The sequence below is a fragment of the Pseudocitrobacter sp. RIT415 genome (genome assembly GCF_003057695.2).
Classification (GTDB): domain Bacteria; phylum Pseudomonadota; class Gammaproteobacteria; order Enterobacterales; family Enterobacteriaceae; genus Pseudocitrobacter; species Pseudocitrobacter faecalis.
The window spans coordinates 288,357-403,699 of the sequence record NZ_QBJC02000001.1; the positions used below are offsets into that span (position 1 = coordinate 288,357).

A 115,343-nucleotide genomic window follows, 5' to 3' on the forward strand; every position below is an offset into this window, starting at 1 on the left:
CTGCCATCAGGCTTTCGGCCACGTTGGCGACCGCCTGAAAACTGGTGGCGCAGGCGCGACTGACGCTGTAGGCATCCGTGTGCACATTCATCCCCGTACCGAGGACAATTTCGCGGGCAATGTTAGGCGCTTCTGGCATCTGAACAACCTGGCCAAAAACCAGCTGTTCGATAATTTCAGGGGGAATTTCGCTACGCGCCAGCATTTCGCCCACTACCATTTTGCCGAGATCTATCGCCGGTACGCCGTGAAACGCGGTGGCCTGACGGGCAAATGGGGTACGTAAACCACTGACAATGGCAATGCGATCGCCCTGACGGGTGATAAGCGGTAATGCCTGACTCATAAAACTCCCCTGTTAAAAAATAAAACCAAAGTGGTCTGACCTGATAACAGTCTTAACTAATTTTTTACATTAAGCCAATCGGAGAGAGAGAAAAATGGGAGCTAAAACACACTGAAGGGAGAAAAGAAAACGCCCCTGCGGTGCAGAGGCGTTTGGGAAGGATTAACGCAGACCTAACTGGAAGATCAGCGTTTCAGCTTCGCAGGCGAAGACAAAATCGATGTCCATCTGTACACCGCCCTCAACGTCTTTGAAGACCGGGGTGATGACGCACGGATCGGATTCGACGCCACGCGCACGTTCAGTCAGCGCAGCGAGGGTTTCTTCAGCTTCAGCGCGAGTTGCAAAAACGCGGCTATAGGAGGCTGTGCAATCGGAGTTGTCCATGATGGTACCAACATCCATACAGCAGCAAACCGGGGTTTCATCAGCACTGCATTTACTCATTGTAGATTTCCTCTGTACATGCACGCGAAGGTGCCAGATAAACGATGCCCTTATTTTACGCTCCCCGGAAAGCTCCCTCCAGTTGTTCGTTGTGCCAATTGAGATAAGTGACCGAAATCACACTTAAAAATGATCTAAAACAAAAATCACCCAAACAGATAAAGCTCAACCTCGCCAAATTTGCTAACCAGATCCCGTTTCGGTGATCATCTACGTAAAATCTGAGAAACAATATTGCAACATCATATCTGGTCAGACCTATACTCTCGTCACTGGTCTGATTTCTCTGACGTAGTCCAGCCCCTACACTTCGCGCTTCTGTTACTACATGTAACATTTTTTGTATAAAAATAACTCAATGAGGTTATGGTCATGAGCCAGAAAACCCGGTTTACAAAGTCTGCTCTCGCAGTCGCAGTGGCACTCGTTTCAACCCACGCCTGGTCTGCAGGCTTCCAGCTTAATGAGTTTTCTTCCTCTGGTCTGGGCCGCGCCTATTCCGGTGAAGGTGCCATCGCTGACGACGCAGGCAACGCCAGCCGTAACCCCGCGCTGATTATGATGTTTGATCGCCCGACGTTTTCTGCCGGTGCGGTTTATATTGACCCGGATGTAAACGTTTCAGGCCGCTCGCCAACCGGCAACAGCCTGAAAGCGGACAACATCGCGCCTACCGCATGGGTACCGAACGTTCACTTCGTGATGCCTATCAACGATCAATTCGGTTGGGGGGCATCTGTTACCTCTAACTATGGTCTGGCAACCGAGTTTAACGATACCTACGCCGCTGGCGCGTACGGCGGTACCACTGACCTTGAAACCCTGAACCTGAACCTGAGCGGCGCTTACCGCTTGAGTCCTCAATGGAGCTTCGGGGCTGGCTTCAACGCAGTCTACGCCCGTGCAAAAATCGACCGCTATGCGGGTGATTTAGGTCAGATCGTTGCTGGTTCTGGGGCTCTGCCACCTGCTCTGGCAGGCCAGGTAAGCCAGATCCCGGCAAACACGAAAATTGCGCACCTGAAAGGTGACGAATGGGGCTTTGGCTGGAATGCCGGTATTCTGTTTGAGCTTGATAAGAATAACCGTTACGGCTTTACCTACCGTTCTGAAGTGAAAATCGACTTTGATGGCGATTATAAGAGCGATCTTCCGTCAGCCTATAACCAAATTCTGGGTAATTTCGGCCTTCCGGCAGGCACCAACGGCAGCACCACGAATGGTTCTCTGACGCTGAATCTGCCAGAAATGTGGGAAATCTCCGGTTATAACCGTGTGGCTCCGCAGTGGGCTATCCACTATAGCGCCACCTACACCAGTTGGAGCCAGTTCGAAGAGCTGAAGGCAACCAACAGCAGTGGCACACTGTTCCAGAAAGACGAAAACTTTAAAGACGCATGGCGCCTGGCGCTGGGTACTACCTATTACTATGACGATAACTGGACATTCCGTACCGGTATCGCTTTCGATGATAGCCCGGTCCCGTCTAATTACCGTTCTATCTCTATTCCGGATCAGGATCGCCTGTGGCTGAGCGCCGGTACGACCTATGCATTTAATGAAGATGCATCTGTCGATGTGGGGGTATCCTACATGCACGGCCAGAGTGTTAAATTCCAGGAAGGCCCATACACCTTTAAATCAGAAGGTAAAGCCTGGCTGTTCGGTACCAACTTCAACTATCGCTTCTAAGTTTTACCCCAATAAAAAAGGTGAGCCTCAGTGCTCACCTTTTCTCTATCTACACTCCGCGATTTATTCAGAGTCGATATCTTTTAAATCATCCTGAATCGCCTGGGCGTTCGGGTTTTCTTCCGGTTTCAGCTTACCGCCATTGGCAATAAAGTCGTGACGCTGGAAGTAAGCTTCGCGCACCAGAATGTACGGATCGGAAGACTGCCGCAGCAGACCATCGGAGTCGAGCAACTGGGCGCGCGTTTCCACCCCTTCCACCGCCCATTTACCGATAGACATTGGCCAGGTCAGCCAGGAGAGCACCGGATACAGGGTATCGGCCATATCGCCGCCCTCATCACGCAGGGTGAAACTTCCGTAGAACGGCAGTTGCATGTACGGGCCGTAACCCACGCCATAATGGCCCAACGTACTGCCGAAGCGGTGCGGTTCTACGCGTTGCAGTTTAGGGTTTGCCATCCCGGCCACATCAATAAAGCCGCCCATCCCCAGAATGGTGTTCAGGAAGAAGCGCGTGAAGTGCACCATCCCCTGGTAGGGGTCACCTTGCAGGAAGTAGTTGGCCATTACCGCTGGCTCTTCCAGGTTGCTGGTAAAGTTGCCAAGGCCGGTACGCGCAGGCTGCGGAACATAATCGCGCCATGCAACAGCCATCGGACGCAGCACATAAGGGTCCAGCACATTAAAGTTGAAGTTGTACATCGAGCGGTTGAAACCTTCAAAAGGGTCTGACCGCCCTTGCTGTTCAGTGCCGGAACTCGCACAACCGACAAGCAGTGTGGTGCCCAGCGCAACCGCCGACAGGCGAAGCTTCATAAATGTCTCCCTGTAAATTATGGCTATCGCTGATTGCCATCCATGACGGAACGCATGAGTGTCCGCCTGTTTAGGTGTGAGCGATTGTAACAGCACGTCGAATGATGTCTATATTCGCGGTCTCGTTGCTCTAATTTTAGCCTGGTAACCGCCGCATTGTGCATATCTATTCTACCGAAGCCGCTGACATTAAACGTTACTATTCTTGCCATTTCAGAATAACTCCCGACCTGACTGTTACAAAAGCCGCTACGCTTTAACTGGTTTGTGTACAGAAAAGGACAACGCGATGGACAACCTCAAAGACGATAAAATTGACGCTCACAGCGATGAGCTGGAAGTCGAGAGCGAAGAGAAGCAAAGCGGGAAGAAGATTGAGATAGATGAAGAGCGCCTTCCCTCGCGCGCGATGGCTATCCACGAGCATATCCGCCAGGACGGCGAAAAAGAGTTGGAGCGCGACGCCATGGCGCTGCTGTGGTCTGCCATCGCCGCCGGGCTTTCGATGGGCGCATCGCTGCTGGCAAAAGGCATTTTTCACGTCCAGTTGGATGGCGTCCCTGGGGGTTTTCTGCTGGAGAACCTTGGCTACACCTTTGGCTTTATTATCGTCATCATGGCGCGCCAGCAGCTTTTCACAGAGAACACCGTCACCGCGGTTCTGCCGATCATGCAAAAACCGACCGCGAGTAATTTCGGCCTGTTGATGCGCCTGTGGGGCATCGTGCTTTTTGGCAACGTGCTGGGCACCGGCGTGGCGGCATGGGCGTTCGAGTATATGCCGATATTTGATGAAGAGACGCGCGATGCGTTTGTCAAAATTGGTATGGACGTGATGAAAAACAGCCCCACCGAGATGTTTGCCAACGCAATCATCTCCGGTTGGCTGATTGCCACAATGGTCTGGATGTTCCCGGCAGCAGGTGCAGCGAAAATCGTGGTCATTATCCTGATGACCTGGCTTATCGCACTGGGCGACACTACGCATATAGTGGTCGGTTCGGTCGAAATTCTCTATCTGGTCTTCAACGGCACCGTGCACTGGAGCGAGTTTTTCTGGCCTTTCGCCCTTCCCACTCTCGCCGGAAACATCTGCGGCGGCACCTTTATCTTCGCCCTGATGAGCCACGCGCAAATTCGCAACGACATGAGTAACAAGCGCAAGGAAGAGGAGAAACAGCGCGGGAGCAGGAAAAAATGTCGAAAAAACAGCGCTAAATGGTGATGCTTTGAGCAGTTAAGCGGCACGAGGCTTACCCGACAGGGCAAAAAACGCTATACTCGTGCCGCTTCGTCCCCTTAGTTAAATGGATATAACGAGCCCCTCCTAAGGGCTAGTTGCAGGTTCGATTCCTGCAGGGGACACCATATTCCTGAATCCAGCCTCACATCTATTGCACTCAGTTGCTATTTCATCCCTCGTGAATCATCAAGTTCACAATTCCATCAATCAACATCCCTTTTCTTTTTGTCCGCAAGAAGCCATTGAACTGCTTTCACGATAGCGTTTTTAACCGCATTTTTGGCCACCATCAGCCATGTGGCACTGTCAATTTTTATTTATGCAAAATCGGTACATTTAAATCCCTTTACTTTAAGACTGTAAAAATTATGAAACGCTGTGCCCCTCTCCATGTTTACATCAGTCGGGCTGTTTTTCCTGCGCCAACGTAGAGATTTGAGCCCGTAGGTGCTGCTCGAGCTGTCGGGCCTGCTGCTGACGCTGCAGCGAGTCTTCAGGCAACTGATTCAGCAACCGGAACTGCTCTTCCACCGGCACGGTCTGTCGAAAACTTGTGAGCATGCCAAAGACTTGCGATTTAAGTTCACTGACGGTGATGTATTTTCCCTTCTGACCGTCAAGCGCATTCAGTTTATCGGCAAGTGCCTGAAGCTGTATCATGCCTTCATGCCATCCGTTCATTGCATCCGTTGATAATGCAGAGACGTTAATCTGTTGCTGCCACTGCTGTATCAAAGGCTCAGCCTGCTCGGGCCACAACACCTGAACCTGTTCGATAAGTTTTCTGCTGTATGTAATATTCCAGTCAGGCGCCAACTTATCCAGTCGGGCAAGCTGCCTCTGTGTCTGCGCGATAAGGTCTTGCGATAACGGAGTCTGCCGCAACATATCCAGTTGTTCAGGCGTGAGAGTGGCAGGGAACGGAGCCAATGAAGCAGCAAGTTGCATGTGTAATGGATCTGGACGATGAACCAACTGCCAGCCCCACACTACGACGGTGGTTACCGCCAGCATGGTACACATTCCGGCGACAAAGGATTTCCACTTTTTTACTGGTGTAGGCACAGTAGCCAGCACTTCCACCTTCGGCCGCTGTTCCGGTTGCGCGACATATACCCACTTCACGGCACTACCTGGCCCCTGGAGTTCTTCATCCGGCCCCCCAGAAACGTTCCCACTTGCTGCTGTCGCGTCATTCATCACGGAGGCAGGCACGACGATCCCAGGTTGAATATTCTGTCCGGTACTGGTTGAGTTATCGCTATTTTCCAGCCGGACCGCAGTGTTGTGCATTAGAGTACGCAACGTATCGAACTGGCTGAAGTGCTTAAGCTCCAGACGCTGCAATACCTCTCCCAGGGCGTTGAGCAATTGCTCCGCGCGATACAACTGACTGAGGTCGCCGTAATTCAACGGTAGCGAGCGCATCCGTTGCTGCAGACGTTGGCTCAGACTGCTGAGAATCTCCATGCGGGCATGGACTGGCTGCGGCCAAAAAGCCCCCCACTGATGGCTTATCAGTGCTTCGAGTATCGCCAGCCCTTCATTAAGGCCGAATAAACCAGCCAGCTGGGTTCGGGCCAGCGTATACCAGGCAGCCGTTTGCAGCTCTACACCGTTCTGTTCAAAGAGTGAGAGACAACGTTTCTCGACAAACTGCCAACTGACATCCGGGCGAGCCGGATGTATCAATTTACTCATTTCATCGCGCAGGGCGGCATAGTCCGGCAGTGTGCGTGGATCGCCACCCATTTTTAATTTACGCGGGGTGATGTCATTCATGACCAGTAGCCCATTTGACAAGTAAGGAACAATTAAAAGTTATTGTTTATACAGCTTCACTTTCTGCATATTCAAAACCCTGCAGATATTTTTGCACCACAGAGTCGGCAATATATTCAACCCGCCCTGGCGACGTGCCACCTCTTCGATAATGCGTCTGAAAAAGGCCTGAAAAACGTCTTACGCAGGTTAATCCGATAGCATTCCAGATAGCTATGAGTAAACCAAAAGCGCATGAAAGAATTCATGAGCCAGAAGGAAAATTACTTTTTTCATTTCTATATCTTTTTTATTCGTTACTTTGGAACTAAATGTTTCCAACACTATTAACCGTTTCGTCAGGGAAACTTCCAACGATTCAAAATAAAAAATGATGACTCATTATTCGGTACCCGCTATGGCATAACGCAACGGACGCAGCAAAGTTCCGGTTGTTAACCACACCTGACCACATAAATACTCCTCCCGGAGGTGTCACGTCTCCTTCATTATGAAATATCACCTCTAGATCCCCGTTGTGGTGTCCAGAAAGTGTTGTTGTTTCAGATGCCTCAGCATCACTCGCCCCTCGGGCATGAACTCTGTGCCGTAACGCACTAGCCCGATGCCCTTTAGCTCGGCATCAATGGCATAACGCAGTTCACCAGGAACATTCTGTTCCAGCAGGACAACCGTTATTTTTTTCAGACGTGGCTCATATTTGAGCAGAACAGCAGACAGAGTGCCTATAAGCTCATGGGCCGTTCCAGGCATGCCCTGCAGGATTTTCGTCATATCGGGCAGACCATAGTCCGGCAGATGTGCCAGCGTGCCGGCACGGCAGTTAAGGATACGCTGCATATTGTCCAGTACAGAGAGAATGGCCTGGCTCTGCTCGCTGACCTGATGCAGGTCGAGGCCGCCGGTGAAGTTGCCATAAAGAGTCTCATACAGTGAAGGACGGGATGACTCACTCATCTTTCAGCGCCTTCAGGATCAGGCGGTTATTACCGGCCTCAATTACCCGGGCTTTATCCGGATCGAGATCATCACGGCTCAGCACCACCCGCCAGGTGTTGTTCACCTGGTCCGGTGACATAAACATCCCGGCCACCGCCACGAACTGCGCACTTTCCGCCATAGGCATATCGACCGAAACCGCTCCTCCCGGCTGCAGACGGATATCTTTTTCTGCTACCAGGTCTGCTTTTATAACCTGGCTGTCAGCCTTAAACAGTGACGGGTAGTCCGTCGAGTCGAATGTTTTCCGGTCTTTGAGCTGGTAAATACGTACCACCGTCGACAGCGCCACGCCGCCTGCATTACTGTTTACAGCCTCCCGGGCACGAATATCCAGATGCAGCGTCTTTATCTGCTTATAAAAAATCGATTTAGTCATAGCAACGGTGCCATCTGTCACTTTTTGCGTCAGCCCACAGCCCGCCAGCATCAGGGTGATACTGGCGGCCAGCGCAACCAGAGAAAATTTACCAGTGGTAATCGCCATCTTCATCGGTCTCCCTGCGGTGAAAATTTTCCTGTAACCGCTCATAGCGGCCAAGATTGATAGTTATAGTTTTGGGCTTCATGACGGTGTTCGCTGTATTCAGCGGCCGCATCACAGCGGTGCGGCCCAACTGCACCGCCCCAGCGTTGGGTTTACTGCTCATGGTCGCGTCAGGCAGCAGGCTTCGGTCGACACGTAGCTGTAACCGCACATTAAGGCGGGAGCCAAGATAGACATGCAATAGCGCCATTAAATCCGTGTGAAGCTCCCCCCCCGGTAACCAGCCCTGCACTTCTGCCGGGTCAGTGGTGGTCAGACGCATCAGCACCTGGCTATTTACGTCGGTGGCATAGCAGCCCATCACCGGGCGATTTGCCAGGGAGGCAGGATGGCTGACGCTCAGAGTCAGCGGCTTATTCAGCGGTACACGACGTTTGTCATGGTGCCAAATTATCGCCTGTGAATTGGGTGCCAGCAGGCGCACCAGCGAGGCCATACCTTCCGCGGTACGTCCGGGTAGCAACATGACCGGTAGCAGTGCCAGAAAGCGCGAAGCCGGGGTCGCGATACAGTCCGTGCAACCGTCAATACCAAGCCCAGCCAGCCCCAGCAGATACTGAGAGGTTTTGTCTTTCCCACCCTCTTCAAAGGTCGCAGGGTACGAGTATTTACGCCAGATACGATAATACTGGGCTATCAGCCGATGGTTGAAGATATCGAGGAAGTCTGCCGTAGCTTCATATCCTTCACGTCGCTGAGTGATATCATCAATGTAGTGCGTCGGCAACGGCGATTCCACGCCGTAGAGCCCCATAAAGGTGATACGTACCGTGGGCGGCAGATGCTGATCTTCAGGCTGCTCAATCCCCTTGATTTCAGAAGCCGGGAAACCCATGCCCGGATGTGGCCTGAAGCGTACCGGTTCATGTCGCACCTGCCAGGTGCTCCCAACTACGGGGTTATCCGGATGGCTCTGTTCCAGTATCTGGCAGAAGCGATAAAAGTTCATGTACGGCAGGTACTGCCGCAACTGCTCCATCAGCCGGGCAGGCGTGGACTGTGATTCTCTTTCCACCGGATACATTTTCCTTCTGGCTGTACGATAAGGGTGAGCTGGTTGAACTGATTCATGTCGGCATACAGCGCAAAGAATCGGTTAAGCATTTCACCGAACAGGTGAATATCGCCCTCACCGGTGAAGCCGTTGCTGTCGAGGGTCACTTCGATATCCAGCCCCCGCAGCAGGTAGCCCTGCTCAAAACGTTGAAGGCGGTGGTGTTCTACCTGCTGAATTGCCTCCAGACGGCGGGTATTCAGTTCATCTTCCTGCCAGTTATAGAGTGCCAGCGTCCCGCGCAGTACTTCTGCAGTACTCATCATGTTCAGGAACCCGGATCCCAGGTGGCTCAGCACCCGCCAGTGGAAACGGTCTTCGGCAGGCGGATAGACCGGCAACGTCGGTTTGCAGAGATTGCGTACTGAAAGCGGTGTGCTGACTACCTGCTCACAGCGGTCAAGCAGGGTGCTCTGCAGTGCCCGGCGCGGTAACTGACCGTTGGTGCCAGTGATTTGCAGTGAAACAGCTTCACGTTCAAAAAGTCTGTCATCTTCCCATTGGTGACCGCCGAGAATAAGCCAGGTGTCATACAGCCCGGTGACGCCCCGCTTCACACGGGTGTGGTAATAGCGGGGTGGCGCGTGACGGCGCATCATCCCGCCTTTGTGGCGGAAACTGCTGAACGGCACATACTCTGCGTCACTTGTCCGGTTCGAACCGGTGACCGAATCCACCGAATAAATCTCGGTATGTCCGTCCTGCAATCGCTTAGGCCGCAGCAGATATTCGCTTTCAAGCCCGGTAATGGTGAGTGGATCGGCTTCCAGGGTGAACAGGTTAATCACCGGCACACAGTGCAGACGAACCGCGTCATCGGTGACCGGCAGGTCTGATGGCCACAGCGTACTGAACACGACTTCGATGTCGAAATACTCCGCTCCGGGAGGCGGTGTAATGCCATCCAGTCCGTTGAGATGGACAAACATAAACTTGTCACGGAAGGTGAAATACTCCAGCAGCAGCTGGTAGCCACTGAAGGCGGTATCGCCCTTCGGCCACAGTCTGTCCTCCTCCGCAAATCCCCCCGGCGAGAAGTACCCGTCGAGGCGAATACGGTCGGCCTGCCCGGGCAGTCGCATATACAGGGCAGCCTGCCGTTTGGTCAGCATCAGGTGCAGCTGGCTGCTGACCGGGGCATCCGCCCCGAGATACAAACTGAGGCGGCTGAGGTCAGCATGGGACCAGTCCGCCTGCGTGCTGCAGGCAAAACGCATCCGCAGCAGCGAGCGCCCGTCCGGCTCCGTGGTCATGGTCACCCCAAAGATATTCAGCGGGTTGAGCATTACATCACGGGTGGTACGGTAGCGACAGACCGTGTTTTTCGGCCCCACCGGGCGGGAGTATACTTCCAGACCCGCGGGCATCACTTCCGCCATCTTCACGGCCTGAAGCGCAGGCGTGAAGGCTACCACCGAGAGCGAAGGAATGGTACGCAGGTAGTGTGGCCAGAGCATGCTAACCAGCCCTTCAGTCAGTTCCGGCAGGTCGTCGTCAATCTTCTCCCGCAATCGTCCCATCGAGAAAGCAAAGCCTTCGAACAGACGTTCAACATACGGGTCGGGTGTGCCGGTCTTATCCAGATCCAGCATCGCGGCCCTGCCCGGGTGGGTCTGAGCAAATTCTTTGGCCGCTTCACGCAGGTAGTGCATTTCCGCGTCGTAATAACGCAGAGTCAAATCTTCCATTTATTTCTGTTCCTGTGGATTTAACCGCAAAGCACGGCGGCACGGGCGGGATCGACGGCGATCAGCCCGGCAAGTAACCGGTCCATTACCGGTGTAAGACGGGCTTTATCAGCCTCACTGCGACCGGCTTTCAGACGCAGGAGTTTCAAATGGCGGGCCTGCACCTCGAACAACAGCTCAGGCTCCCAGTTTCTGAGGGTCATTACACGGGCACGATCACCGAGCTCTGCAAACAGGTGTACCGCCAGCTCATTTTTACCGTACTGCTCAGCAATGCGGCCCATCAGCAGACGCAATAACCACTTCTGACGCTCGGTGGTTATTCCTGGCCGGGTCTGTAACCAGCCCAGCGCGGCATCCGTGCCTTCACTGTCGGCCAGCGCCACGGCTTCCGGCTCCAGCGCCAGGATGTCATCGTTATCCGAGGCGACCGGAGCGGATGGCGTGTCATCTCCCCATCCTCCGACGGTATCCAGCACGCTCTGCTGGATCCAGTTCTGCGTCACTTCGTCCGCAAACGGGGTACCGTCACTGAACGCCAGCGTTTCAAGCCCGGGCAGTCGCGACAGAAGCCCTTTCAGGTCAGCCGCGACAATGTCGGCCAGCGTCTCCTGGCCGGATTTCGTCAACGCCTGATGGATGTACCACTGCAAATCCAGCCACAGGTGGTTGGCACCGCGGGAAAACGTGCTGTCGGCCGTTTCCAGCATTTCAGCCCAGTTCTGCTGCAAATAGAGACGCTTGAGTAACGCGCGCTGATCCGCCCTTGGCGGTTCGATACGTGTACGTCCCTGCGCATCCGGGGCAGGGATGGCCCGCAGGGTGTCGTGACGCAAGCTCTTCATCAGATGGTGTGCTGACAGCCAGCCATTTGGCTGCTCACGCAGGTATTCGGTGAGCGTGCGAGCCTGGGCCAGCAAATCCTGACCGGACGTGATGCGTCCGATGGAGGGGGCGTCGCTGTGACTGGCAGCCGAAGGGGTTTCGCTGGTACTGGCATTCTGCGGTACCACCGCATCCACACCTCCCGCTTTCTGCAGACGACTTTCCAGCGCACTATAAAGCGCATTGAGTTCAGGACGGGTTTCATCCAACTCATTCTCAATAAGCTGTGATATCAGCAGCAGCGCACCAGTGGTTCGCATCGCATCGATCCTGACCACTTCCGGATACAGGGAAAGCGAATCAGTCATGCGCGACCCGGCCAGCCATTCCAGTGCCGCCTTACGGCTGCGGTCACGCTGCGGGTGCAGTTGTGAACCAAAACGCTCCAGCAAGCCAGCCAGCAGTTCAAGTCCTTCAGCCAGCCCCTGCTCGCCTTCACGATGCAATTTGGCCCAGCAGTAGTATGTCACCACACGGATATCTTTGGCGGTCGTGGTCAGCAGCTTCTCCGCCAGCCGACAAATGAGTTCAGTGTCAGCGCCGGAGAGTTTATTGACCTCCTCGCGCATCTGCTGAAAGTCATCATCATAACCAGGGTCTTCGCCAGCGGACGATTGCCCTGACAGCGGTTGTAGCCAGCTTTCCCACTGTGCCACACGTTCACGGGTTGCAACAAGCAATGGTTCCTGTTCTGTCTGGCAAGCACTAAGTAAGGCATTGAGCGTGCTCATCAGTAAATCTCCTCTGCATCACTGTTCGCACTAATGACCAACTCTGATGGTGCAACTCCGGTAGTGCTGAAGATGGTTTCCGGCAGACGGAAATTACGCAGTTTCAGCAGCGCCAGCGGCCCCTCGCCGGCTTCGGTACGCAGAGTGTAATTAAGTGTGCGACCGTCCTGTGCCTTCCAGCTCAGACTGTAGCTGCTGCCTGCCCCCGGATAAGCTTTGACCGCAGCCTTATCGAGCAGGCGTATCCAGCCCCAGGCCCCCGGAATATCAGCGTACTGGCGAGTGCCCGCCTGCGTGCTAATCCAGCTCAGGTTGGCCCCCGGGGCTTCAGTATCAGCAGGCCAGGTGAATCGCCTCCATGCAGGCATCTGGTTCACATAGGTCAGCTTCTGACTGTCGATAATCAAGTCGGTCTGCATAACCCCATCGGCGGTGCCGGGGCGCAGTTCGAAGTTCATCCCGGCGTTGCCTTCGGTGAAGGCCACATCCGAGATATGACTCAGGGTATTAATGGCATTGAGGAACTCTGGGTTAAAGGCCAACCCCTGCGAGTTGATGCTGTCCGGCACCCAGTGATTCCCTTCTTTGTGCAGCACGCCTTTGAGACGGGTCTGCAGGAACTGAGCGATACGCCCGGAATCCGCGTTGAGGTATTTGGCCAGCAGCGGCAAGGAGACATCACTACTGGAGTTGTTAAACGGATAGCGGCCTCCAAAAGCACTGTTCCACTCAGCCACGACGGCCTGCTGCCACTGGGCATTGAGGCTCTCGGCCGCCGGGGTCAGCACCTGCTGCCAGGCCTGCTCCATCGGGTTCACAAACACCGTACGCCCAAAGCCACTCCACTCCTGCCCCAGACCGGCGGCAATGAGGCTTCCGTAGTCGCGGGTTTCGGTCAGGTCCACGGCCTTGCCCTGGAATACGGTCTGGGCAATGGTCTGAGTCATTGCCTGAGGGTCGGCAGCGTTGGTCACCTGCTGTAGACGCAGACGCACCTGCGTTACACGGGTCAGGTACGACTGCAGGCTCAGTTCCTGTGTACCTGTCCGGTTTTTGTCCATCACTGCCAGTACCGGACCAAAGGTCGCATCCAGCGGGCCATGAACGCCTGCACTCTGGTCAATGGCATCTCTGTTGTCACCGCCCAGCAGATTTTTGGCTGATTTCACCAGTGAATCCGAAATCGCCTCGCCGGTTTGCCCGGTGCGCCCCTGCACATTCAGAGTGTTCATTAGCGCCACCAGAGGTGACTGACGCACATCGGCCATCAGGGTCAGTTGGTCAATAGAGTCAGATAGCGTGGCGGCCTGGTTCCAGCGCAGACTGTTGAGAAACGCCAGCCATGCCCCGCCAAAGTCTGCAAAGTAACGCTCCGTAAGGCGCTTTTTCAGTGCATCGGGCGATGTTTCATCCTGTTTATTTACCTGTTGCTTGCTGTCGGTCAACACCCAGTCTAGCTCGTCCCGGCGTGCCTTCACCACCCTCTCAATAGCGGGTTGCACAGCCTGTTCCCAGGCCTGACGGGTAAACATACCAGGTACAATTTCGGTGGTGCTGAACAGGCGGGCAGCATCAGTATCACCGGTCATGTCTTCGAGGCGCATATCGACATACAGACGCGCCACCTGAGAAAGCATTTTCTGATACAGGGTCGATTCACTGTTACGTACACCCATCAGGCGTACCAGAAGCGAACGCGCCTGGCTGACCATGTTTTCATCAGCACGGAGCTTCCACTCAGGATGCGCAACCAGTTGCGCGCCATAAAAAGATAGCAGTGACGGCGCCACACCCTGCCAGACGGCGTCTTTCACTCCGTCACGATTCGTCCAGTCGTGCAGTAGCACAGAACTGAACCAGGCGGCGTCCATATGCTCCGGATGCGCCAGCATCAGGTAGAGCTTAAGTTGCTCCCAGGTGGTTTTTGCCATCTGCTCACGCAGCGGGCTGCCCGGCGGCAGTGCGTTAAAGGCGCTGACTTGCTTATGCAGATGGTCTGCGGCCGCATCTCGCAACAGCGGCAATGCGCTATCCTGATAGCGTGGCCAGAGTGCCGCCAGTAGGGCGTTATTCTGACTCAGCCCGGCCTTCTCGTACCACGGCACACCATGCACAGAACGGTACTGCAGACGGGCCAAGGTTTTCTGAAGTTCAGACAGCGCGTGCAGGCGCTGCTCCAGCGGCTGAGTCTGTTTGGCGGTAAGTGCGGCCTGAGCATTCGCACCAGCAATCTGGTTGCGGTTGATGACATACGCGATGCCCATCCACACAGCCCAGCTCACCATCGTGAGCGCAGCAGCAGACGCCATCACCTTGCGCCATGGAATGCCCGGCTTGCGCGGACGCAGTCCGGCAGGAAGCGTCCGGTCGGATTCAGGCAGAATATCCCAGCGATTATCCATGCCCCAGTGGTGCGTCACGGCACGTTCAACACCGGCAGAGGGCTGACTAAACACCACGCCGGCCAGCGGCAGTGGGCGGTACGGATTGAGCATCACCGACAGCGGAGCCGTCACGCTTTGTGGCTCACGAATAAGCTGGTCGGCAAGCGTCAGCAGGAAGTTATGTTTCACCTCGCCGCAGGTCTGCTGCAGACCCTGCGAGATCAAATCCAGCGTCAGGGCAGAGAGTTGTTCTGCCAGCCCTTCGGTGCGACACCCGACAGGTAACAGGCAGCCGGTCGCCTGCGTAATGCGCCCCTCCGGCTGACCGGCGCGCGGGTGCAGGGACCAGACATACAGCGGGAGTTTCCAGCCAAGCGTTTCCATACGCACGCTGATGGCGTGAGACAGGGAATCCATGGTGCTTTCAGACGGTACCGGCAGCGGCGGCTCCAGCCCTGGTGCTGAGAGCTGGTCAAAGGCCGAGGTGACCCACACCAGCCCATCTACCGGGCGACGGCGCAGTTTGCGCAGCGCGTTCAGCCAGGCACTGTCCGCTGGCGTATTGAGGTCACCGCCCCACAGCAACAGTGTGCCGCGGTCATCCTGCCAGAGCTGGCCCGTCAGACCCGGAGTCAACTGCTCCACCTCAGATATGGTCCCGGTGACCAGCAGAATGCGTGTTTTGCGTCCCCAGCGCCGACCGTAGAGGTTACGCATGGCGTCACGGATAGTATCAACGGTGACATTGCGTGGCGGAGTCCGGGCAACTCTTGATTCATCAGAAGGTAACGCATTGTTCTTCTGTTCCCGCCAGCGGTGATACTTTTCTCGCATGTACCGGAACATGAACGGCGTATAGAAAACAATCAGCAAGACTATCCATACGGCAACAAATGCAAGCACTTGCTTCAGTCGGGTATCAAGGCCATACGAGGGACCAAAATGCAGGATCAAGGCCACTATAATCGCTGAGATGCAGGCTATTATGCCGGCAAGCCCCACTCTGCTCCATGTATTACCCGGCATCATTATTTTCACTCCCTGAGGTAACAGTACTGACAAAACGATCAGCACCTGAGGTAAACAACCCTAAAACAGGTTTGTTGCTGACGGACACGATGTCGGCCAGTAATGTGGCCAGAAGCCACGCACTCCCGGCCCCTGGAATACCGTTATATTTTTCCAGTACATCAATTTCCTGGGGCACCCACGGTGTCAGATGTGATTGAGACGCAGTCATTAGATCAGCAAACCCGTCATTCCAGTGCCCGTAATCACAGAACACGTTTGACGTCTGACAGGCGATCGTTTGTGTTTCGAGGAACAAACCCATATCAGCCCTGAAATTTGTCATGTCCAGCGGCATCGGTCGCAATATGCGGGCGGAGTGTGAAAGCTGGTATTTTTCAGCAACATCATCGCTGGTAAGTACCATCGCTGCGAGTGCATCGGAATACTGTTCAGCCCCCTGATTCTGCAATATCAGGATCAAATCAATATCGAAAACGGGATTTTTAAGGCGCTCTTCGATCCAGGCAAAAGAAAGGACTTCACAACATGAAATCGAACCTGTCAGCGCACGCCCTGGATAAATTTTTCCCCATGATTTGCGAAACCGGGTCTCGAAGTCAGACGAAATCGTGTCGCTCACAATGGTGACGTTGAACGGCACTGTCGCAGGCAACATCGCGATTGCCTTTTGTACACCGGCCAGCCCCAGTTCGAGCAAGGAGGTGGACGTCGTCGATTTCGCATCAAAATGACAGGTTAGTGAAAGAAATTGCGGTGCATCTGCAGCATCTGATTTAGCAATGGCGTCAGAGGTCACTCCGGAAGGGAGCAGTATGCTGCTTCCGAGTACGGCCAGATAGCGTCCAGCCCAGGCCTCCCAATGTTGCTGTCCATATGCAGCTTCCTTCTGCAAAAACTGATGTTCATTGACGGTTCTGCCCCACAGCCACCCCCGCAAACAAAACAGGAAAAACCAGCCAAGAATCGGGCTGGATGCCAGCCACCAGATATTGAATGCAGCCAGTGCCTTAACCATGCCTGACGCATGCAGAATAAACAGCAAAATACCCACAACCGCGGCAACACCCCCTGCCAACAGCCATCCCGTAAAAGATGGCTCAGGAGGCAACTCCATTGTCGTTGCTTTCGTCCTTTCCCAGCCCATTGATTATCCTACTGTGCTCTTCTGAGCACTTGAAATTACAGTACAACCGCACTGACATTTGCAGCCATCAATGACAACAGCGCGACCGTTAAAGGTACGGTGCGGTGATCCTTCCACGATAGGATTAGTTCCATGCCCATCTACCGGACAACTCACCATATCACCCACTAATGCGGCTTTTTTCCCGTCGACAGTAATATTGGAAGAGGCGGAGATCACTTTTCCGCCGTGAGAAGTATTGTCACCAAGTAGAACCAGACCCTTTGCCATATTTCATTTCCGATAGAAAAACAATTAATTAATTTTCATCTTGTCAACTTTATCAAAATCAGGAAAATCGCTCTTTCAGGAGCAATACTTCCATCCGGAAAAATTATCTTGGAGTACACACCATCAATTTTTTCTGGCTCTATATATCTAACAACTTTCATTTCATCAACTTAAGGGCAGCAAATAAATATTGCTAAGCTTAGAAACTCTATAAGAAAGGATGTTCTCTTTGCCTAATAGGGAGAGCGATTTTGTTTTCTCTGCTATTTTCCTTTTTCGAATGTGTGGGTAATATTTAGGAGAAATATTTAAGTCGCCTGTAGAAAAGGTGAATTGACCATTCCGCGAAGCGTCATTATCAAAAGCAAGCGTCACACCTACCGCCGTACCGGATACAAGATCTTTGCCAATATGTGTCGCATCGATATACGCGTTACCTAAGCTGACTGCACTCAACGTCCATTTACATGAGCCACCACCGATCATAGCGACCTTTGCTTTCCAGATATCCCCGCTCTCTTGCTGCATGGGGATCCCAATATCGTTGTAGCTAGATTCTGTGATAACAGAGCCATCAAAGCCACTGATTCTCTTTTTCATGCATTAATTGCCCACCCAGCTAAAGGATCATTAGCACAGGAAATTTGTGCACTACTAATAGAATTGGACTATCCAGATTGGTGCGAGGTGGTGAGTTTTAACACATATTGATATTGAATGAGCTAATGTTGTTTTTCCTCAAGAACAATTCCACATTGGAATTATTTGGCAATTCACTTTTACAATATAATTTGAGTGCCTTTTCAACGAAGTAATATACATCTTTAGCTGAACTACCCGCATAAACATCAAAATAGATTGCAATTGTTTTTGCTCTTCTGTCGATTACGGGATCCGTTGTAAAGAAAACACGCTTATCTTTTATTGCAACATTCGATACACTTTCAATAAAACTAACTGATTCTTTGTTAAAGTTAAATGCTCGGGCTGCTGTCGCAGTGTTTGAGAAAAAGCTTAAAGTAACAACAACAACCATTGCCGATATTACATTTTTCATAATTCACTCACCCTCATCGAATTTTAAATCAAGTAAATATAGATTCATTCCATAACCCACATAGAAAAACAACTCTAGGGAGAGCAGAATAATTTTGATGGGTTAGACATTTTCAATTAACTTTTATCCGCATTCAGCAATCCTCAAAAGCAAAGTGCTGGCGTATAAGCGTGATAGTTAATTAACTTAATAGACATTAAACGCAAAACTCGTCTATCATTATTTGCCAACTTTCATTTTATCGACTTTATCAAAATCAGGGAATAGTGATCTTTCAGGTGCAATACTTCCGTCTGGGTAAATTATCTTGGAGTAGACACCATCAATTTTTTTTTCTGGTTCAACACGTCTAATAACCTTCCTTTCATCTAATAACGGTTGAAATAAAACGTTATTAGCACCAATAACATGATACAACAAAAAATCTTTCTCCCCCAAGAGAGTCAATTCATTCTCGTTTCGTATTAATCGCCACTCTTTTATATATGGGTAATATTTTGGTGATAAATTTAAATCCCCTTTCACAATTCTATATTGTCCATTTCGAGAAGCATCATTATCAAAAGCGAGCGACACTCCTACCGCAGTACCGGGTACAAGATCCTTACCAAGATGTGTCGCGTCTATATACTCGATACCTAAATTGACCGCACTCAACGTCCACTTACACGAGCCACCACCGATCATAGCCACTTTTGCTTTCCAGATATCCCCGCTCTCTTGCTGCATGGGGATCCCGATAACATTATAGCTGGGTTCCGTAATAACTGAGCCATCAAATCCACTGATTCTTTTTTTCTTACATTCATACGAGATGTATCTGACTTCCAGCGGGAAGGGTTTTGTATACTGAGACGGATTTTTTACTTCAACATTGACCCATTTTGTATCCGCTGGCGGAGATAAGGTTTTGTTTACAGCCCGGCTCATACTGCAACCCGCCACAGTAAAAAACATCAGAGAAAGCAGAACACTTTTTGATTGGTTATACATTTTCCATTGCCTCTTCTCCGTATTGAGCAAACCGCAAAAGCGTATCGTTGCCAGACGGCATAGATAACGTAGGGGAAAGCGATGCATCCAGCAGTCCTTCTATATTCAGAAAGATGCTATTTCTTGTTAACTCTCTCTCCGGTATGCCATTTTTATTTTCTGCCATTTGCTCCCTGAAAGCATCAACATTATTCAGATGCTCAGTAAAGGTACGTTTTTCCACTATCCCGGCGTTATCAATAAGTTCTAACACTTTGTTATACATATAGGGCATGTATGAGGTCATAAAGTGATCAAAAAAATTTAAATTAACGCCTCTGTCCGGATTACTACCTTTAGGAAAAAAGCCAGTTAGATCTGCTTGCGTCAGTGACGCTTTAAATTCTTTCTGCTTCTGACCTGCCTGCTGCATCTCCTGCTCTGCCAGTGCAGGGACCAGGTAAAGCTTAGCCTTAAGAGGTAGTAAGTTCCTGATGGTAATACATCCTGCCGGAGTTGGCAGGTCTCTCTTGCACTCCTGCCACTCTCGGCTCTGGGTGACCGTGAGAAAGGCCACCGTATTACCGTGGTGCCAGAAGCAGTCTCCCCACGCAACCATCTGATAAGCGAGAAGTTCACCAACTGACCAGAAGAAACCGAGCGTCCCCCCAAGCCATCCCCAGAGTTTATATAGCTCATTATCCAGATTAGCTTCTGCCGGGACCGCAGGGATCGGGTCGTTATCATTAACATGCCGGAAATGGGTAATCTCCGATAATTGCATTACGGCTTCGCGGGTAAAGGTTCGCGGCATACCATAAGTGTAAAGAACTGGATTGATATTTTTTAATTTTACCGAATGAATTAATGCTAGTGCGCCTCCTAAACTGTGGCCACATATAAATAATTTTAGAGAACCAGATAACTCTTCTAGCTTTCTAATTTCGGCAGTGTATTTTTTCTCAACCCGACTATATCCACTCCAGAATCCGGTATGTACTTTTCCAGCAGGCAGTAAGCTAGTACATTGCGTTTTATCTATATTACATAATTCTGAATTTACCGGTCTGAATGCAAGATCCGTTCCCACATCAAATAAACTGGCTGTTCCACGCCAGGCAATGATCACCTTATCCGCGTTATAGACATAATAAAGCTGCGTATCACCATCTGCCTTTGTTGCAGCAGTATCGTCCTCTGCCTGTACTGTTCCATGTGGGGTCTTCTCATCTACCTTAGTCGAAGTATCGCGCGAGGTATCCATAAATACCGGGGGATAATACCGCTTACTGTAGGGAACATCCTGTACTAACGTATTCCATGCTGAGTCGTCTTTATAAAGCAGAGGTAAGCGAGAAAGATCTTGGCACTGGTTGATAAAAAAGCGCGTAATTGACACCGTATCCAGAGTACTGTCGTCTGCATAGGCAAGCGTTGCTGCAGCACCAAGATTAATTCCATTTGCAATGGAATAGTCCTTTTGATGATGCAGAACAAGCTCCCAGGCTCTGAACGGACATATTTCTATAACGTGTCGCTTTTCAAGTTCATTGGTTCTTATTACCACCCCTTTCAGAATTTTATTCTGAGGAAAGTGGAATGGCGGCCAGACTTCTCCATCTCTTAACTCAATAGAAGGAAGAGTCCGGCAAAGTTCACCGATCACGGCATAATGCCAGATATATCCTTTCTCTTCAGCGTCAGGACGCACAACTGAATCATTTTCCGCATCGCGACTAACGCGTAAGGAACGATTTTCCATTTCCCTTGCCAACTGATTGCCATCTAACGTCAGCCTCAATTCAAGTCCATGCGGCATATCAATGCGAATAAGCCCATCTGAGTCACTTTGACCTGTATACGTAAAGTTATCGACTGGTCCGGAAACTGGATGAGAACTTTCAACAGTCCATGGCATATTCGCCACGGGATCGCCCTGCTCATCAACCAGTTGAAATTCGACCCAGTAGGGCATTTGCTCGTCACATGGAGCATGGGGGTTTTTACGGCAGAGTGAGGATACAGCGGTAGTCATGTTATTCGCCCTCCTGGCTATCAGCAATATTGCGCGGATATTCGATTTTTAACTGCGATGGCATAGACGTAAATATTGGAGAAGTCTCTCCTTCTGCACCGGAAATGCCCTCATAAACCTCCCCTTCAGCCGTCGTAATTTTATATGTCGTGAAAGGCTTGACTGCTCCGCTTGCTAATGACGTCGTGGTAAACCCTTCGCTGTATCCTTTCGGGAAAGTCGCCGGTGGTGTATCCAGTGTTGCAGGACCTGTCTGATTAACATTGGCCGCTTTCAGCAAAATATTTCCCGGACATCCCAGCTCAATATTCCCGCCACTCAGTTTTATATAAGCACCACCACAACTTAAAATCAGTTCCTTGCTGGCATTTACCTTCACGCTACCCTGACCACTGGCGACAGTGATGTCCTGTAATGCTGAGACATTCATGGCATCAGCTTGTGCCTGAATATCAACCGTCCCTGCCCCTGCATACATTTTCATTCCTGCAGCCTGTGCAAACAAACTTACAGCCTCGCTTGCCGCTACAGTGAACGATTGCCCGGTGCTGATATCCGTGTTTTTACCTGACATAAGGCCAATACTTGCCCCGCCTGAAGCAAGCCGGACAGCCTCAGGACTGAGAATACCTATTCCAGCGGGAGCACTGGCCAGCAATCCTGGCATTTTTAGATATTTCAGTGAGCTGTTTAGCGTCTTTTGGCTGTCGATGTCAGATACTGTTGCCTGTGCCCCTTTCGCAGCGGCCTGGAGGCTTCTTGCCAGCGAGAGTGCCTGCTCCAGTTGTTCTACAGCCCTGTCCATTTCAAGCATTTTACTGCCGACGTCAGGCTGAGCATCTGCAGTAAGCAGAATGCCCTTACCACCACGAAGACTGACCCAGTCGTTAGTGCGCAACTCTGCCCCTTCACCACGAAGAACCCTGGAAGCATTGACGTTGTGCCCTAAATTCAGTTGGGTCTTACCCCCGTATTCGGTACTGAGCTTAATGTGCTCTTCGCCGCGCTTGTCCTCCATCCGCAGTTTGTTCAGACCAGCGGTGCGGATAACGTTACGCGTGCTGTTCAGTTCAGTGACGTGGTCAACGTGGCGGGAGTCGTGAAGGGCGTGAGCGATGTATGGACGGTCTGGGTCACCTTCATGGAACGCAATGGCGACTTCAGTACCCTGTATCAGCGGAAAGTGAAAACCGTATTTGTCACCCCCATAAGGTTTGGCAAAACGCACCGGCATGCTTTCCATGCCCTGTTTTTTGTCATCACGGTCGGCATCAAACTTCACCCGGTACATGCCGGATGCATCCTGCCAGGCGTAGATGTCGTTATCTTTGGCACTGGTCACACGCGCCATCAGCGTACCACTGACCACCGGGCGTTTTTTGGCGGAAGGACGCCAGCAGCGGTTCTCGTAGTACGGCATCCCCTCCCACATCACAATCAGGGCATCTTTACGGCTGGCTATATAGTCCGTGCGGGTAATGATTACGCCGTTGTCCGTTTCTGATGGCAGTGTCGGCAGAACCACACTTTCACTTATGGTCAGCACCTGGGCCGGAGAAAGCAGAGCATCATTACTGCATCCGCTGACTGTCGTTTGTCCGGACAGAAAGCGCTCATGCTCTAGGCGGGCCCAAAAGTTGCCTGTTTCAGCTGATGGTGTGATTTTGTCTCCGCGCTCAAGATGGCGCGGCAGGTACTGATAAACCTCACCGTAGGTAACACCGTCACCGTCGCCTCGGGTCATGTCCGCCGGTACAGAGGTCAGGACATTCTGGGCTTCACGGTGATTGTAATCGCTGGCGGTGACAGAGCGCTCAACCACGTTCTGTCGGACGTTAATCCCCCATACCGAGTCCGCTGCATTATCACTCATTCCCGATGGGCTGCTGAGCGGCAGAGACTTCCCGAACATCCATGCACTCTGCTTGTCGGCGAAATGCACCACTTCGGTCTGGGTATCGGGCTGTAAAGTGAAAAAGTAGAAAATCCCCACTTCGGCCAGTAGACGCTCAATGAACTCGAGGTCATTTTCCTTGTACTGGTTAATCTGTTCACGCTTCGGATAGTCGGCTTTGAGGGTGAACTCATACTCCCAGTCTTTCAGGCCATGTTCCTGAAGCACCTCAGTAACCACCTCTGGTACCGACTTATCGACAAAAAAGCGGTGGGTACGGAATTGATTGCGCAGCAGAGACAGGAACGGCTCAATAATAATTTGGTACATCGCCTGGTCACGTGAACCACTGATACGCTTAAAATGCGTCACCACGCCATGCACCACTTTCTGCCCGGTCAGCCCCATCAATGGCCCGGTACCCATGGTCAGCGTGGCAGGTTTGGTCAACAGTTGCGCTGAACTGATATTCTGATCGCTACTGGTAAATATGATGGTATAGGTATAAAGCTCACTCATGAACTCATTACCGTTAAACTCTTCCACATCCAGTGAGGCAGTACAGGACGGTATATCCAGACGGTAGCGGTTCAGCCCATCTTCAGTTAGGGCAGACAGGGTGTTCTTAAGCGTATCTGTCAGACTCATGATTTTGACTCCATGGGATAACCTGCTGTCCATGACTCTATTGATGAAGGGCAAGTAGCAGATTTAATCAGGGGTACTCAGCGAGTACGAAAAAGTTATTACCATTCCAGCCCCGACAGCGCAACGAGGGCTCTAATCATTTATTCGGGCATTTCAAAAATGTTCATGCTAAAGAAAATTACTCACTTCCCGAGACTGCCATTCATCAATTCTTTATCATTTCATCATACGGCCTTAGGATCTCCATATCGTTGGGTCGTATGCTATGGACCACGCCGTTATTCACTTCAAGCGCTGAAACAATACGCCGAGGACTGTCTGCATGCCTTAAAGAGGCAAAACTGGCTTGAATGAAATACTGACCATCTTTATTAAAATTATAAAACGATGGTGGAATACAAAGTAATTCATTACTTATCCGTAACTGTGGGCTGAAAATTATTTTTTCATCTTTGGGTTCCGTCCCCCGAGGATTAATGGATATGTACTTTAATTCATAGTCATCGCCATCATTGACAGAGAAGCAAACACTCCCATCATTAACAATGATATGCCCCTCTTCATCTGGCTGCAGTCTATCGCCAGGCCCTGGACATCCTGTTAAAGTTTGCAAACATATGACAGCAAGCAGGCTTGCACGCAGAACCCGAACAATGATCGGAATTACCATGGAAAACCTCTTAACGCGTTTTTATACCCTTGCTTAATGACAGATTCAGAAATATCGCCCTCCAAAGTTATACTATGGTCAATCCTCAGCTTTAACCAACCATAATACCCTTTACTTTGCAACGCAAAATTATCTGCAATGATTTGCGCTTGCTGTTCCATTGGATATTCGCTTAACAGCCGTCCATCGAGCACATATCGATAGCTCACCATCCAGCTTATCAATCCTCTGGCAATGACATTCATTCCCCGCTCTCTCTGCCAAACATGGCTCATTTCGTGAATAAATAAATGTTGTAAAAATGGCAAGCTTTTTGAGAAGTCATCGCGATACCAATACAGGAAATATATCTCACCATTCGGCGTCATTGCTGTATATTCATCCTGCAACCCAAATGGTAGATAGCTACTGCGATGGATTTTAACCTTCTCGTAATCGATCCGGCTACCAAATACCGTTCTGGCTAAGGCGATTTCCCCGGAGGTCAGTTTTCTGACTAATTCATCATCCTGCTTCTTGTCGTTCTTATTTTTCTTCTCACTATCATCATGAATGGTCATTCTCTGCCTCCGGATTAGCGTTCAGTCGCGCCTAAAAATTCAAGCAAAATCCCCCCTTCATCACTCCAGCCGAGCATCAGGGAGCGTGGTTTCTGCTTCGCTGCCATATGTTGACTCAGCACCGGCAGAATCTGCTGATTCAGCAGGCTGTCCACGCGCACCGATTTTTGCCAACAACAGGGTTGAATAACTTCCCCGTGCCCATATTGAGTATGGCCCTGGCCATTTTAATTAAATATCCATTCTATAAGCACCATCCACATTCAGAATGATATTAAGTAAAACCTTGCAATTATAATGAATGACCACTTGAAATGCTCTCACTCATCCTAAATACAGGCTAGCGTAAAGTTATAATATCCATAACCATCACCTCACCACTTTCCGATATAAAATTAATAGCGATCGGTCCATTTTTTATGTATTTTTGGAAATGTATAACAATAGATCGCATAACCAATAAACGCAGCAACCAGAGAAATCCCCCCCCGATAGAAACGCCCCTCTTGCTCTGATGCAAAAAAGAACCAACATGCAAGAATAAACCCTAAAAGTGCCAGCGTCGCACCAATAGTGCAAATTATATTAAAGCCTACAGAGATACCTATTTTTTTAAAATTCATAACTCACCAAAGCAGTATCTACAAATCTTAGCGAACTCTTCTGAATTGTATTCATCAACAAAGGGGTAATGACTTTATAAATAGCTTCATCATTGAAAGTAACTTTCTCTATTAACCTTGCCAGCCGATATTTATCATCCTGATTCTCCCTGCGGTGTTCAGTATCCATAAAATCATACCCAAGATATGCCACCCTTACGGGAAATGAAATAATCCCTTTCGCCACCCATTAATGGAATTCAGCATATCTCTGGCAATCTCTTACGCACTATCCATGATCGATATCCTTTAATTAAAGGGCTACCAGGCCTTCAAACGCCAGCACCACCCCCTCGTCCTCGCTCCACTCCAGCGTCAACGACTGTGGTTTCTGCTTCGCCGCCATATGAGTCAGCAACTGCTGACTCAGCACCGGCAAAATTTGCTGGTTGAGCAGGCTGTCCACGTTACGCGCCCCGGTATCCGGCAGCAGACAGGCGGCGGTCAGCGTATCATACAGGCTCTCATCAATATGCGTGGTCAGGCCATAGTGACGATGTAAGCGCTTGCTGACCTGTGACAACTTCATCTCCACAATGGTACGCATAGCGCGTTCAGCCAGCGGGCGGTAAATCACGGTCTGGAAGCGGGCCAGCAGGGCTGGCTGGAAGTGATCGCGCAGGATCGGGCGCAGCAGTTCATGCAAGTCGCCTTCGGTGGCTTCCGGCTGTTCATCGAGCAACTGCATCAGGTGGTCGCTACCCAGATTAGAGGTCATCAAAATAACGGTGTTACGGAAGTCGATTTCACGGCCTTCGCCGTCGCGCATAAAGCCGCGATCGAACACCTGGTAGAACAGGTTCATCACGTCGCGGTGCGCCTTTTCGACTTCATCGAGCAACACCACGCTGTAAGGCCGTTTGCGAACCGCTTCGGTAAGAATGCCGCCCTGGCCGTAACCGACATAGCCCGGCGGTGAGCCTTTCAGTTGAGAAACCGTATGCGGTTCCTGATATTCAGAGAGGTTGATGGTGATGAGCGATTTTTCTCCGCCGTACATCACATCGGCCAGCGCCAGCGCGGTTTCGGTTTTCCCCACACCGCTCGGCCCGACCAGCAGGAACACGCCCTGTGGGCCATTCTTTGACGTCAACCCGGTTTTCGCTGCGCGCAGACGCCGGGCGATGGCTTCGAGGGCCACTTCCTGCCCCACAACGCGCCTGCCGATTTCATTTTCGAGAGTCAGCAGTTCACTCTGCTCATCTTTCATTAATGAAGAGAGCGGTACGCCAGTCCAGTCGGCAATCACGTTGGCAACCGTGCGGGTATCAACATCCACCTGCACCAGCGCGTCACCCTGTTGCTCTGCCTCCAGTTGCTGTTGCAACACCATGATCTCCGCCTGCTGGCTGATATCCTGACGGCGGGTCATCAACTGCTGCGCCAGATCTTTTTCCGTGCTGAAGCGGCTTTCCTGCTGTTGCAGCGTCTGTTCCCGCTCATCGCGCAGTTGCGCAATGGCGTTCAGTCGCTCGCCATGACGGTTGCAGCCTGCGGCGATATCTTCCAGCAGGGCTTGTTCTTCCAGCTCCAGTGCGGTCAGCTGTGCTTTCAGACGCACAATGGCTTCCGGCACGGTGTCGAGGCTCATTCGCACACGCGCGGCGGCGGTGTCGAGCAGGTCAACGGCTTTGTCCGGTAGCTGGCGGCCTGTCAGGTAGCGGCGGGAGAGCGTAACGGCGGCACGCACCGCATCATCGGTAATATGTACATGGTGATGTTCCGCATAGCGGGATTTCAGTCCACGGAGCATCAGGCAAGCGGTATCGTCATCCGGTTCATCCACTTTCACCATCTGGAAGCGGCGTTCCAGTGCCGCATCGCGTTCGAAATATTGCTTGTATTCGCTCCAGGTTGTGGCAGCGATAGTCCGGAGTTCACCGCGCGCCAGCGCAGGCTTCAGCAGATTGGCGGCATCCGCGCCACCGGCCTGATTCCCCGCACCGATAATGGTATGCGCTTCATCGATAAACAGCAGGATCGGTGTCGAGGAGTGCTGCACCGCATCAATGACGTTTTTCAGGCGTTGCTCAAACTCCCCTTTCACTCCTGCTCCCGCCTGTAACAAGCCAAGATCAAGCGTCCGCAGGCTGACCGGTTTGAGGGATCCCGGTACGTTGCCCTCGGCGATGCGCAGGGCCAGCCCTTCCACCAGTGCAGTTTTACCAACGCCCGGTTCCCCCACCAGGATCGGGTTGTTCTTACGACGGCGCGAGAGAATGTCGACCATCTGGCGGATTTCGGTATCACGGCCAAACACCGGGTCGATCTTGCCCTCGCGGGCTTTGGCGGTGACATCGAGGGTGAATTTATCCAGTGCATTTTGCAGCGCGGGCGAGAGCACCCCCTCTTCAACCGCCGCGCCAATCGGCCGCCCGACCATCTCCACGTCGCCTCCCGCGTGGGATAACGCTTCCTCCTGCTGCGCCTCCGGGCGTTCATCGGATTGCGCATCAAGCAACGGGCGCAGGCGTTCCAGTTGCGTTTGGCCAATTGTCAGTAATGGCCACAATCCATCACAACGCGCGAGTTTAGGTTTCCCCACCAGCGCCATCAGCAGATGGACACTTCTGATTTGTTCTTCTCCAGCAAGAGAGGCAATCAGCCAGCTCTCCTGAAGCAGTGTCTGAAGGGAGTCAGAGAGCTGTGGGCGTTTACGCACAGAGCAAGGAAGCGCATCAAGCCAGTCGAGCAAATCCTGCCACAGTGCATCCATATCCCACTCGTAGCGGCGTGCCAGCACCGTCAGATCACCTACCCCCTGTTCGAGCAGCTTCAGCAGCCAGTGCTCCGGCAAAATTTCCGCATGAGCACGCGTCTGGCAGAGGGACGCTGCGCCTTCCATCGCGCGGGCACAGTAAGGGTTCAGACGTCGCAACAGAATGGCTGGATTTTCCATGACTCTCTCTCTTTGTCGGTTCCTGGACACGCTACCGCCCATCGCTGTTTCCCGTGAAGGGGACCAAAGCGCATACGGTCAGGCGGGCAGTTTGTGGTTTTCTTTGCTGAAAGCCCGCATCAGACAGGCACTCAGCAAAAACTGCGGACAGGAAACCCTGTCCGCATGCGACTTACGCGGTGGCGCGTTCGTTCCAGGAATCGGAATGAATGATGTTGCCGTCTTTGTAGGTCCAGGTGATTTTTTCGTAACGCAGTTCGATCTGCTCGAGGTGGTTATGTTTCTCGTAAGCAGGATCCTTGATGTCGTGCATCACCGGATTCACTTTCACCACTTTCACGTTTTCCAGTTTGGTGTTGAAGTACTCCACTTCCTGGCCCGCATCGTTGATTTTGTACCATTTGAATTCCGCAGACTTAAGGGTCTGACCGGTGGTTACCGCCTTGTACAGGTACGGGCTGGACGAGTCGATTTCCTTGGTGAACAGGAACGGCGTGTGGATACGGGTACCGGTCAGCTTGCCGGTGTTGTTGTCGGTCGGGATATACAGGTTGTGCTGCTGTGCAACCACTTCGATGCTGCCTTCGCGATCCTGAACGTCTACAGACCCTTTAATGTCCGCACCGCCGTCGTCTTTCAGCCAAAGATAAACAGGAATTGCCATGGAATTACTCTCCATTTGATTGTGATTCGTCACCATCCAGCGATGACGTTGGGGTTTTGCCGGGTATCTGACAGGCATCGGCCTGCGGAACCAGACTGATTTCGACACGGCGGTTGAGCGTGCGCCCTTCCGCCGTGTCGTTAGTTGTGATCGGGCGACTTTCACCATAGCCCTGCACCGCAAAACAGCTTTCCGGTACATCGCCGGTATCACGCATCCAGTCACGTACCGCTTCAGCACGTTTCAGGGACAGCGTCTGGTTCAGTTTCGGGTTACCCGTGTTATCGGTATGTCCGGACACGACAATCAGCCAGCCCGGTTTCGCCTTAATGCCGACCAGAGAGTTCACCAGCATTTTGGTGGACCCGGCTTTCAGCGCCGATTTGCCCGAATCGAACAGCGACATGCTGTCAAGGCGGATGGTTTTCGGACCCTGAATAATTTTCTTAATGATCGGCGGAGGCGGTGGCGGAGGAGCCCAGTCGCTGACGGCAGCCTCAATGGGCGGCACCAGGCGCAGCCCCTGATACAGACCCAGTTGATAACGCAGTGGCTCCCCGCGACGCGCCCAGTCATCCAGCAATGCGCCATCGGCACGCAGGCGCTGCTGGGCACGTAGTTTCGGGGCAACAGGCTCACCCGTCAGCTGGTGATATAACGCAAGGTGATCACCCACATTACGAATGAGCCGATGGTTGTTCATCCAGGAGGCAAGCATCGCCAGTGCGAGGAAAATCCCGCCCAGTAATCCGGCGTTGCGCCAGAACATCATTCTGTGGCTAACACCACGTCGGCGCGGTAACGCTGGCAGGAGCATTTCTGGCAGAGGCAGTGGCCCTGCGGTGACAACGACGTCCGGTGGTAGCGCCGTCACGGCGGTGATGTGCTGTTGCCACAGATTGCCCGAGACACCGCTCACCGGCACCATGCACATGCCCTGCGCGCAGGGCTTCATCTCCGGCAGCTCACCTCGCCGTACTAACAACAGGTCATCCACTGCGCTTTTTTGCCAGGCCAGCAGACTGTCCAGCCACAGGCTCTGACTCAAACGAGAATGGCGTGTATCAGAGCCGGTCTCCCGGGCCCACTCCGTCAGTGACACATTGCCCTGACCGGGTTGAAACACCTGAATACCGCTTCGTTGGCTTAACGTGGTAAACCAGACAGGCTCAGTTTCCGGGCCAGGCACTGGGGGCGATACCCAGGTCACGGTCCACAGCGGAGGGATCGTGCTAAATGCCGCACGGCACTGAATGACAGCACGTTGCCAGCCTCGCAGGGACTGAGTAAAACCCTCATAGGAGGTGTGCTGTTCAGGTATCACCGCCAGCATGACGGAGATTTGTGACAACAAGGCCGGGCGCACCAGGCTCAGCTGCTGAGCAAAGAGGGGGAGCTGCTCCGCATCCTTCACCCACAAATACCAACCCTGACGGGTTTCCCGGTAGCGGGTTCCGGACATAAACAACGGGGAGTTATCGCCACAGACGAGGATCACCGCCCCCTGAAAATCCTCCGGCGGCAGGTTTTCATCCACGATCTCACCGACAGCGGTCGCACGTGCCTGCGAAGCCCGACGTTGACGCCAGAACATCCCCCCGGATACCAGCACAACCAGCAAGCTGAGTGCCACGCGGCTGCCCGTGGACAGCGGCCAGAATCCAAGAATGAGCCACAGCGCCAGCACAGCCCCTATGGCAGTTAACAGACTTCGGTATGCATCCCGCATAGCTTACCCCGGCCTGACAGTCTGGCTTACCAGTTCGGCAAGCGAAGACGAAAGGAAGAACCAGAGTGCTGCCAGAGCAGCAGCAGCCACAACCCAGGTCAGCCAGTATCCCCGACGACCACTACGCAGGCCAGATACCCGGGCAACAATGGGAGCGTCCTGTGCCAGCATGAAGGCCGGTACCCGTTCCGCAAGCGCGCGAACAATATCTTCCCGACGCTCATCATCCTGGGCGCGATATTGCCCCACAAATCCCAGTTGCAGAGTCCGGTGCATACAGGTCAGGACGGCGGGATCTGGTGCCGTTTCTTTTAGCAAGTTTCGGATGCGCTCCCACAGTTCCTCACCCGCATTGAGGGTGCCGAAGAAGTGCGCCTGCAGTGGATCACGGTGCCAGGTTAGATAACCATCGTCGGTAGTTCCCCGGTTCATCACGCTCTCATCAAGCAGTGCACACAAGGCATACACCATATGATCACGGCTGATGTCGCTGTAACCTGCCTCGGTGAGCGCCGTTTTCGCCTCCTGCACCAGACGACTGGCCCGGCGATAGAGCCCTTCCCCGTCCCGGACTTCCTGCCCGCCGCGCAGCTGGCTGGCCATCAGCCAGCCCGGGTAGAAAATACGTTCTATCTGGCTGAGTTCGGATTTATTCATACGCGCAGCACCGCAAAGAGTTCAAGATCCACATCCCCCAGTGAGCGCGGGGTATAGAAGGTGCAGTTGCCCATCTCAAGCATCGCGCGAGCCGCATCAGTACTCAGATCCAGCGAGAAATACTGGTTCTCAAGACGTAACGGGATAGCGGCCGGAACATGGGTCAATGGCTTGATAACCATTCCGCTCAGGGCCACATTCACCACATTAGATACATCATCAAAGCTGCCCGCTTTACACAGCTGCGGGAATTTCGTCTGAAGTTCAGCGTTCGGCATGGAGGAGCGTACAGAGAGGTAGAAATCTGCACCTTCGCGCAAACGCGTATCGTGCAGGGCGCCTTTCCAGATCTGATCCTGATGCTCTAGTTGGATACTCACCACCCGCGAAGGCAGGCTCGCTTCCAGCAGCTTATCGAGCAAGGCCAATAACGGCGGGAATACCCGTTCGGGAGCATCGTGCTCATAAGCAGGAATATCGCTCGCGTCATGCTCCAGTGAGAACGTCAGCAGGCTGCCGGCCAAACGTGCCAGCTCTCGGTACAACAGTTCCGGGTGACGTTCCGGCGTCTGCAGCAGTTCTGTCAGTACCGGCTCGGCGCTGTTCAGGGCATTGAGCAGCCAGAACAGGGAGACATCCGCTACCGCAAAGTCGGCCATCCGCTCATTGCTTTCGCGGCGCATGGCCATCAGGCGACGGCGGCGAGCCTGTAGACGGACCAGCAGGTCACCCAGTTGCGTCGTCACTAGCGGGCTTACAGCAACAGACAACATCGGCGGGATAAAGGCCGGGTCACGGCTCCACTGCCCCTGTGCATTACGCACCAGACGGGCCACCGGACAGGTCAGGTATGCGGTGTTTTCCTGGCTGGACAGACGCAGGGTCAGCGCATGACGCAGGATCGCAAGCTCCCCGCTTTCATGGCCGGCCAGTTCCTGCACCACCACACGCTCCGCTTTCCAGCGACGCGGGCGCTCACTGTCCTGTCCATTATCGAGGTTGCCACCACTGGCGCTTAACAGCGGCAAGGCGGCCACAACATCAACAGTCTCAGCGCCAGCAGCAACAGACACATCGCAGACCGGTGGAAGATTATCTGCCAGGCCCGTATCGACAAAGGTACCGTCCTGAAAGCGCACCACCAAACGGGTAGCATTGAGACGCGAGAGTGCCAGTGCAGCATCATCAAACTCTGCCGCAACCACGCCCCAGGGATGAGAAATTCCCATCCGGGCGACCATGTCAGCAACGTGTTCATTCCAGCGAGCTTGCTGCTGGAACTGTTGCGGGGCCAGAGCGGCCCCATCCTCCCAAAGTGGGCGGTAAATTTTCATCCCTGATTTCCTCTCGCCTTAGGATTTGGCTTTCGGCATCTGGGAAACCAGTGACAGGTTGACGTCCATCCCTTCCACCTGGAAGTGTGGCACCGCATAGAGTTTCACACGGAAGAAGCCCGGGTTGTCCTCAATATCTTCCACCACCACTTTGGCGTCACGCAGCGGGTGAGAAGCCTGCAGTTCGTCGCCAGGATCGGTCATTTCAGTGACCAGGCTACGCACCCAGGTGTTAAGCTCAAGTTCCAGCAGACGACGGTCTTTGGTGGTGCCGATATTTTCACGCTGGATTAACTTCAGGTAGTGCGCGATACGCGATAGCAGGAAGATGTACGGCAGACGCGCGTTGATACGGCTATTGGCCGTGGCATCTGCGGTATCATACAGGGCTGGTTTCTGGGTGGAGTTCGCACTGAAAAATGCTGCAAAATCGCGGTTTTTGTAATAGGACAGAGGAATGAAGCCCAGGTTCGCAAATTCAAACTCGCGGGTTTCCGGGATCATCACTTCTGACGGGATCTTCACCTGATTACCGGTGCCCAGATCGTACAGATGAATAGGCAGATCTTGCACGGCACCGCCGGCCTGTGGGCCTCGAATTTGTACGCACCAGCCGTTGTTAATAAAGCTGCGCACCATATTGGATGCAAACGCAAACGAGGCGTTGGTCCACAGGTATTTGTCGTGATCCGGGCCTTTCACCTCTTCCACGTAGTTGAAGCTGCGTACAGGCACTGTATCCGGGCCATACGGCAGGCGACCCAGCACACGCGGCATCACCAGACCGATATAGCGGGCATCGTCCGTCTCACGGAAGGATTTCCATTTGATGTATTCAGCGCGGTCGAAGTAGTTACCGATATCTTTGATGGCCGCCACTTCCTCCATTGAATCTTTCAGGAAAAATTTCGGGCCGGCAGAGCCGATAAACGGCATGTGGGCAGCAGCGGAGACTTTAGAGATGTTGCGCAGCAGGGCAACATCCTGTGCAGAGGCATCAAACTCGTAGGCAGAAATCAGCGCGGCAATCGGCTCTCCGCCCGGGGTATCATACTCATCAATATATGTGTGTTTATACAGGCCGCTCTGGATGATTTCCGGGCTGTCTTCGAAGTCCTGACGCAGGTCTTCTTTGGACATATCCAGCAGTTCAACTTTCACGTTCTGACGAAAATCGGTTTTGTCGATCAGGGATTTCACACCGCGCCAGAGGCTCTCCACCGCCTGAAATTCTTCACTGTGCATTACCGCATCCAGCTGACGGCTAATCTGGTAGTCCAGCTCTGCGATATGGTGGTCAATCAGATTTTTGTCGAGTTTTTCAATCTTTGAGCCCGATTTTGTCAGGCACTCGAGAAACACCTGCATTCCGGCCGTTAGACGTTCATCCGCAGTCGCATCCGACATCGCCTGCGCGTCCTGCCAGACATCCAGCGCACTCAGTTCAGACACCGGGTTAAGATTAATTTTTTCAAACAGCGACGCATAAACCCCACCTGCTGCAGGACGTTCCAGCACAACGCTTTCGCCAGCCGCGGCGTTTTCATTTTTTACAGACATGAGCATTCCTTGGTTAATCCGTGATTACCGGGTGACGGTTAGGGGTGTTTTGGGGCCAGATCTGAAAGTTCGGCTCTGAGTTCTGCGCTTAATGCTGGGTCGAGTAGAATTTTTTCAAGCTCCTTTCGGAAAGCCTGATTGTCCAGCAGGTTCGCTTTTAAATCGCGAAGCAAATTACGCATGGAAAGCATCGCCTTCAGCTGAGGAATTTGACGGGAAACCTGCTCCGGGGTGAAATCCTTCATACTCTGGAATGTCAGACTGATATTGTCTTCGCTGCCGTCATTAGCCAGCGTATTCTTAACGGTGAGGTTTAATTTTGGGGAATATTCAGAAAGCACAGAGTCAAGGTTATTTTTATTGAGATTAACTTTTTTGCGCTCAGACAACGGCGCAGACTCCTGACCATTACTGAAATCGCCCGCCACCAGTAATTTCAGTGGAAGTTCCGTTTTCTTGCTCGCGCCCCCTGTATGCAGGTCAAGCTTTAGATTAATACGTGCCTTTGGCACTTCATTCTGGAAACTATCAGCCATCTCATCATCCCTCAGTTTAGTGCTGTGCACACTTTTCAAACGAAAGTTCATTGCACGCCATAATAGAATAATGATCGACAAGAGATCAAATTTACCGATCTTTAATCTGATTTAAGTAAATTTCTAGGAATTTTCCTCTGAGCACATCTAGTGAATGGTACTGAAATGTCAGTAAAACGAACTACTTTTATTACACAAAGCAAACATTTATCTCGAAGCAGTTAAAGATATCGGGAAATTATTATCTGAATGATCGTTGATTGATTTAAATCAATATAAACAAAGCGAGAATCCCCATGCATTTTAGAAGATAGGGTTTTAGGTCAAAAAGAGAAAAGGAGCAGAAAATTACAACGTTGCTTTATGTGAGCAACACAGCGTTTGCCATAAGGAAGCGTCAGGAGCGAAAACGGCTTTATGTGCCGAAGAGAACATTTCATTTACAGTCAGAGTTGAGCATGACAGCTGAGAGTGCTCAAATTCGACGTTAGCAGGGGGCACCATTCAGCCCTCCTGCCAACGTGTTATCTCACTACATCTTATAATGCTCTTTACTCAAACCATGCTTTTTCATCCGCAGATAGAGCTTTTTGCGGGGAATCTGCAAATACTCTGCAACCTCATTAATGCGTCCCTGATGAATATTTAACGCCTCGGTAATGATCTGCCGTTCAATTTCGTCGATACGTCGATCCAGCGGCGTTGGTTCACTGACATGCAGATGCGGGTTAGCCACTTCCGCCAGCGGCAGCACGCCCACCGCGAATAATTCAGCGGCATTCGCCAGTTCACGGATATTATTTGACCACCCCCGACGCAGCATTCTTTTCAGGACTTCGGCCCCTACGTCGGGTACAGGATGATTAAGACGCTGGCAGGCCTTGTGTAAATAGTGATGAAATAATGGTTCAATATCGTCCAGTCGCTGGGATAAGGGCTGACAGAAAATTTGTGTCATGGCAAAGCAGTAATAAAGTTCTGCAACAATATTATTGGCAGCGGCTAACTCAACCAGAGAAGAGGGGCTGATGCCAATCAAACGGAACGGACGCTGTTCCAGGCTTTGAAGCTGAGCAAGCTGGTATTGCTGTTCCCGGTTTAGATTTTCCGGACGACTTATTACCAGCGTGCCGCCATAAGCTCGGGCAATAACGTCCTGAAACTGGGCCCTGTTTTCAGGCATCACGTCGTGGCAGATGAACAGCCCGTCTGCATTGCGTCCTAATTGATGAAGATAACGCGCGCCGGTCATGCGCCCAGTTCCCGCCTCCCCGTGAAACCAGACGGCAATATCCGTTTCACTGAGTTGCTCCAGACGTTGCCGATAACGTTGCGTCCATTCGCTACGCCCTACCACCTCGACCTGTAGTCGTTGTTGGTGGCGTAAACGGCGGGCGATAACCGACTTTCTTTGGCGTAAGGCAGCATCAACAAGTGTCAGCAATTTACCGGGATCGACCGGTTTTTGCAGGAAATCCCAGGCCCCTTTTTTCACCGCTTCGACGGCCATAGGGACGTCGCCATGGCCAGTAATCAATAAGACAGGCAGCTGTTTATCGTCGCGATGCAGCATCGTCATTAAATCAATGCCAGAGCAACCCGGCATACAGACATCGCTAAGCACGATTCCAGACCAGTCTTTCTCAATCCATTGCTGCGCATCCAGCGGATTATTACAGACAAAAATGCGGTAACCCGCCTGTTCAAGCAGAAGGGTATAGGCATCCAGCACGTCGGCATCATCATCGATCAGCAGAATGGAAAACTCGTTACTCGACATCATTTACATCCATCATTTTAAATTGCAGCACCACACAGGCATTTTTTGTTACGGTCGATGCCAGACGCAGTTCTCCTTCCATTTGCGTCATGAGCGAGACGCAGATCGATAAACCAATGCCCAGCCCAACATCTTTACTGGTTGTAAAAGGCTTCAACAGCGTCGGCAGCAAATGCTCGGGCCACCCCGGGCCATTATCGGCAATGAGCACACAAAGCGTGTCTCCCTCTCTTTGCCAGCTTACGTTTATCTCTGCGCCGCCTGGGCACGCATCCAGGGCGTTCGCCAGAATATTCACCAGCACCTGTTGCAGACGAACCTCTTCCCCGCGAACCCATGCATTTGTCTCGGGCAGAAACATCACGGCTTGTTGCGGCTTATGGCGCATGGCAAGTAATTCCCAGGCGGCATTAAAGGTCTGCGTTAGGTCGACGGGCTTTAACGCTATGTCCTGATCGGCACGCCGCGTGAATTGCCGCAAAGACCGTATGATGGCACCAATCCGGCTGACCAGTCCCTCCCCTTTAAGCAAGGTTGTTTTAGCCTGATCGGTTTGCCCCATATCGATAGCACGGCCCGCAGTATATAAATACATCGATAACGCATTCAGAGGCTGATTAATTTCATGCGCAAGCGTGGTCATGGTTTGCCCGACCATGGCCAGTTTTGCCGTCTGAATCAGTTCATCCTGCGTTGAGCGTAAATCCTCTTCGATGGCTTTACGCTCGGTAATTTCCTGCTCAAGTTGTCGCTTTTGTGAATGTAACAGGCCAAGCGTATGACGCAGTAAACCGGCAATGCGTCCAAGTTCATCCCGGCCATACACGGGAATATCCGTGGTGGTAGTGCCCAAACCAATTTGCACAACCGCCTGATTCAACGCGGTAAACCGCTTAACCAGTCGCGATCGAATAAAATAGTGGTTCAACACCCAGGCCAGTAAAAGCGCGAGACATGTCGCGACCAGAATTAACCCGCCACTCACGCGAACAATCTGTTCCATTCGCTGATTAAAGCGTTGCATTTGCTGATGACTATTACCGAGTTGTGTCTCCAGCAATACGCGAAACCGCCCCAGTGTCGCTTCACGCGTGCGGCTGACATCGATGAGGGCTTTTTGCGCGGCGACATAATCGCGCATTGTGTCAGGCATATTATTTTTCACCATGCCGATTTCCAAAAGCTCATCAATTGTTTGCCGCAGCGTAATAGTGCTGGGCCAGTCATCCAGCGCGCGGATATTTTCATCCGCCGTTTTTTTGAGATTTTCAAGATAACGAATATGCGTCTCAACCAACATCCCGTCATCATTTCCCGATTTCAGTTCATTCAGGCGATCGCGAAGATCGTCAACAATCTGATTTTCAATGCGCGAGAGTGTATAGACCTGCTGTTGCTCATTTTGCACTTCCCGGGAACGCTTCAGGTATTGCGCGGTATCGCCCTGGCGGGTTTCAATTTGATCAAGCAATGTTCCCTGCTGCCAGGTAAAATCCTGCACCAGCGAATTTAGCTCGGTCGTAAAGTCATCATGCAGCCAATCGATTCTGGCGGAAAGTTCACTGACCTTTTCACGTACCAGAAACATGTTATAAAGCGCTCTGTCCAGCGCGGATAACAATTTCCGGCTATCCTGCAAAATCATTGATAGTTGTTGATGCTCTTTGGGCGTCAGGCCCTGGCTGAGCCGCTCAATTTTATCCAGTTGCTGGATAATCTGATTTCGCAGTTGTAAACGCACCGTGGTGTTAGGTGCTAATAAAAACTCGTTTAACTGATCGACGGCCAGATTTAAGCTTCCTTCAATCTGAAAAGCAGAATGAATGCGCGGAAAATACTCATCAAGTGAATAACGTATCTGCGAACTTTGTTCGTGCCAGGAGTAAAGGCTAACGCTACTGACAATTAAGGTCAGAAGTGCCCCCATTAAAAAAGCGCCGCGTAAGCTATTACTGATACTCATTTGCCGCACGCGTTGCAGCACCGACTTGCCCTTCATTTCAACTCTTCCAGTTTATTGATTGCCTGGCGTTGGTTATTCAGAAACCAAAGCTGCCATTCCATCATCTGTTGCTCGGCAAAACTTTTATTATCAAACTGCGCCAGCCAGGCTTCATCTTCGCTGCTCGCAGCATCAACCGGCACGCGGGTGAGCAACGCGCGAATGTCAGGCAAAGGCCGTTTAAGCCGCGCTTCAGCGCTGTGAAGCGCTCGCCAGGCATCTTTGAGTTGCGCGAGACGAAAGCTGATCGCCGTATCGAACATGCGCTGCACCAACTGCTGACGTTTCAGTATCAGTCGATAGTTCAACGGCGGCTGGTTCATCAACACGGCCTGCTGCGCGGCTCTGGGATTGTCGGAACTCAGCGGCGTCACCGGGTATTTCCCGGTATTGGCATCAGCCAAAATACGCTGACCTTCCGGGCTGAGCAGATAGCGAATAAAACGCCGGGCTTCCCCTGCATGCTGGCTTTTCTTGAGCACCGCCACATAGGTAGGCGAAACCGCCGATTGGGGGAAATAGCTAAACGTCAGATGCGGATCGTTTAACAGCAAATTGGCATAGTTATCAATAACCGGCCCGGCGACGCCGAGCCCGCTCTTAATTTTATCGGCAACGCCAAAACTTCGTGATGAAATGGTCACTAAATTGCCGGCGCTCGCCAGAAGCGTTTCCCAGCCCTGCGCCCAGCCTTTTTGCTGCAACAGCGCTTCAATCATCAAATGATTGGTATCAGACCTCGACGGGCTGCTCATCAGCAGAGCCCCCTGGTAGCGCGGATGCATCAAATCATCCCAATCTGCGGGAGCAGGAAGATGACGTGCAGCCAGCGCCGAGCGGTTAATCAACAGGCCAAACCCCGAAATCGCAACGGCAACGGAGGTAGATCGAATCGACTCAGGCACCAGGCGCAGACTGTTCTGTGGAACCTCTTCCAGCGGTGCAAGCTTTTGATGTTCCTGAAGGTGCTGGAGCAGCATCGGTGAGGAAGTCAAAATAAGGTCGACATTTTCAGCGTTGGAGGTATCCAGTAATTGCTCCAGAGAAGCGCTGGTACGGTTGAGTGTCCGGATGGTCACGGAATCAGGCTGCGTTTGCCAGCGCTGAATAATCCACGCGGTCGCGCCGGGTGAAAATGTTGTCGCCATCACCAGTTCGCCATGTTGTGCCAACGTCGGCCTGGAAAGCAGAAACAGCGATAACAAAATAGCGATTTTGCCCAGTCTTCTGACCAGGTGGCAAAACACGAATGTGATCCCTCTCATAAATCTCAAATTCCCGCGAAATAAAAATTGTGGCAAAACTTACCCGTTTTAAATTATCCGTAATGCCGTTGACGAATACGGAGATATCCTGGCAAGCATTGCTGAACTGTAATAATGATACCAGAGGAGGATAATGCAATTTGTTAATAGCCGCACAAGACGAAGATAAATCTGATATCAAAAATAATAATAAACTGGTTAGTCATAAATTACTGAGTCAAAAATGGCCTATCTGCATACTCATTTGAGTCACTTTTGACACATTTCCTGAACTTGAAGCCATACGGTAATTACCGCACTCTTTATGTCGATTACTCCTGCTGTCTATATCAATTAAAAGTACAGGTGACACCATGTTATCAATATTTAAAACAGGACAGTCCGCCGATAAAGTTCCGGCGGAGAAAGTTCAGGCAACCTATAATCGATACCGGATGCAAGCGTTGCTTAGCGTATTTTTGGGCTATCTGGCATATTATATTGTTCGTAATAACTTCACCCTCTCGACGCCTTATTTAAAAGAGCAATTAGATCTCAGCGCAACGCAGATAGGCTTACTCAGCAGCTGTATGCTAATTGCCTACGGCATCAGTAAGGGTGTGATGAGTAGCCTGGCTGATAAAGCCAGCCCAAAAGTATTTATGGCGGCGGGCCTGGTACTGTGCGCCATCGTCAACGTTGGGCTGGGTTTCAGCACCGCATTCTGGATTTTCGCCGCGTTAGTTATTCTTAATGGCCTGTTTCAGGGGATGGGCGTTGGCCCCTCTTTTATTACCATTGCAAACTGGTTCCCTCGCCGGGAACGCGGGCGTGTAGGTGCATTCTGGAATATTTCTCATAACGTGGGTGGCGGTATTGTCGCGCCAATCGTTGGGGCTGGATTCGCTATTCTGGGAAGCGAACACTGGCAAAGCGCCAGCTATATTGTCCCGGCCTGCGTGGCCGTCGTTTTTGCACTGATCGTGCTGGCACTGGGTAAAGGCTCTCCGCGTAAGGAAGGTCTGCCTGCGCTGGAAGAGATGATGCCGGAAGAAAAAGTGGTGCTCAAAACGCGCCATGCGGTCAGCGCACCGGAAAACATGACGGCGTTCCAGATTTTCTGCACCTATGTCCTGCGCAATAAAAATGCATGGTACGTCTCTCTGGTCGATGTTTTCGTCTACATGGTGCGATTCGGTATGATCAGTTGGTTACCCATTTACCTGCTGACCGTTAAACACTTTTCCAAAGAACAAATGAGCATTGCGTTCCTGTTTTTTGAATGGGCCGCGATCCCCTCTACGCTGCTGGCGGGATGGTTATCCGATAAGCTCTTCAAAGGGCGTCGTATGCCACTGGCAATGATCTGCATGGCGCTGATTTTCGTTTGCCTGATCGGCTACTGGAAAAGTGAATCTTTGCTGATGGTGACCATTTTTGCCGCCATCGTGGGCTGTCTGATTTATGTCCCGCAGTTCCTTGCCTCTGTGCAAACAATGGAGATTGTACCCAGCTTTGCGGTGGGCTCCGCAGTCGGTTTGCGCGGCTTTATGAGCTACATCTTTGGCGCCTCACTGGGTACCAGCCTGTTTGGCGTCATGGTTGATAAAATGGGCTGGCACGGTGGTTTTTATCTGCTGATGGGCGGGATTGTCTGCTGTATTTTGTTCTGCTACCTGTCCCATCGTGGGGCACTGGAACTGGAACAGCAGCGTAAAAAAGACGCCGAAGAAGCGTCCTCACTTCAGCTCGCTGACGCCTGATCCCAGGCACTTTGCAGGGAGACTTCCCCACCGCTCCCTGCAGTGTTCTTTCTGATCAATCTCCATTTGTTATACATTTAATGCTCATAAGTTTTACATTTATCTTACAAATAAATAAACTTCCTTACGTTGTAGGCGCAGGCACTTCCCCTTCGGATTACCCACCATAACAACAGGATCTCAGGCGGCTAACGTCCTTCGCAGGATGATGTGCCAGCCCGCTGAGCAATCACGCATTGAATGACTGACTTTGTATGGGATGAACAATGGACGAACAAAAAAGCAGAGGCGGAGGCGTGTTCTTTACGCTCTACCGCTTACTCTTCGTATTGCTCAGTGTTGGCACTGGGCTGTTTTTAACCATATGGGGCGGCAAGCTCCTGTCGCTGGGCGGTAGCGCCTGGTACCTGATCGCCGGCCTGGCGTATTTGGTTATCGCAGTAGGCTATCTGCTGCGCCGTAAATTTGCCCTCCCCCTTTCTATTATTACCTTTGTCCTTACCCTTTTCTGGGCGCTCTATGAAGTACAGTTCAGCTACTGGGGGCTGATTCCTCGTCTGGTGGTTCCCGCGCTCTTATTCATGCTCGCCCTGTGGCTCACCACCACGTTGCCCGTTCAGCGTGCATCGGTGCGTGCGGCTAACCGCAGCGCCACGGTGATTTTTGTCGCCCTGCTGGCGACACTGGTCTCGGCGTTTTTCCCACACGGTGGCATTCATAATGGTGTTGTCGATACCCACGCTGGTAAAGAACCTACGCTGGCGTCAAAAAGTGATAACTGGGAATTCTTTGGCCGCGATGCATCTGGTACACGTTATGCCCCCTACACGGATATCACACCTGAGAATGTAAAAAACCTAAAAGTCGCGTGGACGTATCACACCGGTCGCCGCTTAACCGGGCCGGGTATCGGTGTTGATGAAAACACACCGCTGCAAATTGGCGACACACTCTACTCCTGTACCCCGCTGAACGTGGTAGCGGCTATTGATGCCGATACCGGTAAAGCCCGCTGGCGCTTTGATCCGCACGCGCAGACCGCCGAACACGTGACCTGTCGCGGCGTGGGTTATTACGACGCGCAAAAAGATGATTCGCTGAGTGCGGAAGAGAAAGCCAGCCCGGCGCTTCAGCAATGCCCGCAGCGTATTATCATCTCGACCGTCGATGCCCGTCTGATTGCCCTGAACGCCAAAACCGGCGAGCTGTGCGACAGCTTTGGTGACAAAGGCAGCGTCGATCTGAAACAGGGTATGGGCGATACGGAAAACAGTAAGCGCTATCACCCGACATCCATTCCGATGATCATGGGACACATTGCGGTGATTGGCGGCTGGGTGCGCGATATTGTACACGGCGAGCCTTCCGGCGTGGTGCGCGCCTATGATGTGCGTACGGGTGATGTGGTCTGGGCCTGGGATGTCGGCCAGCCGGAAAACATTACCGACCCGGAAAAAGCACGCGCCTACACCCTTGAAACGCCTAACGTCTGGACGGTACCCGGCTTTGATAAAGAGCTGAATCTGGTGTATCTGCCAACCGGTAACGGCCCGCCGGATTACTGGGGCGGCGATCGTAACGAAGCCAAAGAGAAATACGGTTCGTCCGTGGTGGCTGTCGATGCCAGTACCGGTAAAACCAAATGGGTCTTCCAGACCGTTCACCATGATATCTGGGACTACGATTTACCGTCTCAGCCCGTTCTGTTCCACATGAAGAACGAGAAAGGCGAAGAGATCCCGGTTCTGATTCAGACCACTAAAACCGGGCAAATCTATGTTCTCGACCGCCGTACCGGGAAACCGGTCACCAAAGTGGAAGAGATTCCGGTACCGCATCAGGGTGCGGAAGGTGAACGCCTTTCCACGACTCAACCGTTCTCTACCGGCATGCCGCAGTTAGGCGTTGAACCGCTAACCGAGAAATCAATGTGGGGCGTCACGCCGTTCGATCAGCTGATTTGCCGAATCGATTTTAAAGAATCGACCTATCTGGGCATGTTCACCCCACCGTCAGAGAAACCGTATATCGAATGGCCAAGTCTGCTGGGCGGGATGAACTGGGGCGGCATCACCATCGATGAACGTACCGGCACGCTGTTCGTCAACGATATGCGTATGCCGCTGCGGATGTCGCTGGTGCGCCAAAAAGATATGGCGAAATACCACGTCTCGACCGACGAAGTCCCTGGCTTTATGGGCACCGTTCGCCCGCAGGTCGCGGGCCCTTATGGCGGTGTACGTATCGATATTCTGCAATCTGCGCTGGGCGTGCCGTGTAACACCCCGCCGTTTGGCACCATGAGCGCGATTGACCTCAATACGCGTCAACTGGTGTGGCAGGTGCCGATGGGTTCGGTAGAAGATACCGGCCCGCTGGGAATGAAAACCGGCATGCACATTCCGCTGGGAATGCCGACGCTGGGCGGCCCAACCTCAACCGCCTCTGGCCTGGTCTTCTTTGCCGGTACGCAGGATAACTATCTGCGTGCGCTCGACGCCTCAACCGGGAAAGAGCTATGGCGTGCCCGTCTGCCGGTGGGCGCCGTTGCCGCGCCGCTGATTTATAAATCACCGAAAACCGGTAAAGAGTATGTCGTTATTTCCGCAGGTGGTGCCAGCCACTCGCCGGATGTGGGTGACAACATTATTGCTTACGCGCTGGAAGATTAAGTTCTGACAGACAAAAGGCCGAAGCGTTTATTCCCTCTTCGGCCTTTTTTAACTAAATTTTTCTAACGACTTCGTTAATTTTTCTGCCTTTAATCCGCCACAATAGTTTGCCACTATGCTATCCGGGTTCTTTTGCCCAAATTTCTGTTTTTATTCTTCTGGGTTCACTTAATAAGGACTGTTCTATGCTCAATGCGTTAACGCAACGGTTCGATCATCCGGATGGCGCTAAGCTTTTACTCCGCCTGACATTTAGTGGGTTACTTCTGTTTCATGGCATTCATAAAGCCTTACCGGGCGGTGATCTGGGGTTTATTCAGGCGTTGCTGATAAAAGCCGGGCTACCGGGTTTTATGGCCTGGGGCGTGTATATTGGTGAAATTGTTTGTCCGATTTTGATTATTCTCGGTATCTTCACTCGCTGGGCGGCGATTATTGTTTCGTTCACCATGTTGACCGCAGTGGCACTGGCAAACGGTACAAATATTTTCGCGCTGGCACCGACGGGCGCGTGGATTATTGAAAGCGCCGCGTTCTATTTCCTGCTGGGTATCGTAATATTTTTACTCGGTGGCGGGCGTTACAGCGTGATGTCGAACCCCGATTATCGTTAAGTAAATTGCCTGATGCGCTACGCTTATCAGGCCTACAAGGTTCCTGCAATATATTGAAGTTGCATGTTCTTGTAGGCCGGATAAGGCGTTTACGCCGCATCCGGCACGCACAATACGCACGTTGTCAGCAATCTGAGCCGACAGCGTTAATTTACTCCTTCACGCGTAACCGCTTCCCACGTTCCTCTTCACTGTTCTGCGCCGCCGCCACCAGCGTAAAATCAAAGTTCACTTCCGTATGCGGCTGATGAATACCCCGCTCATAGGCGACGGCATCGTCTTCCACTTTCACCGGGTCAGCAATCAGTCCATCACGGGTGGCGAAGGCGAAATCATCCCACAGATAGGCATCACCATTGAGGTTAATCTGCGTCGTCAGGTGTTTATAACCCGGCGCGGATACAAAGAAGTGGATATGCGCCGGACGGTTGCCGTGACGGCCTAAGCCGTTGAGCAGTTTTTGCGTCGGGCCATCCGGCGGACAGCCATAACCGCACGGCACAATGCTGCGTACCGCATAGTGACCGTTGGCGTCGGTCAGTACGCGGCGGCGCAGGTTGTATTCGCTCTGGGATTGGTCAAAGAACGAGTAACCGCCGAGCGTGTTGGCGTGCCAGATATCCACAACAGCATTCGTCACCGGACGCCCCTGCTTATCTTTCACCACGCCCTGTAACCACATGATTTCACCCGCCTCTTTACCATCATCCATACGCGCATAGCCTTGGCTCAGCGGCGCGTTCGCCACATACAGCGGCCCTTCAATCGTGCGCGGGGTACCTGTTTCATTGCCCGCCGCCGCCTCTTTTTCATCGGCGCGAATGTCGAGGTAGTGCTCCAGCCCCAGCCCCGCCGCCAGCAGCGCCGCTTCTTTGCGCTCGCCCAGCTCGTTGAGATAGTTCACCGCCAGCCAGAACTCTTCGTCGCTGATATCAAATTTTTTAATGGTCTTGCAGATATCACCCAGCAGGTGATGCATGATCTCCTTAAGGCGCTCGTTCCCCTGTTCAGAGAGAAAACCGCTGCTGACGGCGAGTAATTTTTCCACTTCAGATGTCGTAACCGGATTCACTGACATTGCTTATACCTCATTGTAGGGTAAGGTTTTTGTAGGTTGACTTAGTACAGGTGTCTCCTGCGAAGGCAGGCTCCACAACGCAATCCACGCCAGTAGCGCATAGACAATCAACAACAACGATACCGGCCAGGCGGCGTCAAATTCGATTAACAGCGCGACGGCGAGCATCGGCCCGAGACCGCCGGAGAAGATAGATCCCACTTCATGCCCCAGTGCCAGGCCGGAGTAACGCACACGCACCGGAAACAAATCGCTCATGATGCAGGGTTGCGTCCCCGTCATCGCCCCATGGCAGACGGGCAGACCGAGGAACATCGCCACCATGATCCCGCTGAATTCTCCGCTGGAAAGTAGCCAGAAGAACGGGAAGGCCATCACCAGCAGGCCGATGACACCAATGTAGTAAACACGTTTCAAACCGATGCGATCGGAAAGCGCGCCCCAGAACAGAATTGAGAAAAACTCGACCACCATCGCCAGCGTCACCGCGCTGATGATGATGTCTGTTGAGATACCAATATGTTTGGCATACACCACTGAAAAGGTGAAGAAAATATAGGACGCGCCATTTTCAGGCAGACGCAGCGCAATGGCCTGCATCAGCGCTTTTGGATGCTCACGCAGCAGTACGATCAGCGGAATTTTTTCATGTTTCTCTTCGGGTTTAGCCTGGCGAAACGCTTCGCTTTCACGAATGTTTTTTCGGATATAAACGCCCACCAGGAAGATCAGCAGACTGAGCAGAAAAGGGACTCGCCATCCCCATTGCATAAAATCGGACTCGGGTAATTTCTGCACCAGATAAAAGGCAAAGGCAGAGAGTACGAACCCGCCAGCCACGCCCATCTGGCTCCAGGCGGTAAAGAAACCGCGCCTTGATGCCGGGGCATTTTCACTCAGCATCAACACGCCGCCGCCCCACTCGCCCCCCGATGCCACGCCCTGCAAAAAGCGCAGGGTAATCAGACAAATCGGCGCCCAAATGCCAATCTGGCTGTAAGTCGGCAGCAGGCCGATGACGAAGGTTGTCGCGCCCATCAGCGTCAGGGTCATGATTAACGTCATCTTTCGGCTGTAGCGATCGCCTAAATGACCAAAGACAATCCCGCCCAGCGGGCGCGCCAGAAAGCCGACCGCAAAGCCGGAAAACGCCAGTAATGTGCCCTGTAGCGGGTCGCCGCCAACCGGGAAAAAGAGCGGGCCGAACACTAACGCCGCCGCCGTGCCATAGAGAAAGAAGTCGTACCATTCCAGCGCGTTGCCCAGTACGGAGGCAATCACCAGTTTACGCATTTGCTTTGGGTCGTGCGGTGCTGCTGCGGTATTGCTCATAAGCCAGGCTCCTCAATGGGTTAGGCTTTCACCTCAATATCGCCGCCTACCGTATGGTAACGACGGTTAAAATAGACCAGCCCGCGCGGCTGCTCGCTGATGCGAATCGCCTGCACCTGGCAATAAAAAACCGTGTGGCTGCCCACTTCATGGCAGTTATCTATCGCACAATCGAAGCTGGCAACGGCGGAACTGAGTACCGGCGCGCCGCTCGCCATCACCTGCCAGCGGTCATGTGCAAACCGCTCTTCTGAGCGCAGGCTGGCGTTGGCAAAAATACCCGACAACGCCTGATGCGCGCCGGAAAGCACGTTCACGCACAGCGCGCCGTTTTGCTTGAAGTGCGCATTGGCAAAAGAGTTGCGATTCATACACACCAGCAGGGTCGGCGGTTGATCCGTGACGCTACACACGGCAGAGGCGGTAAAGCCAAATTTCCCCGCCGGGCCATCGGTGGTGATCACCGACACCGCGCTGCCCAGTTGCGCCATCGCATTACGAAACTCGGTCTGCAAATTCATGCTGAACTCCTCAGAGATCGATAATCAGACGGGCGCTTTTCGCCCGGGAACAACAGAGCAGGATCTGGTCGCCATCGGCTTTCTCCTCGTCTGTCAGATAGCTGTCGCGGTGATCTGGCTCGCCCTCAATCACATCCGTCAGGCAACTGCCGCAAATCCCCTGCTTACAGGAGACGCACACCGTTAATCCGGCCTGCGCCAGCGCCTCGACAATGGTCTGGTTTTCCAGCACCTGCAAGGTAATCCCGCTGGTTGCCGCCACCACCTCGAACGCTTTACCAGAAACTTCCACTTCCGCGCTGAAACACTCCTGATGAATTTTTTCAGCGGCATACCCGAGGCCATTCGCCTGTTCGCTTACTGCGTCCATTAAGCGCGTCGGCCCACACACATAAACATGCGTATTGTCAGGTACATCACTCAATACCGCGGGCAAATCAATGCGTTGCTCATCGCTGAAGTGCAGCCAAACACGATCGGCCCACGGCGACTTTTCCAGTTCGGCAACAAACGCCGCCTGCGAACGCGAACGGGCGCAGTAATGCAGCGAAAATGCGCGTCCGGCGGCGTGGAGTTCCGCCGCCATCGCCAGCATCGGCGTAATACCAATTCCGCCGCCAATCAGCAGGCTGTGCGCTGCCCCTTCATCCAGGGCAAACAAATTGCGCGGCAGGCTCACCGTCACCGATTCGCCTTCCTGAAGCGCGTGCGCCGCCAGCGATCCGCCTTTAGACTGGCTATCTTTAAGGATGCCCAGTTGATAACAGTGACGATCAGCCGGATCGCCACACAGCGAATACGGCCGCACCAGATCGTCGGTTAAATGCAGGTCAATGTGCGCCCCGGCGGTGAACGCAGGCAGTTCAGCACCGGTTGCATCGGCAAGCGTCAGCAGAACAACCTCCCCCTGAAGCTCGCGTTTCAAAATCTGTAGTGTCAGCATGGCAACTCCTTAACGCATGAACAGACCGCCGTTGATGTCCCAGGTTGCCCCGGTGACAAACGCCGCCTGCGGTGAAGCCAGCAGCGCCACAGCCTGAGCAACAAACTCGGCGTCGCCGAGCTTGCCCACCGGGATCATCTGTAACAGCCCGGCCATTTTCTCTTCCGGCACCAGTGCGTGAACGGACGGGAGATCCATCGGCCCCGGCGCAATGGCATTGACCGTCACACCTGATTTCCCCAGCTCGCGGGCGAAGATTTTGGTCAGCGTCAGAATGCCGCCTTTCGACGCGGCATAGTGCGCACCGGACGCCGTGCCGCCGTTCTGCCCGGCGAGCGACGCGAGGTTGATAATCCGTCCGTAACCTTTTTTGGCGAAGTAGCGCCCAATCGTCTGGCAGCCAACGAACGTGCCGCGCAGATTGGTGGAAATCACCCGGTCGAACTCTTCAACATCAATCTCCATCACCGGTGTCGCCAGGGTCAGCGCGGCATTGTTTACCAGCACTTCCAGGCTGCCGAAGCGGGTTTCAATCGCCTTTAGCGCCTGCTCAAACGCCTGCGGCTGGCGGATATCCAGTTCCAGCGCCAGCACGCGGCCCGCGCCGTTATCGAGTTTGTCCACCGCCTGTTGCGCGCGCGCCAGACTCACGTCCGAGAGCACCACCTGATACCCCTGCGACAACAGATGCGTGGCGATGACGTTGCCCAGCCCGGCGGCCGCGCCGGTGATTAATACGGTTTGCGTCATAACAAGCCCCTTACAGGATGTAGCCGATGCTGTGCAGCACATCGTCACTGTTGATAAGACGGATAATCTTCTGCTTAATCAGAAGTCGGTTGCCCTGCGGCTGCAGGTGCCAGGTGATATCTGCCGCGTAGTGACGGCTAAAGCCTTTGCGATGCTCCCAGAGCGACTGCGCACCGCGCACCACGATGTCGTCGCCCTCACTTTCCAGCAGACGGAAGCGGGAGAGCGTGCGCAACGTGCGGGCGCGTGGCGTGGTGGAGATAGACTCACCGCTGTAAAGGCGCTTCACCCGACGCTCGCGCATTTCGTGATCGTCGCAGGCATAGTTGAGGGTGTTTTTGAAATCCGTTTCCTGTGGATCGATTGGCACGATATACAGGCCATCGCGCTGCCACAGTTCCAGCCAGGCGTTGAACTCGCCCTGATCGAGCAAGTCGCCCTCAAGGTTAATCGTCTCGATAGCGGCAATCAGTACTGCATCTGGCGTTACCATTTATTCCGCCTCCGTCATCAGTTTTTTCCACTGTTGATACGCCGCGCGCATCCCCGTTTCGGCGCTCACGTCGCTACGCAGGCCATCATCAGTGCGGTACTCACCCGCCAGCCCACGGTTGAGCATGATCCACAGGTCGTTGCCCGCCGTCGCCCCGCGCTGTACACGTTCCCACGCCTCGGAGTCATCCGGCGTGCCGAAGCCCATCGGCCCCTGGAAATGTTCATGCAGACGAAGACGCGCCTGGTTGGCAATTTCCGGGCCGCCGTCCATGGTGATTACCGCATGATGAATTTCAGTTTCGTTCACCGAGACGGGCTGCAGCACGCGGAAGAAGGCCATCGAACAGGCGATATTTGGAAAAATATTGAGGTTAAAACCCGAGCCACCGACGGCACGCACAATACGGCGCACCTGATCTTCATCGTGGTCTTTTCGCAGTTCATCGGCCAGCGCGATAAAGCGCTCCGGAATTGGCGCGTCGAGATTGGCTTCCAGATCCACCAGTTCCGGGATCATTACCATCACGCTATGGCCGTTGCCGAGATCTTCCACGTAACCGCTGCCATCAACGAAGTTGAGCATCTCTTCGGTCTGCTTATCGACCGAACTTAAAAACGAGCGGTGAACGACCGGGAAGTGGTAGCCGTCGGTGGTGTTCTCCAGTTGGATCTTCCAGTTGCCGGGGAAGCGGAAACGGTGCGCCGGGCCAGTTTTAATCGGATAACCCGCGCCCTGCTTCATAAACAGATCCATCCACTTTTTCGCCGCGCCGAGGAAATCTTCCAGCGGTTCGATGTGCTCATTAAAGGTGGCGAAGATCATACCGGCGTACTGTTCGGTGCGCAGCGACACCAGCCCCAGCTCGCCTTTTTCCAGTTGATCGGCATAGCTTTCCGGGTGCGGCACGCCGCGCAGGCTGCCGTCCAGCGCGTAGCCCCAGCCGTGGTACGGGCAGACAAAACTGTTGGTTTTACCGCTGCGGTGCTCGCACACGGTGGCGGCGCGGTGGCGGCAACGGTTGAGCAACGTATGTACGGTGCCTTTGCGGTCGCGCACGACGATCACCGGCTGGGTGCCTACCTCGGTGGTTTTGAAACTACCGGTTTCCGGGATTTCGCTGGTATGCGCCACCCATACCCAGGTTTTAGTGAAGATCCTGTCCAGCTCAAGGTTGAACAGGGTCTCGGAATTATAAAGTGAGGTATGCACCCGGTCAGACTGCACCAGCGCGGCAATTTCCGCGCAGTCGGGCACATTGGCTTCGATATTTTTTACGGGGATCTGGTTATCACACTGCATCGCTCGTCTCTCTATTTATTGTCAGGTACAGGCAGCACATCATCGGCGTGCCAGTGTTCGACGGGCCGGCTAAACAGATTGCGCGTCGTGAAATGGTGCATTCGCATCACACCGGCTTCGCGACGGAACTCCACGTTCAGTTCCGCCGCATTGAGATGCGATCCTCCGGCGGTAAAACTGGAGGTTTGCAGCATCAGCCAGCGCCCGAAAAGCAGGCCATCCGGCTGCTGGATGAGGGCTTCCGAACACAGAAAATGGGCGTTCATCGCAAAATGCGCGGGCGTTTTGACGTATCCGGCCATCATGCTTTCAATGGCTTTACGCCCAACATGCCTGCCAAGGCGCGTGGCATACGGTTCGCCCACCCCTTCCCAGCAGGCATCGGTGGTAAACAGCGCACCAATCGCTCGCACCGTTGCCGGGGTTTCAAGCTGGTCGCACAGGCGCATATAGTTGCTGATGCATACCCGCGCGTCCTGCTGATCTTCAAGCTGCTGCAAACGCTGCGCATCCTGTGAGTTCATCGCCTGCTCCTTAATTCTGAATAATTAGCTCGCGGCCCACGCGCGCTTCAATCTTGCAGTACTTCCACAGTTTGCTTTCGCCGACCGGCGTGGTGCGGAACAGGTTGCAGACCGCCGCGACACTTTCCAGGGTGTCGGCATCAGCCAGCACGTAGGTAGTCCACGGGGCGGTGGTCGAGGGGCCGACCATCAACTGATCATCATCCATATTGCCGATGACGCGGATGCCCGGCGTCTCTTCCATACCTTTCATCATCACGCCGAACGCGCCCCACACCTGTTTGGCCTCCACCGGGGTGGCGTCGAAAAAGTTCTGGTTCACACCGATACAAAACAGCACGCGTAATGTGTTCTGGCTCATTTGTTGCTCCTTACAGAAATTCAGAGATAACCCGGCAGCGGTTTGCCGCCGAAAAAGACCGTACCGGCGTTCAGGTACGAGAGGTCGCCCATAAAGGCATGTTGGGTAATCACCATCGTGTCGCGCACATAACGCTGGAGCGGGCTGGTCATGGTGACGCCGCCCATCCCGTTGAGCGCCAGCGCCTGACGGGCAACGTCTGCCGCCACCCGGGTGACGTGCGTAGAGGAAAGACGCAGGGCGTTGACCTGCTGCTGGCTCGGCTCATTGCCAACCAGCAGACGCTGCCACACGTCATCAATGGCCTCGTAAAACCAGGCCCGCGCTGAGCGGAGTTCCGCTTCACAACGGGCGATTTGCATCTGCGCCTGCGGTCGGTCGGCCAGGCGCGGTGCGCCGGTGACCGACTGCTGACGATGGGCAATCTGATAGATTTCATTCAGCGCCGCGCGGGCCACCCCCAGCGCCACAACGGACAGCACCTGCGTGGCGAGCGACAGCACCGGATAGCGATACAGCGGGCCTTCCAGATTCAGCGCCCCGCCGCGAATAAAGGTCCACTCCTGCGGCACATAGGCGTCATCCACCAGCAAATCATGGCTGCCGGTTCCCGCCAGCCCGACCGTATCCCACACCGGGTCGATATGAATGCTTTCGCGCGGCAGCACCGCCATGCGCGGCAGCGTGTTCTCCCCTTCCGGCTGAATACCGACACCAAACACCGAAGCGCCCATACTGCCGCTGGCAAAGCACCAGCGCCCGCTTACGCGGTATCCACCGTCGGCGAGTTGCGCTTTGTGGGTCGGGTAGATACCCCCGGCAAACACCACATCAGGGCCATCGCGGTAGAGTGCTTTCAGGGTATCCGGCGGCAGCGCGCCGAGATAAAACGGGCTCATGCCAAAACTGGCGACCCAGCCTGCCGAGCCATCTGCGGTGGCAATTTGCTCAATCAATTCGCAAAACTGCGCCGGAGAACACTCGTCACCGCCGTAGATTTTCGGCACCAGCGCACGGTAGACGCCCACCTGTTTAAAGCGGCTGATGATTTCGTCTGAAACATGGCGCTGGCGCTCGAAATCGGCGCTGCGTGCGGTCACTTCAGTCAATAACGGAACAAGCTCTTCACGGACATGTACGACGGACATAGCTGACTCCCGATTAACGTGGGCGGGCGGCAAAAAGGTGCACGATGCCGCAACGCCGAAAGGCATTGAGTGGTCGATTCAACGGTTTCAGGACGCGGTGAGCGTCAGAGGCGGCGGCGCATCAGCCACTCGGCGGCCTGGACGAGAAGCCCTTCCTCACCAAAGCCTGCCACCAGTTGCAGCGCGACAGGTCGGCCCTGAAGTTCGCCCATCGGCAGCGAGAGCGCCGGATGACCGCTGAGATTGAAGGGGCGCACCAGCCGCGTCAGATTCACCACGCTAAGCGGATCTTCCGCCTCTTCCAGCGTTGGCGGCAGTTCCGGTAGCGTCGCCAGCGCCAGTAACGGTGTGTCTTCCAGCAGGGCATTCACCTGAGCGGTGAACTGCGCGCGCACGTTTTCCGCGCGGGCGAGCTGTTCACTGGTGATTGATTCTCCGGCCTGAATTCGGCTGGCAACATCCGGGGAGACCGCGTGGCTCGCCAGCAGCGCGTTAAACGCCAGCCAGTTTTCGCGGTTGATGATGGTCAGCCCGGCACGATGTGCTTCGCCCAGCAGCGGTAACGTCACGCTGTTTGCGGCGATGCCCAACGCTTCCAGCGCATCCACCAGCAGCGCGTCAATCTCCGGCTGAGCCGCAAAGATAAAGCCCATTGAGGGTAGAGAATCCAGCGGCGCGTCAACCGGTAACGCGAGGCGCGCCAGCACGTCGCGCAGAATGTGCGGCTCGCGGGCAAAAATGCCAACGCAATCAAGAGAGCTGTAGGCAGGCAACACGCCCTGACGGCTGAGTACACCGTAGCCCGGTTTGAGCCCCAGCACACCGCAACAGGCTGCGGGCATACGCACAGAACCACCGGTATCTGTGCCGAGGGCAAAATCCACTTCGCCACTGGCGACCACGGCCGCGGAGCCGCTCGATGATCCGCCGGGGATCAGTGCAGGATAGTTGGCATTTATCGGCGTACCGCTCCACGGGTTGATCCCGGTGACACCAAACGCCAGTTCATGGAGGGTGGTTTTGCCCGTCAACTGGCAACCGCTGTCAAGCAGCACCTTGACGATGCGAGCATGCTGTTTCGCTTTCGGCGCATCGGCCAGCGCCGGGCAACCGGCGCGGGTCGGGTGACCGGCGATATCCAGCGTATCTTTGACGGCGAACCGCAGCTCGCCTGCGCCGAGCGTGAATTGCTCAACGTAACCATTGCTCTCAAAAACTGGCTTCATGATTAACACCTTGACCAGAAAAAGTGAATCACATTCAGGCGGACAGTCATCGCTGCTTTTTTACCCTGAATGGCGATAAATCAATCATGAGAGATTTATGTGAATATTCAAGTAATATTTCACGTTATTTTCACAATGCAGTAACGCAAATATAACCATTCATTCACCATGGCTACTGCGTTATGTTGATGAATTGTCGCAGAAAAAGGGAGGAAACGCGTCAACGTCGCCGTGAAAACTCGGGGCGACAGATAAGAATTAACGATAGTATTTACAGTGAGTTATAAGAAAATTTTAGCGCGATCACAAATCTTAACGATCGCTCTTCGAGGCTACAGTTCGTTGAGGTTACTCAGGACTTTCGACAGCGACAAATTCATTTTTTCTACCTGCGCGGGTGTCATTCCCTTAAACCCTTTTTCGAAAACTTTCTGTGCCAGGCGGTGCGCTTCTTCAATTTTGGCCTTTCCGGCAGGCGTGAGCATCACCTCCGTCACCCGGGCATCCTGCTCGCTGCTGGCGGTGGTCACCATCCCATCGTCACGCAGACGGCCAACGATTTTGGTGACGGTCGGCATTTTCGCCATCGCATATTCCGAAATTTGCGAGATACTGGCCTTGCCGTACTGATGGGTAATCATCATCACCCGAAAGCGAGAAACGTCGAGCTGCACCTTTTTCAACGTCACTTCCATCACCTGGGTGTAGCGCGCATAGACGTTAACAATCCAGTAGAACGGGAACTCTTCACGATGAAAAGCCGCATCCGCGCTCTTCACATCCGCTGTTTTTTTGATTGAACTCATGAGCTTCCTTAGTCAAAAGACGTCGATACGCTGAGTATACCGGGTTATAAGTTCACGCTATAGCATCATCGCGCATTCGCTCTGCCATGAATGTTCTAAAACCCACCTTGTGATTCAAAAAACGCCACACAGCTAACAATTTCGTCTCATTTTTTACGGTTCCCATTGACACTTTATCAGGCTGTTACCTATACGTTAGCGCACGTGTTCAGATGGCCTCTGTCAATAAAACATTCTGAGCATGTTAAATATTCGCCTGCTAACAAAATAATATTACATTGCAATGTGGAGCCCGACATGAATGATTCTTCGAGCGTATTATCGCCGCCTACCGATACGCAGGATACACTGGACCCGCGACAACAAGCAGTGATTAAAAAGTTATTCCGCCGATTAATTGTTTTCTTATTTATTTTATTTGTTTTCTCTTACCTCGATCGTATTAATATTGGTTTTGCCGGTTTAACGATGGGCAAAGATTTAGGCTTAACCAGCACCATGTTTGGCCTGGCCACCACCTTATTTTATGTGATGTATGTAATTTGCGGGATCCCCAGCAATATTATGTTAGGGATTGTCGGCGCCCGACGCTGGATTGCGGTGCTGATGGTGGTATGGGGAATTGCCTCAACCGCGACCATGTTCGCGACCGGGCCAAATAGCCTGTATGTCCTACGCATGCTGGTTGGGATCGCCGAAGCAGGCTTCCTGCCAGGGCTGCTGCTCTATTTAACCTACTGGTTCCCTTCCCAATATCGCGCCCGCGCTAACGCCTTGTTTATGATAGCGATGCCGGTAACCATGGCATTGGGTTCGCTGGCGTCAGGCTACATTTTGAATATGGATGGTTTATTAAACCTGAAGGGCTGGCAATGGTTATTTTTGCTGGAAGGTTTCCCGTCCGTATTATTAGGCCTGGTGGTCTGGTTCTGGCTCGATGACTCTCCGGCGAAAGCCAAATGGCTAACCGACGATGATAAAGCCTGTCTGAATGAAATGCTGGAAGCGGATAAACGGGCAATTCAACAATCGCAGCAGGGTATCAGCACCGGAATGATGTCGCAGCGCAGTATGCTGCGCGAGTTATTTACGCCGGTCATTATGCTCTACACCCTGGCGTATTTTTGCCTGACCAATACCCTGAGCGCATTAAGCGTCTGGACGCCGCTTATTCTGCGTAGTTTTAATCAGGAGAGTAATAACATCACCATTGGGTTACTCAGCGCGATTCCGCAAGTGTGTACCATTATTGGCATGGTGTGGTGGAGTAAGCGTTCCGATCGTTTGAATGAGCGGAAAATCCACACGCTGCTGCCCTACCTTTTTGCCGCCGCGGGCTGGATACTCACCGCCACCAGCAGCAATCCAATGCTGCAATTCAGCGGTATCGTAATGGCATCCGCCGGGGCATTTGCCGCAATGGTGATTTTCTGGACCACGCCGGATCAATCCATCTCGGTTCAGGCGCGCGCCCTGGGAATTGCGGTGATTAACGCCACCGGGATGACCGGCGCGGCGCTGGGGCCGCTGCTGATGGGCTGGATGAAAGATATCACCGGTAGCTTCAACGCCGGAATTTATATGGTCGCCGCCTTCCTCGTGCTCGGCGCGGTAGTGATTGCCTTCATTCCGATGAAAAAAATGGCGCAGAAGAAGAGTCTGGCGCTGTAAAGCACGCGTGATATGCCCCGCATGCCGGATAAGGCGCGAGCTGCATCCGGCAGTTTCACCGATCCATCACTCATTTACCCTGTGTTTAGGCTCCAGCCCTATTAGGCTGTGCTAGTATACAAACACATTGGTTATCTGGGGATATATGCATGGAATGGCTGGTTGTTGATATCTTAAAAACTGAAAAAACCGATATTTTTTCAGTCATCACCCAGTGCGGCAAAATTAAAACCATAACTAAAATCAAATCTGCCTTCAGCATTAACAAGGGCGATGTTCTCACGCCAACACTTAATGCGACTTACTACATTAATAACAATAAGGATCGCACTATCGTGATTCTCTCGTCTGTCTGCTTTTCCAGCGAAGCATGGGCTGCGTTAAAGCTGAGCTAGGACATTCTGATAGAGTTGAGAATAATTCTTAGAAAGCCACCCTCGCGCTGCAATATTTGTTAGCAACTCCTTGCGTATTAATCAGTAATTCCTTTCCCTCCCTATGCCATGACAGGCTATGATTAGCACAGCCAGTACTCTTATTTGAATTGAGGCAATGTCATGGATAAAGAACTTCTCGACGCCGGATACCGGGTATACACCGGTGAAAAAATCGACGTCTATTTCAACACAGCCCTGTGCCAGCACTCGGGCAACTGCGTGCGTGGCAACAGCAAGCTCTTCAATTTGAAGCGCAAACCGTGGATTATGCCCGATAATGTAGAGAGCACCGTGGTGCAGCAGGTCATTGATACCTGCCCAAGCGGCGCGCTGAAATACCGTACCAAATAACCCATAGCGAGAGACAAATGGAAATTCTGGAAGGTAACAACCGTTTTTACGTTAACGATGCTGAAGGTAACCTACTGGCCGAAGTGGTTTTTGTTCCCACCGGCGAGCACCTGAGCATTATTGAGCACACCGATGTAGACCCCAGCCTGAAAGGTCAGGGCGTCGGCAAAAAACTGGTGGCAAAAGTGGTGGAAAAAATGCGTAACGAGAATCGCAAAATTATTCCGCTTTGCCCCTTCGCTAAACACGAATTCGATACCACCCCGGAATACGCCGATATTCGCGCCTGATTCTCAGCGCTCTGCGGAGCGCTGTTCTTCTTTGCCCCCGATACAGATCGCAAAAAAAAGAAAAACTCCCCGTAGTAAAATCAAAACCCTGTTTTAGTTGACCAATATCAATTTCGTAAACTTTCCGTTACGGTAAAAAGCCCGTCCCGTATAAGAAAAGTCCTACACTATCCTATGAAAAAATTGTTTTTTATCGCTGCGCTGGTGACGCTTTCTTCCCCTGCCCTCGCGCTTAATTTCAACTCAACGGTATTGAAACTGAAATGCCCCTCACGCGGTCTGATTGAAATCACGTTGCATACCTTTGGACATATCTCTGAGTTGTGGAAAGGTCATTATTATGTCGGCTCAGGGCATGAGGTACATAATGGTACGGAATATTTCAAATTCAGTAACGGCGATACCTTAATGCATCATCCAAAGAGCGATAAGTTCATGTTCTATTTCGCCAGGAGTCATACACTGAAAGCCTGCCAAAAACTCTCTGAACAGCCGATCAAAGTGGCCTTTAATTAAGAGAAAAGCGACGAAACGGCAGCGGATGTTTCCGCCGTTTCGCCACTATTTTCAGTAGCCTGAGCAGCGAAATTGCCGGATGCGGCTGCGCCTTATCCGGCCTACGGTTCGACGGTTCCATCGGGCATTGTGAGGTGCGCTATCAGGCATGGCTCTCCTGCAATAACGTTTTAATCGCCGCTTCCTGCTCGTCATAATTCCCCTCGCCAAAGAAGGTATACCGTAGCTGCCCGCGCGCATCAAACAGGTAGTGCGCAGGCCAATATTGGTTGCCGAACGCATTCCAGATTCGGTAGTTGTTATCCATCACCACCGGGTAGCTCAGTTGCCATTTTTTCACCGCTGACGTGACCGCATCAACGGGTTTCTCGTGGGGATATTCAGGCGTGTGCACCCCGATGACCGTGAGGCCAGGGTATTTCTGCGACCATTCACGAACATGGGGCAATGTGTGCTGACAGTTGATGCAGTCAAAAGTCCAGAAATCTACCAGTACCACCTTCCCTTTCAGCGAATCGGCTGAAAGCGGCGCACTATTGATCCACGTTGTTCCGCCCGTCAGTGGGGGGAGCTGACTGCTGGGTGTGGTGTCAACTACCGGCTGTAAACGCACAGGTTGTTCACGCAGCAAGCCCACCAGACGCTGTTCCAGCTGTTGTGAAAACGCACTGGCCCCTTGAAGCACGCTGGTAGTACAGGTTGCAATCAGCGCCACTGACGCCAGCATTGCGACACCCGCGCCCTGACGCAGACGTTCCACCACCGCCGTTTTTGCCCGGAGCCCGTGCATCACACGTTTACCACCAAACCACAGCAGGGCCAGCATCGCCGCGCAACCGCTACCGTACGCTGCCAGTAAAACACTGCCGGAAACGCTACTCCCCTGAAGCAAACTCAGGCTGAGAATTGTTCCCAGCACCGGCCCGGCGCAGGGTGCCCATAAAAGCCCGGTGGCAAACCCGGCCAGCAGCGCGGCAAGGAGCCCGCGATGATGGTTGCTTTGATCGTTCACCTGATTGCCCAGCCGCACCACCGGCTTCGCCAGCCACTGCGCCACGCGCGGGAATATCAGCGACAGTGCCACCGCGCTCATAAACAGCAACGCTATCCAGCGCCCGACGGTGGCGACCTGTGCCACCCAGGCACTGGCCACGGTCACCAGCGATGACACCAGAGTAAACATCAGCACCATCCCGGTTAACATTGCCGCCAGATGCCGTTTCTGCCCCTTCACGCTGGCAAATAAAAATGGAATAACAGGCAGCGTACAGGGACTTAACAGCGTCAGCATGCCGCCGATAAACGCAATGATAATAGCCATATCTCACCTCACCTTTAGGTTGCCTGGGTATCAGGCGGTGAGACGATTTAACCGCGTCGATGTGTGCGTGGTGTGTCGGCAAAATGCCGTTTTGTCTCGTTACTTGTCGTGTGACGAAGGGGATACAGAAGGATACAAAGCGCGCGGCAAACGCAGGGTAACCACCAGACCGCCTTCAGGATGGTTATGTAAACGTAATTGCCCGTGAAGTTGCGCCGCCAGTTGAGCTGCAATCGCCAGCCCCAGCCCGGTACCGCCGGTGTGGCGATTGCGCGAGTTTTCGATACGGTAGAAAGGTTGTAGCACCGCATCCTGCTCGGCCTCATCAATACCGGGGCCGTTATCCCGCACCTGAATTTCCAGCCACTGCGCATCGTGCAAAAGCAGATGAACCTGCGCTTCACTGCCGTACTTCAGCGCATTATCAAGCAGATTGGTCATGATGCGCCGTAGCGCCTGCGGCCGGGTCTCCAGCGGTAAAATCGTTGGGGCAGGCAAGAAGGTGACCGCCTGGCCGGTGTCCGTATAGTCGCAAACGAGGGTGTCGAGGAAGGCATTGAGCTCGAGCCGAGGCGTCGGCTCCAGCAAGGGTTCAGCGCTTCGGGCATAAGCTATACCCTCGCGCACCAGCCGCGTCATACTCTCAAGATCCTGCATGAGCTTATCGCGCAGCATCGGCTCCTCGCTCATCTCCACGCGCAGTTTCATCCGCGTGATGGGCGTTTGCAGGTCGTGGGAAATTGCGGCGAGGATTTGCGTGCGCTCCTTCAGATAACGCTGGATACGCGCCTGCATCGCATTAAACGCGCGGGCCGCCTGCGCCACTTCCAGCGGCCCCTGGTCATTCATGATTCGCGGTTGCGTCGCGGCGGGTTCTAAGGTTTCCACCGCGTCGGTAAATCGTGCAAGCGGGCGAACCACCTGGCGTACCGCCAGCCAGGCGCAGAGTAATAGCAGCAGAGGCTGGATGACCAGTACCACGGGCAGCCAGCGCGCCAGCGCGGGCAACTGCGGGCGCAGATCTATTGTCAGCGGGGAACCATCGCTTAATCGCAGATGTGCCTGAATATGTTCGCGCGGGCCGGGGATCGTGCTCATCGTCAACGCGTATTGCGTGCCGAGCGCCTCCTGAAGTGACGCCACTATCGGGCGCGAGCGCCAGCTGTCAGGGACGGGGCCCGGTTCACCCGCATCGGTTTGATAGTGATAATTACCCCGCGCAAGCCGCGCAAGCCACGCGGCGCGCTCGTTCGCCGGAAGACGGTCAAGAATCGCCACGCTGGTCGCCACGTCATAACCCAGGTTATCGAGCATGACCGTGCGCGCGCTGCTCATGCGCTCATACAGTAACAGCGACAGCGTCAGGCCGTTCGCCAGTAACAGCCCGGCCAGCACCAGCAACACCAGCCGATAGAGCAGCGTTTTCGGCCACAGCCTCACTGGCGAATCTCCACCGACATCGCCAGCACATAGCCTTCGCTGCGCACGGTTTTGATGTAAGCAGGCTCGCGCGCGTCATCGCTCAGCCGCTGGCGCAGGCGGCTAACCAGCAAGTCGATGGAGCGTTCAAACAACTCCGCATCGCGCCCCTGAGTAAGGCTTAATAACTGGTCACGGTTCAGAACCCGCTGCGGGTGATCGAGAAATACCCGCAGCAGGCGATACTCTGCCCCGCTCAACGCGACAACCAGGCCGTCATCATCAATCAAATGGCGAGCGGCAGTATCCAGTTGCCAGCGGCCAAACGCAATCAGCCGCCCGGCATCGGTGATTTGCAAATTCGGCGGTAAGGCGCGATAGCGACGCAAAATCGCTTTAATCCGCGCCAGCAGTTCGCGGGCAACGAACGGTTTCACCAGATAATCATCCGCACCCATTTCGAGACCAAGGATCCGATCCGCGTCGTCGCTGCGGGCAGTCAGCATCAGTACAGGCAGATTTTGCTGGCGATCGCTGCGCAGTTCACGGCACAACGTCAATCCGTCATCGCCCGGCATCATGATATCGAGCACCACCAGATCCACCTGGTGGTGTGCCAGATACGCCCGCATCTCCTTCCCGTTAGCGGCCCCCGTCGCGCGATAGCCCGCATTATTCAGATAGTCGACGACCAGCTCGCGAATATCACGATCGTCATCGACTACCAGCACCGTGTCGATATGTTCCATCGCGGCCCCGTTACAGTTTATCGGCGTCAATCACCGCCTGGGTAAACGCTACCGGGTCTTCCTGCGGCGGATTATGCCCGACATTCGCGCCAAACGTGCGGTGCTCATATTTGCCGGTAAAGCGGGCGGCATAGGTTTTAGGGGCCGGATGTGGTGCACCGTTGTTTCCGCCTTCAAGGGTGATGGTTGGCACGGTGATAGCCGGCAGCGTCGCCAGTTTTTGCTCGTATTTATCGTACTTCGCTTCGCCCTTTTCGAGCCCTAACCGCCAGCGGTAGTTGCTGATGGTCACCGCAACGTGATCCGGGTTATCCAGCGAGGCTGCGCTGGTGGCAAAGGTTTTATCGCTAAACTTCCAGCCCGGTGATGCCTGTTGCCAGATGAGTTTCGCGAAATCATGGGTATTTTTGGCATAGCCCGCTTCGCCACGCGGGGTGGCAAAGTAAAATTGATACCACCAAAGCAGCTCTGCCTGTGGCGGCAACGGTTGCTCACCAATTTTCTGGCTGCTGATGAGATAACCGCTCACCGACACCAGTGATTTCACCCGCTCCGGCCACAGTGCAGCGACGATATCCGCCGTGCGTGCCCCCCAGTCAAACCCGGCAAGATCCGCCTGTTTGATCTTCAGCGCATCCATCAGTGCCACAATATCCGCCGCCATCGCCGACGGCTGACCGTTACGTGGTGCAGTCTCAGAGATAAAACGCGTTGTGCCGTAGCCGCGCAAATGCGGAACGATCACCCTGAAACCTTTGCTGGCAAGAGCCGGAGCCACCTCCGCATAGCTATGAATATCGTAGGGCCAGCCGTGCAGCAGTATCACCGGTTGCCCGTCACGCGGGCCAATATCGACATAGCCGATATTCAGATCGCCCGCGTTAACCTGATGGATATTATTGAATTCACTGGCGTAATTCTCAGCCGCCAGCGCCGGAAGCACAGGCGTCAACAACATCGCGAGCAGACAAGCAGATTTTACCGTTTTGTTTTTTAAACATTGAACCGGGAGGGCCGACATATTCATTTTTTACTCCTGCACATGGGCATGGACGAGAGGTCGATAAAAAAGCAAAAACGATAGTGAGCGAAGGAATTATAGTGAGTAAATTCTAACCAGCAGGGACTATTTCTCTTCGCCTCATCGCCTGGCTATCAAAACAGCCGCATGTGTCGAAGGTATTCCGCCACTCCCCCCTTTTTGCCTGCCTCTGTATCACCGTACGTGCCAGATACAGTGTGATACACAGTGAGCAAAATCAGTCTTGACGCTCAGGGGCGTTGAGGAGGAGATTAAGCCTGCAAGATGGTCATTTTTTAACCTCTCACAAAAGGTGTCGCGCAATGACTCAATCACTGGCAGGAAAAAAGGCTCTGGTTATCGGCGGCTCGCGCGGTATTGGCGAAGCGATTGTTCGCAGGCTTAGCGATGAAGGCGCAACCGTCGCCTTCACGTGGGTGTCATCCGGCGAACGCGTGCAGCAACAGGTAGAAAATTATCGGCAGCAGGGAAAAGCGGTGCAGGCATTTCAGGCCGACAGCGGCGATGCCGCGCAGCTTACAGAAGCCGTAAATCAGGCGACCCAGGCATTGGGCGGGCTGGATATTCTGGTCTATAACGCGGGCGTTTTGCGGATGGGTGATATCGAGAGTTTTTCGCTGGAGGATTTCGACCTGAGCTACAACGTTAACGTGCGTGGGCCGTTTGTCGCAGTTAAAGCGGCGCTCCCCCATTTTCAGCCCGGCGGGCGGATTATCACCATCGGCAGCATCGTCAGCAGCGCAGGCCGGGGGCCTGGCTCCACGGTGTACGGCGTAACTAAAGCCGCCGTCGCCCGCATGGTGCGTGGGCTGGCGTGGGATCTGAGCGAGCGCAAAATTACGGTGAATGATGTTCAGCCGGGGCCGGTCGCAACGGATATGAACCCACTCGACGGGGAGCATGCTGAGTACTTAATCAACGCCAACCCGATGAAGCGTTTTGGCGAACCCCATGAAATCGCCAACCTTGTCGCCTGGCTTGCCGGGCCGGAATCGGCGTACGTGAACGGCGCGTGTATGGCAGTAGATGGGGGGTTAACGGCGTAGCCCTCAGCACAACGGCCTACCTAAATCAGAGAGGGCCGATAAAATCATCGTCCCTCTCACTTGCCTTTATGAATTCTGAAAAATTTCCCGTAGGGTTCGTTTCCCGCTGCGCTTCATCTACTTTGGAGGCTGCGTTTCAGGGATAACGTCAACCGGAGGGAAGTATGGAAAAAACATCCCCGATGCAGGAGAAGGTCAGTTGGGTGGGTTATCTTGCCTTTTTCATGACCGTCATTTTCTTTTCTGGCTTTTTTGCGAAATCCACCGAATGGTGGCGAGTATTTGACTTTACGGTGCTGAACGGCACGTTTGGCGCGGTTAACAGCGCCGGAGAAAGCGTCGTGTCGTTTCGCGGAACAGGCGGTACGGGGGCGAAGGATGGTTTTCTCTTTGCCCTTGAACTGGCACCTTCGGTAATTTTGTCGCTTGGTATTATTTCTGTTACCGAAGGACTGGGTGGCTTACGCGCCGCGCAGCAGCTCATGACGCCTATCCTCAGGCCTCTTCTTGGCATACCGGGCATTTGCTCGCTGGCGTTGATCGCCAACCTGCAAAATACCGATGCCGCGGCGGGGATGACGAAAGAATTGGCGGAGGAAGGCGCTATTAGCGACCAGGAACGCGCGATATTCGCCACCTTTCAGACCAGCGGCAGCGCCATTATTACTAACTATTTTTCCTCTGGCGCGGCGCTATTTACGGTAATAACGGTGCCGGTGATCACCCCGCTGGCGGTGATTCTGGTATTTAAGTTTGTTGGCGCAAACCTGTTACGGTTATGGATCGCGCAAATCGAAAGCCGTCAACGCAAGGAGGCCGTGGATGAGCACGCACGCCCGTAAGAACGTGATGGATCTGTTTGTCGAGGGGGCCCGCCGCGGTTTCACCATCGCCACCACCAGCCTGATGCCCAACGTGGTGATGGCATTTGTGATCATTCAGGCACTGAAGGTCACGGGATTGCTGGATATAGTAGGCAAGGTTTTCGAACCGGTGATGGGGCTGTGGGGATTGCCCGGAGAAGCGGCGGCCGTGCTGCTGGCCTCGGTGATGAGTATGGGGGGCGGAATCGGCGTCTGCGCAAGCCTGGTGGTTTCAGGCGCGCTAAACGGCCATGATGCGACGGTGTTGCTTCCCGCGATATATCTGATGGGTAACCCGGTACAAAATACCGGGCGCTGCCTGGGCACGGCGGGGGTTAACCCGAAATATTATCCGCACATCATCACCATTTGCGTCATCAACGCCCTGCTTTCCCTTTGGGTAATGCAATTGCTTGTATAGGAGAGGTTTTATATGGAAATCACCCTACCCGGTCTGCGTCTGTTTAAGCAAGCGCATCTCTATGCACCGGACGATCGCGGCGTACAGGATTTTCTGATTGCCGCAGGAAAAATTGTCGCCATCGCCCCGGAAATCGACGCCAGCGGGCTGCCTGGCTGCGAAGTCATTCATCTGCAACAGGCCATTGTCTGCCCCGGTTTTATTGACCAGCACGTGCACCTGATTGGCGGTGGTGGCGAAGCCGGGCCGCATACGCGTACGCCGGAAGTGCGGCTGTCGAAGCTGGTAGAAGCGGGTATTACCTCCGTAGTCGGGCTGCTGGGTACCGATGGCATTACCCGTCATCCGGAATCGCTACTGGCGAAAACCCGGGCGCTGGAGAATGAAGGTATTAGCGCGTGGATGCTGACGTGTGCATACTCCCTGCCCTCGCCAACTATCACCGGCAGCGTGGATCGCGATGTGGCACTCATCGATAAAGTGATTGGCGTGAAATGCGCGATCTCCGATCACCGCTCCTCCGCGCCGGGCAATGAGCAGCTCGCCAATATGGCGGCGCTCGCGCGCGTCGGTGGTTTACTGGGTGAAAAAGCAGGCGTTAGCGTATTTCATATGGGTAACAGCCCGCGCGGGATTGCACCACTGGAAGCCATCCTGCAACACGCTGATGTGCCGATAAACAAGCTGCTGCCTACCCACGTTAACCGCGCTGAGCCGCTATTTACCGAGGCAAAAGCGTTTGCCATCCGGGGCGGATTTATCGATATCACCAGCAGCATTGAGACGCCCATTGATGCGGCAAGCGCTATCGCCAGCGCTCTACGCGACGGCGTGCCGCTTGAGCGTATGACAGTGAGTTCCGACGGTAACGGCAGCCAGCCAGTGTTTAACGCTGAAGGCAAGCTGACCGGAATCGGTGTCGCCGGATTCGAGTCGTTGCTGGGGACGCTTCAACAGCTGGTTCAACACCATCAACTTCCGCTGGAACAGGCCCTGCGCCCGTTCACGCAAACCGTCGCCGAATTCCTCGGTTTCGCGCATAAAGGGCGCCTGGCTGAAGGCTGCGATGCCGATTTTATTATTATGACGGCGGGCTTACATATTGATGAGGTCTGGGCGAAAGGGAGAATGCTGGTGCGGAACGGCTATGCCTGTGTGAAAGGAACTTTTGAGTAATGCCTTACGGGCGGGAGAAGCACGTTCTCCCGCCTGCGTTCAAGGCAAAATTAACCATTAAATCAATGTGGTTTACTTAGAATGCTTTCCAAAAAAAGCGCGTCGCTGAAAGGCAAAATATTACCGTGAGAAATTAATGTGTCGTCGATTCACGACAGTTGTAAGTAACTAAAAATTAATAAAAAAATCTCACTTGTCACCCCCTAAAATTAAGCGTACATTAGCGCCATCTGGAGCAGTGATGCACCAAATTCTGAGGTGATGCCAATGTGCGTCAGCTCACAATGTCACAACAGGACATGTTTTCGTTAGAGCGTATAAACGTGAAGTACGCGGAGAGATGAGTCGTGAAATATTTATTTATGGGTGTGTCGTTTATGGTCATCGTTTGGGCCGGTACATTTGCCCTGATGATCTAATTAAGAATGTAAAAAAAACAGGAGCCTTTTGGCTCCTGTTTGCGTTTTATTATTCGGCGTTTTCCGCCGCGTGCTTCGTACCGGAAGGCAGCAGGCCATCGGCGCGGAACATGGCTTTAATACCCCTCACCGCCTGACGAATACGGTCACGGTTTTCAATCAGTGCGAAGCGCACGTGGGTATCGCCGTAATCACCGAAACCAATGCCTGGCGAAACGCACACTTTCGCGTCCTGCAGCAGCTTTTTAGCAAACTCCAGCGAGCCCATTGCAGCATACGGTTCAGGGATTTTCGCCCATACGTACATTGACGCTTTCGGGCATTCAACCATCCAGCCCGCCTCATGCAACCCTTTCACCAGCACGTCACGGCGACGTTTATACTGCGCGGCAATGTCGCGAACACATTGCTGATCGCCTTCCAGTGCCGCAATGGCCGCAACCTGAAGTGGCGTAAACGTACCGTAGTCGTGATAGCTTTTAATCCTGGCCAGCGCGTTAACCAGCGTTTTGTTACCGACCATAAAGCCGATGCGCCATCCGGCCATATTGTAACTTTTCGATAGGGTGAAGAACTCAACCGCCACATCGCGCGCACCGGGCACCTGCATGATCGACGGTGCTTTCCAGCCATCGTAGACGATGTCGGCGTAAGCGAGGTCGTGCACCACCAGCACGTCATAGCGTTTCGCCAGCGCGACCACTTTTTCGAAGAATTCCAGCTCAACGCACTGGGCTGTCGGGTTCGACGGGAAGCCCAGAATCATCATTTTCGGCTTTGGATAGCTTTCACGAATGGCGCGTTCCAGCTCGTTGAAGAAGTCGACGCCTTCCACCAGCGGCACCGAGCGCACCTGCGCGCCAGCAATCACCGCACCGTAAATGTGAATCGGATAGCTGGGATTGGGCACCAGCACCGTGTCGCCATGGTCGAGCGTGGCTAACATCAGATGCGCCAGCCCCTCTTTCGAACCGATGGTGACGATCGCTTCGCTTTCGGGGTCGATCTCTACATCGTAGCGCTCCTGATACCAGCGCGAAATGGCGCGACGCAGACGCGGGATCCCGCGCGAGGTTGAGTAACCGTGCGTATCCGGACGCTGGGCGACGGTACAGAGTTTTTCGACAATATGCGGCGGAGTCGCACCGTCCGGGTTACCCATACTGAAATCGATAATATCTTCGCCGCGCCGACGCGCAGCCATTTTCAGTTCAGCGGTGATGTTAAAAACATACGGGGGCAAGCGATCGATACGCGTAAAACGGCGTTCAGGACTGAATTCAGCCATAGGTTCCTCAGATTCACGTTAGCGCCCGGACCGTCCGAGCGACGCTGCCACGACAGTGGCGTGTTTAGAAAATAGCCTGAAAAAAAACCGTCTGTCGAGGGGTAAGGCAAAAAATAGTTTTTGCTGCCAAAAGGGGAAGCTTAAAAAACGAAGAATCCACCAGCGTTCATAACTGCATTTTTTGACAACATTTAATTAACTTAATTTTATCCTGTTGTTCTCATGAGAAAATCTTAAGCATCCCCTTTTCCCCGCTGATTAGCCGATCATCGTTTAAACCCCTTTTATTTTTGTGGATTATGAATTTTCATCCTCCTATCCAGACAACTGGTCATCTGGCGCGGGGTTTCTTATCATAAGACTTTCCTGATAAACCCGGCGTTCCCATGCACGAAATTTTCAACATGCTGCTGGCGGTGTTCGACCGCGCAGCGCTGATGCTGATCTGCCTGTTTTTCCTGATCCGCATCCGCCTCTTCCGCGAACTGCTACACAAAACGGCCCACACCCCAAAAGAACTGCTTGCCGTCAGCGCGATCTTTTCGCTCTTCGCTCTGTTCAGCACCTGGTCGGGCGTACCGGTGGAGGGATCGCTGGTGAATGTGCGTATTATCGCGGTGATGTCCGGCGGCATTTTGTTTGGCCCGTGGGTTGGGGCAATCGTCGGGTTGATTGCCGGGGTGCACCGCTATCTGATTGATATTGGTGGCGTTACTGCCGTTCCCTGTTTCATCACCAGTATCATTGCCGGGCTACTTTCCGGCTGGATTAACGTCAAAATCCCTAAAGCGCAACACTGGCGCATCGGTATTCTGGCCGGGATGCTGTGTGAAACCCTGACCATGATACTGGTGATCATCTGGGCACCTACCACCGCCCTCGGTATCGATATCGTTTCTAAAATCGGTATTCCGATGATTCTTGGTAGCGTCTGTATCGGTTTTATCGTACTGCTGGTGCAGAGCGTCGAGGGGGAAAAAGAGGCCAGCGCCGCGCGACAGGCCAAGCTGGCGCTTGATATCGCCAACAAAACGCTGCCGCTGTTCCGTCATGTGAATAGCGAATCCCTGCGTCAGGTGTGTGACATCATTCGCAACGATATCCACGCCGATGCGGTGGCGATCACCAATACTGACCACGTACTGGCGTATGTTGGCGTAGGGGAAAATAACTATCGCGATCAGGACGATATAATTAGCCCAACCACATTCGAAGCGATAAGCAGTGGAAAAATCATTATTAAAAACAATGATGAGGCTTATCGTACCCCGGAAATCCACTCGATGCTGGTGATTCCCTTGTGGGAGAAAGGCGTGGTAACCGGAACGCTGAAAATCTACTACTGCCACGCACACCAGATCACGTCATCCTTGCAGGAGATGGCGGTTGGCCTGTCGCAGATTATCTCGACGCAGCTGGAAGTGTCGCGCGCCGAGCAACTGCGGGAAATGGCAAATAAGGCAGAGCTTCGCGCCCTGCAAAGCAAGATTAATCCCCATTTTTTGTTTAATGCGCTAAACGCGATTTCGTCCTCCATTCGCCTGAATCCGGACACCGCGCGCCAGTTGATTTTTAATCTCTCTCGCTATCTGCGCTATAACATTGAATTGAAAGATGATGAGCAGATAGATATCCGTAAAGAGCTGTACCAAATCAAAGATTATATTGCCATCGAGCAGGCGCGATTTGGCGATAAGCTGACGGTTATCTATGACATTGATGATGAAGTGAACTGCGTGATCCCAAGCCTGCTGATTCAGCCATTGGTCGAAAATGCCATCGTTCACGGCATCCAGCCCTGTAAGGGTAAAGGCGTGGTGACCATTAGTATTACTGAAAGCGGCAACCGCGTGCGCATCAGCGTGCGCGATACTGGCCACGGTATTGACCCACAGGTCATCGCCCGCGTTGAAGCCAATGAAATGCCGGGCAATAAAATTGGCCTGCTGAACGTTCATCACCGGGTAAAATTGTTGTATGGCGAGGGGCTGCATATCCGCCGTCTGGAACCCGGCACGGAAATCGCGTTTTATATTCCTAACGCGCGCACGCCGGTAACAGCTCCCGCCACTCTGCTGCCGTTATAGGGAGAGAAAATGAAAGTCATCATTGTTGAAGACGAAATTCTGGCGCAACAGGAACTGACCTGGCTTATTAAAGAACACAGCCAGATGGAAATAGTCGGTACGTTTGACGACGGCCTTGACGTGCTGCGTTTTTTGCAACACAACAAAGTGGACGCCATCTTCCTTGATATCAATATTCCTTCGCTGGATGGCGTGCTGCTGGCGCAAAGCATCAGCCAGTTTGCCCATAAACCGTTTATCGTATTTATCACTGCATGGAAAGAACATGCGGTAGAAGCATTCGAACTGGAGGCATTTGATTACATTCTTAAACCCTACCAGGAATCGCGGATTATCAGCATGTTGCAGAAACTGCAAAGCGCCTGGCAACAGCAGGCGGGCGGCAGTACAGCGATACCGGGGACGACTGCGCGCGAAAATGACACCATCAATCTGATCAAAGATGAGCGCATTATCGTCACCAGCATCAATGATATTTACTACGCCGAAGCGCACGAGAAAATGACCTTCGTGTACACCAAACGTGAATCGTATGTGATGCCCATGAACATCACGGAGTTTTGCAGCAAGCTTCCGGCCACCCACTTCTTCCGCTGCCATCGATCGTATTGTGTGAATCTGGATAAGATCCGCGAGATTGAGCCGTGGTTTAATAACACCTATATCCTGCGCCTGCGCGACCTGGATTTTCAGGTGCCCGTCAGCCGCAGCAAGGTGAAAGAGTTTCGTCAGTTGATGCATTTGTAAGGAGCTTGCATGGCCGCCCCCCGCTTACCCGCTGACCAGCAATTTTTTGCCGACCTGCTAAGTGGGGTGGTGTTAAATCCACAGCGGCTTGGACGGGTGTGGTTTGCGGGTAGCGCAAAAAAGCTGCCTCCGGGAAGCTTATGTATCGATATCCCGCGTCTTGATATCGTTTTGCGCGGCGAGTACAGCAATGCCCTTGAGCCCAAACAACAGCATCTGACGCAAGGAGAGATGCTGTTTATTCCCGCCCGCGCAGCAAACCTTCCCGCCAGCAAGGGGCCAGTGATGCTGTTAAGTCTCGTGTTTTCCCCCGCCTGGCTTGGCCTGTCGTTTTACGATAATCGAACAACACCTTTTTTTCGCCCAACCCGACAGCTTGAGCTTCCCCACCCACAACGCGGTGAAGCGGAAGCCATGTTGACCGCCCTTACCCATCTTAGCCGCACGCCGCAGGATCAGCCCATCATACAGCCACTTACCTTAAGTCTGCTGCATCTTTGCCGAAAGGTTGTTACGTCAGATCCGCGTAAACAGCAGCCACGAACGGAATTTTTATACCAGAGTGTCTGTAACTGGATTCAGGATAACTTTGCCCAACCGCTCACGCGGGAGAGCGTGGCTGAATTTTTCAACATCACGCCAAATCATCTTTCAAAGCTTTTTGCTCAACACGGAACAATGGGATTTGTCGATTACGTGCGATGGGTACGGATGGCGAAAGCGCGTATCATCTTGCAGAAGTACAACTTGTCGATAGGCGATGTGGCGGGTCGCTGTGGGTATCCGGACAGCGACTATTTTTGCCGCCTGTTCCGGCGTCAGTTTGGTCTGACGCCGGGTGAATATCGCGCCCGTTTTCAGTAGATTCAGAACGCGATTTCTGACGTTAATAACGCAATTAAACTCTCTGCATCATCGGCGGAAAAAAGCCGCTCACGAAACGCTTTGTTAACCAGTTTTCTCGCCAGTTGGGAGAAAACTTTGACATGATTAATCCCTTCGTCAGCGCCCAGCGTCAGCATAATAACCAGTTCAACGTCCCCCATTTCCGAACGCCAGTCTATCGGGCGGGGTAGCCGCGCAATGCTAATGCTGGAGTGGCGAATCCATTGCGATTTAGTATGTGGAATTGCGACACCAAATCCCACCGCGGTAGTGACAATATCTTCGCGCTGCCAGATATCTTCCTCAAGTTCCAGCGCATGCTCAGTGCGGCCGTTGACAGCTAAATTTCCGCACAGATACTGAATGACCTGTTCTTTGCTGGTTAACGCCTCATTAAAGCAAATGTTTTCCAGCGCCAGCAGAGGCTTAACCTCGTCGGGTGGAGAGAACGCATCAAGGAGCCCTTCAATTTCCTCACTGCTGCGACATTCGCAGGCCTGGCTTGCCAGTTCGCAGCACTCTGCGCGATTCAATTTACGCAATGCGCTCTTGATGGCCGGAATTCGTGGGCCGCTCATACTGAGCTCATCAAGTCCCAACCCCAGGAGCAGCGGAAAATAACGCAGTTCCCCGCCAAGCTCACCGCATATCCCTACCCATTTTCCGTGACGATGCGCAACGCTGACAATTTGCTGTAACATCCTTAAAAAAGAAGGCGTTATCGGGTTATAGAGCGGAGAAACACGCGGGTTGTTACGATCGACGGCATAGAGATACTGCGTCATGTCGTTTGAGCCAATGCTGAAGAAATCGACCTCTTCACAAAAGTGATCGATGATGTAACAGACAGAAGGAACCTCTACCATTATGCCCAACGGAAGCGACTGAGCATGGCGTAAACCCTCCGCTTTCAATTCAGCCTGTACCTGCCGAAGCGCATTTTTCACCCATAATATTTGGTCAAGGCTATGCACCATGGGAATCATCAACCGCGCCTGCCCATGAGCTGCAGCACGCAAGATTGCGCGTAACTGAGTATGGAAAAGCGCTGTAAATTCAGGATATATACGTACCGCGCGATAACCCAGGAAAGGGTTTTCTTCCTGCGGAATATTGAGGTAGCGGATCTGCTTATCGCCGCCAATATCCATGGTGCGAAAAATAACAGGTTTGTCACCGGCGGCGATTAACACCTGTTGATAGGCTTCAAACTGCTCTTGCTCATCGGGTGCGCTATCCCTGTCCAGATAGAGCATTTCTGTACGGAATAGCCCAACGCCCTGCGCACCATTCGCAAACGCGCCCGGGGCCTCCAGCGCGCTACCAATATTTGCGGCGATATCCATTGCATAACCATCCGCGCTGACCGCGGGCAGCGCGGCATCCAATGACTGACGATACTGACGTTTTTCTTCAAGTTTGCGGGCGACAGCGTAATACCCCTTCACCGACGACGTCGGATCGATTGCCAGAACACCACACTGCGCATCCAGAATAGCGGGATGCCCGACATGCCGTAGTAACCCACCGGTTGGAAGACCGCTCAAGACAGGAATAGCCGAAGCGCGCGCCAGGATTAACGTGTGCGATGTCCTGCCGGTTTTTTCCAGCACCATACCTTTGAGATGGCGCAGTTCAAGGCTTAAAAACTGGCTGGGGGTTAAGTCTTCCGCCACCAGAATGGTTGGCTCAACAAGCTGAAGACGATTTTGCGGCTGCCGCTCAGGCCAGGCAATGTGTAAAAGCTGTTCGCTGATATCACGAATATCGCTCACTCTTTCACGCAGATAATCACTGCTGGAGGAAGCAAGCTTTTCACAAACTTCTTCCATATTACGAACGATTGCCGCCCCCAACCCTAGCGCCTGCTCATGGCATAAGCGACGGATGTTACCCGCGAATTCATCATCCAGAATTAATGAAAGATGCGCGCTGAGGATCGTTTTACTCTCTCCGTCACGCTCGCGGAGCTGTAGATTCAACCGCTCGGCAAGGGTTGCCAGGCTGTGTTCAAGGCGCGTACCGTCTTCAGCGCTGGCTGGAATTGCCCGGTATGCATCGAGGTTGTCGCTCTGCCAGACGGTCAGGATGCCCTCTCCGATGCCATTTGCCAGTGCAGTGCCATAAAGCACATCGGGATTCAGATACACCAGAGAACGGGGTAAAGGATGCGCAATCAATTCAGCTGCGCTCGGCTCTATGCTATCGCTGTCAATGAAGTGATTGACTATCCAGTGTTCCAGCGCCCGCCTGGCCTGCTCTTCATCGCGGCCGATAATTTCGAGGCTGCAACTGTCATTAAATAACGTGCACGTACTGATTAGAGCCAGAGAGCTTTTTGCATCCGCACGGTTATTCAGGCGATGGTTGATGAGTGTAATTTCACTGTGCCACTTTGCGCACTGCTCTTTCAGTTCCCAGGCGGGCCGTGCATGTAATCCGTTTGGCAATGGGCAAAGAAAATGGATGGTTAACATAACGGCTCCTTAGCAACCATTGTGCTGGCATCTGAAATCCGTCAGATGCGCGAATGTGTCTTGAGTGAGATCGTGAATCAATGCAGACAGCAGTTGTTGTGTCTGAACAATGTCGTGACAATCGGCAATTGACGCCGCGCAGTGTCCATAGCGAGTAGCCGGCCCCATAACCAGCGTGGGTACACCGCGACCATTCAGATGCACCGCACCGCCATCGGTACCGCCATTACTGAACATATCCAGTTGAAGCGCGATCTTTTCGCGTGCCGCAATCTCTTCAACCCATTGGGTGAGTTTTGCCGGGGCGATTAACGATTTATCACTGAGCACCAACATCGGGCCTTTGCCAATTTGTCGGTGGTTAGCGGTGCCATAATCGAAATTTTTCGCCCAACAGGCGGTATCCAGCACAATGGCCAGATCGGGTTGAAGCTGATGCGTCGCGGTTCTCCCTCCCCGTAAGCCGACCTCTTCGCTGGAGGTTGCCACCAGCCACACCTCCGCTGGCAATGTCGTCTGAGAAAGTTCGCGAAGCAGTGCTATCAACAGATAACAGCCCAGGCGATCATCGAAAGCTTTACCCATCACTCGTTGACCCGGGAGCGCCTGAAATTCACTGTCAAAGGTCACGCGGTCGCCAGGATGAATCCCAGCCTGAAGCAATTCATCCTGTGAGCTCGCGCCAATATCAACACGTAACGCGCTAACCTCACTGCCGGAACGTTCCCCTTCTAACATTCCGGCAATCTTATTGCCTGAACGCGTGGTAATACGAACGCGCTGAAGTTCTCTTGCAGCTTGCCGAACGTTTCCCACAGGCAAAACATCAATCGCGCCAGAAGAAGAGAGTGAGCGGACAATAAAACCGACTTCATCCATGTGGGCACAAATCATCAGTTTTGGGCCTGCGCTTTCATTCAGACGTATTAATACCGAGCCAAGGCCATCAAACTCGATATGCTTTTGATATTTCTGCGCTTCAGTAATAAATATGTCCCGAACTTCCTGCTCGGATGCGGCGATGGCATCCGCTTCGCTGAGTGCTTTCAGCAACGTTAAGTCCATTATTGTTCTCCGGTGAGTAACAATGTTTTCGGCATGCGATAGAGCACTTCAGCCCCCTGAGGCGTGACTAACACTACATCCTCAATCCGCACGCCGCCCGCATCAGGTAAATAAATTCCAGGTTCTACCGTAAGGAGCATGCCTGCTTCGAGTGGAGTAAAGTCCTGCGGTGAAAAATAGGGTGATTCATGAACCTCAATGCCCAGGCCATGCCCGGTGTTGTGACCAAAAAAGTCACCATACCCGGCGTTCTTGATTACCTTCCGTGCCGCCGCATCAACCGATTGACAAAGAACGCCCGGTTTTATTGCCGCAATCGCGGCAAGCTGCGCCTGAAGCACCGTGTGATAGATGTGATAAAGTGGCGAGTCAGAGGGAGTGACATAGCGTCCATGAACCAAAAAAGTGCGCGTCATATCTGAGCAGTAGCCCCCGTATTGCGCACCGAAATCCAGGGTAACCATCTCACCTGCGACAATCACCTTTTCGCTGGCTTTTCCGTGGGGCAACGCCCCACGAGGCCCGCTGGCGACAATGGTGTCGAATGACGGTTTGTCTGCCCCGAGCGTTTTCATATACCACTCAAGTTCCGCGGCCACTTCTCGTTCGCGCATGCCTGGCTGTATAAATTGCCTGATGTATTCAGCACTGCGATCGGCAATCGCGCATGCGGCACGCACGGACGCTATTTCATCGGTGGTTTTAATCTGCCGCAGGGAATCAAGGGAGATACTGCGCAGAGTCGTGTGAAGATCATTTCGCCACTGCTCAGCGTTGTGCCAGCTTACCTGCTCCCCTTCAAACCCGAGCGTTCGCCATCCCTCTTCGGCAATCAGTGTGTTTATAACGTCAGTAAAACGATGATGGTTATCCAGCAAGTGGAGCTGATAACCCTGCGCTTTTGCGGCGACCTCAGCGTAGTAGCGAAAATCCAGTAAAATATGCGCCTGCGTGCGGCTTATCACTACATAACCCGAACCGCTGGAAATCTGCATATGCGGCTGTTTATTAGCGCGTGAAGAGATCATCACGGCATCCAGATTGTTCGCGCGCAACCAGTCGCGAACAGAAACTAACAGGGTCATCGCGACTCCTTGTCTTAGAGACCTTCGATAATCAATTTGCCTTTGCGATAGAGCATATGGCGTGAGAAGACCACCAGCAGCGCGGTAATCATTGCCCCCAGCGCAATCCCTGCCATGTAAACGCCAAGGTTGCTGACCAGCGGCCAGGCCCAAATCGCCGACTCAGGGAACCACTGCACGGCCCCCAGCCAAACGGCGGTTGTCGAACCGACGATTGCACCGATCATGTAGGACGGAATAGCGGTGAGCGGGCTCTCCAGCGCAAAAGGAATCGCCCCTTCGCTAATGCCCATAAAGGCCAGAAACATCGCCGTTTTACCCTGCGGGTAAAGCTGCGCGCTGAACAGGCGCTTACCCGTTAAACGTCTATCGAGAAGCGTGGCAAGACCGAGACCAATTGGTGGAATAACGATCGCGATGGATCGTGCGGTAACGGGCAGAACATGGTCGGTTGTAAAGCTAAAAGCAACAAAACCAGCCGCTTTATTGATGGGGCCTCCGAGGTCAATTGCCGTCGCAGCAGCGATCCCCATGGCATACATCAGCGCGCCTTTTTCACCCGCTGCCGTCAAAACGGCGCGTATTCCACCGTTTATCCATCCGCCAAATGGTGTGATGACGTAGTACATCGCCAGCATGACGAAAATGGCTGACAGAATGGGCAGCAGAAAGGTGGTTTTAAACGCCAGCAGGAAATCCGGCAGCTGGATTTTCTGATTCATCCACTTAACCAAATACCCGGCCACAATGGAAATAATCAGCGCGCCAATGAAGGTTGACGGTACGGGAGATGTGGTTACCCACTGCAATTGAGCAGTATCAAAACTCAGTAACTGAGTCGGTTGTGTCGACATTAACCCGCCGATGAAACCGGCGGGAAAAGCCAGTTTTCCGCCGATAGAGTTCGCCACAAAAGCGGCAAACATGGGGATCGCAAAACCGAAAAGTACGCCACCAAACGATTGTGAGAGCCAGGCAAATTTAAGTAATGAGAGATTAAACCCGCTAAATTTCCCGCTGTTAAGGGCATCCATGATGCCAATATCGGCGGGAATTTTGAGCCAGCTGTATGCGATAAGCTGGGAGAATGCGAGAATCACCCCACCCATAATGAGCGTAGGCACCATGCGGGATATCCCGGACATGACGTGTTGCGGCAGTTCGCTCCAGAAGCTAATACGCGTGGCCTGCGGCGCTTTAATCGCCGCTGCGCCGCCTGAGGTACCGGGCACCACGCTTGCACTGCGTTTCTTAATGACCATAGAAATTATCCTGTCGACATTACTGTTGCTCTTCGGCAATCATCTCTTCGATTTCTTTAATAATGCCCGCCGCGTTTTTAATGGCGTCCTGAAGCGTGATTTCATAAACATCACGCGATTCAAAGCGCTCGTTGTCTTCTGGTGTGACGGCGACCGAATGAATGATTAGCGTGGCTTCGGCAATATCCTGCGGCGTTAATCGATTCTGAATACCGTCAGCACCCTGCGTTTCTATTTTGACTTCATAACCGGCTTCCACTGCGGCTTCTTCCAGTGCCTGAGCGGCCATAAAGGTATGTGCCAAGCCCATGGGACAGGCACAAACTGCAATCAGTTTTTTGCTCATAATTGACTCCTTGTGTTGAAAACAAGGTGATTATGGCTACGGAAAACCATCCCCGGTTACCAGACAATTAATTCATTTACTGGACAAAACATCCCGTAAATAAAAAGTGTGATGATTATCGGTTTATAGGGGGTAAGCGTGGGGGATAACACAGAATGCCGGGCGAAAAATCGCCCGGCAGAAGAAGGGAATTACAGAATTTGCCCCAGCGTCTGACGCAGGTGCGCCCCGGAGCCCAGTAGACCGGGGTTATCGTGAACAATCAGATAGACCGGAATATCCTGCACATAGGCTTTGAATCGGCCTTTGTCCTCAAAACCGCCTCGGAAGCCGGACGCTTTAAAGAATTCAAGGAAACGCGGCACGATGCCGCCCGCGATATAGACGCCGCCAAAGGTGCCGAGCGTCAGCGCCAGATTGCCGCCAAAGCGCCCCATGATGACACAGAACAGCGACAGCGCGCGGCGACAGTCGATGCAGGTATCTTCCAGCGCACGCTGAGTGATGTCTTTCGGCTGTAAGTTTTCCGGCAGACGGCCATCAGATTTCACAATCGCGCGATACAGATTGACCAGCCCCGGCCCGGAAAGCACGCGTTCAGCTGAGACGTGGCCGATTTCCGCGCGAAGCTCTTCAAGGATAATCCCCTCTTCTTCACTGTTCGGTGCGAAATCGACGTGACCGCCCTCGCCCGGCAGGCTAACCCAACGCTTATCAACATGAACCAGATGAGCAACGCCCAACCCGGTGCCAGCGCCATAAACCGCGATCGGTTTGCCTTCTACCGGTTCCGCGCCGCCAAACTGAATCAGATGCTCTTTTTTCAGCATCGGGATAGCCATCGACACGGCGGTGAAATCATTAATGATTTCCAGATGCGCGAAGCCAAGATTCTTCTTCATTTCAGCAATGGAGAAGGCCCAGGTGTGGTTGGTCATCGCCACCCAGTCACCGGTGATCGGGCAGGCGATGGCGATGCAGGCGTCTTCCACGTCCACGTTGTGTTCTTTGAGATAGACGCGAACCACCGCTTCGAGGCTTGGGTAATCCAGGCCTGAGTAGGTCTTCGCCTGCGAGATTTCACCCGTGGCGAGGTCACATAACGCTAAACGCGCGTTGGTGCCCCCGACGTCTCCTGTTAATGCAAACTTTGTCATTCCGTTACGGCTCCGCTAAAGTCAGGATAAATCTTTATCACAGAGTAAATTCAAGGCGCTGTAACAACAATGACGATTGTGTGAGCACCCCAGAATTATCGATCTACGTCACATAATTTTATGTATCAACCTTAAGGATATATCTGTTTCGCCGTATCGTTTCAGCATCTATTGCGCTGAAGGCATTTACAGAACCCGGCAAAGTGATGCCAGCTTTTAGCCTAAAGGAAACCATCATGCTCCATCCGCGAGCCCGAACGATGTTATTACTCGCCATTCCGGCGATGGTCATTGGTGTTGCCGCCAGCCTGATTTTGATTGTGGTGATGAAAATCGCCTCGGTATTACAGCACCTGCTGTGGAGTACCCTTCCCGGCGCATTAGGCGTCTCATGGGATTCACCGTGGTGGATACTACTTGTCCTGACACTGACCGGCCTGGCGGTAGGTCTGGTTATTCGCTTTAGCCCAGGGCACGCCGGGCCCGATCCGGCAACAGAACCCTTAATTGGTGTGCCCGTCGCGTCCTACTGTTTGCCGGGGTTAATTCTCGCCCTGGTGCTGGGTCTGGCGGGCGGCGTTAGTCTCGGCCCGGAACATCCGATTATGTCGGTTAATATCGCGCTCGCCGTGGTGCTGGGCGCGCGTTTTTTCCCACGTGTCAGTTCTCTTGAGTGGACGATTCTCGCCGCCGCAGGGACTATCGGCGCGCTCTTTGGCACGCCGGTGGCGGCTGCGCTGATTTTCTCGCAAACCCTGAATGGCAATAACGATGCACCACTGTGGGATCGCCTGTTTGCGCCACTGCTGGCCGCCGCCGCCGGGGCGCTCACCACCAGCCTGTTCTTCCAGCCGCACTTTTCACTGCCGATTCCTCATTATCAGCAGATGCGGATTATCGATATTTTCAGCGGTGCGGTGGTTGCTGCAATCGCCATTGCGCTGGGCATGGTGGCGGTGTGGTGTCTGCCTCGTCTGCACGCCCTGATGCACCGGTTAAAACATCCTGTTCTGGTGCTCGGCACGGGCGGCTTTTTGCTGGGCCTGCTGGGGATTATCGGCGGCCCGATTACGCTGTTTAAGGGGCTCGACGAGATGCAGCAGCTCGCCTTTAGCCAGACGCTGACCAGCAGTGATTTTATGCTGATTGCCGCCGTGAAGCTGGCGGCGCTGGTGATTGCTTCGGCCAGCGGTTTTCGCGGTGGCCGTATCTTCCCGGCGGTATTTGTCGCCGTGGCTTTAGGGCTGATGCTGCACGCCCACGTGGATGCCGTTCCGGCGGCAATTACCGTTTCCTGCGCAATTCTGGGACTTGTACTGGTGGTGACCCGCGATGGCTGGCTGAGTCTGTTTATGGCCGCGGTGGTGGTGCCGGATACCACGCTTTTACCGCTGTTATGTATTGTGATGCTGCCCGCCTGGCTCCTGCTGGCGGGCAAGCCGATGATGATGGTTCCGCGTAAAGACAAACCCTAGCCTTTACTGTTGCGCGTCTCCAGCGCCTGAGTGACGGCACGAAGCAGGTCAGGAATGTCCTGCTTCGGCAACACCACCTCCACGAGGGTTAAGCGTTCAATTTGCGCGGTTTTCGCCAGCACCTCGTCCAGTTGAACGCTTTCGGTCACCCTCCAGCACTGCGCCTGGCTATCGAGGTTTAGCGCCTGCGGCAGTTGCGTCCAGTTCCACAAACTGATGTCGTTATAACGTGCTTCGGGGCCATGGATCGCCCGCTCCACCGTATAGCCATCATTGTTGAGCAGCAGAATGAGCGGTCGCAGGCCGTCGCGCAACATTGAACCGAGTTCCTGAATTGTCAGTTGGGCTGCGCCGTCACCGACAATCAACACGACACGTCGCCCCGGGCGAGCGGTTTGCGCGCCAAACGCGGCAGGCAGCGTGAAACCGATAGAGCCCCACAGCGGTTGCACAATCAGTGAAGCATCGCTGGGTAACTTAAGCGCCGCCACGCCAAACGCCGCAGTCCCCTGATCGCCCAGAATGATGTCACCAGGCTGAAGGTGTTTTTGCAGCGTTTGCCAGAAGCGCGCCTGCGTTAACTCGCCCTCTTTCCCGGAGGAAAATGGCGCAATCACACGTGTTTCCGTTCGCCAATTCGCCGACAACTCATGACTCACCGCAATCAATGCCTGCGTCGCCTGCGCCATCGGAATACCGCTGAACCAGCGTTCGCCGACGCGTGCTGCAAACGGTTGAATTGAAATCGATTTTTTGTCCGGGATTTTGTGGGTAAAGCCGGCGGTGGTGGTATCCGTAAAGCGCGTGCCGATACACAGAATCGCCTCCGCGTCCTCTATCGATTCGCGCGTTTGCGATAAACTCGCCACACCGCTGTAAATCCCCACGAAGCCCGGTTGTTGCTCATCAAACAGACCTTTCCCCATCAGCAACGACGCGTGCGGAATCGGCGTCTTTGCCATCCAGTCGCGTAGCGTTTCTTGCAGGCCGAAGCGCAGCGCGAGGAAGTCCGCCAGCAGAGAGACCCGATGACAGGGTTGCAGCAGGTCGCGGACGGCTTGTGTAAAGCGTTGAATCTGACCGTCGTTGATAACCGAATCGTTAAGCGTTAGCGCGTTTACCGGACGACTGGTCGGCGCTTTCGCCACGTCGGCGGGCAGCGAGAGATAGCCCGGACGGCGGTGTTTGATCATTTCAGTCAGTACACGGTCGATTTCATCCGTCGCATTGCGGACGGTTAACACGCCCTGCGCCACGGAAATCGGCGCGCTCATCTGACGAAAATGGTCGAATTTTCCGTCACCCAGCGTATGGTGCAATAATTCCTGACGCTGCTGAGACCCGGTGCAAGGCGCCCCCACAATGTGCAGCACCGGCACATATTCCGCGAAGCTTCCCGCCACGCCGTTTAACGCACTCAACTCTCCCACGCCATAGGTCGTGAGTAACGCGCCGCACCCCTGAACGCGCGCATAGCCATCGGCGGCATAAGCGGCATTGAGTTCATTAGCGCAGCCGACCCAGCGCAGCGCAGGATGCGCAATCACATGGTCGAGGAATTGCAGGTTGTAATCTCCCGGCACGCCAAACAGATGGTCCACGCCGCAATCCGCGAGGCGATCCAGTAGATAATCCGCAACAGTGTAAGACGTTTGCATGATAAGTACCCTTTAGCCACTTGCTCATCTCTGAGTATTGAAGAAGCGGTTCGCCTGTCCAGACAGATACGAAAATGCTATTGGAAAGTAAAATTTACAGCGAAAGGGAGTATACGGCGGGGGAAACTATGGGTAGTGTAAACGTATACACTACTGATGCTTTGCGGAGGAACGTATGGTTTATCAGGCACATCCTGCGCGTTACGCGTCGATGGAATATCGACGCTGCGGCGCAAGCGGGCTGAAACTTCCCGCCATCTCGTTGGGTTTATGGCATAACTTTGGCGATACCACGCATATCGAAACCAGCCGGCAACTGCTGCGCCATGCCTTCGACCTCGGCATTACCCATTTTGATTTAGCCAATAACTATGGGCCGCCGCCGGGCTCGGCGGAGAGTAATTTTGGCCGCATTCTGCGGGAAGATTTTTTACCCTGGCGCGATGAGCTGATTATCTCCAGCAAAGCGGGCTACACCATGTGGGATGGGCCTTATGGCGACTGGGGCTCGCGTAAGTATCTGGTCGCCAGCCTCGATCAAAGCCTGAAACGCATGGGTCTGGAGTATGTGGATATCTTCTATCACCATCGTCCGGATCCGGATACGCCGCTGGCAGAAACCATGCGTGCGCTGGATCACATTGTACGTCAGGGAAAAGCGCTGTACATCGGGCTTTCCAATTATCCGGCTGACCGTGCAAAAGAGGCCCTTGCGATTCTGAACGATCTGGGCACTCCCTGCCTGATCCATCAGCCAAAATATTCCATGTTTGAACGCTGGGTGGAAGATGGGCTGCTCGATCTGCTGAAGCAGGAAGGCGTTGGCAGTATCGCCTTTTCACCGTTAGCGGGCGGCCAGCTTACGGATCGCTATCTCAACGGTATTCCGGCAGATTCCCGTGCCGCCAGCGGCAGTCGTTTTCTTAATCCGGAGCAACTGACGGAAGAAAAACTCACGAAAGTTCGCAAGCTCAATGAGATTGCCACGCAGCGTGGGCAGAAATTATCGCAGATGGCGTTGGCCTGGGTATTACGTGACGACAAAGTGACATCTGTATTGATTGGTGCCAGTAAAACAGCACAACTGGATGACGCCGTGGGCATGTTGAATAACAGACACTTGAGCGCTGAAGAATGCGCCGCCATAGACGCAATTCTTGGATAGCGCAAATTAGCAGCACTTTTAGCAAAAAGTGCTGCTCCTTGCGATTTAGGAGTTACCCCGATGATACGGATATTTACTTGTTCGTAATATAGGGTTAACAGGCCCGACAAGGCCCCGATCGTGAAGGAGATAAACTATGTTCAGGTCACTGATTCTGGCTGCAGTATTGATGGCCTCAGCAGCACCACTGGTTGCTAATGCTGGCGAAATTACCCTGTTGCCATCAATAAAATTACAAATTGGCGATCGTGACAATTACGGTAACTACTGGGATGGTGGCCGCTGGCGCGACCGGGACTACTGGCATCGTCACTATCAATGGCGTGACCGCGGTTGGCATCGCCATGACAATGGCTGGCATCGCGGTTGGGATAATCGTAAAGCCTATGAGCGCGGTTATCACGATGGTCGCCATGACGGGCGTGGACGTGGCCCGGGACGTGGTCATGGTCATGGGCACGGGAAGCATCATTAATCTTTTGCAGAAAGCAGCCGGAAGGCTGCTTGATACTGATGACAAACGCAACATTGCCTGATGCGCTACGCTTATCAGGCCTACAAAGTTTCTGCAATGTTTTGTAGGCCGGATAAGGCGTTTACGCCGCATCCGGCAAGAACAAAGCGCACTTTGTCAGCAATCTGAAGCAGCCGGAAGGCTGCTTTTTTATAACCCCAATAGCGTCCCCACCAGTAACCAACCGTTCAGCGCCACCACCAGACCGACAATCAGCCAACCGGTGCGTCTTACCAGCGCCGAGTTTACCAACTCACCCATCAGCTTTTGATTGCTGGTAAAGACCAGCAGCGGCACCAGCGCCAGCGCAATTCCGAAGCTCAGCAACACCTGGCTCATCACCAGAATGCGAGTCGGATCCATCCCCATCAGAATCACAATAAAGGACGGCAACATGGTGACAGAACGGCGCACCCAAAGCGGAATGTGGAAGCGGATAAAGCCCTGCATCACCACCTGCCCTGCCAGGGTACCTACAACGGTAGAGGAGAGACCGGCGGCAATCAGGCTCAGGCCGAAAATTGTTGCCGCGGCATGGCTGAGCAACGGTTCCAGCGTCAGATAAGCCTGGTCGAGATCCGCAATTCCGGTATGCCCATGGAAGTGAAACGCCGCGGCGGCGGTGGCCATCATCGCGAGGTTAACAAACCCGGCGATAGTCATGGCAATCGCCACATCCCAGCGCGTAGCGTTATAGCGTTCCCGCGCGCTACCTCCGTGCAGATTCTGCGTCAGTGATGAGTGCAGGTAAATCACGTGCGGCATGATGGTCGCCCCCAGCACGCCGGCCGCGAGGAACACCGCTTCCGAGGTGGGCAGAGAAGGAATAATCATCCCTTTTGCCAGCGGAGCCAGCGCAGGTTGCGAGAAGATCAGTTCGACGATGTAGGCTGCGGCGACAAAGAGCAGCAGCCCGCCGATCACTTTCTCCAGCGGTTTTTGCCCACGCCGTTGCAGCATCAGGATCAAGAACGTCGCAATCCCGGTTAATACCGCGCCCTGAAGCAGCGAAATCCCCAGGATCAGCTTAAAGCCGATCGCCGCGCCAATAAATTCGGCGAGATCGGTCGCCATGGCGATGATCTCCGCCTGTACCCAATAGAACCACACTACCGGCCTCGGGTAATGGTCGCGAATCTGTTCCGCAAGGTTTTTACCCGTGGCGATACCGAGCTTGGCGGAAAGCACCTGAATCAGCATTGCCATCAGGTTAGCCCATACCACCACCCACAAAAGCTGATAGCCAAAGCTGGCCCCGGCCTGAATGTTGGTCGCAAAGTTACCCGGATCGATGTAGCCGATGGCGGCAATGAATGCAGGCCCCATCAGCGCAAGCCTCATTCGGCGCGCTGTACGACTACGGTTGTTACTTGCCACGCGACTGTCTGTCATTCTTTGCCTCAAAAACATAGCCTTTGCTATGTTTCATGCTACCAAAATGAGAATGATTATCAAGTTCATTTAAAAAGGTGATAATGATTGCTCTGATAGATGAAACCGATAGCCGGGCTGGAGGTTGGGAAGGTTTGGTATACGCTTATTGTGAGGTTAGTACATTATACAAACTTTAAACACATTTACTTAACATAATAAAAATGTATGTTCGATCACTCTTTTTGAGATTGCTCACAGGTTCTGAATATAGTGCGACATTGATCTCGTTTTATTTAGTTACGTTACATAGAATGTGCAAGAAAATTAAACCTGCCTCATATTTGGAGCAAATATGGACCGCGTTCTTCATTTCGTCCTGGCGCTTGGCGTTGTGGCGATTTTAGCGTTGCTGGTCAGCCATGACCGCAAAAAAATTCGAATTCGTTATGTAATTCAATTACTTGTCATTGAAGTTTTACTGGCATGGTTCTTCCTGAACTCTAACGTCGGTCTGGGCTTCGTGAAAGGCTTTTCCGAAATGTTCGAAAAACTGCTCGGATTCGCCAACGAAGGTACTAACTTCGTCTTCGGCAGCATGAACGATCAAGGCCTGGCATTCTTCTTCCTGAAAGTCCTGTGCCCTATCGTCTTCATCTCCGCGCTGATCGGGATTCTGCAACACATTCGCGTGCTGCCGATTGTTATCCGTGCGATTGGTTTCCTGCTCTCCAAAGTTAACGGCATGGGCAAACTGGAATCTTTCAACGCCGTGAGCTCGCTGATTCTGGGTCAGTCTGAGAACTTTATCGCCTATAAAGATATTCTCGGCAAAATGTCCCGCAACCGCATGTACACCATGGCGGCGACCGCAATGTCTACCGTGTCGATGTCTATCGTCGGCGCTTACATGACCATGCTGGATCCGAAATATGTGGTGGCGGCACTGGTTCTGAACATGTTCAGCACCTTTATCGTCCTCTCTATCATCAACCCGTACCGCGTTGATGCCAGCGAAGAAAACATTCAGATGTCTAACCTGCATGAAGGTCAGAGTTTCTTCGAAATGCTGGGTGAATATATTCTGGCTGGTTTCAAAGTAGCGATTATCGTTGCGGCGATGCTGATTGGTTTTATCGCGTTGATCGCGGGCCTGAACGCGCTGTTTGCTGCCGTTCTGGGTATCTCCTTCCAGGGCATCCTGGGCTACATTTTCTACCCGGTTGCCTGGGTAATGGGTGTGCCAGCCAGCGAAGCACTGCAGGTGGGCAGTATCATGGCGACCAAACTGGTTTCCAATGAATTCGTCGCGATGATGGATCTGCAGAAAGTTGCGTCTACGCTCTCTCCGCGCGCGGTTGGGATCATCTCCGTGTTCCTGGTCTCCTTCGCGAACTTCTCCTCTATCGGTATCATTGCCGGGGCGATTAAAGGCTTGAACGAAGAGCAAGGTAACGTGGTTTCCCGCTTCGGTCTGAAACTGGTTTACGGCTCTACGCTGGTGAGCGTGCTGTCAGCGTCAATTGCAGCGCTGGTTCTGTAACGCATAACCGGGCTAAAAACGTAAAAAAACGGGACGCTATTCGTCCCGTTTTTTATTTCTTCAGTTCACTGAGCGGCGCGGGTTTACCCAGCAAATAGCCCTGCAGATAATCTACGCCAAGCTCGAATAACGTCTCTTTCTGCGCCTGCGTTTCAACATATTCTGCCACCAGCGTAAGATTCTTCACCTTCGCCATGTCGCAAATCGACTTCACGATCAGCTGATCCATCTTTTCGCTGACAATATCGCGAACAAAACAGCCGTCAATCTTGATGATATCCGCTTCCAGTCGTTTGAGGCGTTCATAGTTAGCATAACCGGTACCAAAGTCGTCAATCGCAATCAGACAGCCGTAGGCGCTGAGCTGGCGAATATTGTGCAGGCTGTTCTCGGAATCCGAAAACGCCTGCTCTTCCGTGACCTCAATGGTGATGGCTTCGGGCGTGACGCGAAAGCGTTTCAGCAGGCGAATGATTTCATCCGCCGCGCCTTTTTGCATCAGGGTAAAGGGCATCAGATTGATGGAGAAACGATGCCCCGGATAGTGCTTCATTTTGCTCAGCAGCGTTTCCACCACCTGCATGTCAAAGCGGTAGCTCAAGTTAAACTGGGTGATAATCGGGATAAATTTATCCGGTGTAATCAGCTCGCCGTCGCACTGCAAGCGGCTCAGGATCTCATGATACCCTTTGCCGTTTTTATCCACGATGGGCTGTGCATAAAGCTGAATACCGCCATGCGCCAGCGCGCGCTTAACCCGATTTAGCATCATGACGCGCTCAGTCGTAAAACCAGAGATAGCCTTTTCCCGACTGTCCAGCGCCAGCACCTGATGCGAACTACACGCCTGTTCAGAGAGCCAACTCAACTGCCCCAACATAGGGTGCAGTTGGTTATATTCTTTGCCGTCGATAACGCCCCAGGACGCGCCAAATTCGAGGTCGATAACATTGTTATTCCAGCTAATCTTGTGATTATTCAGGAATTCAACAATGTGCGTCAGGCGTGCTTCGGTTTCCGGGCCGGTCAGAACCAGCAACAACTCATTGCCGGGGATCTGAAAGAGTTTTTCATCGCGCATCAGAAGCGGTTGTAAATTTCGGGTGATCGCACGCTTGCAGTGAATGCGCATCATCATGCCGTAATGACGGCTTAAGAATTCCAGGTTATCGATACGCAGGCAGCAAACGGCCGCCTGCTGGTTCTCTTTTAACCACGATTCGAACTCACGCAAGTTGGGCAGGCCAGTTAGCGGATCGATCAGCGCCTGGTCGTGCCATTTACGCTTCAGCGCTTCGCCCCGTGCGTAAATCTGCACCATATACAGAATACAAATGGTGAACGAGATCAACACGGACAAAACAAAGGCCACCGAGTAGGCACTCAGCACCCCAAACAGGAAATGCTTGTTATTCAGTACCAGCAGGAAGGCTGATACAGACCAAATCAGAACAATAAGTACACCGCTTAAGCGGCTGATTCCTGAGAAGAAGAGGATGAAGATTATGGGAACCAGATAACCGGCAATGTACTCCGTCTCATAGGGCGAACACAGTACGGTCAACAAAACCACAAGCCCAAGAACCCAGTACAGCACAAACGTTCGATTTTGCGATGACAGACAAGCAACCACATGACGTTGCCAGAAGGCTTTCGCAAAATGTGGGTTGAGGATCATCCGCATTGGATAATAGAAGAGCGGCGTAAATATCAGGGCCGCACAGATAAGACTTTGCACATCCACGACGCCATAAACCAACGAATGGGTGCCAAAGTAGCTGGAAACATTGACGGGAAAATCAAGGTAGTGGCCAACCAGGTACATAACAACTTTGATAATCGCCGGGGCAACAAAACCAATCCAGAAAACTACGGCGCCCATATGATGGCTGGGTAATCCGTAACGCCACCGCCGGCCAACGATCCATCGCAACATCAACGATGAGATCAGCACGCCCAGTAACTGGCAGGTAAGCAAAACGACTGCCTGGAAAAGCGTCAGATGAACTACGAAATTGTTGACGACTAAAAAGGTAATGATCAGAGGAATAACGGCGTGACGACCAAACAGCAGAACGATAGCGAACGCTGCACTAAGCGGTAACCAGGCCAGATAAGCTTCAGTACCATCAATAACGGCTTTAGGCGAGACAAAGCGAGCAAAGGGAATTGCGATTAAAGAGAGAGCTAATGCTATAAAAAACTTACGCGACAAAATATCTGTATTCAATCTCATTAGTATTCAGAACTGCATCCTTGTCGATACACCTATAACCCAGACTGATACTATGGGCATTATTCGAGCGAATCAAGGTGCTAAAGGAGGAAATTCCGACTAAACAAGGCGGAACAGGAATAATGTTGTGGCTGGTTTAGAAACAGTATAGACAAACAAAAAACCCCCGCCACAGGCGAGGGTTTAAATTTGGTGGAGCTAAGCGGGATCGAACCGCTGACCTCTTGCATGCCATGCAAGCGCTCTCCCAGCTGAGCTATAGCCCCAACGGTGCTTTTACGTTCCAAACCTGATGGGAGCAGGATTTGGTGGAGCTAAGCGGGATCGAACCGCTGACCTCTTGCATGCCATGCAAGCGCTCTCCCAGCTGAGCTATAGCCCCAACGTAAAGCGTGTCGTGTTGACGGGCGGCATAATATGAATTCCATTGCGAGGTGTCAACGGCAAAATGCTGCGCGGCAAACTAATCGCTGAAAAAGCAGGCAGATGAATAACATTCCGAGCACGCTCGCAGAGAGAAGTTAAACCTGTCACGCTTTCTCATAAAAGGATGCTATAACATGAACTCGTAATTCCCACACTGCGATTCAGGAAATAGCATGCTCAAGGAACGAATGACACCGGAAGAAATCGCCCACCTGACTGGCTACAGTCGGCAAACGGTTAATAAATGGGTACGCAAGGAAGGATGGCAAACATCACCCCGTCCAGGCGTTCAGGGTGGAAAAGCCCGCCTGGTCCATATTAACGATCAGGTCAGGGAATTTATCTATAGCGCGCAACGCGCATCCGACACTACCGCGACTTACTCCACGCAGAATGGGAATGACAATGCGTTTCATGGCCTGTTGCTGAATCTGGCGCAGGAAATGACGCTTGAAGAGCAGCGACAGTTAACCTCGTTACTGTTGCGTGAAGGGATCAGCGGCCTGCTGCAACGTTTGGGTATCCGTGGCGCATAATCGTAATGAAAAGACTCAAAGATAAAATGTCTACCGAAGAGCTGGCTCGCTGTCTGGGAATGACGCGTCAGACAATCAACCGCTGGATCCGCGAACAACACTGGCAAACCGAACCTATGCCGGGCGTGAAAGGTGGCCGCGCAAGGTTGATACATATCACGCAACAGGTGAGAGACTTTCTGGCTAATACGCCTGCCCTGCTCCATATTGACGCATTCGACGCGCAAATGAATGAACCGGCGAAAAGCTACTCGACCAACGAAGCGAACGTTATCTGGCAACAGATCAGCGATACCTTACAGGTGATGACGCCAGACGAGATGGAAAAGCTGAATGTTTTGCTGCGTCGTGAAGGCATTTGCGGGTTTATGTCGCGGCTTGGGTTGAGCGAAACCCAGGGATAAAAAACGGGCTTTCGCCCGTTTTAGACTGATGATGAACGCTAAATTGCCTGATGCGCTACGCTTATCAGGCCTACAAGGTTTCTGCAATATATTGGATTTGCAATATTTTGTAGGCTGGATAAGACGTTTACGCCGCATCCGGCAAAACAAAGCGCACTTTGTCAGCAATCTGAAACGGGCTTTCGCCCGTTTCTTATTACTGCTGGCTTTCGCGCTCAGCAATAAAGCCCAGCGCTTTGTTGATGCGCTCGATGCTACGGTTTTTACCAATCGCATGAACGGTTACGTCCAGCGCTGGCGATTGACCTGCACCCGTTACGGCTACGCGCAGTGGCATCCCCACTTTACCCATGCCCACTTCCAGCTCATCGGCAGTCGCCTGAATCGCGTGGTGAACATTTTCCGCCGTCCAGTCAGTGATGGCAGACAGTTTATCGCGCACTACTTCCAGCGGCTGACGCGCAACTGGACGCAGGTGTTTTTTCGCCGCATCTGCGTCAAACTCAGCGAAATCTTCGTAGAAGTAACGGCAGCTCTGCGCCATCTCTTTCAGCGTTTTGCAACGCTCGCCCAGCAGTTTCACCAGCTCAGACAGCTGCGGCCCCACGCGGGTGTCGATATTTTCCTGCTCAATATGCCACTGCAGATGCGTTGCAACATACTCGGCGGGCAGATTGTTGATGTAGTGATGGTTCAGCCACTGCAGTTTTTCAGTGTTGAAGGCGCTGGCAGATTTACTCACCGCGCTCAGGGTGAAGAATTTAATCATCTCTTCACGGGTGAAGATTTCCTGATCGCCATGAGACCAACCTAAACGCACCAGATAGTTCAGCAGCGCTTCCGGCAGGTAGCCGTCGTCGCGATACTGCATCACGCTGACTGCGCCGTGACGTTTAGAGAGTTTTTTACCGTCATCGCCGTTGATCATCGACACGTGCGCGTAAACCGGTACCGGCGCATTCAGCGCTTTCAGAATGTTGATCTGACGCGGCGTATTGTTGATATGGTCTTCACCACGGATTACGTGGGTGATTTCCATATCCCAGTCATCCACCACAACGCAGAAGTTGTAGGTTGGGGAACCATCGGTACGACGGATGATCAGATCGTCCAGCTCCTGGTTGCTGAACTCGATCGGGCCGCGGATCTGGTCATCAAAGATAACCGAACCTTCCTGCGGGTTCGCGAAACGCACCACGCATGGCTCATCATCGGCGTGATGTTCATGGTTGTGGCGGCAGCGGCCGTCATAACGCGGTTTTTCACCTTTTGCCATCTGCTCTTCACGCAGCGCTTCCAGACGCTCTTTGGAGCAGTAGCATTTATAGGCGGTGCCCGCTTCCAGCATTTCGTCGATAACATTGTTGTAGCGATCGAAACGCTTGGTCTGATAGTACGGGCCTTCGTCCCATTCCAGATTCAGCCAGTTCATGCCATCCATAATGGCTTCGATAGCTTCCGGCGTGGAGCGCTCGAGATCGGTGTCTTCAATACGCAGCACAAACTCACCGTCGTGATTACGTGCAAAAAGCCAGGAGTAAAGAGCAGTACGAGCACCGCCGACGTGCAGATAGCCTGTCGGGCTGGGCGCGAAGCGAGTTTTGATTTTCATTAAATGGCCTTACGTTTATTAAAGATGCCGACAACCGGCAAAACCTGGAACTTAGAAGGGCAATATTCTATCACTCCTGGCTGATTCCTCAATCTTCATCCCTCATCACGCTCAAAGTTAGTCGTTTTTGTATAGAAATCATGCATGAGCGCATAAAACCCCACCGCATTGTTTAATTTTACGACGAACAAACAAATTCTTTAGAAAATGCGTTGACTCATTTTCAACTCTCCCTATAATGCGACTCCACACAGCGGGGGTGATTAGCTCAGCTGGGAGAGCACCTCCCTTACAAGGAGGGGGTCGGCGGTTCGATCCCGTCATCACCCACCAACTACTTTATGTAGTCTCCGCCGTGTAGCAAGAAATTGAGAAGTGGGTGATTAGCTCAGCTGGGAGAGCACCTCCCTTACAAGGAGGGGGTCGGCGGTTCGATCCCGTCATCACCCACCACTTTCTCGCCAGCTGGATTTCTTGCAACAATGTGAAGTACCGAAGTGGGTGATTAGCTCAGCTGGGAGAGCACCTCCCTTACAAGGAGGGGGTCGGCGGTTCGATCCCGTCATCACCCACCACTTCGGGTCGTTAGCTCAGTTGGTAGAGCAGTTGACTTTTAATCAATTGGTCGCAGGTTCGAATCCTGCACGACCCACCAATGTAAAAAGGCGCCCTAAAGGCGCCTTTTTGCTATGCGCAAAAATCAACGATTCGAACCTGCAGCAGGTTCGGTGTTGAGCGTAGCGAAACAACGGAGCCGCTCACGGCGACGGCCCGAAGGGCGAGCGAAGCGAGTCATCCTGCACGACCCACCAATGTAAAAAGGCGCCCTAAAGGCGCCTTTTTGCTATGCGTGATTCACAAGATAGAATTTTTTCTTACTCAAGTTCCCCGTTCTTCTGCCGATATTATCTCGTACAGCGACGAGGACTGAGCAATGGCCACTATATCTTCAACATCGATTCCTTCCATACAAACACAACGTAGTAACAAGGCGCCAGAAGGTAACGATATTGCTTCTCAAATTGCGCGCATCAGTCAGCAAATCGTTAAACTCACTCAGCAACTTAAAGAGATTGCAGACACGAACGGCAGTGCAGAAGATAAGCAAAAACAGGCTGAATTAATTCAACAGCAAATTACCCTCCTGGAAGCGCAACTGGCGCAGTTGCAGAGACTGCAGGCGGAAAGAGCGCAGGAGCGGGAGCAACGTTCATCACTGAATGCATCCCTTCCGGGTTCCGTTGAAAAAACGTCACATATTGATATCTATATCTGATACAACGGATCCCCTTCCCGCCCTGCCATTAACGCGCAGCCTTCATCACGCACTACATCCCACAAAGCTTCAGCGGCGGTTGAAAGCGAACGGTTTTTCCTGCGCGCCAGCATCAGCTGGCGTTCCACCACTGGCGTTATACGTTTCACCACCAACGGGCTGCCCTCCGGTAACGGTAGCGCCAGCGCCGGAAGAATGCTGATGCCGATACCGGCGGCCACCATCGGGAAAAGCGTCGCCGGGTGACCAATCTCCTGCACGATATCCGCCTGAATAGCGTTACGTGCCAGCGCGGCGTCAATCAGCGGGCGGCTGCCTGAAGCGTAATCCTGTAACACCAGTTTTGCGCCCTGTAGCGCCTGCCAGGGCACATAATCCCGGGCTGCCAGCGGGTGTTCACGATGGCAAAGCAGAAAAAAAGGTTCGGAAAGAATGGCTTCACACTGCAGATCGCCCACTGCGCCAGGATCGATGACAATGCCAAAATCTACATCCCCCTGGCGGATACTTTCCATCACCCACTGCTGCGGACGATCGTGCAGGACAAACTGAATATCCGGATAGCGGCGATGACTTTCGGCAATACATTGCGGAATAAGATGCGCGGAAATGGTCTGGCTGGCGGCGACGCGGACTTTTCCACTCAACTGTTGCCCCATACGCCCGGCGTCACGCAGGGTACTGTTCAGTTCATCCAGCAACCTCTCCAGACGCAAAGCCAGCTGTTGCCCTGCCTCAGTGAGCACCACTTCGCGCGTGGTTCTGTCGAGCAGACGAAGGCCGGTATGGTGCTCCAGCTCCTTCACGCTGTGACTTACCGCCGACTGGCTCAAGCCGATACGCTCTCCCGCGCGACTGAAACTTTTCTCCTGCGCCACCGTGACGAAAACCTTTAATTGCTTTAGCGAATAATTCATCTATTTTCTTCATGAATGGATGCAATAAATCAATTTTATTTCTCAAACTGAAAGAAGCACAATAGCGCCATCGATTTTCAGGAGTCTTTATGAAACTTTTTCGTATTCTTGATCCGTTTACGTTGACGCTCATTACCGTGGTGCTGCTGGCCTCTTTCTTCCCGGCACGCGGCGAGTTTGTGCCGTTTTTTGAACATCTGACCACCGCCGCGATTGCGCTGCTGTTTTTTATGCACGGTGCCAAATTGTCTCGCGAAGCGATTATCGCCGGGGGCAGCCACTGGCGATTACACCTGTGGGTAATGTGCAGCACTTTCATTCTCTTCCCGGTGCTGGGCGTGCTGTTGGTGTGGTGGTCACCGGTGGCGGTGGATCCGGCGCTTTATACCGGTTTCCTCTATCTGTGCATTCTGCCGGCAACCGTCCAGTCAGCAATCGCGTTTACGTCGCTTGCGGGCGGGAACGTTGCGGCGGCGGTCTGTTCTGCGTCAGCGTCCAGCCTGCTGGGGATTTTCCTGTCGCCGTTGCTGGTTGGTTTGCTGATGAACATGCACGGCGCGGAAGGTAGCCTTGAGCAGGTTGGTAAAATTATGCTGCAACTGCTGTTGCCGTTCGTGCTTGGGCATCTTTCTCGCCCGTGGACCGGCGCGTTTGTCGCGAAGCATAAAAAGTGGATTGGCAAAACCGACCAGACCTCCATTCTTTTAGTGGTTTACTCGGCATTCAGCGAAGCGGTGGTGAACGGTATCTGGCACAAAGTGGGCATGGGTTCGCTGCTGTTTATTGTGGTGGTGAGTATCATCCTGCTGGCGATTGTCATTGCCGTGAACGTACTTGTGGCACGTAAAGCAGGCTTCAATAAAGCGGACGAAATTACGATTGTGTTCTGCGGCTCGAAGAAAAGCCTGGCGAACGGGATACCGATGGCGAACATCCTGTTCCCGACATCGGTTATCGGCATGATGGTACTGCCGCTGATGATATTCCATCAGATCCAGTTGATGGTGTGCGCGGTACTGGCGCGTCGTTACAAACAGCAGGCAGAAAAATTGCAGGCCGAAGAGCAGGCCCGCGCGGCCAGGACATCCGACGCTTAACGCTTCAGGGGCTGCACCAGCTGGGTCAGCCCCTCGGTTTTAATCAGCAGCGTTAAGGCCATCAGCTCGCCCAGATGCCCGGCAGGAAACTGATCCTTACGGGCAAACCACAGCAGATACTCTTCGGGGACGTCAATCAACCGACGCCCCTTGTATTTACCAAACGGCATTTCCGTATTGGCGATTTCAATGAGCTGCGCCTTATCCATATCAGGCGCCTAACAGCCGCAGCATTTCGGCTTCATCAATGACCTCAATCCCCAGCTCCTGCGCTTTCGCAAGCTTAGAGCCTGCTGCTTCACCGGCAATCACGAGGTCAGTTTTCTTCGACACGCTGCCCGCCACTTTTGCGCCGAGTTCCACCAAACGCGCCTTTGCGTCATCGCGCGACATCTGGCTCAGGCTACCGGTCAGGACAACCGTTTTCCCGGCAAACGGGCTGTCGATCTCTTCAGCATTGATCATAACCGCCGCAGGCCAGTTCACGCCCTCTTTCAGCAACTGCTGGATGACGTCGCGATTGCTCTCTTCTGCAAAGAAGTTAAAGACATGCGTGGCAACCACAATGCCGACGTCCGGCACTTTTTGCAGCTCTTCAATCGATGCGGCTTCCAGTGCCTCCAGCGTGCCGAAATAACCTGCCAGGCCAGCCGCCGTGGCTTCACCCACTTCCCGGATACCGAGTGCATAGAGGAAGCGTGCAAAGGTGGTGTTTTTCGCTTTTTCCAGCGCGTTGACCACATTTTGCGCCGATTTCGGCCCCATACGATCGAGACCGGTCAGCTTACCTGCGGTTAACGTGAACAGATCGGCAGGGGTGTGGACGTACTCTTTTTCCACCAGTTGGTCGATAATTTTATCGCCCATACCGTCAACATCCAGCGCACGGCGCGAGACAAAGTGCTTCAGCGACTCTTTGCGCTGCGCCCCGCAAATCAGGCCGCCGGTACAGCGAGCCACTGCTTCACCTTCCACGCGCTCAACGTCAGACTGACAAACCGGGCAGTGGGTCGGGAACACAACTTCCTGCGTCTCTTCCGGGCGCTCGGAAAGCACCACGTTGACCACCTGCGGGATAACATCCCCGGCACGGCGAATCACCACTTTATCGCCAATACGCAGCCCAAGACGTTCGATTTCATCGGCATTATGCAGCGTGGCATTGCTGACCAGTACGCCCGCGACCTGCACCGGTTCAAGGCGCGCAACCGGGGTGATGGCTCCGGTACGGCCCACCTGGAACTCTACGTCGCGCACAAAGGTCATTTGTTCCTGAGCCGGGAATTTAAAGGCCACCGCCCAGCGTGGAGCGCGCGCGACAAAGCCCAGTTGTTCCTGCAATGCCAGCGAGTCGACTTTAATCACCACGCCGTCGATATCAAAGCCGAGCGTCGGGCGATCTTCTTCAACCTTGTGATAGTAAGCGAGCACTTCCTCCGGGGAGGAGCAGAGTTTTACGCGATCGCTCACCGGTAAACCCCAGGCTTTAAATTGCTGCAAACGCCCCATGTGGCTGGCGGGCAATTCGCCCCCCTCCAGAATACCCACGCCGTAGCAGAAGAAAGTAAGTGGTCGCTTCGCAGTGATCCTCGGGTCAAGCTGACGCAGTGAACCTGCCGCCGCGTTACGCGGGTTGGCAAATAATTTGCCACCGGTACGTCGCGCGTCATCATTGATTTTTTCAAACCCCGCCTGCGGCAGGAACACTTCACCACGCACTTCGAGGCGTGCCGGGATATTGTCTCCACGCAGTTTTAGCGGAATCGCACGAATGGTGCGCACGTTAGCGGTGATGTCTTCCCCGGTGGTGCCATCGCCACGCGTCGCCGCCTGCACCATGACGCCGTTTTCATAAAGAATACTCACCGCCAGGCCATCCAGCTTCAGCTCACAGCAATAGACCAGCGCATCACTGCTTTTCAGTCGATCCTGCACGCGCTTGTTGAAAGCGAGGAAGCTCTCTTCATCAAACACGTTATCCAGCGACAGCATAGGCACTTCGTGACGCACCTGGCTGAACGCGGCCAGCGGCGATGCACCCACGCGTTGCGTCGGCGAATCTGGCGTAATAAGTTCGGGATGTTGCGCCTCAAGCTCGCGCAACTCGCGCATCAGGCGGTCATACTCGGCGTCCGGAACTTCCGGCGCATCCATAACGTGGTAAAGGTATTCATGATGGCGAAGCGTGGTTCGCAGTTCATTCAGTTGTTGTTCGATCGGTTCCATATCACACCATCAATGATAAAAAACCCCCGACAGGCGGGGGTTCAGGGAGAGTTGATAAAACGCCAGCCGTGATCAGGCGTTCGATTCCAGCACGTCGCGGATACGGTCCTGGTATTCGCGCAGTTTCTGCGGCGTCATCATCCGACGTTGATCGTCAAGCACCACACCACCTACTTCATCGGCAATATACTGTGCGGACTGCAACATCAGTTTGAAGTTTTGCAACGCATCGCCGTAAGCCGGTACCTGCATAAAGATAGTAATACCTGGCGTCGCCATATCAGCCATATTTTCCGGGTCGAAGGTGCCAGGTTTCAGCATGTTCGCCAGGCTGAAGAGCGCAGGGCCACTGCCGTCAGGGCTTAAGTGGCGATGGAAAATATTCATATCGCCAAATTTGAACCCGGCCTGCTGAATACTGTTCAGCAGCAGTTCGCCGTTGATCTGCGTGCCCTGATGTGCGGAGACGTTCATTACAATAACGGTCTCTTTACGCTCAGGTTTCGCGGGTGCTTCTTCAACCGGTTTAGGCTCTGGCTGCTGTACCGCGGCTGGCGCAGGTTGTGGTTGCGCGACCTGAGGTTCTGGCGCAGCAGGCTGTGGCGGAGCAACCGGTTGAGGCTGCGGCGCGGCGGGCTGCACCGGCTGAGGTGCGGCAACAGGCTGCGGCTGCGAATGAGGTTTTGGCTGATGAACCGGCTGTGGCTGCGCATGCGTCTGTTGTACAGGCGAATGCTGGACAGGCGGTTGCTGCACGCGCGGCTGTTGAGGCTGCGGTGCGGATGGCCGGGCTGGCTCCTCGTGGCGCACAGGCTGTTGCACCTGACGCTCATACGGGGGCTGGTACTGGTGCGAAGGCGCCTGATGAGGTGCGTCATGCTCCCCTGCAACGCCCGGGGCGTGATTGACCTTGTGGACTCGAACTTCTCCCACGCCTTCATCACTATCATCAAAGCCATCATCAGACTCGTCGTCTTCACGAGACTTCATGCGTTTTAGTGGGCGATCGCGGAACATTGACGAGCGCTCTTTACGGCTGGTCCAGAAACCATGAACCAGAAGAGCGAGTATGGCGATCGCGCCAACAATGATTAATATCAGACGCAAATCCTGCATCATTATATTCTCTGTTGTTCTAACACCTTGCCACCACGGCAAACATTTACTCCCTAAGAGTATTTGCCCAACACGTCAAGTGCAAGTGCGCACATGACATTCCCCGCAGAAAGATAACCTAAATCGTGCTTTTTGCTGTTTTTTCGAACATTTCCTAACTGGTCATTCCCTGACAACCCGATAATATACGCAGGTAATTTCGTAGCTGTCAGACACAGGAGTATTTGCTGACCATGGTTTCATCATCCACCCCTTCCCCGCGCAGCGGTCTCTACTATTTCTCGCAGGGCTGGAAACTGATCGGGTTACCCGGCATTCGCCGGTTTGTTATTTTACCGTTGCTGGTCAACATTGTACTGATGGGGGGCGCGTTCTGGTGGCTGTTCAATAAGCTCGGGGAGTGGATCCCCTCGTTGATGGCACGAATCCCTGACTGGCTGCAATGGCTGAGCTACCTCTTATGGCCGGTGGCGGTTATTTCGATTTTGCTGGTCTTCGGCTATTTCTTCTCGACTATCGCGAACTGGATTGCCGCGCCGTTTAACGGCCTGCTGGCGGAACAGCTGGAAGCGCGTCTGACCGGCGCGACGCCGCCGGATACCGGTGTGCTGGGCGTAGTAAAGGATGTGCCGCGTATCATGAAGCGTGAGTGGCAAAAGCTGGCGTGGTATCTGCCGCGTGCGCTGGTGCTGTTGGTGCTCTATTTCATCCCCGGCATCGGGCAGACGGCCGCGCCAGTATTATGGTTCCTGTTCAGCGCATGGATGCTGGCGATTCAATATTGCGATTATCCGTTCGACAACCATAAAGTGCCGTTTAAAACGATGCGCGCGTCTCTACGCGAGCGCAAGGTTTTGAACATGCAGTTCGGCGCGCTGGCGAGTCTTTTCACTATGATCCCGGTGTTAAACCTGGTCATCATCCCGGTCGCCATCTGCGGCGCAACGGCGATGTGGGTCGACTGCTATCGCGATAAACACGCAATGTGGAAGTAACCATTTAAGGCGCTCGCACCCGTGAGCGCCGTTATGCTTTCCTTATTCCATCCTGACAGCCATTATTTCCCTTCTGAATATAGATATGCTAATTACTTACTTCCGCAGAATCTTTAAGCAGGTATGCTGGGGCAGTACCCCAAATTTCATACAGTTAAGGACAGGCCATGAGTAAGATTTTTGAAGATAACTCGCTGACTATCGGTCATACGCCGCTGGTTCGACTGAACCGCATCGGTAACGGACGCATTCTGGCGAAGGTAGAATCACGCAACCCAAGCTTCAGCGTTAAGTGCCGTATCGGTGCCAACATGATTTGGGATGCAGAAAAACGTGGCGTGCTGAAACCGGGCGTGGAGTTGGTTGAACCAACCAGCGGTAATACCGGTATCGCGCTGGCCTATGTTGCCGCCGCGCGTGGCTACAAACTGACGCTGACCATGCCGGAAACCATGAGTATTGAACGCCGTAAGCTGTTGAAAGCGCTGGGGGCAAACCTCGTGCTGACCGAAGGCGCGAAAGGCATGAAAGGTGCGATTCAAAAAGCAGAAGAAATTGTTGCCAGCGATCCGGAAAAATTCCTGTTGCTGCAGCAGTTCAGCAACCCGGCTAACCCGGAAATTCATGAAAAGACCACCGGCCCTGAAATCTGGGAAGATACCGATGGTCAGGTTGATGTGTTTATCGCCGGCGTCGGTACTGGCGGTACGCTGACCGGCGTGTCGCGTTATATTAAAGGCACAAAAGGCAAAACCGATTTGATTTCCGTCGCGGTTGAGCCGACAGATTCCCCGGTCATTGCCCAGGCGCTGGCGGGCGAAGAGATCAAACCAGGCCCACACAAAATTCAGGGCATAGGCGCAGGTTTCATTCCTGGCAACCTTGACCTTAAGCTGGTTGATAAAGTTGTCGCTATCACTAACGAAGAAGCCATTTCCACCGCGCGTCGCCTGATGGAAGAAGAGGGTATTCTGGCAGGCATCTCTTCTGGAGCAGCTGTTGCAGCAGCGTTGAAACTTCAGGAAGATGAAACCTTTACCAATAAGAATATTGTGGTTATTCTACCGTCATCGGGTGAGCGTTATCTGAGCACCGCATTGTTTGCCGATCTCTTCACAGAGAAAGAGCTGCAACAGTAGTGCCAGCATGTTAAAAGCGCGTAAAAAAGCACCCTTTTGGGTGCTTTTTTGTGGCGCGCATCAAACTTTTACCCCCCCTGGCATTGCTTCACCGCATCAGGTCTGGTATTTAACATTCAGATTTATTTTGATGCGCGAAATTATTCATTTCCGGATTTGCACAAGCTGAATCGATTTTATGATTTGGTTCAAATCTCGCTTTCGCGGCATAATGTTTAATGATAAGCGAAACGCCGAAGGCCAGAAGCGCAAGAATCGGATACGCTTGTACCGATTCCGGCGCTCAGAATCGTGACATCGCTGATTACTACAGGCTAAAGTCAGGCCACCAGGCTAGACTTTAGTTCCACAACACTAAACCTATAAGTTGGGGAAATATAATGTTCCAGCAAGAAGTTACCATTACCGCTCCGAACGGTCTGCATACCCGCCCTGCTGCTCAGTTTGTTAAAGAAGCGAAAGGCTTCACTTCTGAGATCACTGTGACCTCCAACGGCAAAAGCGCTAGCGCGAAAAGCCTGTTCAAACTGCAAACTCTGGGCCTGACTCAGGGTACCGTTGTGACCCTGTCCGCTGAAGGTGAAGACGAACAAAAAGCAGTTGAGCATCTCGTTAAGCTGATGGCTGAACTCGAGTAATTTCCAGAGTTCTTTTTCATATCAGTCACAAGTAAGGTAGGGTTATGATTTCAGGCATTTTAGCATCCCCGGGTATCGCTTTCGGTAAAGCACTGCTGCTGAAAGAAGATGAGATTGTCATCGACCGGAAAAAAATTTCTGCCGATAAGGTTGATCAGGAAGTTGAGCGTTTTCTGGCTGGTCGCGCCAAGGCGTCGGCACAGTTAGAAGCCATCAAAACTAAAGCTGGCGAAACTTTCGGTGAAGAAAAAGAAGCTATCTTCGAAGGGCACATCATGCTGCTCGAAGATGAAGAGCTGGAGCAGGAAATCATAGCCCTGGTTAAAGATAAGCACATGACGGCTGACGCAGCGGCTCATGAGGTTATCGAAGGTCAGGCGACTGCCCTGGAAGAACTGGATGATGAATACCTGAAAGAGCGTGCGGCTGACGTACGTGACATCGGTAAGCGCCTGCTGCGCAACATCCTGGGTCTGGCAATCATCGATCTGAGCGCAATTCAGGAAGAAGTTATCCTGGTTGCGGCTGACCTGACCCCGTCCGAAACCGCACAGCTGAACCTGAAGAAGGTGCTGGGCTTTATCACTGACGTCGGTGGCCGTACTTCTCACACTTCTATCATGGCGCGTTCTCTGGAACTGCCTGCGATTGTAGGTACCGGCAACGTCACCTCTCAGGTGAAAAACGACGACTATCTGATTCTGGATGCCGTAAACAACAAAGTTTACGTCAACCCGACTAACGAAGAGATCGAAAAACTGCGCGCCGTTCAGGAGCAAGTTGCGACTGAAAAAGCTGAACTGGCAAAACTGAAAGATCTGCCGGCCATTACTCTTGATGGTCACCAGGTTGAAGTGTGCGCCAACATCGGTACCGTGCGTGACGTTGAAGGCGCTGAGCGCAATGGCGCTGAAGGCGTTGGTCTCTATCGTACTGAATTCCTGTTCATGGATCGTGACGCGCTGCCAACTGAAGAAGAACAGTTTGCGGCGTACAAAGCCGTTGCTGAAGCGTGTGGCTCACAGGCGGTTATCGTCCGTACCATGGACATCGGTGGCGACAAAGAGCTGCCGTACATGAACTTCCCGAAAGAAGAGAACCCGTTCCTGGGCTGGCGTGCCGTGCGTATCGCAATGGATCGTAAAGAGATCCTGCGTGACCAGGTTCGTGCCATCCTGCGTGCGTCCGCTTTCGGTAAACTGCGCATCATGTTCCCGATGATCATCTCTGTTGAAGAAGTCCGCGCTCTGCGCAAAGAGATCGAAATCTACAAACAGGAACTGCGCGACGAAGGTAAAGCATTTGATGAGTCCATTGAGATTGGCGTGATGGTGGAAACACCGGCTGCGGCCACGATTGCTCGTCATTTAGCCAAAGAAGTTGATTTCTTTAGTATCGGTACCAATGATTTAACGCAGTACACTCTGGCAGTTGACCGTGGTAATGATATGATTTCACATCTTTACCAACCAATGTCACCGTCCGTCCTTACGCTTATCAAGCAGGTTATTGATGCTTCTCATGCGGAAGGTAAATGGACTGGCATGTGTGGTGAGCTTGCAGGCGACGAACGTGCTACACTTCTGTTGCTGGGTATGGGTCTGGACGAATTCTCAATGAGCGCCATTTCTATCCCACGCATTAAGAAGATCATTCGTAACACGAACTTCGAAGATGCGAAGGTATTAGCAGAGCAAGCTCTTGCTCAACCGACAACGGACGAGTTAATGGCGCTGGTTAACAAGTTCATTGAAGAAAAAACAATCTGCTAATCCACGAGTTCGGCCCAATTACTGCTTAGGAGAAGATCATGGGTTTGTTCGACAAATTGAAATCTCTGGTTTCTGACGACAAAAAAGACACCGGTACTATTGAGATTATTGCACCGCTCTCTGGCGAGATCGTTAACATTGAAGACGTGCCGGATGTAGTTTTTGCTGAAAAAATCGTTGGCGACGGTATTGCCATCAAACCAACTGGCAACAAAATGGTTGCGCCGGTTGATGGGACTATCGGCAAGATTTTTGAAACCAACCATGCCTTCTCTATCGAATCCGATAGCGGCATTGAGCTGTTCGTTCACTTCGGTATCGACACCGTTGAACTGAAAGGCGAAGGTTTCAAACGTATCGCTGAAGAAGGCCAACGTGTGAAAGTCGGCGACCCGGTAATCGAATTCGATCTGCCGCTGCTGGAAGAGAAAGCCAAGTCTACTCTGACTCCGGTTGTTATCTCCAACATGGACGAGATCAAAGAGCTGATCAAACTGTCCGGTAGCGTAACTGTGGGTGAAACCCCGGTTATCCGCATCAAGAAGTAATTCTTGCTGAACTGAAAAAGGCGCCGAAAGGCGCTTTTTTGTCTCTAATGCTCCTTTGTTGGCTCGCTGACGTATACTTCCAGTTCATCAGACAAAAATGGATGGAAGATGAAAGCGGTCGGAACAAAACTAAGAACGTTCACCACCCTTTTCTGCGTGCTGACAATCCTTGTGGGTGGCGCGGTGTTAACCTGGTTTCAGGTGATTGGCGCAGAGCTTGAGCAAACTTCTGCGGTGGCAAAAAAGACCGTGCAAAAAATCGATACGCTGCTGAATGCATCCCGACTGGCAGCAACAAAAGCCCATCCTCTGCTTTCACAACCCTGCACCGCCCAAGCGCGTACCGAACTTGAACGGCTGGTGGTTTCCGTTCCGCATATTCGCATCATCAATCTTTATAAAGATAAGATTCTGTACTGCTCTTCCTATGATGATACCAACGCAATCAACATGAATTATTCGGCGTATAACGCGCATGAGTTGAGCATCATTGATGATAAGACCATCTCACCGGGCGATAAGGTAATTGTGCTGCAAACGGCATATCCGGATGGGATGATTACCTCAAGTTTCAGTAGCCAGTGGTTGGCCGAGGTACTGGAACTATTAAGCAACCAGCGGCCTCTGACGTTACATATTGGCGATACGGTGATACGACAAAACCACAATACGTCTGCGGAAGATAACGCCAGGCATGTCAATGTGCAGTCAGAGAAGTTCCCCTACTCCGTTGATTATCCTGCCTGGAAGACAATTCCTGTTTCGTTGTATCTGCAACAGGGCTGGCTGTCGTTGCTGCTAACGCTGTGCCTGGCGCTGATCGTCGGGGTTGTGCTGTGGCGACATATTCTTCATCGCCCTACTCTGTATGAAAACCTTGAACGCGCCATCGCTGAAGGGGAAATCGTCCCATGGTATCAACCGGTCATCCACAGCGGCTCAGGGAAATTCTACGGCGTGGAAGTGCTTGCACGTTGGGTGACGCCTTCTGGAGAGATCATCTCGCCCGACAGCTTTATTCCGATTGCTGAAGAGAGTGGGCTGATTGTGCCGTTGACACGCAAATTAATGGCGCTGGCAGGCGATGAACTGCCTTCCCTGCTTGAGGCGCGCCCCCTGCCTTTCCATGTAAGTTTTAATTTCACCGCCTCACATATTCAGACACCGAACTTTATCGACGAGTGTCGCGCATTTCTGAAACGCTTCCCGGAAAACAGTATTCGCCTCACCGCAGAAATCACCGAGCGTGAGCCGTTTGAGAAGGTTAATGAGCTTAAAGAAACGCTCATATTTCTCGAAAGCCGCGGTGTCACCATCGCACTGGATGATTTTGGTACCGGTTATTCCAATCTGAATTTACTCACCGGTTTGCCGGTCGGGCTGATTAAAATCGATAAGCTGTTTGTAAACGGGATTTCCAGCGCGACGGACTCGACCAAACTGATTGATTGTGTTATCGATATGGCAAAGTCGCTGGGGATGAAAATCATCGTTGAAGGCGTGGAAACGGAGTATCAGGTGGCATATCTGACGCATAAACAGGTCGATTACTTTCAGGGCTACTACTTTTCTAAACCCCTGCCCGTCAGCGAACTGGCTACTGTGGTGAAAAAAACATACCGCATTCCGCAGCTTGCAGAAATTTCCCACGCCTGACGACGTGGGAAACGTTTTACAACGGAGGCAACATCAGCTCATGGCACTCGTGTTCATGGGTCCAGGTCATGACCTGCAGGACGCGATTGGCCGCGCGTTCCGCCGCATCGCCCAGCGATGCGCCTTCCAGCAGGCGACTCACTAACTCAGCACAGAACAGGTCGCCGGTGCCTTTCAGGTCAGTGACGATTCTTGGGTGCTCAATGACGCGAATATCCTCTGCCGTCACCGCCACCACCGAGATAGCCTCAGGATTTTTCGACGGCGCACTGGTGATAATCACCCATTTTAAGGTGTCTGAAAGCAGACTACGCGCAGCCAGAATCGCCTCTTCGAGGGTATGACATGGCATATCGCTCAACATCTGCAACTCGAACAGATTCGGCGTAATGCCCTGCGCCTGCGGCAGTAAATGCCGGCGATACGCGAGGGGAATTTCCGCCTTCACATACATCCCGCTGTCGATGTCGCCGATAACCGGGTCGACCAGCACAAAAATATCGGGATGCGTTTGACGAATCGTTGCAAGCCAGTCAGCCAGCAGGGCAATCTGTTCCGCGCTGCCCATATAGCCGGTCGTCACCGCTTTAAGCGTTTGTAGCGCATTACGCTCTTCCAGTGCCAGCAAATATCCGCGGAACCACTCAGCCGGGATCACCCCGCCATAGAACGTGTCGTAATGGGGGGTGTTGCTGAACAATACCGTCGGCACCGCCATGACCTGCCAGCCGTGCTGCTTGATGGCCGGCACCGCAATACTGTTGCCCACGCTGCCATAAATAACCTGAGACTGCACGGCAACGATATCTGCCTGCAATGCCTGGCGCGTGTCGCTAAACAGCACCGATTGTATGTCGTCTTGCTGGTCCATTGTTTCTCCTCCCGCTGGACGGCGGGTCATGCGCTATCCACTATTGGCTCTATGTTATGCCAGCCAGAGGCAAAGGTCGATTCCCCCACGGGGTAATCATGCAGAAACATGAAAATCCAAAAATGAAGAAACCATCACAAATTCAATGAGAAACCCGGCAATTTACCAACGGTTTCTCCCAGCACACATATACTGAATATCACTACGATTAATACGGTGAACCCCCGCCAACCCACGAGGCCCATCGCGATGACCCAGGTACAGACCCAAATCAAGGCCGTTATCGAAGCCTGTGACCAGGCCATTTCGCAAGAAGATTACGATACGCTGATGAACTACTATGCCGAGGACGCCACGCTTGTGGTGAAGCCGGAGATGATTGTGAAAGGCAAAGAGAATATTCATAAAGCCTTTATCGCCATCGCCGACTTCTTCCAGCATCGCCTGGTGGTCACGCAGGGAAAAATGGAGATTATTGAAGGCGGCGACACGGCGCTGGTGATTATGGAAACCCGGCTGGATATTCCAACGGAAGACGGCGGCAGCACGCAGGTCACCAGGCGGGCAACCTATGTGTTTGCCCACCGCGATGAGCGCTGGCTTTGTACGATTGATAACTCCTACGGCACCGATTTACTAAACCCGAACGTGGTTTAAATCCCTGCTCCCTGGCTAAAATGCTCTTCCCCAAAAACCCCGGTAGAAAGGTAGCGATCGCCGCGATCGCAGATGATCGCCACCACCACCGCGCCGGGGTTGGCTTTTGCCACGCGTAACGCGCCAGCGACCGCACCGCCGGAGCTGACGCCGCAGAAAATGCCTTCCCGCACCGCCAGTTCGCGCATGGTATTTTCCGCATCACGCTGGTGAATATCGACGACCGCATCCACTAATGAAGCATTGAAAATACCCGGCATATACTCTGCCGGCCAGCGGCGAATCCCCGGAATGCTGCTGCCCTCTTCCGGCTGCAGGCCGACAATCATTACCGGTTTGGATTGCTCGCGCATAAACCGTGAAACACCGGTAATTGTGCCGGTCGTGCCCATACTGGAGACAAAATGCGTGATCCGTCCCCCGGTCTGCTGCCAGATTTCCGGCCCGGTGGTGGTGTAATGGGCGTAAGGGTTATCAGGATTATTGAACTGATCGAGCAGCTTACCTTCACCGCGATTCGCCATCTCCAGCGCCAGATCGCGCGCCCCTTCCATGCCCTGCTCTTTGGTGACAAGAATCAGTTCCGCACCGTAAGCGCGCATCGCCGCGCGACGTTCCTGGCTCATGTTGTCGGGCATCAGCAATTTCATGCGATAGCCCTTCAGCGCGGCAATCATCGCCAGCGCAATACCCGTGTTACCACTGGTGGCTTCAATCAGGACATCGCCCGGTTTTATTTCCCCGCGCTTTTCCGCCTCGACAATCATCGATAGCGCCGCACGATCTTTCACCGAACCTGCCGGGTTATTGCCTTCCAGCTTCACCCACACTTCACTGCCATTTTCCGGCCCCAGACGTTGTAATTTGACCAGCGGTGTATTGCCTATTGTTTGTTCTAATGTACTCACGTTCTTTGTCCATACGTAGGCCTGTAAAGACGCGCAAGCGTCACATCAGGCAACACATGCCGGATGCGGCGTGAACGCCTTATCCGGCCTACAAACCTTGCCATTAAAAAGCCCGGATCGCGGGAAGCGCCTCCGGGCGTTTTACATTCACTCAACCTATCAGGCAGTTTGCGCCAGAGCAAGCTCCCGCTCATGCGTTTCAATACGCTGATCACCGTTATACAGCCGCGCATGTTGCAGCCCGACGAACAGGCGATCGCCGCGCACAGGCGCATCATCCCCGCGCATCACCACGGTCAGCGGGTCGTCATACCACCCCAGCGGCTGCACAACTAATTGGGTGTAGTGGCCTTTCGGACTGGCTTCCAGTACCTGGACCGGCAGTGGCGATTCAAGGCTGGTGCGGCGGCTGATATCCACTTCCCACGGGCGCAGGAATAAATCTACTGGCCCCTGATAGGCAGGCGTATACCCCAGCGGCCAACGGTGCGCGCCAACGTGGAACTGGCCGCCGCGAACCGTTCCCTGTAAGCGGTTTACTTCACCCATAAATTCGAGCACAAAACGGGTCGCCGGTTCGCGCCATACCTGATCCGGCTCATCGGCCTGCTCGATATTGCCCTGGCTCATCACCACCACGCGGTTGGCGACTTCCATCGCCTCTTCCTGGTCGTGAGTAACGAACACGCTGGTGAATTTCAGTTCTTCATGCAGTTGACGCAGCCAGCGACGCAGCTCTTTACGCACCTGCGCATCCAGCGCGCCGAACGGTTCATCGAGCAGCAGAATTTGCGGTTCAACGGCAAGCGCACGCGCCAGCGCCACACGCTGTTTCTGACCGCCCGAAAGCTGTGCCGGATAACGATCCGCCAGATGGGCAAGCTGCACCATTTCCAGTAATTTGGTCACTTTCGCTTTGATCGCCGCCGTATTTGGCCGCTCGCGACGAGGCAGCACCGTCAGGCCGAAAGCGATATTGTCGAATACCGTCATATGGCGGAACAACGCGTAATGCTGGAACACGAAACCGACTTTACGGTCGCGCGCGTGCAGGCGGCTGACGTCAGTACCGTGAAAACGGATATGCCCACTGGTTTGATGTTCCAGCCCGGCGATAATACGCAGCAGCGTAGTTTTCCCGGAGCCGGACGGCCCCAGTAACGCGACCATCTGACCAGAAGGAATATCCAGTGAGATATCGTTCAGCACCTGGGTGCGACCAAAAGACTTCTTAATATTGGCAATCTCAATGCTCATGATGTTCCTCCTGCTGTGCGCGTTTTTCCTGATTCTCCAGGCGCCACTGCAACATACTCTTTAAAAACAGGGTGATAATCGCCATCAGCGTCAACAGTGCGGCGGCGGTAAAGGAGCCGACGGCGTTGTAGTCCTGCTCCAGCAATTCAATTTGTAACGGCAGCGACAGGGTTTCGCCGCGAATCGAGCCAGAAACCACCGATACCGCGCCAAACTCGCCAATTGCGCGGGCGTTGGTCAGCACCACGCCGTAAAGCAGCGCCCAGCGAATATTCGGCAGCGTGACGCGACGGAACATCTGCCAGCCGGATGCGCCTAGCAAAATCGCCGCTTCGTCTTCCTGGCTGCCCTGGCTTAACATCACCGGCACCAGCTCGCGCACCACAAACGGGCAGGTCACGAAGATGGTGACCAGTACCATCCCCGGCCACGAGAACATAATTTGCAGGTTATGCTCGTCGAGCCAACCGCCCAGCGGGCCATTGGAGCCGTAAAACAGCAGATACACCAGACCAGCAACCACCGGCGATACGGCAAACGGAATATCCAGCAGCGTCAGCAGTAACTGACGCCCAGGGAAGTTAAAGCGCGTCACCAGCCAGGCCAGCAGAATGCCAAAAACCAGGTTCACCGGTACGGCAATCAGCGCAATCAGCACCGTCAGCCAGATAGCATGTAGCATGTCCGGATCGGCCAGATTCTGTAAAACCGGCATCAGCCCTTTGCTGAATGCCTGCACGAAGATGTAAATCATCGGCACCAGCAGGATGAACGCCGACACCAGCATCCCGGTGCCAATCAGAAACCATTTGCCCCAGTTAATCGGGCGCGCGTCATAACGCTTCAACTGTGTCACTTCCGCCATTAATGACCTACCACACGCCGACCAAAGCGACTTTGCAGAGTGTTAATTGAGAACAGCAGCAGCAGTGATGCCGCAAGGATCACCGAGGCAATCGCGCTCGCTGCCGGATAATCAAACTCTTGTAAACGCACAAAAATCATCAGCGACGTCACTTCCGTCTTCCAGGCGATGTTCCCGGCGATAAAAATCACCGCACCGAACTCACCGAGGCTGCGGGTGAACGATAACGCCACGCCCGCCACCAGCGCCGGGGAAAGCTCCGGCAGTACAACCTTGCAGAAACTCTGCCAGCGCGTTGCGCCGAGGGTTTCCGCCGCTTCTTCGTATTCCGGGCCCAACTCTTCCAGTACCGGCTGCACCGTACGCACCACAAACGGGATGCTGGTAAAGGCCATCGCCACCGCAATCCCAAGCCAGGTATAGGTGACTTTGATATCAAATTTTGCCAGCCACTCGCCGTAAAAACCGTTTACGGAAAAGAGCGAGGCCAGCGTTAAACCGGCGACCGCCGTCGGCAACGCAAAGGGTAAATCCATCAGTGCATCAAGCAGCGTACGGCCTGGAAAGCGATAGCGGGTTAAAATCCACGCCATCAGCAGGCCGAAAACACCGTTAAAAATCGACGCCACAAACGCCGACAGCAGCGTCACTTTATAGGCCGCGACCACCTGCGGGTTGGTGATCACTTCCCAGTACTGCGCCCAGCTCATCTCTGAGAGCTGCATCACCAGCGCGGAAAGTGGCAGCAGTAAAATCAGGCACACAAACAGCAGACTGGTGCCCAGACTTAAGGTAAAGCCCGGCAACACGCGTCGTGAAGAAACTGCAAACATTACTTACGCCCCGCCGCTAACAGCTTGTCTAACTCGCCGCCGCTGGTGAAGTGGGTTTTCATCACTTCCGGCCAGGAGCCAAATTTGTCTTCCACGCGGAACAGTTCGGTCTGCGGGAATTTGTCTTTCAGTTTGTCCATCACTTCCGGGTTATTTACGCGGTAGTAATAGTCGGTAATGATGGTTTGCGCCTGCGGGCTGTAGAGCCAGTTCAGGTAAGCTTTGGCGGCTTTTTCCGTACCGTTGGCCTGCACGTTTTTATCAACCCACGCCACCGGGAATTCCGCCAGAATATTGGTTTTCGGAATCACCACTTCAAAGCCCTGCGCTTCATACTGTTTGCGAATGTTGTTCACTTCCGATTCGAAGCTTATCAGCACATCGCCCAGACCGCGCTCGGCAAACGTGGTGGTCGCGCCACGGCCACCGGTATCAAACACTTCAACGTTCTTCAGGAACTGGGTCATAAACTGTTCGGTTTTGGCTTTATCGCCACCGTCGGCTTTATCCGCGGCACCCCACGCGGCTAAATAGGTGTAACGCGCGTTGCCGGACGTTTTTGGATTCGGGAAAATCAGCTTCACGTCGGAGCGCACCAGATCGTTCCAGTCGTGGATATTCTTCGGGTTGCCCTTACGCACCAGGAAACCCATGGTGGAGTAGAACGGTGAACTGTTATTGGGCAGACGCGACTGCCAGTCGGCCGGAATAAGCTTGCCTTTATCATGCAGAATTTGTACGTCGGTCACCTGGTTATAAGTTACAACGTCCGCTTTTAAGCCCTGCAAAATCGCCAGCGCCTGTTTTGATGACCCGGCATGAGATTGTTTTATCGTCAGTTTATCGCCGCCGTTATCTTTGGCCCATTGTTGCTCAAACGGCGGATTCAGGGCAGCAAACAGCTCGCGAGAGACGTCATAAGAACTGTTCAGCAACTCAGTTGCCTGCGCCTGCGCGACCAGCAACATGGAAGCTGCCAGCGTCAGGTATCCTTTTTTCAGTAAGTTAACGGCCATTGCGCACCCTTGTCGTGTGATGATTCTCTAAGCATCAGTGTATTTATAACGGGTGTGAAAGGAGTAACGGTTTTATATACCGTTTGGTGATTTGGAAGTTTAAAAGGGAATAAGGCTTTTAGCCTCTTCGCAGAATACGAAGAGGCGAGTAGTCAGACTCAGATACCGACGCTTACGCTTTCCGGCAGCGTACTGCCGCCGTCGATGACATTCTGTGTACCGGTCAGGTAGCTCGACTCATCGGAGGCGAGGAATGCCGCCAGTTCACCGACTTCCAGCGGGTTCGCCAGACGGCGCATTGGGATCGCTTTCGCCATCTCCGTCAGCACCGATTCCGGGTCTTCCGGATTCGACTGACGGGCGATGCTTTCCGCCATCGGCGTACGCACGTAGCCCGGGCAGATGGCATTCACACGGATACCCGACTGTGCGTATTCGACGGCGAGCGATTTCGTCAACCCAATGATAGCCGCTTTCGACATCGCGTAGGCCGTTTCACCCGGGTCAGCGACCATATCACCGGTGACCGAAGACATCATCACGATACGCCCATCGCCACGCGCCACCATATCGGGCAACACGGCTCGCGTGACGTTCCAGACGCCTTTGATATTCACATCAATGTGGAAATCGCGATCTTCCTCACTCATCTCAAGGAAGCCGCCTAAGCGGCAAACGCCCGCGTTATTGACCAGAATATCGATTTTATTTTCCCGCTCTTTGGCCTGCGCAATGGCCGCCTGAACGGCAGAATAATCACGTACGTCAGCCTTCACGACCGTACAGCGATAGCCACGCCCGGCCAGATCGTAGGCCAGTTTTTCAAGCTCATCGGAAATATCCAGCAGGATCAGGTTCGCACCGTGGCGAGCAAAGGTTCTGGCGATACCCTCGCCGATGCCCTGATATGCGCCCGTAATCAATGCTGTTTTGCCCGTGAGTTTACCCATTTCAATGTTCTCCCTTTTGAAGATAGAGTCTTACACTCCATTAACAATGAAAATACATTAAAAACAAATGAATACTGAGGAACAGCTCACTAATTAGGGTAAATCTCAGGTAAAAAAATCCCCGCGGATGCGGGGATGAGCAGGGAGGCCTGATAAGCGCAGCGCATCAGGCAATTTTCACAGCGCCAGCAAACGATCCAGCGACGGCGCGAAGTAGTAGCCGCCGGTGACCGGTTTGGTGAAGCGTAGCATTGCGTCACGTTTACCGTCTGTGTCGCCGAACATGCTCAGCAGTTGCTGTTCGATGTTATGCAGACGCGCGCAGTAAGCGCAGAAATAGAGACCGTGGGTACCGCTTGCGGTGCCGTACGGCAGGCTCTGACGAACAATTTTCAGCCCTTTGCCCTCTTCTTTCAGGTCAACGCGGCTCAGGTGAGAGGTCACCGGACGCTCATCGCCGTCGATCTCTTCGTTGGCTTCTTTGGTACGGCCAATCATCATTTCCTGATCCGGGACACTCATGCGGTTCAGTTGTTTGAGATTGTGCTCCCAGCGCTGAACAAACACATAGCTGCCGCCCGCATCAACACCGTCTTTAATAACCGCCACTTCGCGACGCGTTTCTTCGCCTGCCGGGTTTTCGGTGCCATCGACGAAACCGCTCAGGTCACGTTCTTCCACCCAACGGAAACCGTGGATCTCTTCCTGCACGTCAATGCTGTCGCCAAACGCTTCCACCGCGGCCTGCGCAACGGAGAAGTTAATATCCTGGCGTAAAGAGAGAATATGGATCAGCACATCAAACTGAGTTGCGGGTGCAAGACCTTTGCCGTACCCCGGGAAATCTTTCAGCTCTTCTGCACCCACGCCGCCGCTCAGTTCGCGCCACACTTTCGGGCCGAAGGCCACAACCGCGCCTAAATGCGCATCGGGGAATTTGGCCTGAAAACCAGCCAGTTTATCGGCAAAAATTTTGCTGCTCTGACGAAGGGCGTTTACATCCCCTTTCACATTGGCTTCAATCCAAATCGCCGCGCGGCAATGTTCCGGCAAAATGCCGCTCTGAACCTGAGACATCGCTCTTCCTCCACAAAAATGCCACGACATCGTGGCATTCAATTTATGGGGGCTATTGTACGCGTTTTTATTGAACGAAGGATTAACCTTGCGCAAAATTAACGACGCCAGACGATTTTCTTTAGCGTCCAGTTTTTCAGTGCGTCATCGGATGGCATTAAATCCTGTGGGCCGCTCCACTCACCGGTGAAGAGATAACTAATATGCTGGCTACCTTCGGCTTTACATTCGACACCCGCGCTGTCATCACCGGTGGCTTTCTGACAGTGCCCGTAGGCTTTGCTGTAGATATCGCTGAAGGTCGAGCCAATCTCCACGCCGCTGTCGGTTTTGATGGCGCTATCCAGCACGTCAATGCGGCTTACGCTGCCATTTTCACCATTTACCACCAGTGCCAGCTTGTCGCCGTCAAGCGCTTCAAAGTAACGCACGATGGTACCGTTATCGGTTTTCATCCCGCTGCGCAGGCGATAGTCGCCGTCCAGCGCGTCGGTAATCGCCTTTTCATCCAGCGCGGTGGTGCTGGTGATACCGCCAACGCCCTGCTCCGTGACTTCGGTCGAAGAGCCGAACCAGTTCCACGGATTTGCCGCAGACCAGTTCACCGCAGAGAGCGTGGAACAGCCGGTCAGGGCCAGCGGCAGGGCACATACAAGTAAACGCAGCGATTTCATCTCTAAGTCCTTTCTTATTTGTTCAACGCCTGTTGGAGTTCACACTCGGCAAAAAGTGCACTTTATTCTGTGATTTCCTGGAAACAGGCGCGTAATCGGGGATGGGTCATCAACCACCAGAGCGCAAAGAGGTCGATAAGAACCAGGCTCAGGCCAATGCCGGAAAGCGGTTCGCCCTGAAGCCAGAGCCAGGGTTGCCAGACCAACAGCACACACTGGGCGATAATCAACAGCGGACGCAGCGCGCGCCAGCAACGTGGAAAATGCTGCCGTCTGCCGCTCATCAGAAAAGTCAG

The 115,343-nt window shown here is 53.2% G+C and carries 106 protein-coding genes and 7 tRNA genes (2 of these 113 cut by a window edge); 38 read left to right on the forward strand and 75 right to left on the reverse strand.

The features are described from left to right. Positions 1-346, reverse strand: partial view of an acetyl-CoA C-acyltransferase FadI gene (fadI, locus tag DBY68_RS01280; RefSeq protein WP_108473545.1) — the 5' portion only. Its footprint begins 965 nt before the window's first position; only the first 346 of its 1,311 coding nucleotides appear in the window; it begins with the start codon at positions 344-346; the stop codon falls past the left edge of the window. A gap of 162 nt (positions 347-508) precedes the next feature. Continuing rightward, positions 509-793 carry a YfcZ/YiiS family protein gene (locus DBY68_RS01285; RefSeq protein ID WP_015963594.1) on the reverse strand — a complete coding sequence of 95 codons (285 nt, stop codon included), beginning with the start codon at positions 791-793 and terminating at the stop codon, positions 509-511. Positions 794-1,165: 372 nt separating this feature from the next. On the opposite strand from DBY68_RS01285, the gene fadL reads away from it, so the two are divergent. Next, positions 1,166-2,485 carry a long-chain fatty acid transporter FadL gene (gene fadL, locus DBY68_RS01295; RefSeq protein WP_167405885.1) on the forward strand — a complete coding sequence of 440 codons (1,320 nt, stop codon included), beginning with the start codon at positions 1,166-1,168 and terminating at the stop codon, positions 2,483-2,485. 63 nt (positions 2,486-2,548) lie between these two features. Here fadL and mlaA read toward each other — a convergent pair whose 3' ends face one another. After that, on the reverse strand, positions 2,549-3,304 hold the full coding sequence (gene mlaA / locus DBY68_RS01300) for a phospholipid-binding lipoprotein MlaA (protein WP_108473542.1): 756 nt from the start codon (positions 3,302-3,304) through the stop codon (positions 2,549-2,551). A gap of 289 nt (positions 3,305-3,593) precedes the next feature. Between mlaA and DBY68_RS01305 the strand changes: the two genes are divergently transcribed. Both DBY68_RS01305 and DBY68_RS01310 read left to right on the forward strand, forming a co-directional pair. Then, positions 3,594-4,529 carry a formate/nitrite transporter family protein gene (locus DBY68_RS01305; protein ID WP_108473541.1) on the forward strand — a complete coding sequence of 312 codons (936 nt, stop codon included), beginning with the start codon at positions 3,594-3,596 and terminating at the stop codon, positions 4,527-4,529. Positions 4,530-4,597: 68 nt separating this feature from the next. Beyond that, positions 4,598-4,672: transfer RNA gene (locus DBY68_RS01310), tRNA-Arg, on the forward strand. A gap of 274 nt (positions 4,673-4,946) precedes the next feature. Here the strand turns inward: DBY68_RS01310 and DBY68_RS01315 are convergent. The 29 genes from DBY68_RS01315 to pgtC form a co-directional block, all read right to left on the reverse strand. After that, positions 4,947-6,329 carry a VasL domain-containing protein gene (locus DBY68_RS01315; RefSeq protein ID WP_108473540.1) on the reverse strand — a complete coding sequence of 461 codons (1,383 nt, stop codon included), beginning with the start codon at positions 6,327-6,329 and terminating at the stop codon, positions 4,947-4,949. Between the two features lie 504 nt (positions 6,330-6,833). Further along, positions 6,834-7,286, reverse strand: a complete 453-nt coding sequence (gene tssE / locus DBY68_RS01320; RefSeq protein WP_108473539.1) for a type VI secretion system baseplate subunit TssE — start codon at positions 7,284-7,286, stop codon at positions 6,834-6,836. Further along, positions 7,279-7,815 carry a type VI secretion system lipoprotein TssJ gene (gene tssJ, locus DBY68_RS01325; protein ID WP_199538641.1) on the reverse strand — a complete coding sequence of 179 codons (537 nt, stop codon included), beginning with the start codon at positions 7,813-7,815 and terminating at the stop codon, positions 7,279-7,281. The genes tssE and tssJ overlap by 8 nt, the downstream gene beginning before the upstream one ends. After that, entirely contained in the window at positions 7,796-8,899 is a 1,104-nt protein-coding gene (tssG, locus tag DBY68_RS01330) for a type VI secretion system baseplate subunit TssG (RefSeq protein WP_108473537.1), read from the reverse strand. Before tssG ends, tssJ begins: the two co-directional genes overlap by 20 nt. Next, positions 8,854-10,617: a type VI secretion system baseplate subunit TssF gene (gene tssF / locus DBY68_RS01335; protein ID WP_108473536.1), complete on the reverse strand. Its 1,764-nt coding sequence runs from the start codon at positions 10,615-10,617 to the stop codon at positions 8,854-8,856. Before tssF ends, tssG begins: the two co-directional genes overlap by 46 nt. Before the next feature lie 20 nt (positions 10,618-10,637). Next, positions 10,638-12,233, reverse strand: coding sequence for a type VI secretion system protein TssA (gene tssA / locus DBY68_RS01340; RefSeq protein WP_108473535.1), 1,596 nt, complete (start codon positions 12,231-12,233; stop codon positions 10,638-10,640). After that, entirely contained in the window at positions 12,233-15,646 is a 3,414-nt protein-coding gene (locus DBY68_RS01345) for an ImcF-related family protein (protein WP_108473534.1), read from the reverse strand. Before DBY68_RS01345 ends, tssA begins: the two co-directional genes overlap by 1 nt. Next, positions 15,633-16,793 (reverse strand): hypothetical protein, encoded by a 1,161-nt coding sequence (locus tag DBY68_RS01350; RefSeq protein WP_108473533.1) that lies wholly within the window; start codon positions 16,791-16,793, stop codon positions 15,633-15,635. The genes DBY68_RS01345 and DBY68_RS01350 overlap by 14 nt, the downstream gene beginning before the upstream one ends. 3 nt (positions 16,794-16,796) lie before the next feature. Beyond that, complete coding sequence (locus DBY68_RS01355) at positions 16,797-17,063, reverse strand: PAAR domain-containing protein (RefSeq protein ID WP_108473532.1); 267 nt, start codon at positions 17,061-17,063, stop codon at positions 16,797-16,799. A gap of 165 nt (positions 17,064-17,228) precedes the next feature. Then, positions 17,229-17,663 carry a hypothetical protein gene (locus tag DBY68_RS01360; protein ID WP_233503867.1) on the reverse strand — a complete coding sequence of 145 codons (435 nt, stop codon included), beginning with the start codon at positions 17,661-17,663 and terminating at the stop codon, positions 17,229-17,231. A gap of 97 nt (positions 17,664-17,760) precedes the next feature. Beyond that, positions 17,761-18,120 (reverse strand): hypothetical protein, encoded by a 360-nt coding sequence (locus DBY68_RS01365; RefSeq protein WP_108473531.1) that lies wholly within the window; start codon positions 18,118-18,120, stop codon positions 17,761-17,763. Between the two features lie 219 nt (positions 18,121-18,339). Then, complete coding sequence (locus tag DBY68_RS01370; protein ID WP_108473530.1) at positions 18,340-19,113, reverse strand: hypothetical protein; 774 nt, start codon at positions 19,111-19,113, stop codon at positions 18,340-18,342. Next, positions 19,106-21,127: a lipase family protein gene (locus DBY68_RS01375; RefSeq protein WP_108473529.1), complete on the reverse strand. Its 2,022-nt coding sequence runs from the start codon at positions 21,125-21,127 to the stop codon at positions 19,106-19,108. Before DBY68_RS01375 ends, DBY68_RS01370 begins: the two co-directional genes overlap by 8 nt. A 1-nt stretch (position 21,128) precedes the next feature. Further along, complete coding sequence (gene vgrG, locus DBY68_RS01380) at positions 21,129-23,669, reverse strand: type VI secretion system tip protein VgrG (RefSeq protein WP_108473528.1); 2,541 nt, start codon at positions 23,667-23,669, stop codon at positions 21,129-21,131. Positions 23,670-23,874: 205 nt separating this feature from the next. Beyond that, positions 23,875-24,339 carry a putative T6SS immunity periplasmic lipoprotein gene (locus DBY68_RS01385; RefSeq protein WP_108473527.1) on the reverse strand — a complete coding sequence of 155 codons (465 nt, stop codon included), beginning with the start codon at positions 24,337-24,339 and terminating at the stop codon, positions 23,875-23,877. Further along, positions 24,333-24,899 carry a type IV secretion protein Rhs gene (locus DBY68_RS01390; RefSeq protein ID WP_108473526.1) on the reverse strand — a complete coding sequence of 189 codons (567 nt, stop codon included), beginning with the start codon at positions 24,897-24,899 and terminating at the stop codon, positions 24,333-24,335. Before DBY68_RS01390 ends, DBY68_RS01385 begins: the two co-directional genes overlap by 7 nt. A 14-nt stretch (positions 24,900-24,913) precedes the next feature. Then, complete coding sequence (locus DBY68_RS22875; RefSeq protein WP_158529097.1) at positions 24,914-25,060, reverse strand: hypothetical protein; 147 nt, start codon at positions 25,058-25,060, stop codon at positions 24,914-24,916. A gap of 234 nt (positions 25,061-25,294) precedes the next feature. Further along, entirely contained in the window at positions 25,295-25,522 is a 228-nt protein-coding gene (locus DBY68_RS22705) for a hypothetical protein (protein WP_146745427.1), read from the reverse strand. Then, positions 25,512-25,691 carry a hypothetical protein gene (locus DBY68_RS22880; protein WP_108473525.1) on the reverse strand — a complete coding sequence of 60 codons (180 nt, stop codon included), beginning with the start codon at positions 25,689-25,691 and terminating at the stop codon, positions 25,512-25,514. Before DBY68_RS22880 ends, DBY68_RS22705 begins: the two co-directional genes overlap by 11 nt. A gap of 123 nt (positions 25,692-25,814) precedes the next feature. After that, positions 25,815-28,460, reverse strand: coding sequence for a type VI secretion system ATPase TssH (tssH, locus tag DBY68_RS01400; RefSeq protein WP_108473524.1), 2,646 nt, complete (start codon positions 28,458-28,460; stop codon positions 25,815-25,817). A gap of 172 nt (positions 28,461-28,632) precedes the next feature. Continuing rightward, positions 28,633-29,124, reverse strand: coding sequence for a type VI secretion system effector Hcp (gene hcp / locus DBY68_RS01405; RefSeq protein ID WP_108473523.1), 492 nt, complete (start codon positions 29,122-29,124; stop codon positions 28,633-28,635). 4 nt (positions 29,125-29,128) lie between these two features. Further along, the gene (locus tag DBY68_RS01410) at positions 29,129-30,853 is read right to left on the reverse strand and encodes an OmpA family protein (protein WP_199538642.1); all 1,725 of its coding nucleotides are present in this window, start codon (positions 30,851-30,853) and stop codon (positions 29,129-29,131) included. Positions 30,854-30,856: 3 nt separating this feature from the next. Next, the gene (tssL, locus tag DBY68_RS01415) at positions 30,857-31,510 is read right to left on the reverse strand and encodes a type VI secretion system protein TssL, short form (RefSeq protein WP_108473522.1); all 654 of its coding nucleotides are present in this window, start codon (positions 31,508-31,510) and stop codon (positions 30,857-30,859) included. Then, positions 31,507-32,844: a type VI secretion system baseplate subunit TssK gene (tssK, locus tag DBY68_RS01420; protein ID WP_108473521.1), complete on the reverse strand. Its 1,338-nt coding sequence runs from the start codon at positions 32,842-32,844 to the stop codon at positions 31,507-31,509. Before tssK ends, tssL begins: the two co-directional genes overlap by 4 nt. A gap of 18 nt (positions 32,845-32,862) precedes the next feature. Then, positions 32,863-34,410: a type VI secretion system contractile sheath large subunit gene (tssC, locus tag DBY68_RS01425; RefSeq protein WP_108473520.1), complete on the reverse strand. Its 1,548-nt coding sequence runs from the start codon at positions 34,408-34,410 to the stop codon at positions 32,863-32,865. A gap of 32 nt (positions 34,411-34,442) precedes the next feature. After that, positions 34,443-34,940: a type VI secretion system contractile sheath small subunit gene (gene tssB / locus DBY68_RS01430; protein ID WP_108473774.1), complete on the reverse strand. Its 498-nt coding sequence runs from the start codon at positions 34,938-34,940 to the stop codon at positions 34,443-34,445. 532 nt (positions 34,941-35,472) lie between these two features. Further along, on the reverse strand, positions 35,473-36,720 hold the full coding sequence (locus DBY68_RS01435; protein ID WP_108473519.1) for a sigma-54 dependent transcriptional regulator: 1,248 nt from the start codon (positions 36,718-36,720) through the stop codon (positions 35,473-35,475). Further along, positions 36,710-38,704 carry a two-component system sensor histidine kinase PgtB gene (gene pgtB, locus DBY68_RS01440; RefSeq protein WP_167405889.1) on the reverse strand — a complete coding sequence of 665 codons (1,995 nt, stop codon included), beginning with the start codon at positions 38,702-38,704 and terminating at the stop codon, positions 36,710-36,712. The genes DBY68_RS01435 and pgtB overlap by 11 nt, the downstream gene beginning before the upstream one ends. Positions 38,705-38,715: 11 nt before the next feature. Further along, entirely contained in the window at positions 38,716-39,927 is a 1,212-nt protein-coding gene (pgtC, locus tag DBY68_RS01445) for a phosphoglycerate transport regulator PgtC (protein ID WP_167405888.1), read from the reverse strand. A gap of 413 nt (positions 39,928-40,340) precedes the next feature. Between pgtC and pgtP the strand changes: the two genes are divergently transcribed. The 3 genes from pgtP to DBY68_RS01460 all read left to right on the forward strand — a co-directional run bounded on the left by pgtP (position 40,341) and on the right by DBY68_RS01460 (position 45,015). Beyond that, positions 40,341-41,729 (forward strand): phosphoglycerate transporter PgtP, encoded by a 1,389-nt coding sequence (pgtP, locus tag DBY68_RS01450; protein ID WP_108473517.1) that lies wholly within the window; start codon positions 40,341-40,343, stop codon positions 41,727-41,729. Between the two features lie 266 nt (positions 41,730-41,995). Next, positions 41,996-44,401 (forward strand): membrane-bound PQQ-dependent dehydrogenase, glucose/quinate/shikimate family, encoded by a 2,406-nt coding sequence (locus tag DBY68_RS01455; RefSeq protein WP_108473516.1) that lies wholly within the window; start codon positions 41,996-41,998, stop codon positions 44,399-44,401. 185 nt (positions 44,402-44,586) lie between these two features. Next, positions 44,587-45,015: a DoxX family protein gene (locus tag DBY68_RS01460; RefSeq protein WP_108473515.1), complete on the forward strand. Its 429-nt coding sequence runs from the start codon at positions 44,587-44,589 to the stop codon at positions 45,013-45,015. A gap of 151 nt (positions 45,016-45,166) precedes the next feature. Here DBY68_RS01460 and catA read toward each other — a convergent pair whose 3' ends face one another. The 12 genes from catA to DBY68_RS01520 form a co-directional block, all read right to left on the reverse strand. Next, a complete protein-coding gene (catA, locus tag DBY68_RS01465; RefSeq protein WP_108473514.1) occupies positions 45,167-46,093 on the reverse strand; it encodes a catechol 1,2-dioxygenase in 927 nt (308 codons plus the stop codon). A 3-nt stretch (positions 46,094-46,096) separates the two neighbouring features. Further along, on the reverse strand, positions 46,097-47,425 hold the full coding sequence (locus tag DBY68_RS01470) for an MFS transporter (RefSeq protein WP_108473513.1): 1,329 nt from the start codon (positions 47,423-47,425) through the stop codon (positions 46,097-46,099). 20 nt (positions 47,426-47,445) lie between these two features. Continuing rightward, complete coding sequence (locus DBY68_RS01475; protein ID WP_108473512.1) at positions 47,446-47,946, reverse strand: flavin reductase; 501 nt, start codon at positions 47,944-47,946, stop codon at positions 47,446-47,448. A gap of 10 nt (positions 47,947-47,956) precedes the next feature. Next, entirely contained in the window at positions 47,957-48,889 is a 933-nt protein-coding gene (locus tag DBY68_RS01480) for a PDR/VanB family oxidoreductase (RefSeq protein WP_108473511.1), read from the reverse strand. Positions 48,890-48,898: 9 nt separating this feature from the next. Next, positions 48,899-49,639 (reverse strand): SDR family NAD(P)-dependent oxidoreductase, encoded by a 741-nt coding sequence (locus tag DBY68_RS01485; protein ID WP_108473510.1) that lies wholly within the window; start codon positions 49,637-49,639, stop codon positions 48,899-48,901. Positions 49,640-49,649: 10 nt separating this feature from the next. Beyond that, positions 49,650-50,132, reverse strand: coding sequence for an aromatic-ring-hydroxylating dioxygenase subunit beta (locus tag DBY68_RS01490; protein ID WP_108473509.1), 483 nt, complete (start codon positions 50,130-50,132; stop codon positions 49,650-49,652). Next, positions 50,133-51,434: an aromatic ring-hydroxylating dioxygenase subunit alpha gene (locus tag DBY68_RS01495; protein WP_108473508.1), complete on the reverse strand. Its 1,302-nt coding sequence runs from the start codon at positions 51,432-51,434 to the stop codon at positions 50,133-50,135. 11 nt (positions 51,435-51,445) lie between these two features. Then, a complete protein-coding gene (locus DBY68_RS01500) occupies positions 51,446-51,958 on the reverse strand; it encodes a nuclear transport factor 2 family protein (protein ID WP_108473507.1) in 513 nt (170 codons plus the stop codon). Positions 51,959-51,968: 10 nt separating this feature from the next. Continuing rightward, positions 51,969-52,319, reverse strand: coding sequence for an IacB protein (locus DBY68_RS01505; RefSeq protein WP_108473506.1), 351 nt, complete (start codon positions 52,317-52,319; stop codon positions 51,969-51,971). Between the two features lie 20 nt (positions 52,320-52,339). Next, positions 52,340-53,467 carry an acyl-CoA dehydrogenase family protein gene (locus tag DBY68_RS01510; RefSeq protein WP_108473505.1) on the reverse strand — a complete coding sequence of 376 codons (1,128 nt, stop codon included), beginning with the start codon at positions 53,465-53,467 and terminating at the stop codon, positions 52,340-52,342. Positions 53,468-53,571: 104 nt separating this feature from the next. Then, on the reverse strand, positions 53,572-54,693 hold the full coding sequence (locus tag DBY68_RS01515) for an amidase (RefSeq protein ID WP_108473504.1): 1,122 nt from the start codon (positions 54,691-54,693) through the stop codon (positions 53,572-53,574). A 332-nt stretch (positions 54,694-55,025) separates the two neighbouring features. Further along, positions 55,026-55,499 (reverse strand): MarR family winged helix-turn-helix transcriptional regulator, encoded by a 474-nt coding sequence (locus DBY68_RS01520; protein WP_108473503.1) that lies wholly within the window; start codon positions 55,497-55,499, stop codon positions 55,026-55,028. 297 nt (positions 55,500-55,796) lie between these two features. Here DBY68_RS01520 and hpaX point away from each other — a divergent pair, with 297 nt between their 5' ends. From hpaX to DBY68_RS01545, 5 genes are all read left to right on the forward strand, one after another. Further along, the gene (gene hpaX / locus DBY68_RS01525) at positions 55,797-57,170 is read left to right on the forward strand and encodes a 4-hydroxyphenylacetate permease (protein ID WP_108473502.1); all 1,374 of its coding nucleotides are present in this window, start codon (positions 55,797-55,799) and stop codon (positions 57,168-57,170) included. 149 nt (positions 57,171-57,319) lie between these two features. Beyond that, positions 57,320-57,565 (forward strand): histidine kinase, encoded by a 246-nt coding sequence (locus DBY68_RS01530; protein WP_108473501.1) that lies wholly within the window; start codon positions 57,320-57,322, stop codon positions 57,563-57,565. A gap of 162 nt (positions 57,566-57,727) precedes the next feature. After that, a complete protein-coding gene (gene yjdI, locus DBY68_RS01535; protein ID WP_108473500.1) occupies positions 57,728-57,958 on the forward strand; it encodes a 4Fe-4S mono-cluster protein YjdI in 231 nt (76 codons plus the stop codon). Then, entirely contained in the window at positions 57,955-58,248 is a 294-nt protein-coding gene (locus DBY68_RS01540) for a GNAT family N-acetyltransferase (RefSeq protein ID WP_349254577.1), read from the forward strand. The genes yjdI and DBY68_RS01540 overlap by 4 nt, the downstream gene beginning before the upstream one ends. 174 nt (positions 58,249-58,422) lie before the next feature. Then, the gene (locus DBY68_RS01545; protein ID WP_108473498.1) at positions 58,423-58,764 is read left to right on the forward strand and encodes a hypothetical protein; all 342 of its coding nucleotides are present in this window, start codon (positions 58,423-58,425) and stop codon (positions 58,762-58,764) included. Positions 58,765-58,906: 142 nt separating this feature from the next. On the opposite strand, the gene DBY68_RS01550 is transcribed toward DBY68_RS01545, so the two are convergent. The 4 genes from DBY68_RS01550 to DBY68_RS01565 all read right to left on the reverse strand — a co-directional run bounded on the left by DBY68_RS01550 (position 58,907) and on the right by DBY68_RS01565 (position 63,211). After that, on the reverse strand, positions 58,907-60,085 hold the full coding sequence (locus DBY68_RS01550; protein WP_108473497.1) for a cytochrome c biogenesis protein DipZ: 1,179 nt from the start codon (positions 60,083-60,085) through the stop codon (positions 58,907-58,909). Between the two features lie 99 nt (positions 60,086-60,184). Next, positions 60,185-61,525, reverse strand: a complete 1,341-nt coding sequence (locus tag DBY68_RS01555) for an ATP-binding protein (protein ID WP_108473496.1) — start codon at positions 61,523-61,525, stop codon at positions 60,185-60,187. Continuing rightward, positions 61,522-62,253 carry a response regulator gene (locus tag DBY68_RS01560; RefSeq protein WP_108473495.1) on the reverse strand — a complete coding sequence of 244 codons (732 nt, stop codon included), beginning with the start codon at positions 62,251-62,253 and terminating at the stop codon, positions 61,522-61,524. The genes DBY68_RS01555 and DBY68_RS01560 overlap by 4 nt, the downstream gene beginning before the upstream one ends. A 10-nt stretch (positions 62,254-62,263) precedes the next feature. Further along, positions 62,264-63,211, reverse strand: a complete 948-nt coding sequence (locus DBY68_RS01565; protein WP_304598573.1) for an alpha/beta hydrolase — start codon at positions 63,209-63,211, stop codon at positions 62,264-62,266. Between the two features lie 386 nt (positions 63,212-63,597). Between DBY68_RS01565 and DBY68_RS01570 the strand changes: the two genes are divergently transcribed. From DBY68_RS01570 to ypdK, 5 genes are all read left to right on the forward strand, one after another. Further along, entirely contained in the window at positions 63,598-64,341 is a 744-nt protein-coding gene (locus DBY68_RS01570) for an SDR family oxidoreductase (RefSeq protein ID WP_108473493.1), read from the forward strand. Between the two features lie 164 nt (positions 64,342-64,505). Then, on the forward strand, positions 64,506-65,183 hold the full coding sequence (locus DBY68_RS01575) for a nucleoside recognition domain-containing protein (RefSeq protein ID WP_108473492.1): 678 nt from the start codon (positions 64,506-64,508) through the stop codon (positions 65,181-65,183). Continuing rightward, positions 65,164-65,625, forward strand: a complete 462-nt coding sequence (locus DBY68_RS01580) for a YjiG family protein (protein ID WP_108473491.1) — start codon at positions 65,164-65,166, stop codon at positions 65,623-65,625. The genes DBY68_RS01575 and DBY68_RS01580 overlap by 20 nt, the downstream gene beginning before the upstream one ends. Before the next feature lie 12 nt (positions 65,626-65,637). Continuing rightward, positions 65,638-66,801: a beta-aspartyl-peptidase gene (gene iadA / locus DBY68_RS01585; RefSeq protein ID WP_108473490.1), complete on the forward strand. Its 1,164-nt coding sequence runs from the start codon at positions 65,638-65,640 to the stop codon at positions 66,799-66,801. Positions 66,802-67,148: 347 nt separating this feature from the next. Further along, positions 67,149-67,220, forward strand: coding sequence for a membrane protein YpdK (gene ypdK, locus DBY68_RS01590; RefSeq protein WP_108473772.1), 72 nt, complete (start codon positions 67,149-67,151; stop codon positions 67,218-67,220). Between the two features lie 49 nt (positions 67,221-67,269). On the opposite strand, the gene alaC is transcribed toward ypdK, so the two are convergent. Continuing rightward, entirely contained in the window at positions 67,270-68,508 is a 1,239-nt protein-coding gene (alaC, locus tag DBY68_RS01595; protein ID WP_108473489.1) for an alanine transaminase, read from the reverse strand. Between the two features lie 386 nt (positions 68,509-68,894). Between alaC and DBY68_RS01600 the strand changes: the two genes are divergently transcribed. Genes DBY68_RS01600 through DBY68_RS01610 form a run of 3 tightly spaced genes read left to right on the forward strand, consistent with a single transcriptional unit; the run spans position 68,895 to position 72,206 of the window. Next, positions 68,895-70,595, forward strand: coding sequence for a sensor histidine kinase (locus DBY68_RS01600; protein ID WP_108473488.1), 1,701 nt, complete (start codon positions 68,895-68,897; stop codon positions 70,593-70,595). Between the two features lie 9 nt (positions 70,596-70,604). Further along, entirely contained in the window at positions 70,605-71,342 is a 738-nt protein-coding gene (locus DBY68_RS01605) for a LytTR family DNA-binding domain-containing protein (RefSeq protein ID WP_108473487.1), read from the forward strand. Between the two features lie 9 nt (positions 71,343-71,351). Further along, positions 71,352-72,206: an AraC family transcriptional regulator gene (locus tag DBY68_RS01610; protein WP_108473486.1), complete on the forward strand. Its 855-nt coding sequence runs from the start codon at positions 71,352-71,354 to the stop codon at positions 72,204-72,206. A gap of 2 nt (positions 72,207-72,208) precedes the next feature. Here the strand turns inward: DBY68_RS01610 and ptsP are convergent, their stop codons facing one another. The 6 genes from ptsP to glk form a co-directional block, all read right to left on the reverse strand. Continuing rightward, positions 72,209-74,704 (reverse strand): phosphoenolpyruvate--protein phosphotransferase, encoded by a 2,496-nt coding sequence (gene ptsP / locus DBY68_RS01615; RefSeq protein WP_108473485.1) that lies wholly within the window; start codon positions 74,702-74,704, stop codon positions 72,209-72,211. A 9-nt stretch (positions 74,705-74,713) separates the two neighbouring features. Continuing rightward, entirely contained in the window at positions 74,714-75,769 is a 1,056-nt protein-coding gene (gene ypdE, locus DBY68_RS01620; RefSeq protein WP_108473484.1) for an aminopeptidase, read from the reverse strand. Continuing rightward, the gene (gene ypdF, locus DBY68_RS01625; protein ID WP_108473483.1) at positions 75,769-76,854 is read right to left on the reverse strand and encodes an aminopeptidase; all 1,086 of its coding nucleotides are present in this window, start codon (positions 76,852-76,854) and stop codon (positions 75,769-75,771) included. The genes ypdE and ypdF overlap by 1 nt, the downstream gene beginning before the upstream one ends. A 14-nt stretch (positions 76,855-76,868) precedes the next feature. Further along, positions 76,869-78,116, reverse strand: a complete 1,248-nt coding sequence (locus tag DBY68_RS01630; RefSeq protein ID WP_108473482.1) for a PTS fructose transporter subunit IIC — start codon at positions 78,114-78,116, stop codon at positions 76,869-76,871. 19 nt (positions 78,117-78,135) lie between these two features. Continuing rightward, positions 78,136-78,462 carry a PTS fructose transporter subunit IIB gene (locus DBY68_RS01635; RefSeq protein WP_108473481.1) on the reverse strand — a complete coding sequence of 109 codons (327 nt, stop codon included), beginning with the start codon at positions 78,460-78,462 and terminating at the stop codon, positions 78,136-78,138. 191 nt (positions 78,463-78,653) lie between these two features. Then, positions 78,654-79,619: a glucokinase gene (gene glk, locus DBY68_RS01640; RefSeq protein WP_108473480.1), complete on the reverse strand. Its 966-nt coding sequence runs from the start codon at positions 79,617-79,619 to the stop codon at positions 78,654-78,656. 236 nt (positions 79,620-79,855) lie between these two features. Here glk and DBY68_RS01645 point away from each other — a divergent pair, with 236 nt between their 5' ends. Continuing rightward, positions 79,856-81,094 carry an ion channel protein gene (locus DBY68_RS01645; protein ID WP_108473479.1) on the forward strand — a complete coding sequence of 413 codons (1,239 nt, stop codon included), beginning with the start codon at positions 79,856-79,858 and terminating at the stop codon, positions 81,092-81,094. Here DBY68_RS01645 and DBY68_RS01650 read toward each other — a convergent pair. Beyond that, positions 81,091-82,752, reverse strand: a complete 1,662-nt coding sequence (locus DBY68_RS01650; protein WP_108473478.1) for a thiamine pyrophosphate-binding protein — start codon at positions 82,750-82,752, stop codon at positions 81,091-81,093. The genes DBY68_RS01645 and DBY68_RS01650 overlap by 4 nt on opposite strands. A gap of 175 nt (positions 82,753-82,927) precedes the next feature. Here DBY68_RS01650 and mgrA point away from each other — a divergent pair, with 175 nt between their 5' ends. Further along, the gene (mgrA, locus tag DBY68_RS01655; RefSeq protein ID WP_108473477.1) at positions 82,928-83,917 is read left to right on the forward strand and encodes an L-glyceraldehyde 3-phosphate reductase; all 990 of its coding nucleotides are present in this window, start codon (positions 82,928-82,930) and stop codon (positions 83,915-83,917) included. A 136-nt stretch (positions 83,918-84,053) separates the two neighbouring features. Beyond that, complete coding sequence (locus DBY68_RS01660; RefSeq protein WP_108473476.1) at positions 84,054-84,392, forward strand: DUF2502 domain-containing protein; 339 nt, start codon at positions 84,054-84,056, stop codon at positions 84,390-84,392. Between the two features lie 189 nt (positions 84,393-84,581). On the opposite strand, the gene DBY68_RS01665 is transcribed toward DBY68_RS01660, so the two are convergent. Further along, positions 84,582-85,823 (reverse strand): Nramp family divalent metal transporter, encoded by a 1,242-nt coding sequence (locus DBY68_RS01665; protein WP_108473475.1) that lies wholly within the window; start codon positions 85,821-85,823, stop codon positions 84,582-84,584. A gap of 334 nt (positions 85,824-86,157) precedes the next feature. Between DBY68_RS01665 and nupC the strand changes: the two genes are divergently transcribed. Next, positions 86,158-87,345: a nucleoside permease NupC gene (gene nupC, locus DBY68_RS01670; protein ID WP_108473474.1), complete on the forward strand. Its 1,188-nt coding sequence runs from the start codon at positions 86,158-86,160 to the stop codon at positions 87,343-87,345. Positions 87,346-87,397: 52 nt separating this feature from the next. Here nupC and DBY68_RS01675 read toward each other — a convergent pair whose 3' ends face one another. The 3 genes from DBY68_RS01675 to DBY68_RS01685 all read right to left on the reverse strand — a co-directional run bounded on the left by DBY68_RS01675 (position 87,398) and on the right by DBY68_RS01685 (position 89,963). After that, a complete protein-coding gene (locus tag DBY68_RS01675) occupies positions 87,398-89,581 on the reverse strand; it encodes an EAL domain-containing protein (RefSeq protein WP_108473473.1) in 2,184 nt (727 codons plus the stop codon). 190 nt (positions 89,582-89,771) lie between these two features. Then, positions 89,772-89,847 (reverse strand) — tRNA-Ala (locus tag DBY68_RS01680). 40 nt (positions 89,848-89,887) lie between these two features. Next, positions 89,888-89,963 (reverse strand) — tRNA-Ala (locus tag DBY68_RS01685). Positions 89,964-90,180: 217 nt separating this feature from the next. Here DBY68_RS01685 and DBY68_RS01690 point away from each other — a divergent pair. Both DBY68_RS01690 and DBY68_RS01695 read left to right on the forward strand, forming a co-directional pair. Next, complete coding sequence (locus DBY68_RS01690) at positions 90,181-90,543, forward strand: YfeC-like transcriptional regulator (RefSeq protein ID WP_108473472.1); 363 nt, start codon at positions 90,181-90,183, stop codon at positions 90,541-90,543. Positions 90,544-90,548: 5 nt separating this feature from the next. Continuing rightward, positions 90,549-90,947: a YfeC-like transcriptional regulator gene (locus DBY68_RS01695; protein WP_108473471.1), complete on the forward strand. Its 399-nt coding sequence runs from the start codon at positions 90,549-90,551 to the stop codon at positions 90,945-90,947. A gap of 196 nt (positions 90,948-91,143) precedes the next feature. Here the strand turns inward: DBY68_RS01695 and gltX are convergent, their stop codons facing one another. Continuing rightward, positions 91,144-92,559 carry a glutamate--tRNA ligase gene (gltX, locus tag DBY68_RS01700; protein WP_108473470.1) on the reverse strand — a complete coding sequence of 472 codons (1,416 nt, stop codon included), beginning with the start codon at positions 92,557-92,559 and terminating at the stop codon, positions 91,144-91,146. A 257-nt stretch (positions 92,560-92,816) separates the two neighbouring features. Here gltX and DBY68_RS01705 point away from each other — a divergent pair. From DBY68_RS01705 to DBY68_RS01725, 5 genes are all read left to right on the forward strand, one after another. Then, a tRNA-Val gene (locus DBY68_RS01705) sits at positions 92,817-92,892 on the forward strand. A 44-nt stretch (positions 92,893-92,936) separates the two neighbouring features. Continuing rightward, positions 92,937-93,012, forward strand: a tRNA-Val gene (locus DBY68_RS01710). 46 nt (positions 93,013-93,058) lie between these two features. After that, a tRNA-Val gene (locus DBY68_RS01715) sits at positions 93,059-93,134 on the forward strand. Positions 93,135-93,138: 4 nt separating this feature from the next. Next, positions 93,139-93,214 (forward strand) — tRNA-Lys (locus DBY68_RS01720). A 279-nt stretch (positions 93,215-93,493) separates the two neighbouring features. Further along, entirely contained in the window at positions 93,494-93,835 is a 342-nt protein-coding gene (locus DBY68_RS01725) for a FlxA-like family protein (RefSeq protein ID WP_108473469.1), read from the forward strand. On the opposite strand, the gene DBY68_RS01730 is transcribed toward DBY68_RS01725, so the two are convergent. Further along, the gene (locus DBY68_RS01730; protein WP_108473468.1) at positions 93,826-94,752 is read right to left on the reverse strand and encodes a LysR family transcriptional regulator; all 927 of its coding nucleotides are present in this window, start codon (positions 94,750-94,752) and stop codon (positions 93,826-93,828) included. The genes DBY68_RS01725 and DBY68_RS01730 overlap by 10 nt on opposite strands. A gap of 89 nt (positions 94,753-94,841) precedes the next feature. Here DBY68_RS01730 and DBY68_RS01735 point away from each other — a divergent pair, with 89 nt between their 5' ends. Continuing rightward, entirely contained in the window at positions 94,842-95,849 is a 1,008-nt protein-coding gene (locus tag DBY68_RS01735) for a bile acid:sodium symporter family protein (RefSeq protein ID WP_108473467.1), read from the forward strand. On the opposite strand, the gene DBY68_RS01740 is transcribed toward DBY68_RS01735, so the two are convergent. The 3 genes from DBY68_RS01740 to zipA all read right to left on the reverse strand — a co-directional run bounded on the left by DBY68_RS01740 (position 95,846) and on the right by zipA (position 99,194). Continuing rightward, positions 95,846-96,058 (reverse strand): DUF3820 family protein, encoded by a 213-nt coding sequence (locus tag DBY68_RS01740; RefSeq protein WP_015963519.1) that lies wholly within the window; start codon positions 96,056-96,058, stop codon positions 95,846-95,848. The genes DBY68_RS01735 and DBY68_RS01740 overlap by 4 nt on opposite strands. Before the next feature lies 1 nt (position 96,059). Further along, positions 96,060-98,075, reverse strand: coding sequence for an NAD-dependent DNA ligase LigA (gene ligA, locus DBY68_RS01745; protein ID WP_108473466.1), 2,016 nt, complete (start codon positions 98,073-98,075; stop codon positions 96,060-96,062). Positions 98,076-98,147: 72 nt separating this feature from the next. Then, complete coding sequence (gene zipA, locus DBY68_RS01750; RefSeq protein ID WP_108473465.1) at positions 98,148-99,194, reverse strand: cell division protein ZipA; 1,047 nt, start codon at positions 99,192-99,194, stop codon at positions 98,148-98,150. Positions 99,195-99,424: 230 nt separating this feature from the next. Between zipA and cysZ the strand changes: the two genes are divergently transcribed. The 6 genes from cysZ to DBY68_RS01780 all read left to right on the forward strand — a co-directional run bounded on the left by cysZ (position 99,425) and on the right by DBY68_RS01780 (position 105,939). Beyond that, positions 99,425-100,186, forward strand: coding sequence for a sulfate transporter CysZ (gene cysZ, locus DBY68_RS01755; protein WP_108473464.1), 762 nt, complete (start codon positions 99,425-99,427; stop codon positions 100,184-100,186). Between the two features lie 167 nt (positions 100,187-100,353). Continuing rightward, entirely contained in the window at positions 100,354-101,325 is a 972-nt protein-coding gene (gene cysK / locus DBY68_RS01760) for a cysteine synthase A (RefSeq protein ID WP_015963515.1), read from the forward strand. A 380-nt stretch (positions 101,326-101,705) separates the two neighbouring features. Further along, positions 101,706-101,963 (forward strand): phosphocarrier protein Hpr, encoded by a 258-nt coding sequence (gene ptsH / locus DBY68_RS01765; protein WP_002913505.1) that lies wholly within the window; start codon positions 101,706-101,708, stop codon positions 101,961-101,963. 44 nt (positions 101,964-102,007) lie between these two features. Beyond that, entirely contained in the window at positions 102,008-103,735 is a 1,728-nt protein-coding gene (gene ptsI, locus DBY68_RS01770) for a phosphoenolpyruvate-protein phosphotransferase PtsI (protein WP_108473463.1), read from the forward strand. Between the two features lie 38 nt (positions 103,736-103,773). Next, the gene (crr, locus tag DBY68_RS01775) at positions 103,774-104,283 is read left to right on the forward strand and encodes a PTS glucose transporter subunit IIA (RefSeq protein WP_008803873.1); all 510 of its coding nucleotides are present in this window, start codon (positions 103,774-103,776) and stop codon (positions 104,281-104,283) included. 108 nt (positions 104,284-104,391) lie between these two features. Next, complete coding sequence (locus DBY68_RS01780) at positions 104,392-105,939, forward strand: EAL domain-containing protein (RefSeq protein ID WP_108473462.1); 1,548 nt, start codon at positions 104,392-104,394, stop codon at positions 105,937-105,939. Between the two features lie 16 nt (positions 105,940-105,955). Here DBY68_RS01780 and pdxK read toward each other — a convergent pair whose 3' ends face one another. Continuing rightward, positions 105,956-106,810, reverse strand: coding sequence for a pyridoxine/pyridoxal/pyridoxamine kinase (pdxK, locus tag DBY68_RS01785; protein WP_108473461.1), 855 nt, complete (start codon positions 106,808-106,810; stop codon positions 105,956-105,958). Positions 106,811-107,059: 249 nt separating this feature from the next. On the opposite strand from pdxK, the gene DBY68_RS01790 reads away from it, so the two are divergent. Beyond that, on the forward strand, positions 107,060-107,467 hold the full coding sequence (locus DBY68_RS01790; protein ID WP_108473460.1) for an SgcJ/EcaC family oxidoreductase: 408 nt from the start codon (positions 107,060-107,062) through the stop codon (positions 107,465-107,467). On the opposite strand, the gene cysM is transcribed toward DBY68_RS01790, so the two are convergent. The 9 genes from cysM to DBY68_RS01835 all read right to left on the reverse strand — a co-directional run. Further along, positions 107,464-108,375 (reverse strand): cysteine synthase B, encoded by a 912-nt coding sequence (cysM, locus tag DBY68_RS01795; protein ID WP_108473459.1) that lies wholly within the window; start codon positions 108,373-108,375, stop codon positions 107,464-107,466. The two genes, DBY68_RS01790 and cysM, sit on opposite strands and share 4 nt — an antisense overlap. 159 nt (positions 108,376-108,534) lie before the next feature. Next, positions 108,535-109,632, reverse strand: coding sequence for a sulfate/thiosulfate ABC transporter ATP-binding protein CysA (cysA, locus tag DBY68_RS01800; protein WP_108473458.1), 1,098 nt, complete (start codon positions 109,630-109,632; stop codon positions 108,535-108,537). Continuing rightward, on the reverse strand, positions 109,622-110,497 hold the full coding sequence (gene cysW, locus DBY68_RS01805) for a sulfate/thiosulfate ABC transporter permease CysW (protein ID WP_108473457.1): 876 nt from the start codon (positions 110,495-110,497) through the stop codon (positions 109,622-109,624). The genes cysA and cysW overlap by 11 nt, the downstream gene beginning before the upstream one ends. Further along, the gene (gene cysT, locus DBY68_RS01810) at positions 110,497-111,330 is read right to left on the reverse strand and encodes a sulfate/thiosulfate ABC transporter permease CysT (protein ID WP_000458420.1); all 834 of its coding nucleotides are present in this window, start codon (positions 111,328-111,330) and stop codon (positions 110,497-110,499) included. The genes cysW and cysT overlap by 1 nt, the downstream gene beginning before the upstream one ends. After that, complete coding sequence (cysP, locus tag DBY68_RS01815; protein ID WP_108473456.1) at positions 111,330-112,346, reverse strand: thiosulfate/sulfate ABC transporter substrate-binding protein CysP; 1,017 nt, start codon at positions 112,344-112,346, stop codon at positions 111,330-111,332. The genes cysT and cysP overlap by 1 nt, the downstream gene beginning before the upstream one ends. Before the next feature lie 158 nt (positions 112,347-112,504). Then, positions 112,505-113,296 carry an SDR family oxidoreductase UcpA gene (gene ucpA, locus DBY68_RS01820; protein WP_108473455.1) on the reverse strand — a complete coding sequence of 264 codons (792 nt, stop codon included), beginning with the start codon at positions 113,294-113,296 and terminating at the stop codon, positions 112,505-112,507. Positions 113,297-113,473: 177 nt separating this feature from the next. Further along, positions 113,474-114,373, reverse strand: coding sequence for a Dyp-type peroxidase (locus tag DBY68_RS01825; protein ID WP_108473454.1), 900 nt, complete (start codon positions 114,371-114,373; stop codon positions 113,474-113,476). A 98-nt stretch (positions 114,374-114,471) separates the two neighbouring features. Continuing rightward, positions 114,472-115,047 (reverse strand): RpoE-regulated lipoprotein, encoded by a 576-nt coding sequence (locus DBY68_RS01830; protein ID WP_108473453.1) that lies wholly within the window; start codon positions 115,045-115,047, stop codon positions 114,472-114,474. Positions 115,048-115,109: 62 nt separating this feature from the next. Next, positions 115,110-115,343, reverse strand: partial view of a DUF2919 domain-containing protein gene (locus DBY68_RS01835; RefSeq protein WP_108473452.1) — the 3' portion only. 216 nt of this gene lie beyond the right edge of the window; the window shows 234 of its 450 coding nt (coding positions 217-450); the start codon falls outside the window, past its right edge — the gene reads right to left on this strand; the stop codon is at positions 115,110-115,112.

Excerpts from the sequence above, each read along its gene's own strand:
- tssB (WP_108473774.1), bottom strand. The coding sequence starts at position 34,940 with ATGGCTGATAGTTTCCAGAATGAAGTGCCAAAGGCACGTATTAATCTA.
- pdxK (WP_108473461.1), bottom strand. The coding sequence starts at position 106,810 with ATGGACCAGCAAGACGACATACAATCGGTGCTGTTTAGCGACACGCGC.
- DBY68_RS01510 (WP_108473505.1), bottom strand. The coding sequence starts at position 53,467 with ATGTCCGTCGTACATGTCCGTGAAGAGCTTGTTCCGTTATTGACTGAA.
- tssH (WP_108473524.1), bottom strand. The coding sequence starts at position 28,460 with ATGGAAAATCCAGCCATTCTGTTGCGACGTCTGAACCCTTACTGTGCC.
- cysW (WP_108473457.1), bottom strand. The coding sequence starts at position 110,497 with ATGGCGGAAGTGACACAGTTGAAGCGTTATGACGCGCGCCCGATTAAC.
- DBY68_RS01790 (WP_108473460.1), top strand. The coding sequence starts at position 107,060 with ATGACCCAGGTACAGACCCAAATCAAGGCCGTTATCGAAGCCTGTGAC.
- DBY68_RS01580 (WP_108473491.1), top strand. The coding sequence starts at position 65,164 with ATGAGCACGCACGCCCGTAAGAACGTGATGGATCTGTTTGTCGAGGGG.
- DBY68_RS22880 (WP_108473525.1), bottom strand. The coding sequence starts at position 25,691 with ATGGATACTGAACACCGCAGGGAGAATCAGGATGATAAATATCGGCTG.
- DBY68_RS01565 (WP_304598573.1), bottom strand. The coding sequence starts at position 63,211 with ATGTTGTTGACGCCTGTGCTTCCGGCGCTGGCGGCTGAGAATTACGCC.
- mlaA (WP_108473542.1), bottom strand. The coding sequence starts at position 3,304 with ATGAAGCTTCGCCTGTCGGCGGTTGCGCTGGGCACCACACTGCTTGTC.
- DBY68_RS01645 (WP_108473479.1), top strand. The coding sequence starts at position 79,856 with ATGCTCCATCCGCGAGCCCGAACGATGTTATTACTCGCCATTCCGGCG.
- ptsP (WP_108473485.1), bottom strand. The coding sequence starts at position 74,704 with ATGTTAACCATCCATTTTCTTTGCCCATTGCCAAACGGATTACATGCA.
- DBY68_RS01725 (WP_108473469.1), top strand. The coding sequence starts at position 93,494 with ATGGCCACTATATCTTCAACATCGATTCCTTCCATACAAACACAACGT.
- tssJ (WP_199538641.1), bottom strand. The coding sequence starts at position 7,815 with ATGGCGATTACCACTGGTAAATTTTCTCTGGTTGCGCTGGCCGCCAGT.
- DBY68_RS01675 (WP_108473473.1), bottom strand. The coding sequence starts at position 89,581 with ATGAGATTGAATACAGATATTTTGTCGCGTAAGTTTTTTATAGCATTA.
- DBY68_RS01435 (WP_108473519.1), bottom strand. The coding sequence starts at position 36,720 with ATGTCGAGTAACGAGTTTTCCATTCTGCTGATCGATGATGATGCCGAC.
- DBY68_RS01825 (WP_108473454.1), bottom strand. The coding sequence starts at position 114,373 with ATGTCTCAGGTTCAGAGCGGCATTTTGCCGGAACATTGCCGCGCGGCG.
- DBY68_RS01635 (WP_108473481.1), bottom strand. The coding sequence starts at position 78,462 with ATGAGCAAAAAACTGATTGCAGTTTGTGCCTGTCCCATGGGCTTGGCA.
- DBY68_RS01610 (WP_108473486.1), top strand. The coding sequence starts at position 71,352 with ATGGCCGCCCCCCGCTTACCCGCTGACCAGCAATTTTTTGCCGACCTG.
- DBY68_RS01475 (WP_108473512.1), bottom strand. The coding sequence starts at position 47,946 with ATGAATTTGCAGACCGAGTTTCGTAATGCGATGGCGCAACTGGGCAGC.
- DBY68_RS01630 (WP_108473482.1), bottom strand. The coding sequence starts at position 78,116 with ATGGTCATTAAGAAACGCAGTGCAAGCGTGGTGCCCGGTACCTCAGGC.
- cysT (WP_000458420.1), bottom strand. The coding sequence starts at position 111,330 with ATGTTTGCAGTTTCTTCACGACGCGTGTTGCCGGGCTTTACCTTAAGT.
- DBY68_RS01285 (WP_015963594.1), bottom strand. The coding sequence starts at position 793 with ATGAGTAAATGCAGTGCTGATGAAACCCCGGTTTGCTGCTGTATGGAT.
- ligA (WP_108473466.1), bottom strand. The coding sequence starts at position 98,075 with ATGGAACCGATCGAACAACAACTGAATGAACTGCGAACCACGCTTCGC.
- DBY68_RS01490 (WP_108473509.1), bottom strand. The coding sequence starts at position 50,132 with ATGGTAACGCCAGATGCAGTACTGATTGCCGCTATCGAGACGATTAAC.
- DBY68_RS01410 (WP_199538642.1), bottom strand. The coding sequence starts at position 30,853 with ATGCGGGATGCATACCGAAGTCTGTTAACTGCCATAGGGGCTGTGCTG.
- DBY68_RS01390 (WP_108473526.1), bottom strand. The coding sequence starts at position 24,899 with ATGACCATTCATGATGATAGTGAGAAGAAAAATAAGAACGACAAGAAG.
- cysZ (WP_108473464.1), top strand. The coding sequence starts at position 99,425 with ATGGTTTCATCATCCACCCCTTCCCCGCGCAGCGGTCTCTACTATTTC.
- DBY68_RS01530 (WP_108473501.1), top strand. The coding sequence starts at position 57,320 with ATGGAATGGCTGGTTGTTGATATCTTAAAAACTGAAAAAACCGATATT.
- DBY68_RS01735 (WP_108473467.1), top strand. The coding sequence starts at position 94,842 with ATGAAACTTTTTCGTATTCTTGATCCGTTTACGTTGACGCTCATTACC.
- DBY68_RS01665 (WP_108473475.1), bottom strand. The coding sequence starts at position 85,823 with ATGACAGACAGTCGCGTGGCAAGTAACAACCGTAGTCGTACAGCGCGC.
- cysK (WP_015963515.1), top strand. The coding sequence starts at position 100,354 with ATGAGTAAGATTTTTGAAGATAACTCGCTGACTATCGGTCATACGCCG.
- DBY68_RS01515 (WP_108473504.1), bottom strand. The coding sequence starts at position 54,693 with ATGAAGCCAGTTTTTGAGAGCAATGGTTACGTTGAGCAATTCACGCTC.
- DBY68_RS01350 (WP_108473533.1), bottom strand. The coding sequence starts at position 16,793 with ATGGGCTGGGAAAGGACGAAAGCAACGACAATGGAGTTGCCTCCTGAG.
- DBY68_RS01385 (WP_108473527.1), bottom strand. The coding sequence starts at position 24,339 with ATGGTAATTCCGATCATTGTTCGGGTTCTGCGTGCAAGCCTGCTTGCT.
- DBY68_RS01605 (WP_108473487.1), top strand. The coding sequence starts at position 70,605 with ATGAAAGTCATCATTGTTGAAGACGAAATTCTGGCGCAACAGGAACTG.
- DBY68_RS01360 (WP_233503867.1), bottom strand. The coding sequence starts at position 17,663 with ATGAAAAAGAGAATCAGTGGCTTTGATGGCTCTGTTATCACAGAATCT.
- DBY68_RS01370 (WP_108473530.1), bottom strand. The coding sequence starts at position 19,113 with ATGTATAACCAATCAAAAAGTGTTCTGCTTTCTCTGATGTTTTTTACT.
- DBY68_RS22705 (WP_146745427.1), bottom strand. The coding sequence starts at position 25,522 with ATGAATTTTAAAAAAATAGGTATCTCTGTAGGCTTTAATATAATTTGC.
- ypdF (WP_108473483.1), bottom strand. The coding sequence starts at position 76,854 with ATGACCCTGTTAGTTTCTGTTCGCGACTGGTTGCGCGCGAACAATCTG.
- fadL (WP_167405885.1), top strand. The coding sequence starts at position 1,166 with ATGAGCCAGAAAACCCGGTTTACAAAGTCTGCTCTCGCAGTCGCAGTG.
- DBY68_RS01695 (WP_108473471.1), top strand. The coding sequence starts at position 90,549 with ATGAAAAGACTCAAAGATAAAATGTCTACCGAAGAGCTGGCTCGCTGT.
- DBY68_RS01505 (WP_108473506.1), bottom strand. The coding sequence starts at position 52,319 with ATGAGCCAGAACACATTACGCGTGCTGTTTTGTATCGGTGTGAACCAG.
- DBY68_RS01480 (WP_108473511.1), bottom strand. The coding sequence starts at position 48,889 with ATGCTGACACTACAGATTTTGAAACGCGAGCTTCAGGGGGAGGTTGTT.
- DBY68_RS01575 (WP_108473492.1), top strand. The coding sequence starts at position 64,506 with ATGGAAAAAACATCCCCGATGCAGGAGAAGGTCAGTTGGGTGGGTTAT.
- ypdE (WP_108473484.1), bottom strand. The coding sequence starts at position 75,769 with ATGGACTTAACGTTGCTGAAAGCACTCAGCGAAGCGGATGCCATCGCC.
- DBY68_RS01560 (WP_108473495.1), bottom strand. The coding sequence starts at position 62,253 with ATGGAACATATCGACACGGTGCTGGTAGTCGATGACGATCGTGATATT.
- DBY68_RS01375 (WP_108473529.1), bottom strand. The coding sequence starts at position 21,127 with ATGACTACCGCTGTATCCTCACTCTGCCGTAAAAACCCCCATGCTCCA.
- DBY68_RS01455 (WP_108473516.1), top strand. The coding sequence starts at position 41,996 with ATGGACGAACAAAAAAGCAGAGGCGGAGGCGTGTTCTTTACGCTCTAC.
- DBY68_RS01780 (WP_108473462.1), top strand. The coding sequence starts at position 104,392 with ATGAAAGCGGTCGGAACAAAACTAAGAACGTTCACCACCCTTTTCTGC.
- DBY68_RS01550 (WP_108473497.1), bottom strand. The coding sequence starts at position 60,085 with ATGGCTATTATCATTGCGTTTATCGGCGGCATGCTGACGCTGTTAAGT.
- cysP (WP_108473456.1), bottom strand. The coding sequence starts at position 112,346 with ATGGCCGTTAACTTACTGAAAAAAGGATACCTGACGCTGGCAGCTTCC.
- DBY68_RS01740 (WP_015963519.1), bottom strand. The coding sequence starts at position 96,058 with ATGGATAAGGCGCAGCTCATTGAAATCGCCAATACGGAAATGCCGTTT.
- ptsH (WP_002913505.1), top strand. The coding sequence starts at position 101,706 with ATGTTCCAGCAAGAAGTTACCATTACCGCTCCGAACGGTCTGCATACC.
- tssC (WP_108473520.1), bottom strand. The coding sequence starts at position 34,410 with ATGCTCATGTCTGTAAAAAATGAAAACGCCGCGGCTGGCGAAAGCGTT.
- cysA (WP_108473458.1), bottom strand. The coding sequence starts at position 109,632 with ATGAGCATTGAGATTGCCAATATTAAGAAGTCTTTTGGTCGCACCCAG.
- DBY68_RS01365 (WP_108473531.1), bottom strand. The coding sequence starts at position 18,120 with ATGAAAAATGTAATATCGGCAATGGTTGTTGTTGTTACTTTAAGCTTT.
- DBY68_RS01345 (WP_108473534.1), bottom strand. The coding sequence starts at position 15,646 with ATGATGCCGGGTAATACATGGAGCAGAGTGGGGCTTGCCGGCATAATA.
- tssF (WP_108473536.1), bottom strand. The coding sequence starts at position 10,617 with ATGGAAGATTTGACTCTGCGTTATTACGACGCGGAAATGCACTACCTG.
- alaC (WP_108473489.1), bottom strand. The coding sequence starts at position 68,508 with ATGGCTGAATTCAGTCCTGAACGCCGTTTTACGCGTATCGATCGCTTG.
- nupC (WP_108473474.1), top strand. The coding sequence starts at position 86,158 with ATGGACCGCGTTCTTCATTTCGTCCTGGCGCTTGGCGTTGTGGCGATT.
- tssE (WP_108473539.1), bottom strand. The coding sequence starts at position 7,286 with ATGAGTGAGTCATCCCGTCCTTCACTGTATGAGACTCTTTATGGCAAC.
- DBY68_RS01730 (WP_108473468.1), bottom strand. The coding sequence starts at position 94,752 with ATGAATTATTCGCTAAAGCAATTAAAGGTTTTCGTCACGGTGGCGCAG.
- hpaX (WP_108473502.1), top strand. The coding sequence starts at position 55,797 with ATGAATGATTCTTCGAGCGTATTATCGCCGCCTACCGATACGCAGGAT.
- zipA (WP_108473465.1), bottom strand. The coding sequence starts at position 99,194 with ATGATGCAGGATTTGCGTCTGATATTAATCATTGTTGGCGCGATCGCC.
- DBY68_RS01470 (WP_108473513.1), bottom strand. The coding sequence starts at position 47,425 with ATGAGCAATACCGCAGCAGCACCGCACGACCCAAAGCAAATGCGTAAA.
- DBY68_RS01650 (WP_108473478.1), bottom strand. The coding sequence starts at position 82,752 with ATGCAAACGTCTTACACTGTTGCGGATTATCTACTGGATCGCCTCGCG.
- DBY68_RS01485 (WP_108473510.1), bottom strand. The coding sequence starts at position 49,639 with ATGACGCAAACCGTATTAATCACCGGCGCGGCCGCCGGGCTGGGCAAC.
- hcp (WP_108473523.1), bottom strand. The coding sequence starts at position 29,124 with ATGGCAATTCCTGTTTATCTTTGGCTGAAAGACGACGGCGGTGCGGAC.
- DBY68_RS01600 (WP_108473488.1), top strand. The coding sequence starts at position 68,895 with ATGCACGAAATTTTCAACATGCTGCTGGCGGTGTTCGACCGCGCAGCG.
- DBY68_RS01305 (WP_108473541.1), top strand. The coding sequence starts at position 3,594 with ATGGACAACCTCAAAGACGATAAAATTGACGCTCACAGCGATGAGCTG.
- DBY68_RS01520 (WP_108473503.1), bottom strand. The coding sequence starts at position 55,499 with ATGAGTTCAATCAAAAAAACAGCGGATGTGAAGAGCGCGGATGCGGCT.
- tssK (WP_108473521.1), bottom strand. The coding sequence starts at position 32,844 with ATGAAAATTTACCGCCCACTTTGGGAGGATGGGGCCGCTCTGGCCCCG.
- tssG (WP_108473537.1), bottom strand. The coding sequence starts at position 8,899 with ATGTATCCGGTGGAAAGAGAATCACAGTCCACGCCTGCCCGGCTGATG.
- mgrA (WP_108473477.1), top strand. The coding sequence starts at position 82,928 with ATGGTTTATCAGGCACATCCTGCGCGTTACGCGTCGATGGAATATCGA.
- pgtP (WP_108473517.1), top strand. The coding sequence starts at position 40,341 with ATGTTATCAATATTTAAAACAGGACAGTCCGCCGATAAAGTTCCGGCG.
- glk (WP_108473480.1), bottom strand. The coding sequence starts at position 79,619 with ATGACAAAGTTTGCATTAACAGGAGACGTCGGGGGCACCAACGCGCGT.
- catA (WP_108473514.1), bottom strand. The coding sequence starts at position 46,093 with ATGTCAGTGAATCCGGTTACGACATCTGAAGTGGAAAAATTACTCGCC.
- DBY68_RS01660 (WP_108473476.1), top strand. The coding sequence starts at position 84,054 with ATGTTCAGGTCACTGATTCTGGCTGCAGTATTGATGGCCTCAGCAGCA.
- DBY68_RS01355 (WP_108473532.1), bottom strand. The coding sequence starts at position 17,063 with ATGGCAAAGGGTCTGGTTCTACTTGGTGACAATACTTCTCACGGCGGA.
- iadA (WP_108473490.1), top strand. The coding sequence starts at position 65,638 with ATGGAAATCACCCTACCCGGTCTGCGTCTGTTTAAGCAAGCGCATCTC.
- DBY68_RS01545 (WP_108473498.1), top strand. The coding sequence starts at position 58,423 with ATGAAAAAATTGTTTTTTATCGCTGCGCTGGTGACGCTTTCTTCCCCT.
- crr (WP_008803873.1), top strand. The coding sequence starts at position 103,774 with ATGGGTTTGTTCGACAAATTGAAATCTCTGGTTTCTGACGACAAAAAA.
- ptsI (WP_108473463.1), top strand. The coding sequence starts at position 102,008 with ATGATTTCAGGCATTTTAGCATCCCCGGGTATCGCTTTCGGTAAAGCA.
- ucpA (WP_108473455.1), bottom strand. The coding sequence starts at position 113,296 with ATGGGTAAACTCACGGGCAAAACAGCATTGATTACGGGCGCATATCAG.
- DBY68_RS01460 (WP_108473515.1), top strand. The coding sequence starts at position 44,587 with ATGCTCAATGCGTTAACGCAACGGTTCGATCATCCGGATGGCGCTAAG.
- tssL (WP_108473522.1), bottom strand. The coding sequence starts at position 31,510 with ATGAATAAATCCGAACTCAGCCAGATAGAACGTATTTTCTACCCGGGC.
- DBY68_RS01570 (WP_108473493.1), top strand. The coding sequence starts at position 63,598 with ATGACTCAATCACTGGCAGGAAAAAAGGCTCTGGTTATCGGCGGCTCG.
- DBY68_RS01690 (WP_108473472.1), top strand. The coding sequence starts at position 90,181 with ATGCTCAAGGAACGAATGACACCGGAAGAAATCGCCCACCTGACTGGC.
- tssA (WP_108473535.1), bottom strand. The coding sequence starts at position 12,233 with ATGAGCACGCTCAATGCCTTACTTAGTGCTTGCCAGACAGAACAGGAA.
- gltX (WP_108473470.1), bottom strand. The coding sequence starts at position 92,559 with ATGAAAATCAAAACTCGCTTCGCGCCCAGCCCGACAGGCTATCTGCAC.
- vgrG (WP_108473528.1), bottom strand. The coding sequence starts at position 23,669 with ATGAGTCTGACAGATACGCTTAAGAACACCCTGTCTGCCCTAACTGAA.
- DBY68_RS01315 (WP_108473540.1), bottom strand. The coding sequence starts at position 6,329 with ATGAATGACATCACCCCGCGTAAATTAAAAATGGGTGGCGATCCACGC.
- DBY68_RS01495 (WP_108473508.1), bottom strand. The coding sequence starts at position 51,434 with ATGCAGTGTGATAACCAGATCCCCGTAAAAAATATCGAAGCCAATGTG.
- yjdI (WP_108473500.1), top strand. The coding sequence starts at position 57,728 with ATGGATAAAGAACTTCTCGACGCCGGATACCGGGTATACACCGGTGAA.
- DBY68_RS01830 (WP_108473453.1), bottom strand. The coding sequence starts at position 115,047 with ATGAAATCGCTGCGTTTACTTGTATGTGCCCTGCCGCTGGCCCTGACC.
- DBY68_RS01500 (WP_108473507.1), bottom strand. The coding sequence starts at position 51,958 with ATGAACTCACAGGATGCGCAGCGTTTGCAGCAGCTTGAAGATCAGCAG.